The following is a 115,343-nucleotide window of genomic DNA, read 5'->3' as shown; positions in this document are numbered from 1 at the left end:
ATGGTCAAGCAGTGAATTTTGGAATCCTGAGACAGCTGCGGCACATTTGTTTGTCCAAGCTGCTGAATTTTTTCCATAAGGGCAGAAGGTTTATCCTCTTTCGGCTGTTCTTGCCCTTCTCCGCCATCATTGCGGGTATTTTTCAAATCGTTTTCCATCCTTATTTCTCCCTTCAAGCAATATATTGTTAGTATGAACGCGTGATCATTTTTCATGCGCATTATTGCCTGAGGGGCAAGAGCAAAAAAACAGCCCGGCAATCGATGCGGGCTGTGTTCTGACTGTTATCCCTCCATAAGAATCGGAAGGATCATTGGTCTGCGTTTTGTTTTTTCATAAAGATACTGATTCAGGCTGTCACGCATATCCTGCTTAATTCCTGACCAGTCAAATGCTTCTCTGGCAAGGTTCTGTTCTACCGTTTCTCTTACTATTTTTACAGCTTCCTCAAGAAGCTTTTCTGATTCCCTGACATACACAAATCCTCTTGTAATGATTTCAGGGCCAGCTGAGATTTTCTTTTCTTTTTTATTAAGAGTAACTACTACCAGTAAAACACCATCCTGAGAAAGCAGCTTCCGGTCTCTTAAGACAATATTCCCGACATCGCCGACACCAATTCCGTCAATCAGCACATTACCAGATGGGATTTTTCCTCCGGGAACGATTGCGCCATCTTTGATTTCTGCTACATCGCCTTTATCCGGGATAAAAATTTGACCGCTTGATAATCCGCACTCCAAAGCAACTTTTGCATGGGCTTTCAGCATTCGGTACTCCCCATGAACCGGGATGAAGAATTTGGGACTCATCAGATTAATCATAAATTTAAGTTCTTCCTGGCTGCCATGGCTCGAGGTATTAAAGGTTCCCTTTCCTGGGATAACCTCAGCACCAGCCCTAAACAGCATATCAATCGTTTTGAAGATAAATACCTCAGTGCCTCTTAGGGGTGATGCAGCAAGTAAAACGGTATCTCCGTGTTTTATATTGACCTGTCTGTGGGACTGCTTCGCCATTTTTTGGAGGGCTTCGATCGGCTCTCCCTGTGTACCCGTGGTAAGAACCACGATTTGGTCATCACTGTATTTGCCGATCTCAGCAACAGGAATAATTACATCTTCTCCTACTTGCAAATATCCGAGCTGCAGAGCAATGTCATAGATTCTCTGCAGACTTTTGCCGACCACTGCCACTTTCCTGCCCGTTTCGTTCGCTGCATCAAAAATATGCTGTATTCGAATTAAGTCAGATGCAAAGGAAGCCGCAATGACTCTCCCCTTAGCAGCGATGAATGCAGCTGTCATCTCTCTGGCCACTTTCGATTCTGAGCTTGTGTAGCCTGGCTTTTCTGCTTCGGTACTGTCAGATAGAAGGCAAAGAACTCCTTCTTCCCCTAAGCGCGCCATTTTGCCGATTTCAGGTTTGTATAAGTCAGTCGCTGCCTGATCGAATTTAAAGTCGCCGGTATACACAATTGCACCCTCTGATGTATGTATGGCAACTCCGACACTATCCGGTATGCTATGGCTCGTTCTAAAAAAAGTTACATTTGCCGAATCAAATTCAACCCTGGTATCTGAATTGATTTCAATAAACTGTGCTTTGCCTTTGTATTCCTGTTCCTTCATTTTGGCTTTAGCCAGCGCCAGAGTCAGCTTTGTTCCATAAACAGGTACATTAACCTTTGCAAGCACATAAGACAGGCCTCCAATATGATCCTCGTGTCCATGTGTCAGAAAAATTCCTTTTACTCTTTCCTTGTTTTGAACTAGATATGTAACATCCGGTATCACGATATCAATTCCGAGCATTTCATTTTCAGGGAACATTAATCCGGCATCGATGACATATATATCCTCGTCCACCTCTGCCAAATACATATTTTTCCCAAGTTCTCCGACTCCTCCGAGTGCTGCCAGCTTGATGCTTTCATTCTGTCTCTTTTTCAATGTATTATCCTCCCATGCATGTTCAGCCGATCAAGATCAGTTATCCATATTATACTTGAAGTCATAAAACCATGACAACCAAATTTATACATGGGCTTATTTGAGAGTTCCTGAGGCTTATTATAATAATAGTCTCTATGTTTTGGGCGTTATAAGTCCGTCATATAATAAAATAAAACCAACCAGCAAAGCACTGGTTGGCAAGCAAAGAATTATTTAAATAGGGCAGCAACTGCACTGCGTTCCTGTTCTGTTAATGGGACCATTGGAAGACGGACGGATCCGACATCCAGCCCTTTAAGCTGCAGCGCTGTTTTTACAGGCACTGGGCTTGGGGCAGCAAAAAGCCCTTCCATGATCGGAAGAATTTTTTGATGGATTTTTGCAGCTTTTTCATTTTCACCATTAAGGTAAGCTGTGATCATTTCCTGCATTTCATTCCCTATTACATGCGAAGCAACAGAAACAATTCCAGTCCCGCCTATTGCCATACATGGAAGAGTAAGTCCGTCATCACCGCTGTATAGCATGAAGTCATCATCCGTATTAGCAATAATTTTGGCCATTGCATTCAAATCTCCGCTTGCTTCTTTCACTGCCGCGATGTTAGAGATTTCCGAAAGTCGGATAATCGTTTCAGGCAGAATATTCACGGAAGAGCGTCCCGGAATATTATAAACCATTACCGGGAGGCTCGTGCTTTCCGCAATAGCCTTGAAATGACGGTAAAGCCCTTCCTGATTTGGCTTATTGTAATATGGTGCTACGATCATGATAGCATCAACACCAATTTGCTCTGCTTTTTTCGTTAATTCAATGGATTCATACGTATTATTGCTTCCGGTGCCGGCAATGACAGGCACCCGTTTGTCAGCTGCTTTCACTGCATGTTTGAATAATGCCAGCTTTTCCTCTTTAGTTAGTGTTGGCGACTCCCCTGTTGTCCCGGCAACGACTAAAGAATCTGTACCGTTTTCAATAAGATGATTGATTAGCTGTGTCGTCTTAGAGAAATCAATATGTCCCTTATTATCGAATGGTGTTACCATAGCTGTTGATACTCGGCCAAATAGAACCATGTTTACACTCCTTGCAGATGTTTAAAGATCAGGAAGAAACGGGCGGATCTGCCGCATAGGATACAAATCCGTCGTTAACCGCTGAATGGCTTTCTTCCCCTTTTTAAACATGTTATTTTCAAAATTTTTAAATGTCTGTTCTCTCATATTCCGCTAAATCTTCTTCCAGGCGGAAAGCATCGTGCAATGCATTAACAGACTTTATCAAATCTGCCTGCTTTACCAGGACCCAGATTGTTGTATGGCTGTCTGCTGACTGCAGAATACGGATTCCCTGCTCGGACAATGCCGTAACGATCCGCGAGGCTACTCCGGGTACACCCTGCATTCCAGCTCCGACAACCGAAACCTTTGCACACTCTCTTTCAACCAGCGGATCATGACCAAGGCCCTTTAAAATACTAATCGCTTTATCAGTCATTTCCTCCGTTACGGTGTAGTTGACGCCATTAGGATATATATTGATAAAGTCAACACTGATTGCCTGGTTAGCCATGGCTTTAAAGACCTCAGACTGTAGATCGTATTGGTCTTTCTTCGCAAGGACCTTTATTTGTGTCACATTGGAAACATGGGCTATTCCAGTTACCGAACGCTCTTTAATATCCGTTCCGCGTCTGTTCTTATTCAAGGTTGTGACAAGTGTTCCGAGACTGTCGGAGTATGTTGAACGGATTCTAATCGGAATTTTTGCCTGCATGGCAATTTCGACTGCCCGGGGGTGAATGACCTTAGCACCCTGATACGCCATATTGCAGACCTCTGTGTAAGTGACCACTGATAACGGGCGCGCATTTTCAGCAATGCGCGGATCAGCGGTCATAATGCCTTCCACATCAGTAAAGATATCTATCCACTCCGCATTAAGGGCTGCTCCAAGAGCCGCTGCAGAGGTATCACTGCCGCCCCTGCCGATCGTTGTGACATCACCGGTTTTTGATGATCCCTGAAATCCTGCAACCACGATAACATCATGATTTTCAAGTTCTTTCAAAAGCCTTTCGCATTTCATATCGATAATTTTTGCGTTAGTATGATCATTATTCGTTCTAAATCCTGCCTGTGCCCCAGTCAGAGCTGCTGCTGTTATTCCATGTTCTTTTAGCATGTTTGAAAATACAACACTTGAGATGACTTCACCGCAGGATAAGAGCAGATCCGTTTCACGTTTGCTGATTTTGGTATTATTGCCTTCTACCAGCGAAAGCAGTGTGTCGGTTGCATATGGATCTCCTTTTCGGCCCATTGCCGAAACAACGACAACAACCTTGTATCCATCTGCCAGCGCTTTTTTGATATGCTTAGCTGCATGCTCGCGGCTACTCTCGTCGCGGACTGATGTGCCTCCATATTTTTGAACGATGATATTCATTAAAACACCTCTAACCTCTCAACATGAAGAGAATACGATAACTATTTCACTATTCCCAGATTAATTAAACTTTCGGCGATCTGCACGGAATTCCATGCCGCCCCTTTAAGAAGATTATCAGAAACTACCCACATATGAAAGCCTTTATCTTCATCCAGATCTTTACGGATACGGCCGACGAACACATCATTTTTACCGACACAATCAGCAGGCATAGGGTAAATTTGATTTTCCGGATCATCCTGCAGAACAACTCCAGGTGCATTTTCCAGAAGGCTCTTTACTTCATTTGCCGTAACGCTGTCTGATTCCACTTCGAAATAAAGGGACTCTGAGTGTCCGGTTGCCACTGGGAGACGCACGCATGTAGCAGCCACTTGCAGCTCTGGCATATGCATGATTTTCTTTGTTTCATTGATCATTTTCATTTCTTCAAACGTGTAGCCATTATCCTGAAATTTATCAATTTGCGGGATCGCATTGAATGCAATTTGATAATGTTTTTTATCGCTCTTTACAGGAAGAATTGACGGCTCATACTCTTCATTATTTAAAATGGCTTTTGTCTGCTCATTAAGCTCTTGAACTGCAGCTGCTCCAGAACCTGAAACAGCCTGGTAAGTAGAAACAATTACTTTTTTCAAGCCGAATTTCTCTTTTACCGGCTTTAGTGCAACAACCATTTGGATTGTTGAACAGTTTGGATTGGCGATAATGCCATTATGCTTATGAAGGTCATCTTCATTTACTTCAGGTACGACAAGAGGCACATTTGGATCCATACGGAAAGCACTTGTGTTGTCTACCACAATGGCACCATGTTCGACAGCATGCGGAGCCAGTTCCTGTGAAACGCTTCCTCCCGCGCTGAATAGTGCGATGTCCACGCCTTTAAAGCTCTCTGGCTTCGCTTCCTGAACTGTATACTCCTGGCCCTTGAATGCTACCTTTGATCCGGCAGAACGGGCAGATGATAAGAGGGTTAATTGAGAGATCGGAAAATCTCTATTTTCAAGTGTTTGAATCATTTGCTGGCCAACTGCACCAGTTGCTCCAACTACCGCGACATGAAATCCTTTTTTCTGTTCCAAATTTCTTTTCCCCTTCCAATACCATTATATTTTTCTAGCAAAGTTAGTTTTTAGTGAAAAACAATAGCCCAAAATTCAATAGAACGGCAGCCAAAGTCAATTGGCAGCCGTTTTCCTGCCTGATTATAAAGATGGCAGGCTTCCATTTATATTATCAGCATATTGTCTATACTCCAAGAGGTTAATATTATTTTAAACAGACCTTGGAGGTTGGTTATCTTAATAATCTTTATTCTAACATATTCGTTCACTAAAGGACTAAAATTTTTGCTAGAAAAAATAGGGGGCTAATTGTCGTCTTTGTATCTTTCCACTAAAACCGGCTGAAGCTGTTTACCTTCCATGGCATGAAGCACTGTATCAGATAATGCTGTCATTCTTGCCACCATTGAGTTCGGTTTCTTCACAGGATCATCCTGGCCATATGGAATAAAATAAATATTCTTCGTTGCCATTAGTCTCATTAAGTTTACTCCATTTAAACCCAATGCATCATTTGTAGATATTCCCAGCACGACTGGTTTACCGTTTCTTAAAGTTGCCTTTGCTGCCATCAGGACAGGCGAGTCGGTCATCGCATTGGCGAATTTGCTCATCGTATTTCCGGTAAGCGGCGCAATCACCATGCAATCAAGGGGGATTTTAGGTCCCAGCGGTTCCGCTTTCACAATTGAATCAATCACTTTATGTCCAGTCAGATCTTCAATTCTTTGAACCCAGTCTTCTCCTTTTCCAAATCTGGTCTCAGTGCTCTTTACCGTAAAGGTGACGACCGGAAGCACTTCAGCCCCTGCGAGAACAAGTCTTTCTATTTCAGGGAACACTGCATCATATGTGCAATGCGATCCTGTTAATCCGAAACCGATTCTTTTCCCTTTCAAACTCATATTGTATTCCCCTTTCTCTTTTGCAAATCTTCCTTAATCAATTGAGAAAGAACATTCGCCAGAATTTGTCCGGCTGTTTTCGGAGCAACGATTCCAGGCAGGCCAGGGGCGAGCAGTGCTTTTACTCCCCGTTTTTCTGCGTAGCGGAAATCGGTACCTCCGGGCTTGGAAGCCAGGTCAATGATGAGCGTATGTGTCGGCATCTTCGATATAACGGACGCTGTTACAACTAAATGGGGAGCTGTGTTTATGCAAATATCAACATCTTTTACCGCATCCTCAATTTCCTTCAGGTTAAATGGGGTTAAGCCCATTTCCGTTATCCTGGCGATGTGCTCACTTTTTCTCGCCCCCACCTTTACTTTTGCACCCAGTGCATGAAAGGTTCTTGCTACACTCATTCCAACTCTGCCAAGGCCTATTACAGCTATATTCGAACCATGTATGGTGAAATCTGTATGCTGGATTGCCATCATAATGGTTCCTTCAACTGTTGGGATGGAATTATAAATAGCTACATCATCCCGTTCAAATAATTGAACAAGACGGCGGTCCGCCGATTTGGTTACTCCGGTTAAATATGAATTGGTTATGCCGGAATAAACTGTACAGTGCGCTGGAGTCTGGGCGAGGATTTCCTCTTCAAAAATCACTTTTTCATTAGAGAAAATCGTTTCAATCTGACCCTCCAGGCCCGTTCCGGGCACAGGCAGGATAATTGCGTCTATATTGGTAAAGTCCACTTCATCTATTTTTTCTTTTACCGCACCTGAGAACGCATGATCAAGCTGCTCAAAACCAATTAATGCGAGCTTTGCATCAAGCTCGGTCAGTTTACGGATGATTTCGAGCTGCCTTGCATCACCGCCGATGACTGCAATTTGGGTTCCTGTCAGCATGCAACACTCACCTTCTTTTTTCTTTCTTTTTAAGAAAGCATTTATTTTTGAAGCCAACAACTTCATGACTCCTGGTAAAAAGTATCCTCGCACCGGCAACGCCGCTTTACTAAGCAGTTGCACAAGACAGCAATTGCAAGCAGTTTTATCTTTAAACGAAATGGCGTTAAAATTGGGCCGGCAAATCAATTAATAATCATAAGGGAATTGTTGTAATGAACTACTTCAACATCTTATGTATGAACGGGGCAATAGGTGAGTTTTCCACTTAAAAGAAAATGGGTCAAAGTGGGAAGGGATTTATAAAGGGATTGAGGAGATTAGCTTCCCGGTAAAAACAAAAAGGACCTAACCGGCCCTTCCTTCAAAACTATTCCTGCTGATCTTCAGATTCCGGGATATCAATAATGATCATGTCATTTCCTATCTTCCTGATATGCTGCCATGAAACCCGGATTTCATCTCCCTGTCGCATGAAGCCGAACCACTTTAATGAAGGGATGAGCAATGCCTGAATCTGTCCACTTTTCTCATTTATTTCAAGGTCTGTCTGCCCAAGTACTCCCAGCCTTTCTGCACGCTTCACATCCACAATTTCCTTTCCGCTCAGCTCACTTAATCTCATCTTCTGCCCTCCTTTTCTCTTCTCTATATTCTTATCGTTCAGCCTGGAGTTTTAGAAGTCCAGGCCAAAAAGAAAACAGCCTGCATGATACAGGCTGTTTCACCAATTTTGCAATTGGAATAAATATTAAAGATTTTTCGGAAGTTCTCCATCCGGACTTATTAATGCTACTGAATAGTGATCTGTGAAAATGGCATTCGCCATATTATTCACGCCCTGCATGGAAACTGCATCGATTTCATCCACGATTTCATCCATAGACCGATGGCGGCCCAGAAGCAGTTCATTTTTGCCATTGCGGCTCATCCTGCTGTTTGTGCTTTCAAGGCTTAGCATTAAGCTTCCTTTGAGCTGTTCTTTACTGTTATTCAGCTCTTTATCTGTGATGCCTTCTTTTTTAAGTGTGGCAAGGGTTTCCTGAATCGTATCAAAAAGAACATCCAGCTGTTTAGCTCCCGTACCACCGTAAAGCGTCACAATACCGCTGTCCTGGAAGGCAGAATGATAAGAGAAAACAGAATAAGCCAATCCTTTTTGTTCCCTGACATCCTGGAATAAGCGGCTGCTCATGCTTCCACCCAAAATATTATTTAAAACAATCAGATTGTATATTTCCTCATGCCCTACCTGCAGACCTTCGAACCCTAAGCAAAGATGAGCCTGCTCGGTATCCTTTTTACGGGCAAGATGGTTCGAATGAAACTCAGGCTTCTGCTCTGTGCGTTCTCTCTTACCGCCTTCGTAGGATCCAAAGTATTTTTCAACTTCTTTGATGAAAGATTCCTCAATATTTCCGGCAATCGAGATCACAACATTTTCAGGCGTGTATGTTTCATGCATATACTGTTTTAATGTTTCGCCATTAAACGTAGCCAGCGTTCCTTCAGTACCAAGAATCGGATAACCAAGTGAGTGATTCTCATAGATTGCTTTGCTCAAAAGATCATGAACGATATCATCAGGCGTGTCTTCATACATTTTGATTTCTTCGTAAACAACATTCTTTTCTTTGTTCAGTTCCTCATCCACAAACGTGGAGTTAAAAAACATATCAGAAAGCACTTCAAGAGCAAAATCAGAATGGGTATCTAATACTTTTGCATAGTAGCATGTATATTCTTTTGAAGTGAAGGCGTTCACCTGCCCGCCAATGCTATCAAAGCTCTCAGCAATTTCACGGGCTGATCTCGTTTTCGTTCCTTTGAAGAACATATGCTCAAGAAAATGAGAAATTCCATTATTCTCTGGAACTTCATTTCTTGAACCTGTTCCGATCCATACCCCTATCGCTACAGAACGGACGGTTGGAATATTTTCTAGTACGACTCTTACTCCGTTTTGGCATGTATATTTCTTAATCAAATAAATTCCTCCTGTTCTGAACCCCAAAGACATATGCTTACATTAGTTTATATTATTATTGTTATTTTTTCCAAAATCCTGATTTTTATTTTCTCTATACTGGATTCTCTTCTCGCTTAACAGCTCGGATACTGTTCCAATCTCCAGGTTCTTCTGCTTAAGCCCTGTTATAAGTCTATCAAGTGACTTTTCGGTGGATTCCGTAGGATGCATCAGAATAAGTGCTCCATTATGGACCTTTGATAACACTCTGTTTATCAGCACATCCGGGGAGGGTTTTCTCCAATCCACTGTATCAACAGTCCACATGACGGTGCCAAGGTTTTTCTCGGCAGCAATCTTCACTGTTTCATCTCTATAGCTGCCGCTTGGAGGAGCGAACCATGTAATAGGCTTACTCAGCTTTTCATCCATTGTGGCTTCAATCACATCATTTGTCTTTTGGATTTCTTCCCTTGTCCTTGCAGAAGAGATCACTTTCATGTCAGGATGGGTGTACGAATGGTTGCCTACTTCATGGCCTGCATCCATAATCATTCTGGCGAGTTCCGGATTATTCTTTACCCATCTTCCTTCAAGAAAAAAACTTGCTGACACATTATGTTCCTTTAAAGTGGCCAGCATACCGGATAAATATTCATTCCCCCACGCCACATTAATGATGAAGCTGACCATTGGTTTATCGGGATGGCCTTTATAGATAGGTGACGGCGGCAGGTCCTTTAACTTCACCTTCGGTTCAATTTGTTTAAATACAAGTTTATCTTCATTGAACTTTTTGCCTGACTTCATCTTTCTATACGATGCCTCAACATCTACTTCAATTCCGTTAAGACCAGGAATGGCTTTCCATACAGGGTCTATTTTTGCATCCTGTGGAGGAATGCTGAATTCTTCTTTTTTTGCTGTAATTTCTTCATATAGTGAATCCTTTTGCTTGGAAACAGTTATGATATCTGTTTCTTGTTTCAGGCCTGATACATACTGATCAGTTAAAGGATTATTGATAAAAACAAGTGCCAGCACAAACATGATCGTAATATGGATAAACTTTCTCATTCTTCATGCCTCCTTCAATTCATAGTATGATTTGAAGGGACAAGGTAGAACGGAACCGAGTAACAAAGGTATGCAGTATAGGGCAAAAGCCCATGAAAATTCGTATATGTAAAAAGCCAGGGTTTCCCCTGGCTTTTAGGAAAATTCGCAACGCAAAATGCTTCTCTTTTAAATAGAGGTTAGTATTATTGCTGTGCTTTTTCCTTTTGCTCACGCTGTTCACGCAATACGGCTTTGCGGGAAAGATTTACGCGGCCTTGTTTATCGATTTCAGTAACTTTTACCAGAAGTTCGTCCCCAATGGATAGCACATCTTCCACTTTCCCTACACGCTCTTCAGCAAGTTCTGAAATGTGAACTAATCCATCTTTACCAGAGAAGATTTCAACAAATGCACCAAATTTTTCAATCCGTTTTACCTTGCCCAGATACATTTGTCCAACTTCCACTTCACGTACGATATCTTCAATGATTTTCTTCGCTTTTTGATTCATTTCTTCATTTACAGATGAGATGAATACTGTTCCATCTTGTTCAATATCGATCTTAACGCCTGTTTCTTCGATAATCTTATTGATCTGCTTTCCGCTCGGCCCAATAACATCACGGATTTTGTCAGGGTTGATTGACATCATCAGAATCTTAGGAGCATATTCAGACAGCTCTTTTCTTGGCTGCTCAATAGTGCTCAGCATGGAATCAAGAATTTGCATGCGGCCTTTCTTCGCCTGCTGCAGTGCTTCTTCCAGAATCTCACGGGACAGACCTTCAATTTTAATATCCATTTGAAGAGCAGTAACTCCCTTAGAGGTACCCGCCACTTTAAAGTCCATATCGCCAAGGTGATCTTCCATACCCTGAATGTCTGTCAGGATTGAATAATGCTCGCCTGATTTAATTAGGCCCATTGCTATACCGGCAACCGGCGCTTTAATAGGCACACCTGCATCCATCATAGCCAAAGTACTTGCACAAATACTTGCCTGTGATGTTGAACCATTTGATTCCAGCACCTCAGATACAAGACGAATCGTATAAGGGAAATCCTTTTCAGAAGGAATAATCGGCTCAAGAGCACGTTCTCCAAGAGCACCATGCCCGATTTCACGGCGGCCCGGCCCTCTGATTGGCCCAGTTTCACCTACACTGAAATTAGGGAAGTTGTAATGGTGCATGAATCTTTTTTCTTCTTCAATTCCCAGCCCGTCCAGAATCTGTACATCGCCAAGAGCTCCTAATGTACAAATGCTCAATGCCTGAGTTTGTCCGCGTGTAAACAAACCTGAACCATGTGTGCGCGGCAGAAGGTCTACTTCCGAGGACAGCGGGCGGATGACATCCAATCCGCGTCCATCCGGACGAACTTTATCTTCCGTAATTAAACGGCGAACTTCTGCTTTAACAATTTTATCAAGGATCTGCTTAATTTGCTTAAGCTTGTCGTCGTCTGCTTCTTCACCTTCATATTTAGCTGTGATTTCTTCTTTAACTGCTTTTATGGCAGCTTCACGTGCATGTTTCTCCTGCACCTGGATAGCTTGAATCATATCCTTCTCACAGATGCCGCGAACTTCTGCTTCTAAGTTCTGGTCAACCTGGTATAAAACAATTTCCATTTTTTCTTTCCCGATTTCAGATGCAATTTCTTCCTGGAAAGCAATAAGGCGTTTAATTTCCTCATGACCAAACATAATTGCTTCCAGCATAGTTTCCTCGGGCACTTCCTCTGCACCTGCTTCAACCATGTTAATCGCATCTTTTGTACCCGCTACAACAAGGCTGATATCGCTTTTTTCAGCCTGGTCTACAGATGGATTTATGATGAATTCTCCATCGATGCGGCCTACGCTGACTCCAGCAATCGGTCCGCCAAATGGAATATCCGACACAGAAAGAGCTAATGATGAACCAAACATTGCAGCCATTTCTGATGAGCAGTTTTGATCCACACTCATCACCATGCTTACAACCTGTACATCATTTCTGAAACCATCAGCGAATAATGGACGAATTGGCCTGTCAATTAAACGGCTTGCCAAAATCGCTTTTTCACTTGGACGGCCCTCTCTCTTAATAAAACCGCCCGGAATCTTACCAACAGCATACAAACGTTCTTCATAGTTAACTGTCAGAGGAAAGAAATCCAGATTTTTCGGTTCTTTTGATGCTGTAGCTGTACTTAAAACTACAGTATCACCATAGCGCACTAAAACTGCACCGTTAGCCTGTTTAGCCAGCTGGCCAATCTCTACGGTCAATTTGCGCCCAGCCCAATCAAGGCTGTAGACATGTTTATCTTGTCCCATAATTGTACCCCTCTCTGCATTCACTTAAGGACAGGCGTCAATGCCTGGTCCGTTTAATTGGTTAATTTCCTGCTTTATTCAGCAGGCGTTCCTGCGAAGACAGCAGAAGCTCATAAGCTTTGCATTGCCAGCAGTCCAGTTTTATATAAAAGCATGAAATGCTCGTTAATCATAATAAAATTAGGCATCTTATAGTATGCACAATTTTCCCGTTTGCTAAAATAGGATAAGTTATGTATGTACATGATCAGGAACAAAATTCAAGTTTTTAAAGCTAATAAAAAAGCGGGAAAAAATCCCGCTTCTGTTGATTATCGACGTAAGCCAAGCTTATTGATTAACTCACGGTAGCGTGCAACGTCTTTGTTGCGAAGGTAAGTTAATAGGTTACGGCGCTTACCAACCATTTTCAAAAGACCGCGACGTGAATGGTGGTCTTTCTTGTGAGTACGTAAATGGTCGTTCAAATTGTTGATTTCTTCAGTAAGGACAGCGATTTGAACTTCTGGAGATCCAGTGTCGCTCTCATGAGTTTTGAACTCATTGATTAGCTCATTTTTACGTTCTTTAGTGATTGCCATCCGGTTCACCTCCTAAATTTTCAATCCCCTGTTACTGAGCAAGCGTCGGTGACTCGACTTGCCAAGCAAAGGTTCATTTGGTACGTTAATTAGAATACAACTTTTTATGACAAAAAGCAAGGCTAAACCCTGTTTTTCTCAAAATATTGCTCAGTCTGCTGTTTATCCTTTTCAATTTGCGCAATTAACTCCTGAACGCCGGCAAATCTCTTCTCGCTTCTAAGATGTTTATGCCATTCAACGGTAACCTTCCTGCCATAAATATCTGAAGAGAAATCAAAAATATGGACTTCAACTGATGGCCTGTCCCCTTTTTCCTGATTAAAAGTAGGTTTGTATCCGACATTACAGACACCTTCATACCAGCTGCCATCTACTGAGAATCTTACAGCATATACACCGGGAGGGGGAATGATGCAGTCATCAGAAACGTCTACATTCGCTGTAGGAAAGCCGATTGTCCGGCCTCTCTTGTCACCATGGATAACGATTCCGGATGTTTTATAATATCTTCCTAAAAGGCCGGGAAGCTCAGCCGTTTTCCCTTCACGAATATATTTCCTTATTAGCGTAGAGCTGATTTTTTCGTCTTCTTTTGCCAGCTTTGCAACGACCGAGTAATCAAATTGATCCCTCGAATGGAACAGCAATGTTTCCATTGTGCCGCGTCCCATTCGTCCATAGGAATAATCAAAGCCTGCCACGACATGTTTTGCATTAAGACCAATCAGGTATTGGTCAACAAACTCCTGTGGCAGCAGATTAGCAAATTCCCTTGTGAAATTGATAACAAACAAATAATCTATACCTAGATCAGATATGATACCAATTTTATCCTCAAGAGGTGTAATATACTCCACATGCTGAACGCTTTTCCCCAAAACAACCGAGGGATGCGGATCAAATGTCATGACTGCACTTTTTAATCCTTTTTGTTCAGCTATTGATTTTGCTTCACGGATGACTTTCTGGTGACCCAGATGAACACCATCAAAATAGCCAAGTGCTATTGCCAATTCAGGCATTTCGTTTCTATCCATTCGATGGGGATGATGTATATGAATAACTTCCATAGTAATAATTCACCTTTTCTCTACAGAGCCTGGACCTATATAAATGCACAGCTTTTTAACGAGTGCTTATTGATCATTCCTTAACACCTTTACTGGCTTCATTAACCCTGGTTTGCGGGGGTGATGCTCATAAATCGCCAGAACAAGACCTTCCTCCCCCTCTATAGCGATTGGGCCTTTAGTGTCATACAAATGATCAGGGATGGTTAATACAGCCCCATTTTTTACTTTCTCTGCTACTTTATCATTTATATGAAATTTCGGCAAATGAGAAAGCGCGGCTTCCATAGGCCGAAGAACCTCATCCATTGTCCCCTTCTCGGCCCTGTCTTCTATTTCTTCAAAAGTCAGGCAATCATCAAGTGTCAGTGAGGCCGACTGGATTCTAACCAGTTCAGACATATGGGCAGGATATCCCAGTTCACTCCCAATCATGACCGCAAGCGTACGGATGTATGTACCTTTGCTGCAGGCTACACGGAAACGGAAAGTAATATTCTCACCCTCAAACATCTCTCTCTCATCGAGAAGTTCGATTGAGTAGATAGTAACTTTCCTGGACGGCCGTTCCACTTCTATTCCCTGTCTTGCATATTCATAAAGGCGCTTGCCATTTACCTTTACTGCTGAATACATTGGAGGAGTCTGTGTAATTTCCCCTGTCAGGCTTTGAAGCACTTTCATCACTTGATTTCTGGAAATAGGTGATGAAACTTCTTTCCTTTCTGCGACTTCACCAGATGCATCTTCCGTTGTTGTAGAAAAGCCTATTGTGACTTCTCCCTCATAAGATTTCCCTGCGTCTGTTATGTATTCAGCCACCTTCGTTGCCCTCCCAAGGCAGATGGGAAGTACTCCTGTCACGTCAGGGTCCAGTGTTCCGGTGTGGCCGATTCTTTTCATTCGCAAAATCTTCCGCAGCCTGAACACACAATCATGGGAAGTCATTCCCTTAGGTTTAAAAAGCGGCAAAATTCCTTCCATATTATGTACCACCTTGTCTGTTTGTATTTAGAAAAAAATGGATAGACAAAGTGTCTATCCATTTCATTATTCTTCTTCTTTGGAACGACCTTCGTCCTGGATTTGATGAAGCAACGATTCGATGCGGTTGCCGTAGTCGATTGATTCATCAAATTCGAAAAGGATTTCCGGTGTTTTCCGCAGCCGGATTCGCTGGCCGATTTCAGATCGGATAAAGCCTTTTGCTTTAGCCAGCCCGCGAAGCGTATTCTCCCTTTGTTCCTCATCACCCAGAACTGAGATAAACACGGTTGCCTGCTGGAGATCCCCGGTTACTTGAACATCAGTGACTGTTACAAAACCAACCCGCGGGTCCTTGATTTTTCGGCTGATGATTTCACCAAGTTCTTTTTTCATTTGTTCCCCAACCCGATTTGCTCTAAGGCTCATTCTATATCACCTCTTCTTAAAGCCACTCTAAATCTGTAATTGTCCGTTCAATTTCCGGGAACGAATCAATCATTTTCAGCGCATTTTGCAGCTCGTGCTCAGTTGAAACCTGAGTGGACGAAACGGCCACAATGGCAATTTTTGTCCTCTGCCATAGGTCCTGATAGTCCACCTCAGATACGGAAACATTATATCTTTGTTTCAGCCGGGTTAGAATACGCTGCAAAACTGCCCGTTTTTCTTTCAAAGAATGTGTGTCATAAATGATACATTCACAGGCAGCAAGCCCAATTATCATTAACGTTCCACTTCTTCCATAATATATGCTTCGATTACGTCGCCTTCTTTGACATCGTTGAAGTTTTTGATGGTAATACCGCACTCATAGCCTTGTGCTACTTCTTTAGCGTCATCTTTGAATCGCTTAAGAGCGTCAACTTCACCTTCAAAAATTACAACTCCATCGCGGATTAAACGAACGCCGCTGTCACGGGTTATTTTTCCATCCGTAACATAAGAACCTGCAATTGTACCGATTTTGGAAACTTTGAATGTCTGGCGTACTTCAGCCTGGCCGATAATTTTTTCCTGGAACTCAGGATCAAGCATACCCTGCATCGCCAATTCGATTTCCTCAATTACTTTGTAAATGATGCGGTGCAGGCGGATGTCAACATTTTCTGCATCTGCTGCACGTTTCGCGTTATTGTCAGGACGTACATTGAATCCGATCACAATAGCGTTGAAAGCAGCAGCTAAAGTGATGTCAGACTCGTTAATGGCACCTACACCTGTATGAAGGATACGCACATTAACACCTTCTACATCAATTTTATGAAGAGCAGCAGTCAATGCTTCCGCAGAACCTTGAACGTCCGCTTTCACAACGATGTTTAAGTCTTTCATTTCCCCTTGTTTCATATGTTCAAACAAGTTATCCAGACTTACGCGTGTTTTTTCATTTCTTTGCGCCTGCAATGCCTGTTGGGCACGGGCTTCTCCAACCTGGCGGGCAGTCTTTTCATCATCAAGAACAGCGAAGCGGTCACCGGCTTGAGGAACATCGTTAAGACCTGTAATCTCAACTGGAGTTGAAGGTCCGGCAGTTTTCACACGGCGGCCAAGGTCATTAACCATTGCACGGACACGTCCAAATGAGTTACCGACAACGATAGGGTCTCCTACCTTTAATGTACCGTTTTGTACAAGCAGAGTCGCGACTGAACCGCGTCCTTTGTCAAGCTGTGCTTCGATAACAGTACCAACGGCATTGCGATCAGGATTTGCTTTATATTCTTCAACTTCACCTACAAGAAGAATCATTTCAAGCAGTTCATCAATTCCCTCGCCTTTAATAGCTGAGATCGGAACAAAGATCGTGTCTCCGCCCCAAGCTTCTGGAACCAGGCCATGTTCAGTCAATTCCTGCATAACACGGTCAGGATTTGCTGCTTCCTTATCCATTTTGTTAACAGCCACAATGATTGGCACTTCTGCTGCTTTCGCATGGTTAATTGCTTCAACTGTTTGCGGCATAACACCGTCATCAGCTGCTACAACGAGAATTGTTATATCGGTAATTTTCGCACCGCGGGCACGCATAGTTGTGAACGCAGCGTGTCCAGGAGTATCAAGGAAAGTAATCTTTTTGCCGTTTTCTTCAACTTGATAAGCTCCGATATGCTGAGTGATTCCGCCTGCTTCTCCCGCAGTTACTTTCGTGTTGCGGATGGAGTCAAGCAATGTTGTTTTACCATGGTCAACGTGTCCCATGATTGTTACAACAGATGGACGTTCCACCAGTTGGGCATTTTCATCTTCAGTGAAGTATACTTCAAGATCGGTTGTATCAACCAGTATCTCTTCTTCTACTTCAACACCGTATTCACCTGCAATCAGCTCAATCGCATCTTTATCAAGTTCCTGGTTAATGGTTGCCATAACACCAAGCATAAATAGCTTTTTAATGATTTCAGAAGGCTCGCGGTGAAGCTTCTTTCCCAGTTCCGCTACTGTCAGTGATTCGCTGAAAGTAATTTTTGAAGGAAGCTCCTTCACTTTTTTAGGAGCTGGGGCCACATGCGTCTGCTGCTGTTTGCCTTTGTTGTTTTTATTCTTATTGTTGTTTCGGTTATTGTTATTGTTTCTATTGTTATTATTGTTTCTGTTGTTGTTATTGCCTCTGTTATTGCCGGAGAAGTTTTTGCCGGACTGGCTGCCCTGTCCCTGGCTTCTGTTTTCACCGGATTTATTCTGAGGCTTGCTTTTAGCAGCTGTGGAATTGCCGGCACTATTATTTGAAGCCGGTTTTTGATTTCCCTGCGGCTTCTGCTGATTTTGAGGTTTACTCTGCTTTTGAGCCTGGCTGTCATTCTTGATAAAAATACCGTCAAGCTTCTGGACTGCCGCCGGCTCAATCGTAGTCATATGATTGGAAACCTCAATATTCATGTCTTTTAATTTTGTAATAACATCCTTGCTTGAAATGTTATGTTTTTTCGCATATTCATAAACGCGCATTTTACTCATACTTTCACCCCCGCTAGTATTAATCGAGCAACGTTAACAGCTTTTTTGCAAATCCGGCATCTAACACTGCCACCACAACGCGGGCTTCCTTCCCTATAGCCTTGCCGAGCATTTCCCGGTTTTGAATCAGCTTATATGGAACCCCAAATGATTTACATTTATCTGTAACTTTTTTTGCCGTATTTGCGGATGCATCTGCAGACAGCAAAACAAGCTTTGCTTTGCCGTTTCTGATCTCTTTAACAGCAAGCTCTTCTCCCGAAGTAATTTTCCGTGCCCGATTGGCTAAGCCAAGCAATGACATCCATTGATTTGAGTTCATTTGGATTGCCGTTTCTCCTTCTCTATTAACTCCAAGAGTTCTTCATAGATAACATCATCTATGGAAACTTCTAAATGATTGGCTAAGATATTCTTCTTCTTTGCTAACAAAATTGCTTCCTTTTCTTTGGAAAGATAAGCCCCGCGACCTGATTTTTTTCCGGTCGGGTCAACAGAGACTTCCCCTTCTTTGGAGCGAACGATGCGAACGAGTTCTTTTTTCGGCCTCATTTCACCGGTAGCGACACATTTTCGCAAAGGAACTTTTTTACGATTGTTCACGATCATTCACCTCTTCCCTATTCTTTTTCCTCTAAAAGTTCATCCTGAAAATCGAAGTCTGCATCATTTTCATAGTCTTCGTTTTCATAATCATCATTATCAAAGTTCAACAGTTTTTCATCCCTCGGATAAATTCCGGCTTCACGGGCATCTGTTTCTGATTTGATGTCTATTTTCCAGCCTGTAAGCTTTGCTGCAAGTCTGGCATTCTGTCCGCGCTTTCCAATTGCCAGTGAAAGCTGATAATCAGGAACTACAACAGTTGTTGCTTTGTCATCTTCATTTACGATTACGTCAAGCACCTTTGAAGGACTTAGTGCATTTGCGACGAATACTACAGGATCTGAGGACCATTTTACGATATCAATTTTCTCACCCTTGAGCTCATTGACTATCGCCTGTACACGTGTGCCCTTAGGACCTACACATGAACCTACAGGATCAACTTCTTCATTGTCAGAATGAACCGAGATCTTGGAACGGTCCCCTGCTTCACGCGCAACGGATTTGATTTCTACAGTTCCATCATAGATTTCAGGAACTTCGATCTCAAATAATCTCTTCAGCAGGCCAGGATGGGTCCTGCTTACGAAGATCTGTGGACCTTTTGTTGTCTTTTCTACCTTTGTAATAAAGACTTTAATGCGGTCATGGGGCTGATAACGCTCATTTGGCATTTGTTCGTTCGCCGGAAGGATCGCTTCAATCTTTCCAAGGCTCACATAGATGAACTTAGGATCTGTACGCTGAACAATCCCCGTCATAATATCTTCTTCACGGTCGATAAATTCAGAATAAATGATGCCTCTCTCCGCTTCACGGACACGCTGTGTAACTACCTGTTTTGCCGTCTGGGCAGCGATGCGCCCAAAGTCCTTAGGTGTTACTTCCATTTCAACGACATCTTCCACCTGGTAGTTCGGATTGATTTTTTGAGCATCCTCAGCAGAGATCTCAAGACGCGGATCAAATACTTCATCCACTACCTCTTTGCGGGCAAAGACTCTCATCGTTCCGTTCCCTAGGTTTAAATCAATGCGCACATTCTGTGCCTGGTTAAAGTTTCTGCGGTAGGCTGACACCAATGCAGCTTCAATGGCTTCGATAATCACATCGCGAGAAATGCCTTTTTCTTTCTCAAGCAATGTCAGAGCATCCAAAAGTTCACTGCTCATGAGATTTATATCCCCCTTTATTTCTCTTATAAAAAATGATCAACGCTAAAGCAGCAATTCCGCTTTCTTATTAAGACAAGCAGTGAATTTTGTATTTCAATAGCGCAAGGCGCTTCAGCTTTTCTTAATAAGCAAGCCCGCAATCAGCCGTTATTAAAATACAACGGCTAAACGGGCATTTGCTACCTTCTCATAAGGAATTTCAATATTTTTCTTCCTTGTTTTGATTTTGACTTCTACCGTAACGGTCTCACCGTCAAATTGGGTTAACACACCTTCGAACGTCTTTTCACCATCAATTGGCTCATATGTTTTAATGTAAACATTCTTGCCGACTGCTTTAATAAAATCACTGTCTTTCTTAAGAGGGCGTTCAGCTCCCGGCGATGAAACTTCCAAGAAATAGTTGTATGGAATCGGATCTTCAGCATCAAGCTTTTCGCTTAGCCTTTCACTGACCATTCCGCATTCCTCGATATCAACACCAGTTTCTTTATCAATAAATACGCGAAGGAACCAGTCTTTCCCTTCTTTTACATATTCAATGTCGACTAATTCTAAATTAAGTTCATCCACAATAGGGGTGACCAGTTGTTCCACCGTTTCAGTCACTTTGCTCATTCATATCCCTCCTTTTTCCTGGAATCTAAAGCGCTGTTTTTCAATCAATAAATCAGAAATTGGCTCTGCTAAACTTAATTAACATATAGTTTTAACATAGATCCGATATTAAGAAAAAACCGTACACAACACGAAAGAGTGGGTTGCCCCACTCTTCCTTTTGCGAGAGTTATTCTTAGTATTTCCAATAAAACTATACCATAACCAATTTTTTTATGCAAATGGAATAGCTGTCAGCAGAAGGGTTTGGACCATTCGCTGGCCTTATTTTTAGAATAGAGAAAGCTGGTTTTGTTCCGGAAGGGATTCCAGGCAGCCGTGGTTATCGAGATACTCGATAATCGTCTTCGACACTTTTCCGCGCTGCTGCAGGTCTTCCTTCGAGAGGAATTCCCCTTCTCCCCTTGCTTTTACTATATTAAATGCTGCATTTGTACCCAAGCCCGGAATGGAATTAAACGGCGGTATCAAAGAATCTCCATCAATGATAAACTCACTTGCGCTTGAGCGGTATAAGTCCACCTTTTGGAAATTAAAGCCCCTTTCATTCATTTCCAGAGCCAGTTCCATTACAGTTAGCAGGTTCTTTTCTTTTGTTGAAGCATCAAGTCCCTTTGCATTGATTTCTTCAATGCGTGCACGGATCGCCTGGGATCCTTTTACCATTGCATCCACATCAAAGTCCTCTGCACGGACAGTAAAATATGCTGCATAGTAAAGAAGCGGATGGTGCACTTTAAAGTACGCAATCCGGACAGCCATTAATACGTAAGCAGCTGCATGGGCTTTTGGGAACATGTATTTAATCTTTTTACAGGAATCAATATACCATTCAGGCACTTCATTCTTTCTCATTTCCTCTTCCATCTCATCGCTCAGGCCTTTACCCTTACGGACCGATTCCATGATTTTGAAAGCAAAAGCAGGCTCCAGGCCCTGATAGATTAAATAAACCATTATATCATCACGGCAGCCGATAACTTCACTTAGGTTACAAATATTATTATGGATTAATTCCTGGGCATTTCCGAGCCAAACATCAGTACCATGAGAAAGACCTGAAATCTGCACAAGCTCTGAAAAAGTGGTCGGCTTCGTATCTTCGAGCATCTGGCGGACAAAGCGCGTACCAAATTCGGGTATGCCGAGTGTTCCGGTTTTACACATGATTTGCTCTTCAGTCACACCAAGTGATTCCGGCCCGCTGAAAATCTTCATTACTTCAGGGTCATCTGTGGGAATGGTTTTTGGATCAATTCCGCTCAGGTCCTGAAGCATCCTAATAACAGTCGGATCATCATGACCCAGTATATCAAGTTTTAATAGATTATCATGAATGGAATGGAAGTCGAAATGGGTTGTTTTCCATTCAGATGTCCGGTCGTCTGCAGGGAACTGAATTGGCGAAAAGTCGTAAATATCCATGTAATCCGGCACAACAATGATACCGCCCGGATGCTGTCCGGTTGTCCGCTTCACCCCTGTACAGCCGGAAGCGAGCCTGTCAATTTCCGCACCCCTTATTTGCAGATTATTATCGTTCTGGTATGCTTTGACGTAACCATAAGCTGTCTTATCGGCAACAGTACCGATTGTTCCCGCACGATATACATAATCCTCGCCGAATAGCACCTTTGTATAGTTATGGGCTCTTGGCTGGTATTCCCCAGAGAAGTTCAAGTCAATGTCGGGAACCTTATCTCCCTTGAAACCAAGGAACGTTTCAAACGGAATATCATGTCCATCCTTTTTATATTTAGCTCCACAGCTCGGGCAATCTTTATCAGGCAGGTCGAAGCCGGAGCCCACTGACCCGTCATTGAAAAACTCGGATGTTTTGCATTCCGGGCAAACGTAATGAGGCGGCAGCGGATTTACCTCCGTTATTTCGGTCATAGTCGCAACAAAGGAGGATCCCACAGATCCACGGGAACCAACCAGATAGCCATCATCCAGTGATTTTTTTACAAGTTTATGAGAGATCAGATAGATAACCGCGAAACCATGTCCGATAATACTCTTAAGTTCTTTTTCAAGGCGCGCCTCAACAATCTCAGGAAGCGGATCACCATAGATTCTTCTTGCCATTCCGTAACTCATGCTGCGCATCTCTTCATCTGCGCCTTCAATTTTTGGAGTATACAAATCATCTTTAATCGGCTTTATTTCTTCAATCATATCTGCTATTTTGTTCGTATTCTCTACCACAATTTCCTTCGCTTTGTCTTTGCCGAGAAATGAAAAAGCGTCAAGCATTTCATTGGTAGTCCTGAAATGAACATCCGGTAGCTGATGGCGATTCAGCGGATTCGCTCCTCCCTGTGAATTAACAAGGATTTTCCGGTAGATTTTATCATTTGGATTCAGGTAATGAACATTTCCTGTTGCAACTACCGGCAGACCAAGCTTGTCTCCCAGTTTTACAATATTACTGATGATTTCTTCCAGCGCTTTTTCATCTCTTACAAGTTCAAGCTCTAAAAGGTGTGCATAAACGGCCTTTGGATGCACTTCAAGATAATCATAGAATTGTGCTGTATCTTCGACTTCATCAGGGGATTTCTGCATCATGCCTTCAAAAACTTCCCCTTTATCGCATCCGGAACCAACCAGTATTCCCTCACGATGCTTTTGAAGGACTGACCTGGGAATGCGAGGCACTCTGTAAAAGTATTCCATATGCGAGATCGATACGAGTTTAAAGATGTTCTTCAGACCTGTTTCTGTTTGTGCAAGCAGGGTGCAATGGGCCGGCCTTGCACGCTGATAAGCATTTCCCTGCCCCATATTATCATTGAATTGATCATGATATTCGATTCCTTTTTCTTCTGCACCCTTTAACATCTTAAGTAGCAGATAGCCTGTTGCCTCCGCATCATAGATAGCACGGTGATGCTGGGTGAGTTCAACATCGAATTTTTTGGCAAGGGTATTCAGTCGATGATTTTTCATGTCGGGATATAAAAAGCGTGCAAGTTCAAGAGTATCTATTACAGGATTTGGCGCCTTGCCAATACCGATTTTTTTATAGCCGACATTCAGGAACCCCATGTCGAATGAAGCATTATGTGCTACTAAAACAGCATCTCCTGTCCATTCATGGAACTTCTTCAGGACTTCTTCCACTTCCGGTGCATTCTCCACAAGATCATCTGTTATTCCAGTCAAATTAATGGTTGTTGCGGATAAAGGGTGATGAGGGTTTGCAAAGGATTCAAACCGATCAATGATTTCACCATCATGAATCTTAACTGCAGCAAGTTCAATAATCGTATCATAAACAGCTGATAGACCTGTTGTCTCAACATCAAATACAACATACGTATCTTCAGTAAGCTTGCGATGAGCATCGTTATAAGCAATCGGCACACCATCATCCACAAGATTTGCTTCAATTCCATACAGGATCTTAATATCATTCTTTTTCCCGGCACCATAGGCTTCAGGGAATGACTGAGCAACAGCATGGTCTGTAATGGCTACTGCTTTATGGCCCCATTTCTTCGCCTGGGAAACCAGTGCACTGACAGATGAAACAGCATCCATTTGGCTCATCGGTGTATGAAGATGAAGTTCAACCCTTTTTTCTTCAGCAGGCGATGTATCCTGCCTTTGAATAGGTTTAATCTCATTGATATCGTTCCCGATCATTACCAGATCACGGACAAATGTATCATTTTGAATGCTTCCGCGGACCTTTAGCCACATCCCTTTTTGAATATGCTGGTATAAAGCGGCATCCTCTTTATCCCGGGAAAACATTTTTACTAGAATGGAACTGGTATAATCCGTAATTTTAAAAGTTAAGAGTGTCCGGCCGCTGCGGAGCTCTCTTGTCTCAGCAGCAAACACGTAGCCTTCAATGGCTACCCGGCGTTCTTCATCTACTATATCAATCAATTTGCGGTAATCTGCATCATCTTTAATGGTAAGACCAATCGTAAGAGGCCCCTTGGGTGCTGTGTGATCTGCAGATTCAGCTTCCGCTTCTTTCTTCTGCATCTCGATTGCTGCCTGGATACCACGCTCCTGGTCTTCTTTGCGTTTGGCTTCCATGAATTTTTCATATTCTTCATTGGAACCATCTGCAGAAATCTCTGTATCAACTGTTAAGGCCGGAAAGCCAAAAACTTGAAACACATCTGAAATAGTGCCGGCATACTTTTTCTTGATAGACAATCCTTCCAATTCATTACGGACTTTAATGATAAGTTTGTTGCCCTGTACAGAAGGAACCTGCTCATTCAGAAGCTTTAATAGCGGCGGCGCCATGCCATCCATTTCTTTAATGCAGTTATGCCAGTATTCAAGTACAAGCTGTTCAGTAAAATCCTGATTTCTGACGGAGATGCTATATGAAATTTCTGCGATATGGGAAAATGTTTTTTCCAGCTGATCTGTAAAACGGCTGTATACACTGCAAGGCAATATCTTTGGAAAGGCAAAATAAAAATGCCATTTCCGTGACTGTCTTTCGACTATGACCCTTTCGATTTGGGCATCATGAAAGTGCTGCACAAAGGCATCTTCAGTTAGCTGCATCTGCTGGAGCAAGAGCTGAAATCTAGAAGGTTCGCTCATCTTTCTCTCTCCCATCCAATAATCTTGGTTTCTATTTTAAGTTGAATTTTTTTTAAGTAATTATAAAAGGCTTTTTCCGTATAAATTGTTGTTTTTCTCTTTCAATGTTGTCCGTTGATTTCCGCTCCAGGCTGCTCGCTTTCCGCGGGGCGGGCGGTGAGCCTCCTCGACGCTCCGCGCCTGCGGGGTCTCACCTGTCCCGCTACTCCCGCAGGACGTTGAATAACCTTCCCCGAAAAAACACCGCACGAAGAAAATGCGATAGCATTTTAGAGGATCTCGCACCTTCCGCTCCAATTAACTCAGAAAAATAATATAAAAAAAGCAGCATCTGCGCAAACAGCCTTTTAAAAAAACAGACGGACTTAATTATAACATATCGTATCAGATAGTGATTGAAAAAAACGGATTCCATTTTGGAACCCGTTTTTTCGTCTAATTAAAGGATATTGCACATATTTTTTATGCAGGAATGTTGCGTTGCACTAGCTTTTTACAGGAAAAATCTCTGAATATCGTTCCAAGTAACCACCAGCATTAATAGCATTAAAAGGGCAAATCCTATAAAATGGACCATTCCCTCTTTGTGGCGGTCAATCGGCTTCCCTCGTACAGCCTCAACTGCAAAAAACATTAATCTGCCGCCATCAAGAGCAGGTATTGGAAGCAAGTTCATAATTCCCAGATTTATGCTTAGAATTCCTGCCCATTTCATCAGGTAGTAGATGCCGGATTTGGCTACAGTATCTGTCGAAACATAAATGCCTACCGGGCCTGATAATGCATCAATTGAAAACTGACCAGTGACAAGCTTGCCCAGCATAACAAAAATTTCTTTTGTCCAGAAATAAGTTTCCTTGGCTCCGTAGGTAATAGCCTTTAATGGAGATTTTTCCATCGGGCTATAAACACCAATAATTCCAATTTTTTCGCCTTCTACATTCTGAACCTTTGGTGTAACCAATATAGTATGTTCCTGGCCGTTTCTTTCCACTAAAAATTCAAGTTCTTCACTTGGGTTCTTTCTAATGATTTCCACTACATCTGACCAGCTTGAAATTTCGGCTCCATCCACACTTTGAACCATATCGCCTTCCTTTAGCCCAGCTTCATAAGCTGCACCATCAGGAGTCAGCTTGCCAAGGGCAGGTTCATTTGTTGGAATGCCCTGCAATAAGGCTATTAGAACAAAAACGATAAAAGCCAGAACAAAATTCATCATTGGGCCCGCGAAAATCGCCATTGTTCTCTGACCCAAGGTCTTTGATGCAAATTGACGATCATACGGAGCAATGAGCGTTTCGGTCCCATCCTCAACCAGTACGGCTGAACGGCTGACTTTGAAAATTTGGATGGACTCATCCTCTTCTCCCTCAACATATCCTTTTATTACAAGGGTATGCTCAATATCAGCATCTTCAACTTCAACGATTCTTGCATCAGGATACTTATCTTTGTTGTTCAATATAATTTTGCTTACTTCCTCGTTTTTATCAAGGATCAAGCCAATGCGGTAGCCTGGTTTGATTTCCACCATTTCAGGATCTTCACCGGCCATGCGGACAAACCCGCCAATGGGCAGAAGACGAATCGTATATACTGTTTCATCTTTTTTAAAGGAAAATACCTTGGGCCCGAATCCAATGGCAAATTCCCGGCAGAGTATTCCTGCTCTTTTTGCGAATATTAAATGTCCGAGTTCATGAAAAAATACCAATGCCCCGAAAATAACAATAAAGGCTATTACTGTACTCAAGTTTTAACCACCTTTTTTTAGAGGTTGTTCAACTGCTGCTGGTAAGTGCATTAATTTATCAACTGTTACGCACTTTTAGCACTTGAACACAAGCTTATAGAAGCGAGCTTACAAATCTCCTCGTTTCCAAATCGGTTTCCTGAATTTCAGTCAGATTTGGATTTGAGATGATGTCATGGCTGCCCAGTGCTCTTTCGATGAAATCTTCTATTTGCAGGAAGGTAATCTTTCCATCCAGGAATGCAGCAACAGCAGCTTCATTCGCAGCATTCAATACGGCTGGCATTGATCCGCCAGCTTTTCCGGCTTCATAGGCAAATTTCAGACAGCGAAAACGATTAAAGTCCATTTCTGCAAAATGGAGCTTGCCGATTTCAGCAAGATTCAGCCGTTTTGCTGTTTGCAGCGGGAGCCTGTCAGGATATGTTAAAGCATACTGTATAGGTACTCTCATATCCGGTGTGCCAAGCTGTGCGATTACACTGCTGTCATGATATTCCACCATAGAATGGATAATGCTTTCTTTATGAAGAAGAACATCTATTTTATTGTAGTCCATGGAGAAAAGCCAATGTGCTTCAATAACTTCAAGTCCCTTATTCATCATAGTGGCAGAATCAATAGTTATTTTTGCTCCCATTGACCAATTTGGATGATTAAGCGCTTCTTGGACAGTCACATTTTCCAGTTCCTTGCGGGAGCGGTCCCTGAAGCTGCCTCCAGAAGCTGTTAAAATAAGCCTTTCAATATTTTTTTCTTTTTCCCCCTGCAGAGATTGAAAAATAGCAGAGTGTTCACTGTCTACAGGAAGGAGGGGTACACCATTCCGCTTTGCTGCTTCCATGACCAGATGGCCGGCAGTTACAAGGGTTTCCTTATTCGCGATGGCGATTGTCTTCTTTTCCTCAATCGCCTGCAGGGTAGGATTAAGGCCTACACTGCCTAATACTGCATTAACCAGTATTTCTGATTTTTTGTAAACGGCAACTTCTATCAAACCTTCATGTCCATATGTAAATGTTATGCCGGGAAACTCCGATTTAAGAATATCTGCGGAACTTTTTTCTGATAGTGAGACAAGTTCTGGCTGAAAGTCAGATATAATCTTCCTGGCAAGATCTATATTCCTGCCGGCAGACATGGCTGCCAGCTTAAAATCCTCGGGGTGCTCCTTAATAATGTCGAGGGTCTGTATTCCAATAGACCCTGTTGCCCCCATCAAACTGATATATTTCATAGTCTCCTCCTTATAAGAAAAGCGGAAGCGTCTTGCCCACCCCGACAATGACCTCGAGGGGGTTGGCGCTGGAGCTAGACAGTTATTTAACTTAAGAATCACTAAATTCTGATCTATAAGAAAAGCGGAAGCGCCTCGCTCACCCCCGACAAGCATAAGATGAGCCTCACCCACTTAAATGCGTTCTTTTGCATTTATGCAGGAACGGCTTATGATCTCGAGGTGGCTGGCGCTGGCGCTGAACAATTATCTAGTATCCAAATGTATACTGGTCTTTAGCCAATATGTTTACAGCAGGTGAAAAAAGTGGAGCAATGGCAGGACGAATAATAAACTGTCAAAACGGTCCAGGATTCCGCCATGACCAGGCAAAATATTTCCTGAGTCTTTTACATTATAATGACGTTTTAATGCTGATTCTACTAAATCCCCTATTTGCCCAAACACTGACAGGATTGCTGTAATTACTAATAACCCGAACAGGGATTCATCAATATCTGTAAAGATAATAAATAACACCGCAACTGCAAGAGCACAGGCTACACCGCCAAGCGAGCCTTCAACGGTCTTATTTGGACTGATTTCAGGCCAAAGCTTCTTCTTTCCCATTGCTTTTCCTATAAAGTAGGCACCTGAATCTGTTGCCCAAATAAGGAAAAGTGCAAAAAAGAGATAGGTCAGGCCTTGGTCGGCGAAGCGGGTTTCCATAAAATAATAAAACCCAATGCCAACATATAATGTGGACATAATGGAAAAAGCCACATCATCAAAAGTAAATTTGTTTTTTGTCGCAACTGTATACGTTAAGAAAAGAAGCACCCCAAAAAGAGCTACCTCAATTTTTGTATAATTCATATCATCCAGGATTGACTGAAATTCTCTAGGCAAAAGGAAAATCCACAATAATAATAAAGAAATAATGCCTGGAATCGAGAATAAACTTAAATTTCTCATTTTCAATAATTCAAATAGGGCAATGGATGCCAGCAAATATGCCAGGATGATGATTGGCATGCCTCCAATGATAATGATCGGCAGGAGGATTGCCCCAAATATAATGGCTGTGATAATACGCTGTTTCATTCAATTTTCAACACCTTTATTGTACTCCTCCAAAACGCCTCTGGCGGCTTTGGAATACTTCAATGGCTTCAAGCATTTGCTCTTCATTGAAATCCGGCCATAAGACATCCGTAAACCAGAATTCCGTGTATGCAAGCTGCCAGAGCATAAAATTGCTTAATCTGATTTCACCGCTTGTACGTATCAGCAGATCAGGATCCTTCAGCCCGCCTGTCATGAGGTAGGATGAGAATTTTTCTTCATTCAATTCATTTTCATTCATTATACCACTTTTGCAATCATTTAAGACATGCCTGACGGCTTCGAGTATTTCTGCTCTGCTCCCATAATTTAATGCAAAGTTCAGCACCAGTCCTGTGTTGTTTTTTGTCTCTTCCATCGCTTTGGAAACTGCATTACGCGTATGAGCAGGCAGGTGGTCAAAATAGCCGATCATTCTTACCTGCACATTCTCTTCTATCAGTTCCGGAAGGAAAGTTCCCAGAAACTCCTCTGGCAGCTTCATAAGAAAGTCCACTTCCATTTTAGGACGTTTCCAATTCTCAGTTGAGAATGCATATAAGGTTAGAGTCTTCACTCCAATATCGCTTGCAAATCTGGTGATTTTTCGGACGACCTTCATTCCCTCATGATGGCCGGCAACTCTTGGGAGCGCCCGTTTTTTTGCCCACCTGCCATTCCCATCCATAATGATGGCAACATGCTCAGGTATTTGTAATTCTTTTATTTTTTCAACTCTCTCTCGGAGATTGGAAGAACTGTTTTGGGACTTCCATAACTTCATTTTATCAAACATAAGTCTGCTCCTTTAAAATAGGTTAATCCTCCGATAAAAGACAAAGTGTGAAACTTCAATCAGCAGGAGCTTTTTCCCGCTTATTGATAGTTGAAATTCAGTCATAGTATCTTTTAGAGATTATTCTAATGGTAAAATAATGATATTGCCTCTTTCCGCATGATAATATCATACCAAAAATAATTAAATATATCTCTATAAAAGAGTATGTTACCAGAAAGTTAATTCAGGATAGGAATCTGCCTTCTTCGTATATTACAGCAGAGTCGGCGCCTTAGCGCCAAATCAGATTATGTATGGCCCTAAAGAGTAAAAGAACCCCCTATTGATAGAGGGTTCTAACTATAGAATAAATTAGACTGCAAGGATTTCTTTTTCTTTTTCTTTTGTTAATTCGTCAATCTTACTGATATGGTCATCAGTAAGTTTTTGAATATCATCAGAAAAACCGCGGAGATCATCTTCAGTGATCTCTCCATTTTTCTCAAGCTTTTTCAGGTCATCATTGGCATCGCGGCGAACATTGCGGATGGCAACTTTTGCTTCTTCTGATTCTTTTTTAACAACCTTAACAAGCTCTTTACGGCGTTCTTCTGTTAGCTGCGGAATAGCCAGTCTAATTACACTGCCGTCATTTGAGGGATTTAAGCCGATATCAGATTTAAGGATGGCTTTTTCAATTTCTCCCAGAATGGTTTTGTCATAAGGCGTTATGACTAAAAGGCGCGCTTCAGGAGCAGACACCCCGGCAAGCTGGTTAACAGGAGTCGGCGCACCGTAGTAATCAACAGTGATGCGATCAAGCAAAGAAGCGTTGGCTTTACCTGCACGGATGCTCGCAAGCTCCCTTGTATAAGCTGAAATTGCTTTAGTCATTCTTTCTTTTGCATCTGAAATAACTTGTTTTGGCATTATTTTTTCCCCCTAACGATAGTTCCGATTGTTTCACCCATTACGGCGCGGTTAATATTGCCTTTTTCCATGATTGAAAATACAATTAACGGAATGTTGTTATCCATGCATAAAGATGATGCTGTAGAATCCATTACTGCCAATCCTTCTTTTAATACATCAAGATAGGAAAGTTCATCGTATTTCTTTGCGTTTTTATCAACACGCGGATCAGCTGAATAGACGCCATCCACATTGTTTTTCGCCATAAGAATTACTTCTGCTTCAATTTCTGCAGCTCGCAATGCTGCTGTAGTATCAGTAGAGAAGTAAGGATTTCCGGTTCCCGCAGCAAAGATTACAACCCGCTTTTTCTCGAGATGGCGGATGGCTCTTCTGCGGATGTACGGTTCAGCAACCTGTCTCATCTCGATTGAGGTTTGAACTCTCGTCTCCACTCCAAGATTCTCGAGGCTATCCTGTAATGCCAATGAGTTCATAACAGTTGCAAGCATACCCATATAGTCTGCATTTGCTCTGTCCATACCCATTTCTTCTCCGATCTTTCCTCGCCAAATGTTTCCGCCGCCAACTACAACAGCAACCTCGACACCTAGCTCAGCCAGATCCTTCACCTGTGCAGCAATTGATTTAATCACTGAAGGATTAATTCCGAAACCTTGCTCTCCTGCTAAAGCTTCTCCACTTAATTTCAAGACCACGCGTTTGAATTTTGGGCTGCTCATAAGAACCTCCATATGTAGTATAAAAAGCTCAAGCGCTTAAAGACGCTATTGCTGCATTTACAATCTATCCTATTCTTGAAAAACAGGGAACACAAAGTGTTCCCTGAATCATAGCTGATTTATTACTATAAAATATTACTTCTTAACCTGGTTCATTACTTCTTCAGCGAAGTTGTCTTCACGCTTTTCGATGCCTTCTCCAACTTCATAGCGAACGAACTCACGGATTTTTCCGCCTTTAGAATCAACGAATTTGCCAACTTTTTGATCAGGGTTTTTAACAAAAGCCTGGTCGTTTACGCAAACATCTTCGAAATACTTGCCAAGACGGCCTTCAACCATCTTTGCAACGATGTTTTCCGGCTTGCCTTCGTTAAGAGCCTGCTGAGTCAATACTTGACGCTCGCGCTCTACTTCGTCCTGTGAAACTTCATCACGGGATACATACTTAGGGTTTAGGGCTGCAATATGCATTGCAACATCTTTCGCTGCATCTTCGTCAGTTGTTCCTTCAAGAACTGTTAGCACACCAATGCGTCCTCCCATGTGAAGGTACGCACCAAATGCGTCGCTGTCAGTTTTTGTTTTGATTTCGAAGCGGCGAAGAGAAAGCTTTTCTCCGATTTTAGCAATCGCACTATTGATGTGAGATTCTAAATTAGCACCGTTAGCCATAGTTTGTCCAGCTGCTTCTTCTACTGAAGCCGGCTTTGCAGAAAGTAAGTGTTCTGCGATTTCTTTAACAAGTGTTTGGAATCCTTCGTTTTTAGCAACGAAATCTGTTTCAGAGTTTACTTCAAGGATAACGGCTTCGTTTCCGTCAACCTTTACAGAAGTAAGACCTTCTGCAGCGATACGGTCACCTTTTTTAGCAGCCTTAGCAATTCCTTTTTCACGAAGGAAGTCGATTGCTTTTTCCATATCACCTTCAGTTTCCTGAAGAGCTTTTTTGCAGTCCATCATGCCTGCGCCTGTTTTTTCACGAAGTTCTTTAACCATTTGAGCAGTAATTGCCATTATGAGATCCTCCTTAATGAGTTATGTAATAATATCTTTACCATTTATTACTGTATAGAAAACTAAACTTTGCCTTTTCTTTAAAAAAAGGTGATAAAGGGTGCTCCCTCTTATCACCTTCTTTAAAATCAAGAAAAAAGCACCTTAGAGCTGTACAGCTCCAGCGCACCAGGGCGCGTCCGCTTTTCTATTAAGCAGTTGTAACTTCTTCACCTTGTTTAGCTTCAAGGATAGCATCTGCCATCTTGCCTGTTAATAATTTAACAGCACGGATAGCATCATCGTTTGCAGGGATTACAACATCAATTTCATCCGGATCACAGTTAGTATCAACGATACCAACGATAGGGATGTTTAATTTATGTGCTTCTGCAACAGCAATGCGCTCTTTGCGAGGGTCAATGATGAATAGAGCATCTGGAAGGCTCTTCATGTCTTTGATTCCGCCCAAGAACTTCTCTAAGCGCTCTTGCTCTTTCTTCAATTGAACAACTTCTTTTTTAGGAAGAACTTCGAAAGTTCCATCTTCGGACATTCTTTCGATATCCTTTAAACGCGAAATACGCTTTTGGATTGTTTCAAAGTTTGTTAAAGTTCCGCCTAACCAGCGCTGGTTAACATAGAACATACCAGAACGGATAGCTTCTTCTTTAACGGAATCTTGAGCTTGTTTCTTAGTTCCTACGAAAAGGATAGTACCGCCGTTTCCAGCAAGCTCCTTAACGAAGTTGTAAGCTTCTTCTACCTTCTTAACAGTCTTTTGAAGGTCGATGATGTAGATGCCGTTACGCTCAGTGAAGATATATTTCTTCATCTTAGGGTTCCAGCGGCGTGTTTGGTGTCCGAAGTGCACACCAGCTTCAAGCAATTGCTTCATTGAAATTACTGACATTTGTGTTTCCTCCTAATGGTTTTTATTTCCTCCGCCTATATCATTTTCAGCCGGCAACTGCATGTGAACAGCACCATCCGGCTAAATCCATAAGCGTGTGTATTAACACCATTTGTTAATATAGCATAAGTGTTTTTCACAATCAAGCTATTCTTGCTGATTTTGACGAAATTTAAGCATTAACTCGACTTCTGTCTTCCCTTTGCCTAATTTTTTGGCAATATCCCCCGCACTCATTCCCTGTTTTTTCAGAATAAATACTTGATCATATATTGATGAAGGATTTTCTTCCTTAATTGACTGACTGCTATCTGACTGTGTGACAGATTCATTTTCCTTTAAGGATGGTAAGCGTTCTTTTTCACTCAATTTATCCTCTGCTGCCCTCAAATTTTGTTTGTAGGCTTTAGATGCCTGGTAAATGGATGCTCTGGCTAATGGCATTGATTTCTCATCTGCTTTAGCTATATCTAGTTCATTTTTTCTGTCCAAATTTACCGGGATGCTTTTCTCTTTTATAGAAGTATCGTTTTTCGCATTGGCCTTCGAAAGTTTGCTAATAAAATCATCGTTTTCTTCTTTCATTTGAACAAGGTACGCTGATATAACCTCTTCCATTTCAATAAGCACTTTTTCCTGTCTTTTCTCTGTATCCATTAGTTTATTCTGACGCAAATAAAGCAGGATAATGGCTAATAAGGCTACAATATTTAATAACAGGCTTAGAGCTAATAGAAAAGCTGTCATGATATCCCTCTATCCGCTGTAGTCAATAACCTTCCCTTTGTAAGGATGGTTCTGTCTGTCATTGCTGTCTTTTTTTTGATCTTCTTTCCTATCATGTTCCCCGGCCTCTTTTTGTCTTTGACTGTCATCATTGCCAAGATTGACATTTTGTTTATGCTCCTGTTTTACCACAGTTTTCCGCTGCTTTTCAGCATTTTCCCGGGTACTGTCGGCAGCAAACCCGCTAATGGTCTGTCCCCTCTGCTGAAGCTGATCCTGAATTTTACCTGCTTCGAACGTTCTAGGCAGTGCTATCTGAAGTTCTATTGATTTCAAAGTCATCCCAGATCACACCCCTGATAACTGCTCACTTCTTATTTCTCCTTTTAGGAAATGAAACTTTAAAGATTTGACAGTTTGCCGGATCACTTTTGAATACTTTCCAAAGTGAATTACAGTGTTAGGATAGATCTGCCCGTAAATAAGAATTGAAGCATTCATTTTTTCTTCTTTTTCTCTTTCCAATTCAGCCAGATCTTCATTTATTTTGCTCAATTTATTCTGCAAATGAGCTTTTGTAGCCCGTTGCTTGAGAATAATTATTCTCTGTTCCTCTGTCAGGTTTCCTGTCAGCTTTGCCATTTCTATCAGTCTGCCTTCGATACTATCAAGCTTTTTGATGGATTCGTGAAGTTTGGCTGATTCATTTAATAGATCTTCTTCAGCGTTATCCACATTGGAGTCGTTTCCGGCAAGAAGCTCTGTCTTAGTATATAAGTGATTGCCCAGTTCTTTGATTTCAATGTCGGACCCGGACTGAAGTTTTCCTCCAATAACCAATGCTTCTCTGCACCTGATGGCTCCTACAGCTTGAACATAGCTGTGCAGGATTGACTTTTGTATAATAACGTCCTGTTCTGCCTTCACATTTGCCTGATTCAGGTATGCTGCCTGAACAGAACCTCCTGATATAACTGAACCTTTATGACTGCCTGAAATTCCGCCAGTAACAAGCACGTTATTATCCGCCTGCAGGAAAGAACCTTCAACAAGACCAGCAACAATGATGTCACCTCCGGCTATAATCTCATAACCGGCAGGAACATTTCCGCGAATCACAACATACCCGACAAAATTAATATTCCCGGTCTTCAAGTCAAGGTCTCCTTTAACCTCAAACACCGGATTCACAGAAATGCTGTTCTGAGTGAAACTAACCTGTCCATCTAATAGCGAATAATATTTGCCGCCATTTACGAAAACACTTTTTCCTGCCTTGACTCTTAAAGGCTTTCCATCCTTTGCCGGTATCCGCTTGCCAAAAATATTCTTCCCGGAAGCACCGGGGGCAGCAGGAATAACAGATGCCAGGAGCTGTCCCTGTGTAACAGATGGGATATGGAGTACATCTCTGAAATTAAATCCCTTTCTGCCCGTTTTCCAGTCAAAAGAGGCTTCATTTAATAGATATGCATCACTGCCGTTTTCTGCAGGAACTCCTTTTGCTATTGGTATGGGATATTCCACTGAGAACGGATCTTTGCAGATTCTCTGAATTACTTCTTTGCTCACACCAAAAATGACCTTTTCATCAGCAAGCAGTTTATGAATCATTTCAGGCTGGACAGTTCCATCCAGTTCATCAATATCTATCGGCTGTATCCATGCAGATAAACCGTGAGCATCAACTAAAAGTTGAAATAGATTTTCCATGCTGATTCCTTCCTTTGCAGAAAGAAATGGCATAAGACTATATGACTTTTTCCAGCAGCTGTCTCAGCTTAAAAATTGACTTTGAATGGATTTGGGATATGCGGGATGTTGATAGGCCCATTACTTCGCCAATTTCTGTAAGTGTTAACTCCTCTTTGTAAAATAAACTTAGCACAAGCTGCTCTTTTTCATTCAATTGTAAGATTTTTTCAGCCATTTCTTCCAAGATTTCATTTTTCAATACCTTTTCTTCTGGAATGATTGCTTTTTCATCCTTTATTGAATAACTGGCATCTTTTTCTTCTGAATCAGGCTGCTCATCAATTGAGAGGATGTTTGCGTAAAAATGTTCGTTCATAACAGAATACACTTCTTCTTCCTGCATATCTGTTTCTTCAGCAATTTCATAAACTGTTGCATTACGCATCAGCCGCTGCTCCAGCTTCTCAGTAGCAGCTTCAATTTTTTTCGCCTTATCCCTCGTACTTCTGGGAAGCCAATCTTCTTTTCTTAATCCATCTAGAATGGCACCGCGAATTCGAAAGGAAGCATATGTATCAAATTTCAAATCTCTTGCAGGCTCAAACTTTTCCAGCGCATCATACAAACCCATTAGTCCAAGGCTTCGTATATCATCTCTTGAAACATTCTTCGGCAGGGCAGCGGATATTCGCTGAACATGATAGCTTACAAGAGGCAAATATTTTTTCACAAGAAAATTCCCCGCTTGAGCATCACGAGAGTCGACCCATTTAGCCCAGTATGTGCTTTCTTCGGTTATCATGTCTGCCATGGCCATCCTCCTCAAACGTTTCCATTTCTATTAATTATTGTTAGTATATCAAAACTTTTCTATTAAAATATTGCCTTTCATCCTAAACTGCTCAGTTCTTTTCCAAAATAAGGGGGTCTTTCGAAGAAATAATTGGAGAGAGCAATAATTAAGCCGGAGAGAAAATCAGCTTGTATGGCTGGCAGAAATCATCCGGCAGCATTTAAGACTTTTATGACGATTTATATAAGGCTTGAATTTCCTCAACCTGGAACGAGAATTTAAATAACAACTTGCCCTTTATTAACAGTCCGCACCATCAGGTCGCCTGATTGAGGATTGAATTCAATTGTTCTGCCGCTATGTCCGCCAACATCTTCACCTAAAATAGCAATCTTTAAGGAATTTAGTTCCTTTTTTACTGCTTCCACATTCCTTGGGCCAATCCTCATTAAATCACTTCCGGAGGAGTATTTGAACATTTGGGCTCCGCCGGCAATTTTGGCATTTAAATGTGAAGCTTTTGCACCTTTTTTCTCCATCAGGCTCACCAAATCCCTGATTGCAGTATTAGCATATTTAGCTGAATTAAAGCTTGTGTTTTTTGCAAGAGATGAATCAGGCAGCATAATATGTGCCAGCCCGGCAATTTCTGCACTAAGATCATAAAGAACCACACCTACACAGGAACCAAGTCCTGATGTCCTGATTAAACCCGGAGTTTTAACAATATTCATATCTGCTATACCGACTTTTACAATTTCTTGAATACTATTCATAATCCGGAACTCCCAATGCCTTAAAGATTATTTGAAATGATTGAGGATCAGGCAGCAGAAAGAAATGGCCATTAACAGCATCCGTATTTTGAAGCTCATCATTTAAAGCTGTATCAATTACGATGGCATAATCGCTCACCTGTGAAATCTCCAGGAGACCTGTTCCGATAATTGCCCCCACCATATCAATGCTTAGCATCGGCACTGAAGGGAAAAGTGACAGCTTAGTAAAATCCGATAACGAAGATAAATATGATCCTGATAAAATGTTGCCAAGCTCCTGAAGAGCGGATAGAGCAAGTTCATCATATGGCAGCTCATCTGCACAAAAAGGAATGTTTCCAGGCAGTTCCCGAATAAAGTTTTCAGCCTGTGTAAGAGGCAGGACAAAAAACATGCTGCCAGGGGCGTCTCCTTCTATCCTTAGAAACACCCCTGCCACAACATTTTCCGGGCCTCCTGCCATATCGATCATTTCATCAAAAGAAACAATTTTCACATCCGGAACAGACATATCAATTTTTTTATTAAGCAGCGTTGATAATGCAGTAGCCGCATGACCCGCACCAATATTCCCGATTTCTTTAAGAATATCCAATTGCATGCTGCTGATATTTTTTTCTAAAAAATTCATCCCGCTAATCCTTTTTCATCCTGAGCTGCCAATTCTTCAGGATTCAGAACTTTTTTCAAATCTATCAGGATAAATAACCGTTTTTCGATCTTTGTAACACCCTTGATAAAATCGGCATCTTCTGAACCTATTACCTCCGGAGGGGGTTCAATTGATTCAGGCGCCACATCAATCACATCATTTGCAGAATCTACAATCAAACCGACTTCCATATCGTTCAATACTGCGATGATGACTCGTGAATGCTCATTATATTCAGCCTCTTCAAGATTAAATCTGCTTCTCAGACTAATAATAGGTGTCACAACACCCCTTAAATTGATTACTCCTTTAACAAAACCAACTGTTCGAGGAACCCGGGTAATGTGCTCAACCTTCTCTATGGAACGCACCTGATTAACTGGAATTGCATATTCTTTGTCTTTCAGCTGAAATACAATCAATTTTAAATCCGCTGCTGCCGCCTCACTCAACATGTTCACTCCTCGTCAAAATGTATTATTTTATCAATGCATTGCAGTCCACTATCAGGGCAACCTGTCCATCTCCTAATATAGTTGCTCCGGAAATGGCAAACACGCTTGTTAAGTAGTTTCCTAGTGATTTTAAAACGACTTCCTGCTGCCCGATAAAGGAATCCACCACAAGCCCAGCCATCTTTTCCCCTTTTCTGACGATGACAATGGAAATGAATTCATCTTCATGAGTGTCAGATGGCACCTCAAAGATTTCCTTCAATGAAAGAAGCGGAACAACCTTGCCTCTGAAATCTATCACCTTCTGATTATGTGCACTTAAGACGTCTTCTTTTCTGATAATAGCTGTTTCAATAATAGAAGATAGAGGGATTGCATATTTTTCCTTTTCAATCTCAACGAGCATGACAGAAATAATGGATAAAGTTAATGGCAGCTGTATGGAGAATATGGACCCCTGTCCAACTTTTGAATCAATGGATACTGATCCTCCCAATGACTCAATTGTATTCTTGACAACATCCAGACCTACACCTCGTCCGGAAACATCCGAGATTTTATCCGCAGTTGAGAATCCTGAGGCAAAGATAAGTTCATATGCCTGTTTGTCAGTTAGTCCTGAAGCCGTTTGCTCTGTAATGATGCCATTTTTTAATGCTTTCTCTATAACCTTATCCTTGTTTATGCCTGCGCCATCATCCTCTATTTCAATGAAAACATGATTGCCGCTGTGATAAGCCTTTAGAATGACATTTCCTTCTTCACCTTTACCATTTGCTTTACGTACTTCCGGTGTTTCAACACCATGGTCTAATGCATTTCGGATTAAGTGAACAAGCGGATCGCCAATTTCATCGATAACCGTTCGGTCCAGTTCGGTATCTGCACCGACAATTTCGAGATTGATCTTTTTGTTTAAATCTCTTGCTAATTGTCTGACCATTCTCGGGAAACGATTGAATACTGTTTCTATTGGGACCATGCGCATATTCAGAATAATATTCTGCAGGTCTCCGGAGATCCTTGACATATGCTCAACCGTTTCGTGGAGTTCCTGATTGTTTAATTCCTTGGATATCTGTTCAAGTCTGCCTCTGTCAATCACCAATTCTTCAAACAGGTTCATAAGGATATCCAGTCTCTCGATATTCACCCTAATGGTTTTGTTGCTGACTTGCTTTGCTGCAGGCGCCTTCTTTTCCTTTTTTGGCATATCTGAAGCACGATCTGTCTTCTCCTCCACTTCAGGCTGCAGAGTACTTTCCTCCTTCACAGCTTCCCGGGAGATGTAATTCCCCATAGAAACCTCCAGGACATCTATGCTGTCCACTTCTGAGACCTTCAAAAGTTTCTGTCGGATAACTTCGGGTGTTTCTTGGGTCACAATTGTTACAGAGAATTCCTGATCAAATTGCTCTTCTTCAAGCTGCTCAACAGAAGGAGTGGCTTTTATCACTTCCCCGCTCTTCTCGAGGACCTCAAAAACCATAAAGACTCTGGCTGCTTTCAGCAGACAATCAGCCCGCAAGGCTATGGATATTTCATAGGTCTCAAAGCCCTGCTCCTTCGATTGCTGAATCACGGTCCACTCGAAATCATCATATGTACTCTTGGCCAGTCCTTGCGGTTCAGCAATAGCAGCTGCCGTTTCGGCTCTTGCTTTTGATAATGCCGGGCTTTCCCCTTTTTCTATGAGCATCAGCTTTTCAACAGCTATGGAAACATCCCTTTTGCCGTCTCCGCCTTCTGAAATTGATTGGACCATTGCTTCAAGATCATCAACAGCCAGAAAAACGACATCGAGAATTTCAGCATTTACCTTAATCTTCTGATTTCTGATTGCATCAAGAACATTTTCCATCTGATGAGTTAGATTTGCGAGATCTTCATAACCCATGGTGGCTGACATGCCTTTCAGCGTATGAGCTGATCTGAAAATCTCATTAACTATTTTTATATCATCAGGATTTTTCTCTAATTCAAGAAGCTGTTCATTGCACGACTGCAAATGCTCCTTGCTTTCTTCGATAAACACCTCTAAATATTGGTTCATCTCCATGTGCCTGCCCCCTCGGGTTTAAACAAATTTCAATATGGATTCTGCTATACGTTCAATATGCTGCACATCATCTGCCAGGCCTGACTCAATCACTGCTCTTGGCATTCCAAATACAATGGATGATTCTTCTGATTCAGCGATGGCTTTTACTTCACCGCTTTTCTTCAGTCCCATCAGGCCATTTTTGCCATCTGATCCCATTCCAGTCATTATGACAGCAATCTTCCTGATCCCGTCAACTTCACCCACAGACTCAAACATCACATCAACTGAAGGTCTGTGTCCGTTCCTTGGAGGTGATTTATCCAGATGTATAACAAGATCCCTGCCTAACCTTGAAGCTGTCAAATGAAAGCCGCCAGGAGCAATATAGGCTGTCCCGTTTTTAAGAATATCTCCTTCTTCGGCTTCCTTAACCGATAACGCCGATAATCCGTTTAGTCTGCTTGCCAGTGACTTCGTAAATCCGGCAGGCATATGCTGAACAATTAGAATCGGTGCGTTAAGATCTCCCGGTAGATCCTTCAGCACTTTTTGAAGTGCCCGTGGTCCGCCAGTGGAAGTTCCCATACAGATAAGCTGTTTGACATTAAGGCTTGATTTATCAGCAGAACGATTAAGATAAATAGATTGACCTGGTTCTATTTTACTATAATTTCGCTGAAGTCCGGCAGATTTTTTTCCAATACCTGAAAAATTAACCAGCCCTTTCATATTCGCGTTACTGGCCTGCACTACTTTATCTGTTAATTCAGTTTTAATTTTATGCAGATCCAGGGAAATTGGCCCAGATGGCTTTGCTATAAAATCTACTGCCCCATATTCCATGGCAGTAAAGGTATTATCAGTGCCTTCCTTCGTTGTGCTTGAAAGCATAACTACAGGAACAGGCATATTTTTCATAATTATTTTGAGAGCTTCCAGGCCGTTTAGAACCGGCATTTCAACATCCATTGTTACCACATCAGGAGTTAATTCTTTAATTCTCCTTAAGCCTTCTTCTCCGTTTCTGGCTGTCCCAACAACTTGAATTCTCTCATCTTCAGAGAGGAGATCCGCAATCAGTTTCCTCATAAAGGCTGAATCATCCACTACAAGCACTTTTATAGTCTTCATGCTGATTCACCCCCTATTAAAAAGAAATTTTTTGAGCTTTGAAATAAATTGGGAAGTATGATACTCACCAGCAGGCCCTCCAGGCCTGCCGCCAACTTTCTCAGTCATACTCCGAATTGCTTTTGAAGCAGCTGAATTTTCATGATAAATAATGAAAGGAATCTGCCGTTTAACAGCCTGCTGTATGGTGCGATCATCCGGAATAATTCCCAGGAGGTCAGCATCCCTCCCTAAAAACCTTGAAGCGACAGCAGAAATCCTTTTATATGTTTCCTGCCCTTCCCGTTCTCCTTCAGACCTGTTAATGACCAATTGAAATGGAATCTTATCATCCAAAAGATGTATATTCTTCATTACTGAGTATGCATCTGTGATAGACGTTGGTTCAGGTGTAGTAATGACCGCTATTTCCTGAACAGAGAGTATGAACTTCGCCGATTCTTCTGTAATGCCTGCACCCATATCAAAAATGATATAATCATAGTTTTGAATGAGCTGGGCAAGTTCTCCGGTAAATCTGGAAATTTGCTCATCATCGAGTTTCACAATATGCGAAAGGCCCGTCCCGCCGCCAATATAATTCAGTCCATATGGCCCCTCTGAAATAATATTATTTAAAGGTATATCCATTTCTAAAAAATCAGCAATTGAATACTCAGCTGATCTTCCCATGAGAATCTCAACATTCCCCATGCCGATATCCAAATCGAATAACAATACTCTGTAGCCCGTTTTGGATAGGGAAATAGAGAAATTCAATGAAAAATTTGTTTTCCCTACTCCCCCTTTTCCGCTTACCACTGCAATTGTTTTAAATTGATGACTTCGGCCGTCTTCTTCTTTCAATCTTGCTCTTAGCCTTTCTGCCTGATCGTTCATTTCTTATTCCCCATTAGTTGTTTTACAATAGCTTCCGGCCCTGCCATCAGGATATCATCAGGAACATCCTGGCCATTTGTAATATAAGCTGCACCTTTTTTGTATTTATGAATGATGTTGTACATGGCACCGTAAGTTGACGTTTCATCTGCCTTTGTAAAGATAAGTTTATCAATGTCTATAATTGAAAACTGATTATATATATCTTCCATATCCTTTTGTTTCGCGGTAAGCGAGAGCACTAAAAAGGTTTCCATATCCTTCTCAAAGTCAATCACATTCTTTAAATCTTCCACATACTGTCTGTTCCTGAAATTCCGTCCGGCTGTATCTATTAGTACAAGGTCGTAATCTTTCAGCTTCTCTGCTGCCTGTCTGAAGTCATCTATTGTATAGCAAACTTCTAAAGGTATATCCAGGATGCCTGCATATGTTTTTAATTGATCGATCGCCGCGATCCTGTAGGTGTCGGCTGTGATAAATGCAGCCTTTTTTTTATGTTTAATTACACACTCTGCTGCCATCTTCGCCAAGGTAGTTGTTTTCCCTACGCCAGTTGGACCTGCTACATTAATATATTTTTTGGTGAATGAAATCCCGCTGAATGGAATATTCTCAATTTGCTTTATCAGTTCTTCATGCAGCCAAGCTTCTACTTCAGTAACTTTAGCTTTGGCACCGCCCAGGTACCATTTTTCCAGCAATACTTGAAGCACTTGGTCCTGAATGGAATTGTCAATTTCCTGTTCTTTGAGAACATGCATGACTTTTCTTATCGGTTCAGGGTAAACCATACTTATCTGCTGTCCACCGGCCAATGAGGACATCATTTGTTTTAAGCTGCTAATCTCTCTAATCAGCTCATTTGAAGTTTTCGATCCTGTAAATAGGGACTCTTCAGTGTTTTCCTTGAAATGATTTGCAGCAGCAGGGATTACTGCAGGCTTAACAGCGGGTTTTTGCTCTATTTCCTGATTTGGATCTGCTGCTGCCATCACTTCTATACTTCTCTTCTTAAAAAAGCCTAAAAACCCTCCTATATATACTACTCGTGAATTTAAAATTACGGCATCTTTACCCAGTTCCGCGCGTATTTGTTTCATCGCATCAGGCATGGACGCTGCCATGAACTTTTTTACCTTCAATCTATATTCACCACCCCGACACTTTGAACTTCCGCATTTGCTTCCAGCTCGTTATAGGAAAGGATAGGTATTTGCGGGAAATACCTTTCTGTTAATTGTCTGACATACATTCTGACTGCTGGAGAACAAAGGACAATTGGCGTCTGCTCCATCAATGAAAGCTGTTCAACCTGGGACGCTATCGATTCAAGAATATTCTGCGATACCGCAGGATCCATAGATAAATAATTGCCATGTTCTGTCTGCTGAACACCTTCTGCAACCATTTTCTCAACTCTCCCTGAAAGGGTAACGACTTTTATAGAGTCACCCTGCTGTGAAAACTGGTTCGTGATTTGTCTGGCCAAAGACTGACGGGCATATTCTGTAAGTAAATCTGTATCACTTGTAGATTTGGCAAAATCGGCAAGCGTTTCAAAAATAACCGGCAAATTCCGGATCGAGATGTTTTCCTTCAATAATTTTGCAAGCACCTTTTGAACTTCACCGACAGACAACGGATTTGGTGTAACTTCTTCAACAAGGATCGGATAGCTTTCCTTAACATGATCAATCAGCTGTTTTGTTTCCTGGCGTCCTAATAACTCATGTGCATTGCTTTTTATAACCTCTGTTATATGAGTAGATACAACAGATGGAGGGTCAACGACTGTATAGCCGAAAATTTCTGCCTGCTCTTTCATTTCTTCTGTTATCCATTTTGCCGGCAGGCCGAAGGAAGGCTCAATCGTATCAATACCTTCGATGCTATCATCATCAATACCGGGACTCATTGCCAAGTAATGATCAAGCAGAAGCTCTCCGCGGGCCATTTCATTTCCTTTTATCTTCAATCTGTATTCATTCGGCTGCAGCTGAATATTATCACGTATTCTAACTACCGGAATGACTAGACCCAATTCAATCGCCAGCTGTCTTCTGATCATGACAATCCTGTCCAGAAGGTCCCCGCCCTGATTCGTATCAGCAAGAGGTATTAACCCATAGCCAAACTCGAATTCTATCGGATCTACATTTAATAGGTTAACCACGCTTTCAGGACTTTTCATTTCATCGGTCTCGATTTCTGCTTCCATCTCCAGCAATTGTTCCTTATCCGGCTGTGGAGTCTTGGCAATCGTATATCCGCCAAAAATCATCAAGCCGCCAATCGGCAGTGTTAAAACGAGCCCTATTGGTGTCAATAACCCTAGCAGAATGATAGTTCCGCCAGTAACATATAACATTTTCGGATAAGCAAATAGCTGGGAAGTAATATCTTTACCAATATTTCCATCTGACGCCGCTCTTGTTACGACAATACCCGTCGCCGTAGAGATTAACAGTGCCGGAATCTGACTGACAATTCCGTCTCCGACGGTCAGTGTAGAATATTTCATCGCAGCCTCTCCAAACGGCAGCCCCAGCTGCATCATCCCAATGACTACTCCGAACAGAAGATTTATTAGAGTTATAATGATTCCTGCAATGGCGTCACCTTTTACAAATTTACTGGCTCCATCCATTGAACCGTAAAAATCAGATTCACGGCTGATTTTTTCACGTCGCTCGCGAGCTTCATGCTCAGAGATCATCCCTGCATTTAAGTCTGCATCGATACTCATCTGTTTACCCGGCATGGCGTCAAGTGTAAAACGCGCCGCAACTTCAGAAACCCTCTCAGAACCTTTGGTAATGACAATAAATTGAATAATAATGAGGATTAAGAATACAACGAGTCCGACTATGACATTACCTCCGGTTACAAATGAACCAAATGTTTCAACGACCTTTCCTGCTTCCCCTTCCGATAAAATGGATCTGGTTGTTGACACATTCAATCCCAGCCTGAATAAAGTCATTAACAATATTAGGGAAGGAAAAATAGAAAACTCGAGCGCTTCCTTCATATTCATGGCCGTCAGCAAAACCATAAGTGCAAGGGCAATATTAATGATTATCAGTACACTTAAAAGCCAAGGCGGGAAAGGAATAATAAGCATGGCTACTATTAGAATTACACTCATCAATACTGATAAGTCTCTTACTTGCATTGAAACTCTCTCCTTACAAGAAAAGCGCAGGCGCTGGAGCTGGTCAGTTATCGCTGTTTAAATAACAATACTTTTTTATCTTACAAAAAGCGGAACCGCCAGCTATTTCATATTTCTTTAGTTAAATTTTGTTTTTAGTTCTGTACACATAAGCTAAAATCTCTGCAACAGCTTTGAAAAACTCTTCAGGGATAGCCTGGCCAATTTCTGCCTGACTATAAAGAGCCCTGGCAAGCGGCCTGTTTTCAACAGCGATCACATCATGCTCCTTTGCGATTAATTTAATCTTTTGGGCAACAAAGTCTACACCTTTCGCCACTACAATAGGAGCATCACTTTTTGTTTCATCATAGCTCAAGGCTATGGCAAAATGTGTCGGGTTGGTAATAACCACATCCGCTTTAGGGACTTCCTGCATCATCCTTCTCATTGCCATTTCCCTCTGCCTTTGCTTAATCTTGGATTTAATTAACGGATCCCCTTCAATATTTTTGTGTTCATCCTTAATGTCCTGTTTTGACATGCGAATGTTCTTTTCAAAATCGTATTTTTGATACAGATAGTCCAGGACGGATAAAAATAGCAGTGCCGCTGAAGCGATTAAACCCATTTGAACGGTCAGGCTGGCAATTGTGGCCATCGCCGTTCCTGCTGATTTTTGAGAAAGAATTAATATTTCATCTATCCTTAACCATAAAACGGTAAACGCAGCGACACCGACAAAAGCAATCTTAAGCATTGACTTTAGCAGCTCCACGATCGCCCTCATGGAAAAAATGCGCTTAAAGCCTTTTATTGGATCCAGTTTCTCCAATTTAGGCTGTATGGCTTCTGTTGAAAAAAGAGTACCTACCTGCATGAAATTTGCAGCTATACCCGCAAGCATAGCAATCAGCATGATAGGACCTAAAAAAAGCACCAGTTCCTTTAGTACATCAAGAAAAATCACCTGAACATTCGCCTCTGTCAGCGGCATCATCATATAATCATTAAATGAATGCGTAAATATATAAAGGATGATATTCTTCAAATACGATCCGGCAAACAGCAAAAACAGAAACACAGCTAAAAGGACGATGGCTGTATTAACATCCTGGCTTTTGGCTACTTGTCCTTTTTTTCTGGAATCCTGCCTTTTTTTCGGAGTGGCTTTTTCTGTTTTTTCTCCGGAAAACAGCTGAAGATCTAAAGAAAGCAGTAACCTCATTCTATGAACCTCCCATAAGCTCCATAAGCCCTCTCATTGTCTGCAGCATCGTTTCAATCGCAAGGGAAAAAGCATATATTAATACACTCATAACAACGATCAGGACAATAAAACTGACGCCTATTTTCAAAGGAAGTCCTACGACGAAAACATTTAGCTGCGGAACTGTCCTGGCGACAATCCCTAACGCAACATCTACAAGAAACAGACTGCCGACAACAGGGATGGACATCTGAAAGGCAATAACGAACATCGTATTCATGGCTTTAATGACATATTCAGCCATATTTTCATCCCCGAAAGAAATCCATGCCTGATCCAGCGGGATAAAATTATAGCTGTAAAACACTCCATCAAGCATGAGATGGTGGCCATTAACGGTTAATAAAAAAAAGAGAGCGATCGTATACAAATACTGTCCCATTAAAGGGCTCTGCGCTCCTGTCTGCGGATCAATCACATTCGCAATGGCAAAACCCATCTGGAAATCAATAAATCCTCCGGCAATTTGAATGGCTGAAAGGATTAAATAGGCAATAAATCCAACCATCAGCCCAACCAATGCTTCTTTTATGATTAAAAGAAAAAATGTGCCGTCAATTTCAAGAGCAGGGACATCCATGCCCAGGAACATAATCCAGGCCAAAAAGAAGCCAAGGCCAATTTTGTGTGATGCCGGGATGGATCTGTAAGAAAAAAGGGGCATCATTAAAAAGAAAGATGTCACCCTTACAAAAATAAGTAAAAAGGCAGGAAAAGAAGGCAGAAAATCTAACATGTCATCAGCCTACAAACCTGGTCAAATTAGAGAAAATCTCATTTGCATACGAGAGCATGTGGCTAAGCATCCAAGGACCAAAGAATACAACACCTACAAGGACCGCTACAATTTTAGGAATAAAAGCCAGCGTCTGTTCCTGAATTTGAGTTGTAGCCTGAAAAATGCTGACAACTAAGCCGACTACTAGTGCCAAAATTAGCAAGGGACCACAAATCATCAATACAGTGATGATCCCTCTTTCTGCAATGGATATAACTGTTTCTGGAGTCATTCTGAATGTTCACCTGCTTAAAAGCTTTGTAAAAGGGATTTAACTACTAAGTACCATCCGTCCACAAGTACAAATAATAATATTTTGAACGGAAGCGAAATCATAACCGGAGGAAGCATCATCATCCCCATGGACATCAACACACTTGCAACAACCATGTCGATAACCAGAAAAGGAATAAAAATCATAAAGCCAATTTGAAAAGCTGTCTTAACTTCACTTATGGCAAATGCCGGAACAAGACTCGTAAGCGGAATATCTTCAATGGAAGCCGGCGCTTCAGCCCCGGAGTATTCAAGAAATAGAGCCAAGTCCTTCTGCCTTGTATGGGCACTCATAAATTCCTTGAAGGGTATTGATGCTTTTTCATACGCTTGTTCCAGATTTATTTCTTCATTGAATAAAGGAGTTAAAGCCTGTTTGTTCACTTCCTGCATGGTTGGAGCCATAATAAAGAATGTCAGGAATAAGGATAGGCCGATTATAACCTGGTTCGGCGGCATTTGCTGAGTAGCAAGCGCCGTTCTGACAAAGGAAAGAACGATGACAATCCTTGTAAAGCATGTCATTAATATTAGAATACTCGGTGCGAGAGAAAGTACCGTCAGCAATAAAAAAAGCTTCACAGATGCAGATACATTTTCAGGAGAGCTGCTATTAAAAAACTCCATGAATTCATTCATCTTTCTTCTGGCCCTTTCTTTCTAACTCATCAAACAGTTTTTTTCTGCCCTTTTTCATTTCATCCAGCTGAATCCCGAGCAGTGCACTGAAGTTTTGGCTGCCTTGCTTGTTTTCCTCTGTTTGCTGTGTTCTTTTCATCACCTTTGTCACAATGTCGCTTGGACGGATAAGCTGTTCCAGTTTGTCATTATGTTCTTTGATGATCTGGCTGTACTCTTCTGAGTTGTCTATTTCTTTTAACAGCTGAATATTTTCCCCTACCCCTACTACCAAAATGCGTTTTCCAACCTTAATCAGCTGAATTGACCTGTTTGCACCTAAAGCTGTCCCTCCAAGATTTTCAACCAATTGCGACCTGTTATACACCTTACTTTTTTTATTGATGAACTTTAGAAGACCATACAGTAATCCAATCGTGAAGCCTGTTGCTAAAATCATCTTTATAAAATCCCAAAAAGTAAGGCCAATTTCTCCGCTTTCATCCTGTTGTTTCTGTCCTTCTGCTGTCTTTGAATCCTTTGATTCTTTTAACTCCTGTTTTCCGCATTCCTCAGGATTTTTCATACATTCTTTAACACTATTATTCAATTGCTCTGCCTGGGCCTGCGGCTGCACGCCCAGCAGAACAATTGAAAACAATAGCAGCAAAGAAATCACTTTCTTTACATTACACACTATTTTGCACCCTCTAAAAAGAATAATGACTATCCCAAAGTTTTGCCGATTGCTTCCAGTACTCTATCAGCCTGGAACGGTTTTACAATAAAATCCTTTGCTCCAGCCTGAATGGCATCAATAACCATCGCCTGCTGGCCCATTGCAGAACACATAATGACTTTTGCAGCTGGATTTAATTTTTTAATTTCTTTCAGAGCTGTAATTCCATCCATTTCCGGCATGGTTATATCCATTGTGACAAGGTCAGGCTGTGTTTCCTTATATTTTTCAACAGCCTGTGCACCGTCAGCAGCTTCGCCTACTACGTCATACCCATTCTTGGATAAAATATCTTTGATCATCATTCGCATAAAAGCTGCATCGTCAACTATTAAAATTTTATGTGCCATTCAAATAACCCCCGCTTTTTATCTTAATTTTTTTATACGGTCACTCTGGCTGATAATATCTGTAACTCTCACACCAAAGTTTTCGTCAATGACAACCACTTCACCCTGTGCAATTAAACGGTTATTCACCAGAATATCAACAGGTTCACCTGCCAGTTTATCCAGTTCGATAATTGAACCGGAAGACAATTCAAGAATCTCCTTTACGGAACGTTTGGTCCTTCCCAGCTCGACCGTTACCTGAAGCGGTATATCCAAAAGCATATCTAAATTTTTTGTTTCAGTCTCCTGCATATGGTATGGTTCAAAACTCGAAAAGGCTGCCGGCTGTACATTCGGCTGCACTCCATTTGCATAAGTGCCTCCGAAATGCTGCGGTTCGGAATGCTGAGCCTGGTTTTGAGCAGGCGGATAGCTTTGAGGGTTTGTTGCCTGACTCATTACCGGCTGCGAATATGCCGGCTGCTCTCCGGAATAACTCGTTTGAGTATAAGCCTGAGCTAGTCCGCCTGTGTGTGCTTCAGGTTTATGATCATAAGAAACCTGGCTTTCTTTATAATCGTGCTGTGTTTGCGCCGCTGGCTTCTCTTCAGAGAAAGTGCTATTTTCTGAAAGATCCTGACCCGGATTTAATAATTCATTTACAAGGCTTTTGCCAAATTCCAAAGGAAGCAGCTGCATTATATTCGAGTCAATCAGACTGCCAATTTTCAAACGGAAAGAAATTCTTACAAGCATGTCATCAGCCGGGACTCGATCGGCACCTTCTCCCTGAGGCAAATCAAGAATATCGATTGCCGGCGGTGAAATATCTACCTTTTTACCAAAGATGGTTGACATAGAAGTGGCTGCAGAACCCATCATCTGGTTCATTGCCTCCTGAACGGCGCTTAACTGAATCTCCCCCATTAGGTCAGCCGGGCTGGTACCATCGCCCCCAAGCATTAAGTCAGCAATGATGGCTGCATCTGATTGCTGTATTACAAGCAGGTTGCTTCCAAAGAAGCCTTCCGTATAATTCACCTGAATTGCTACATAAGGATGCGGGAATTCATCAGCTAATTTTTTGCGCAAAACAACTGATACAGCAGGTGTAGTGATATCAACTTTTTGATTTAACAAAGTAGACAAAGCTGTTGCAGAGCTTCCAAATGAGATATTGCCGATTTCACCCAGAGCATCCTGCTCCATATGGGACAAATAATCCTCAGTTTGAAAAAATGCCTCATTATAACTGTCTGTTTCGTCACTGTCGTCTGCTGCTCCCCTTAATAGAGCATCAATTTCATCTTGCGAAAGCATATCATCACTCATCATCCTCATCTCCCCCTTTCACAGTGTCTAAAATTTGCACTGCCATTTTTTTATTCATTTTTCCGGGCTGTCCGATGAATTTTGGGATATTGCCGACTTTTATTGTAAGAGCCTGGTCAATCCCCTGGTTTAACTCAATAACATCTCCAATATCGAGTGTTAAGAAATCCTGTATGGCTATGTCAGAACCGCCGAGTTCACATATGACCGGAACTTCGGCTTTCTGAATGTTTCGTTCTAGCCTTGCAATGACCTCCGGCTCCCTTTCCTTTTTGTCCGTCTGCATCCAATAATGTACAGACAGCTTAGGAATAATGGGCTCAAGAACAACGTGAGGAATACAGATATTAATCATTCCGCTTGTTTCCCCAATGATCGTATTTAGTGAGATTACGACAACTGTTTCATTTGGAGAGACCATTTGCAGAAATTGCGGATTTACCTCAAAATCAGATAATATCGGATCAATGTCAGCGATTGTACTCCAGGCTTCCCTTAAGTTTTCAAAGGCCCTTTCAAATGTAGCTGACATGATTTTTGTTTCAATTTCTGTTAAATTATCAATTTTATTGATGCTTGTTCCTCTGCCGCCCATCAGCCTGTCCATCATGGCATATGCGACGTTTGGGTTCACTTCCATGAGAATTCTTCCATCCAGAGGGGGCACTTCAATTACATTCAATATGGTCATTTTCGGTATGGACCGGATAAATTCTTCATATGGTATCTGGTCTGCAGAAGCAACCGAAATCTGCACATAGGTCCTCAGCTGCGCAGAAAAAAAGGTAGTTAGAAGCCGGGCAAAATTCTCATGAATTCTCGTTAAACTTCGTATTTGATCTTTAGAAAATCTTAATGCTCTTTTAAAATCATAAACTTTTACTTTTTTCTCAGTTTGTTCCTTTTTCAGCTCATCTGCATCCATTTCTCCGGTAGAGAGAGCCGAAAGCAGGGCATCAATCTCGCTCTGCGATAAGACCTCACCTGACATGAATCCTCACCTCCATTTATTGCTGTTAATTATTTGGTTTTCACTGGAGGAGAGATTCAGTTATGTACACCTGAACGATCTTTCCTTCTTGCATTAAACCGTTTATCTTAGTTTTCAAATCTTCCTGCAGCTTGATTTGGCCTTCTTTCCCCTGTATATCCTCTGCTTTCATTTCGGACAATTCCTGAATGATGAGGTTTTTAACCTGAAAATCTCTTTTTTGCAATTCCTCTTTTGCTTTTTTGTTTTCAGTCTGGATTTTAAAAGAAATCCTGATATAATCATCACTCGCTAAATTAGCTGTAACTTGCGGAATATCCACAGAGGACTCCAGCACTTCATCAATGGTCGGCTCTTTTGTTTCATTATCACCCGAAAACTTCATTACAAGCACCAGGGCAATAGCTCCTATAAGCGTGATTGCTACAAGCATCATTAACATTATCATTAACAGCTTATTGTTCTTCATTTTCATTTCCCTCCGCCAGCTGCTGCCCCAGTAGATTAACAGATTGATAGAATTCTAAAATCGATTGCATGACTCGATCTTCAGATTCCTTTACAACATACTTCTTCCCATTCGTGAGCGTAATTGTCGTATCTGGAAAAGACTCTACTGTTTCTATGTACAAAGCATTCAATACAAAAGTTTTGCCGTTCAGGCGAGATACTTTAATCAATGTTTATTTCAGGGCTAAAGATCCTGTACCTTCAGCCCTGACCCTCCTTTAGATTAACGTTTTAAATTAACAAGCTCCTGCAGGATTTCATCTGATGTTGTAATGATTCGTGTGTTTGCCTGGAAACCGCGCTGTGCTGTGATCATTTCAGTGAATTCTTCTGACAGGTCTACGTTGGACATTTCCAGTGTACCGGAAACGAGTACTCCTGCACCGTCTTCTCCCGGGGTTAATGGGACTGCATCACCTGAGTTTACAGTGTCCTTATAGAGATTATCTCCAATTTTTTCAAGACCGCCATTATTATTAAAGCGTGCTATTCCAATTGGTCCGGCAGTCTGCAGTGTATCGTTCCCGTCTATTAAGAAGTTTATAGTTCCATCATTTGATATACTCAAACTCTTAATTACGGTAGCATCCCCTCCATTTAATCGGATAGCTGTCCCATCAGCTCCTTTTACTTTATCTCCTGATGCTGTAACCAGGTTTGCATCATCATCCAGATACAAATTTCCAGCGCGGGTGTAATAGGTGTTATTCCCTCGCTGAACCATTAAATAGCCATCACCTTGAATCCCTATATCCAATACACGGCCAGTAGTTTGTAAACTCCCCTGTGTATCAATTGTATCAATTGAGGATAATTGAGAACCAAGGCCAACCTGCTTAGGATTAATACCGCCTGAATTGTCTCCACTGCCTGTTGCACCTGAAATAGTCTGACTCACCATATCTTTAAAGTTAACCCGACCCTTTTTATATCCAAAAGTATTAACATTCGCAATATTATTCCCAATAACATCCAGCTTTGTCTGAAAGTTTTTCATTCCGCTTATTCCTGAATACATTGAACGTAACATAAGTTAGTTGCTCCTCTCTTTATGCTGCTTCTGTCAGTCCGCAGCTTAGGCTTCCTTATACGGTCCAGCCTAGTTATTATCCAGTATTATGGTTCCATTAATATTTGTGAATATTTGGGTTTTAGCTTCTTTGCGATCCATCGCAGTAATCACTGTATTATTCTTTGCACTTACAATAAGTGCTGCATCTTCAAGCAATACCAGTGATTCTTTAACACCCATCTGCTTAGCTTCCTGTACTTTCTCTTCAATTTGCCCCCATCGCTCTGCACTAATATCTATACCTCTCTGTTGGAGTCTCTGTTTTGCATGCTTACTGACGATTAATTGGGACTCGGTCCGCAAGGCTGTCTGGAGGTGGGCAGAGAATGTATTTTTTGATGGCTTTGAAGTTTGAACGGCATTCCCTTTTGGTGTAATTACCGGCTGGGTGTGGATCGGACGAAAAATTAGTTTATCCACCCACTCACTTCCTTTTATTCATTTAGTTGAGAAATATTTGCTGGTTCTAGCTCTGTTCCATCATCCAAAATAAATATTGCAGAATTATTCTTATACTGGATAGAGACTACTCTTCCAGTTCCTTCTTCTATACTTGGATCCTGGTTTGGTTCACTTGATTCGGTCAATTTATGCCAGGTTACATTTTTCCCCAGAAAGTTATTGTATGTCATCAGCTGGTTCTGCTCTTGAAAAGCCAATAACTTCTCCATCGTCTTATTCATATTGGTCATCTGCTCCAGAGACGAGAAGGTTGCCATTTGCGCAATGAAGTCCTTGTCCTGCATCGGATTCATAGGATCCTGGTTTTGCAGCTGTGTCATTAGAATCTTCAGGAAATCATCTTTGCCTAATATATCTGAGCCGGTTTTTCGGGTTTGGCTTTGGTAGTTTGATAGCATTAGGGAAGAATCTATTGTATTTGCCAATTACTATCACTCCTATGCTTCTGTATTAAGAAGTGCTTCTTCAAAAGAGCTGTTAAATTCTCTTTCAGGCTGCGGATTTTGATCATCCTTGTTCTGCTGCCTCTGTTCCTGCTGCTGGGGATCTTTGTTAAAAGACCGATCCTGCTGCGTCATTTGCTGAAAGATTTCTATTCTCTCAATCTGGATATTTTGTGAACTGAAGGCCTGCTTCAATCCGTTAATATGTGAATCCAGAATTTCTTTTGCTGCTCCGGAGGAAGTAAGTATCCTCGCAATCATCGCCGAGTCCTTTTGAATAAGTTCTATTCGCAGCGCTCCTAGATGGTCAGGGTTCAGCTTAATAAATAACTTTTGTGTCCCTCCCGTTTTGAGGAAGCTGCTCCTTGATAATATGTTTTCAAATTGCTGCATAAGCTGTTCTGCACTTACTGTCTTTCCCTGAGGATTCAGGAGAGCCATCTGTTCAGGTTTTGAAAAGGATGGAACCTGAATAAATCCCTGTAAACCAGTTTCTGCTCTGTGTACGATTTTAGCAGCAGTCTGACCCGCGGGTTCATTAACAGCATTATTTTGTTGTTTTATAGAGTTTAATTCGCGTGCGAGCGGGGTAAAAATCTTCTGTAAAATACCCTCTCTATTGTTTATCAGACTCTCAATTCTCACTTGAACATCTTTCAGGAAATCTTTCAGGTTTAGTTTACTAGTGTGAAAGTCTTGTTTCGCAGAAAGCAATTCATACAATTTCAGAACTTTCAATGCCCCGCTAAGATCTTTCCCCTGCAAGTTGATGCCTTCTTTTTGTTCAAAATTGGAGATTGCGGATATTAAAAAACGGATTTTATTTTCTGCATCTATATCATGTTCGGGATATACATCCTTAAGCTTTACTTCCGGCAGAACCTGTTCAATAAAACCTTCAAGCATCTGCACCAATTCTTCCTGTGAAAGATCCAGCTGCTCTGAAATGATATCAATAATGTCAGTTTCATTTTGAAAGGAAATCTTATCTAGCAGCTCGCTTCCGTTTTCTGCTTCCGTGATCTCACTTACTTTTAGAAATTCAATAATTTCTTTTAACTGTCCGATCTCATTTTCATCTGCTGGAGAAGTTAAGCTTTCTCCTTGCGGTTTGGCGGTTCCGGTTAAAGCGAAGAAAAGACTTCCAAAACCACTGCCCGGTGCATCATGCAGAGATAATTTATCTTCGGATGAATATTGTGACTGAATGAATCCTAATCCTCCGATTTGCACCTATTTCACCTCCTTTCAAGATTTCTGTTAATTATTTGATCCGCCTGCTTTTTTAGCAGCTGACAGGAGTGCTGTATAACGTGCGGCATCTTCGGGATTCATCTTTTCCATAATGTCAGCCAGCGTATCAGAATTAACATTTGCAAGGATTTTTACTGCTTCTTCATCCTTCATCTCACTTAAAATGGGTGCTGCTTTTTTAGCAGAAATGTTTTCATAAGTCTTTACGATATCTTTAAAGGCCCGCTTGTTCTCTTCCTTTATAGCCGTAAGCTCGCTGATTTCTTCCTCCAGCCTCTGCTTTTCGAGCCCTGCCCTTTCTATTTCCAGCTCTTTGCTGTCAAGCTGGCTTTCCAGCTGAGATATTCTTGCTTCCCGATCTTTAACTTCTGCCTGCATTCCGATGAGCTGCTCTTCCATAACTTCCTGTGAACGGGAGTTCTTATCATTAAAAACTGAAGCTAGAAATGGCACTTCCTGGCTATATTTTTTGGCTGTTTCAAAAATATTGTTTCCTGATAGCGTGAAAACCAGCAGGGCTACGGTTATTCCGAACAGAATCGGAATTAAGAAAGCAAATATAAACCATTGAAACCGGCTAGTTTTCCGTGTCTCTTGTTCTTCTGGTATTTTTTCCATTTAACCACCTAATTTCCCCGATTCATATACAGCTGAATCGAGATATCATCCATTTGCCTTCCTTCTGCTTGCTTCATGCTTTCCAAAAAGCCTGCTAAATCTCTTTCCTGCATTTTTTCAAACTTCTTTACTTCAATATTTTTTTCCATTAGTTTTTCCTGCTGAAAATTCATTTGGCTTCTTGCATTTGCCACCATCTTTTGATAATGGTCAATAGTTTTCTCAAGGCTGCTCACAAAATGCTGGTGATGCCTGATTTCCTGAACCGGAAGTCCTTCAGCCAGTCTTGATTGCTGATATTCTTCCAGATCTTCTTTCTTTTTCAGCAGATCGTACAGTTTCTTTGCAGTTTCTTCAAATCGTTTTACAGCCTGATTATATACATCAAATGCCTGATCTTTTTCTCTTTCTTTAATCGTCAGGATTTTATTGAATTTAAATTGGTACTGCATTTTTCATTCCCCTTTTCCAGCTAATCCCTTTAATTGGCCAATGCTTTCCAAGATAGAAATTTTTTCGTTCGTTTCTTGTTTCAAAAAAGAGATGATCGAAGGATATAATCTTATGGCTTCATCTATTTCCATCGATGAGCCGCGTTTGTAGGCTCCAATATTAATTAAATCCTCTGCATTGATATATGTGCTCAGCATTTCTCTTACCTTTTCAGCTGATTTAACATGAGATGCATCTGCTATATGATTCATTACACGGCTTACACTTTTCAAGACATTAATAGCTGGATACTGCCCCTTGTTCGCTAATGACCGGTCAAGAACAAAGTGTCCATCCAATATTCCCCTGACAGTATCTGCGATTGGTTCATTCATATCGTCGCCGTCCACCAGTACGGTATAAAATGCCGTTATAGAGCCGTATTCGTTTGTACCTGTTCTTTCAAGCAGCTTAGGTAGTACAGCAAAAACAGATGGCGTATAGCCTTTAGTTGTTGGCGGTTCTCCGACTGCAAGGCCGACTTCCCGCTGAGCCATTGCCACCCTGGTTACTGAATCCATCATTAACATGACATTTAAGCCTTTGTCCCTGAAATATTCAGCAATTGCTGTGGCTGTGTATGCCCCTTTAATTCTCATGAGTGCCGGCTGATCAGACGTAGCTACAACCACTATGGATCTTCTCAGCCCTTCCGGCCCCAGGTCTCTCTCAATAAACTCCCTTACTTCTCTGCCCCTCTCGCCAATAAGGGCAATCACATTTAGATCTGCATTAGTATTGCGGGCTATCATTCCAAGAAGAGTGCTCTTTCCAACTCCGCTTCCTGCAAATATCCCGACCCGCTGTCCGTTTCCCACAGTCAGCAGACTGTCGATCATTCTTACACCTACTTCAATAGGTTCAGAGATCGGCGGTCTTTTCAGAGGATTAGGAGGAGTTTGTTCCGTTAGGACTGGCGTCAGCCCTTTTGGGAGCATGGACCCATCTAGAGGCTTTCCGAGTGAGTCTATTGCCTGTCCAATTAGAGCCGGGCCTATCTTCACCTCAAGAGGTCTCGAGGTTGTCTCGACAAGAGAGCCTGGTGAAATATCCTGTACATCTGTATAAGGCATAAGTATCACATTCTCATTCTTAAATCCGACTACTTCCGCCTGGATCTTTCTTGTGCGTCCTTTGCCGATATGAATGATGCATACATCCCCAATAGAACTTTCCGGGCCTTGGGACTCAATCATCAGACCCACTACTCTTTTTACTCTGCCAAAACGCTTAAAGCTATCAATTTTTTCTATCTCGCTGATCAGCTGTTCAAGATTCAATTTGGTTCACTCTCCAGCATCTCAAAGAGTTTTCTTTTTATTTCTTCAAGCTGGCTGTCAACACTGGCTTCAATTCGTCCGTTGGCTGATTCAATTATGCAGCTTGTATTACTTAGTTCCTCATCCGGATAAATATATAAATCTGTCTCTTTAGGAAATACCCGGATTAGTTCTTCCTTATGGGATAGAAGCAAATCATAGTGCATTGGGTGTACATGGAGCTGAATCTCAGTATATTCTCTCGCTTCTTTTAAAGCCCTTTTTACTATAGAAAGGAATTGGTCACTATTCTGTTCAAGAGCTTCGCTGAGTATTTTCCCTGCAACCTTTAATCCGATGTTCAGAATGGTCCGTTCAGATGATTCGATGTGCTGCTGATAATCATGTTTGGCAGTGTTTACAACTTCTCTTGCCATATGAATCAGTTCACTGTATTCCCTGTGACCGCTTTGTCTGCCTTCATCAGCTCCAGCAGCAAACCCTTTTATTCTGGCATCTTCAAATATTTTTTGTTTTTCCTGTTCAAGCGCCATGCGCTGTTCGTCCATTTGCCGGGCCACATTTTCAGAATCTATTCTTGCAGCGTTTACAATCCTCTCAGCTTCTTCACGGGCGCTGTTCAGCATGGCTTGAAGCTCTTCATGGGGGCTAGCCGCACTCCGCTCCACTGCCTCTTCAATAGGGTTTGAATTGCTTTGCATCAGTCTGATCGAAATGACTTTCTTTTCTTCTTTCGGCACTGCGGGAGAGTATGATTTTATTAGCCTAGACAATAATGTCATCTCCTCCGCCGCGAGCGACGATGATCTCCCCTGATTCTTCCAATCTGCGGATAATGCCAACTATTCTTGATTGGGCTTCTTCAACATCTCTTAATCTCACAGGACCCATATATTCCATTTCATCTTTGAAGGTTTCAACCATTCTTGAAGACATATTTTTAAAGACGATTTCTTTGACTTCATCACTCGACACTTTCAATGAAAGCATGAGGTCCTCACTTTCACAATCACGGATAACGCGCTGTATAGCGCGGCTGTCCAGGGTAACGATATCTTCAAACACAAACATTCTCTTCTTAATTTCCTCAGCAAGCTCTGGATCCTGAATCTCCAGTGCATCCAGAATAGTCCTTTCTGTTGCACGGTCAACTCCATTTAGAACATCGACCACCGATTCAATGCCGCCGGTCTGAGTATAATCCTGAGTTACAGTAGAAGACAGCTTTCTTTCAAGAATCTGTTCAACTTCATTAATAATTTCAGGAGATGTACTATCCATAACAGCGATCCTTCTTGCAATATCCGCCTGCATTTCCTGCGGCAGCTCTGACAGAATTTGCCCGGCCTGCGCTGGATCAAGATATGACAATATCAAGGAGATTGTCTGCGGATGTTCATTTTGAATAAAATTAAGAATTTGTGCCGGATCAGCCTTTCTCGCAAAATCGAAAGGTCTTACCTGAAGAGAAGAAGTCAGCCTGTTAATAATGACTGAAGCCTGCTCTGTACCGAGTGCTTTCTCGAGAACTGTTTTTGCGTAACCGATTCCTCCCTGTGTAATATAATCCTGCGCCAGGGCAATTTGATGGAATTCTTCAAGGATTTCTTCTTTTGCAAACGAATCAACTTTTCGGACCCCTGAGATTTCCAGGGTCAATTTTTCAATTTCTTCCTCGCTTAAGTGTTTATAAACAGAGGATGCAACATCAGGACCAAGTGAAATAAGAAGAATAGCCGCTTTTTGCTTACCTGTGAGTTCTCTTTGTTCTTTTTTTGGCATTTTTCACCCTCCTTAATCTTCTTCGATCCATGTGCGAAGAAGCTTCGCAAAGTCTTCAGGCTTTTCCTTTGCCATTTTCTCCAGCTGTTTGCGCCTCATTGTACTCTCTGTTTCATGCTCATCATTAACATCCGGAAGGCTGAATGTCTCTTGTGCTTCTAATTCCATCTCCTCTTCTTGTTTCTGCTTCTTTCTCGCTTTTGCAAAAAGGAAGATTAATAAAGCGATAATTAACAGCAGTATTCCCCCGATTGCATAAATCCACCAGGGAATGCTGGTGCTTGTCTCATCAGGAAATTCAACTTTTCCGTTGAAAGGCTGTACTGAGACGACAATCTTATCCTGAATTGCCTCATCAGTTAATTCATCAGCTGCTGCATCTTTATTAATAGTCGTACGAACTACAGTCCCGAGGATTTGTGTAATATCATTTATTCTTTCCTGCGGAAGTGATGCAGGATCATCCGCTGCCGGTGGTTCCACCATTACCTGGATTCCTAAATCCCGGACTTTATATGGGCTTTCAACGATCTCTTTGCGGATTTTATTAACTTCATTATTAATAGTCTCTTCTATTCGTTCATAATCCCCGTTGGAATTTCCGTTTTCCTGATAAGTAGCAGCATCAGTGCCGGCAGGTTCATCGCTGCCGCCAGCAGGAGTAAATCCGCCTGCAGGATCACCGTTTCCAGTAAACGTTTCCGTAATCTTTTGAGCACTGATAGCAATACCTTCCATATTTTCTTCATCAACAGGTGTAACCAGGTTTTCTTCCCTGTTTTCCTGGGTAAAGTCAATATCGGCGGTTACAGATACAACCACCTTATCCTGTCCCATTAAAGTGCCCAGCATATTCTGCACCTGGCGCTGTACATCACGCTCGATTTCTTTTTTAATTTCATGCTGTGCCGCAAAAGTACTTTCAGGTGAATTTTGTTCATTTTTTAAATCAAAATACTCAAAGAACTGGTTGGTAATGACGATATTATCAGTGGGAAGATTTGGTATGCTTTTCGCAGCCAGGTGATAAAGCGCCTGAATTTGCGATTCTTCAAATTGATGACCTGGTTTTGTGTTAAGGACAATAGAAGCAGAGGCTTCCTCTAAAGGATCATTTACAAAAATGCCTTTCGCCGGAAGGTTAATCATTACCTTGGCATCGTTGACTCCATCGATCCCTTTCATCAAATTCGCAAGCTCCGTCTGCATTGCTTCCAGCTTCAGAACATTGAACTCGTTTTCAGTCATGCCAATTCCGGCATTCTGGCTGAAAAATGAATAATCAATGCTTCCTGATTTAGGAATTCCTTCTGCTGCCAGTTCTACTTTCAGGGTATCTACTGACTCTTCAGGTACTTTAATGGTTGTTCCGCCATCTGCTATTTCAGATACAATGCCTCTGGTATCGAGACTTTCTTTTATCGTTCCAGTTTCAGAAGGTGTCAGGTTGCTGTATAGGGGAACGAGATTGGTCCTGGTACTAAAGAGAGCTGCAGCTGCAATCAGCAATAAACATAATACAGCGGCACTAATCATAGTTGTCTTTTGTTTTTTAGACCTGCTTCCCCAGTATTCTTTCAAGTTGCCTATATATCTCTGTAGCGTTTCTTTCATCACAATCCTCCGGTTATTCTGTCTAAGCTAATAACCGCCATGACTAGTTTTTAGCTTTAATCATTTTCCTTCATTAAAAAATTGAAAAAACCCCACCAATCAGCGGATTCTTTCAATTTTCTAAGTTTTTCAATGGAACAGCTGTAATATTAAACCTGCATTCTCATAGCTTCCTGATAAGCTTCAATTACTTTATTTCTGATTTCTAGTCCAGCCTGCATTGTAATGCTCGCTTTCTGTGAAGTAATCATCACCTGGTGAAGATCAATATTTTCTCCCCTGGCAAGTTTTTCAGTCATAGCATCTGACTGAATCTGTGCATCATTTATTTTTTCAATTGATTGCTTCAAGACCGACGAAAAACTTTGCTGACCATCGAATGATGTATATGTATGAGTCTTTTGATTTTCAGCAGGCTTTAAAGCATTCACTGGCATAAAAGTTACATTATTCATTTAAGGTTCTCCTTATTTGCCGATTTCCAAAGCTTTCATCATCATCCCTTTAGAAGCATTAAAAACCGTTACGTTCGCTTCATATGACCTGGTGGCGCTAATAAGATCTGTCATCTCTCGTAAAGGGTCGACATTGGGCATTTCAACATATCCGTCTTCATTCGCATCGACATGGGAAGGATCATAAACCATTTTAGTTGGGGTCACTCGATCTTCTACAATTCTTGACACCTTTACCCCATTACCTGCTGAAACTCCTCCTTTTCGGCTTATGGCCATATTTAAAAAGGATGAGAACTGCCCTTCTTTCGGTTCCAGTACTACTGATTTCCTTCTGTAGGGTCCATCTCCATTTATACTTCTTGCAGAATCCGCATTAGCCATATTTGAAGAAATCACATCCATGCGGAGCCTTTGGGCAGTTAGTGCCGATGCTGTGTTGTTCATACTATGAAACATAGACATTACTACTTGCCTCCCCGCAATACATTCTGCAGACTGGAAAACTTGCCGCTTACCCGTTCAATAACTGCATTATAGTAAATCTGATTAGTAGCCAGATCCGCCATTTCCTTATCTAAATCCACACTATTGCCATTATGATTGTAAGAAGTATCAGGTCTGGTCACTATCCCTTGCCCTGAGGATGAACCATTTTTAAAATCGTAATGTCTATAATCACTTTTGTTTGCATCCATTGAGTCATTTAAAGCGCTCTTGAAAGCAGCTTTAAAGCTAGCATCTTTTGCTTTATAGTTTGGAGTATCAGCATTTGCAATATTTTGTGAAATTACTTTTTGTTTAAGAGAAGAATAATTCAATGCTTGTTCTAATGTTGATATAGTGCCGGAAAACAGCTTCAATCATAACACCTCGAATAAAAACAAAATTTTTACATGGTAATTATTGTAGAAATTTGGTGATAATGGACAAAATATGTCATCATAAACATTATTGTAATGAATATGAAATAATATGTCTATGTACATAAGGTTAATTTTAATGATTCTTTTGACCTATTTTCGACAAATCTTTTAAATATGCTGAAAGTTACACAAGTTAAATTGTAATAATTACCAGAATCAACTTATTCTTTATTCCTTCTGAATTTTTCTCGCTTTTTCTTTTCTGGTTCTTATGGACTATAATTTTGAATGTCTTAATTAAAAATTATGTAATCTATGACTAATGAACTTATAAATTTTGTTTAAAATACATAAATTTACCAATTTTAATCGTAATAATTTTGTAACAAAAAAACCCGCCACTAAGGGACGGGTTTTCAGATTTTATTAATTGGATTTTAGCTTCTCCAATTCAACCAGGAACTTGTCATTTAGGACTTTGATATAAGTACCCTTCATTCCTAAAGAACGGGACTCAATAACTCCTGCACTTTCCAGTTTTCTTAGGGCATTTACGATTACAGAGCGGGTAATTCCTACACGATCAGCAATTTTTGACGCAACAAGAAGTCCTTCGTTGCCGTTAAGCTCTTCAAAAATATGCTCGATCGCTTCAAGCTCGCTGTAAGAAAGAGAACTGATTGCCATTTGTACAACAGCTTTGCTGCGAGCTTCTTCTTCAATTTCTTCCGCTTTTTCACGCAGAATTTCCATGCCAACTACAGTAGCGCCATATTCAGCAAGAATTAAATCATCATCATGGAACTGTTCCTGTAATCTCGCAAGAATAAGTGTGCCGAGACGCTCACCGCCGCCGATGATTGGAACAATTGTAGTCAATCCACTAGCAAAAAGGTCCTTGTTTTCAACTGGGAATGCAGTATATTCGCTTTCCATATCAAGGTTTGATGAAGTTTCCTGGATGTTAAATAAGTTTTTCGTATATTCTTCAGGAAACTGACGATCTTCAAGCATTTGCTTCATGCGCTCATTTTCGATTTGCTGGTTTACTGCAAATCCAAGCAGTTTGCCTCTGCGGCTTACTACGAAGATATTTGCTTCGATTACATCACTAAGTGTTTCTGACATTTCTTTGAAGTTAACCGGCTTTCCGGCTGCTCTTTGAAGCATTGCATTAATCTTTCTTGTTTTTGTTAATAAATCCATTGTATTTCCTCCTATTTGCTGCAACCCATAAACATATATTTTGTTAAAATTTAATATCTTATTGCTTCTGTTTGAATCAAACGTCATTTTGACTTTTTTCAGGATTCACTTTCCGTTACCCTTTGACCTTAGATTTTAAACTATGAGGTCATAGTATAAACTGGCTTAAATCCTTATTGCGGGAAATGGCTCCGAGCTTTTCCTCAACATACTGAGGGGTAATCGTGATTTTTTCCATGGTGATGTCCGGTGCTTCAAATGATAAATCTTCGAGCAGCTTTTCCATGATTGTATGAAGACGCCTTGCACCGATATTATCTGTATTTTGATTAACTTCGAAAGCAAATTGAGCAATCCTACGAATAGCATCGTCAGAAAATTCAATTTGTATACCTTCAGTTACCAATAATGCTTCATATTGTTTAATTAAGGCATTGTCGGGTTCCACAAGTATTTTGTAGAAATCTTCAACAGTTAGCTTTGTAAGCTCCACACGGATCGGAAAACGCCCCTGCAATTCAGGAATAAGGTCAGAAGGCTTTGCCATATGGAAAGCTCCTGCAGCAATAAACAATACATGGTCCGTTTTAACAGAACCGTATTTGGTTACTACTGTTGAACCTTCCACCACCGGCAAAATATCTCTTTGAACCCCTTCCCTTGAGACATCTGCTGATGAACCGCCGCTGTTTTTGCTGGCAATTTTATCGATCTCATCAATGAATATTATTCCTGACTGTTCAGCACGGAATACAGCCTCCTGACTGACTTCATCCATATCAATCAGCTTTTGGGCTTCTTCATTTGTCAGGATCTTTCTGGCTTCTCTTACAGTCAGTTTTCTTTTTTTCCTTTTCTTTGGCATAAGGCTGCTGAGGGCATCCTGCATATTCATGCCCATTTGCTCCATCCCGGAGCCCTGCAGCATGTCAAACATGGAAGGCTGCTGCTCTTCCACCTCAACTGTAATCACTTCATTTTCCAATTCGCCAAGTGCAAGCTTTTCTTTTACAATCTTGCGCTTTTCCTGGAGGTTTAAATCTTCTGTCTGATACGTATCCTGCTGCTGATCATTACCTCCGCCAAATAGCATTTCAAGTGGATTTTTATAATTAGCGGCCTTTTTGGCACCAGGTACAAGCAGTTCAAGTATGCGGCGGTTGGCACCTTCTTCTGCTCTTTCCTTTACACTGGCCATCTTCTCTTCTTTCACCAGACGGACGGATGTTTCCACAAGATCCCTGACCATAGATTCAACATCCCTGCCCACATATCCTACTTCAGTGAATTTGGTTGCCTCCACTTTAACAAATGGTGCGCCTACCAATTTAGCCATTCTGCGCGCAATTTCAGTTTTTCCAACACCAGTTGGGCCGATCATCAATATATTTTTAGGATTTACTTCTTCCCGCAATTTTTCTTCCAGCAAGCTTCGGCGATAACGATTTCGAAGAGCTACCGCAACTGCTTTTTTTGCATCCTTTTGACCGATGATATATTGATCCAAGCGCTCAACAATTTGGCGCGGAGTTAAGCTTGTTCCTTTACCCATTCAACAGCACTCCTTTATTAGAGTTCTTCCACAATGATATTGTGGTTTGTATATACACATATTTCGGCAGCCATTTCAAGTGAGGCCTTGGCAATTCCTCTTGCTGACAAGTGTTCGCCTGCGAATCTTTTTAAAGATCGTCCGGCTGCAAGAGCATAATTGCCTCCTGATCCAATAGCCAGAATTCCATCATCCGGCTCAATAACTTCACCTGTACCGGAGATTAGCAGCAGACTATCCTTGTTCATAACGATAAGCATTGCTTCAAGCTTGCGCAAAACCTTGTCGCTTCTCCATTCTTTTGCTAGCTCCACAGCTGCTCTCTCAAGGTTGCCATTATACTCTTCAAGCTTTCCTTCAAACATTTCGAATAACGTAAATGCATCGGCAACTGAGCCTGCAAATCCAGCAAGCACCTTCCCGTTAAAAAGCTTTCTGACTTTTCTTGCAGTGTGTTTCATTACAACTGCATTTCCAAAGGTAACCTGGCCGTCGCCAGACATTGCACATTCTCCATTATGATGCACAGCAAATATTGTTGTTGCATGAAATTCGGACATGAAAGACTCCTCCTTTGGAGCATATTGCCTTTGATTTTTTTCTGCAGACTATTCGTTAATGGCTGTTTTCCGCTATGCCCGCGGATGATGGGCCATATAAGTTTTTTTCAAGTATTCATTCGTTACATGTGTATATACCTGGGTCGAAGATAGAAATGCGTGTCCAAGCAATTCCTGGACTGTTCTCATATCAGCCCCATTAGCCATTAAATGCGTCGCAAATGTGTGGCGAAGCATGTGGGGGTGAATTTTGCCTGTTAAGGATGATTTCTCTATGATCCGGTCAAGAATAGTCCTGATTCCCCTTGCTGTAAGAGGACCGCCACGGGCGTTCAAAAACAAATTTTCCTGCATGTTCCCATTTGCAAGCAATTCTTTACGGCCATGGTTTATGTATGTGTCAATTGCGTCCTGGGCGAAGCTGCCGAAAGGAACATACCGTTCTTTGCTGCCCTTTCCCCGTACAAGAACAGTTGATAAATGCATATCCAGATCTTTTAAGCGGATTTGACTGCACTCACTTACACGGATGCCCGTTGCATATAATAATTCAAGAAGGGCTTTATTTCTTTGCCCAAGAGGAGTGCTGGATTCACAAGCATCAAAAAGCTGTTTCATTTCCTCTTCATAGAAAAATTCCGGCAGCTTTTTCTGTGCTTTCGGAATGGAAACAAGTGCGAAAGGATTCTCAGCGACTATCTCTTCTCTTAGCAAAAATTTAAAAAAACTCCTTAGGCTTGATATCTTTCTGGCAACAGACTTGCGTGACATCTTTCTTTCGAAAAGATTAGTAAGATATATCCTGACATCCTGATACTCGACTTTTGTTAAATCTGAAATGGCTTGTTCAGACATGAACATAAAGAAATCACTTATATCATGCTGGTAATGTTCAATAGTATATTGTGAATAATTTTTCTCGATTTGTAAATATTCAATAAACAAATTTAAAGAAACGTTCACATTTTCAGACATTAATTGTTCACCTCGGCATGGGCTACTAAATAGTATCACAACTCAGCAGCCCACGCAACATAATTTACAAATTTTTCACAAAGTTCTGAATTGTTCCCAATGCTCTTTCTGCATGTTTTTCATTTCTTTCTTTTTTTCCTCTAATTTTTTCAGGAAGATCTGGGAATAAACCAAAATTAGCATTCATAGGCTGGAAACTCTTCGGGTTTGCTGTAGTAATATATCGAGCCATACTTCCAATCGCCGTTTCATGAGGAAACTCTATTGGATCTTCTCCTGCAACAAGCCTTGCAGCATTGATGCCTGCCACAAGTCCGCTGGCTGCAGATTCCACATACCCTTCAACTCCGGTCATTTGTCCTGCAAAGAATAAATCATCCCTATTCTTGAACTGATATGTTGCACGAAGTACTTTTGGAGAATTGATGAATGTATTCCGGTGCATAACACCATATCTTACTATCTCAGCATTTTCAAGACCAGGAATCAATCGGATTACTTCTTTTTGAGGACCCCATTTCAGATGTGTCTGAAAACCTACTATATTGTAAAGAGTTCCTGCAGCATCATCCTGGCGAAGCTGGACAACTGCATATGGCCTTTTTCCTGTTTTAGGATCTTCTAAACCAACAGGTTTCATCGGGCCGAAAAGCATGGTTTTCTTCCCCCTGTTTGCCATCACTTCTATTGGCATACAGCCCTCGAAAAAGATTTCCTTTTCAAATTCCTTTAATGGAACTGTTTCCGCTGAGGTAAGAGCCTCATAAAAGCGGTCAAATTCTTCTTCTGTCATTGGACAATTCAGATATGCCGCTTCTCCCTTATCATAACGTGATTTCAAATAAACTTTATTCATATCGATTGAATCTTTTTCGAGAATTGGAGCAGCCGCATCATAAAAATATAAATAATCTTCCCCGGACAGCTCTTTTAATTTTGCGGATAAAGCTTCACTTGTGAGCGGTCCAGTGGCAATAACAGTTGGCCCTTCCGGAATATCTGTCACTTCTTCGTTTATTACTGTTACGTTCGGATGGTTTTTGACTTGTTCGGTTACACGGGCAGCAAAATCATGGCGGTCAACTGCCAATGCGCCTCCGGCAGGAACTGCACTGCTGTCAGCTGAATGGATAATGACAGAATTCAGCTTTCTCATTTCTTCTTTTAATACCCCGACTGCATTTGTTAAAGTATTTGCACGCAGGGAGTTGCTGCAGACAAGTTCTGCAAATTTATCAGTGTGATGAGCAGGAGTCTGCCTTACAGGCCTCATTTCATATAGATTTACCTTTATTCCCCTGCTGGCAAGCTGCCAAGCAGCCTCACTGCCTGCCAATCCTGCGCCAATTACATTCACTGCTGTATCTTTCATAAATTGAACCTCCATATATACTATGATGACGATATCATGAATAATTTATATTTATTAAAAACAGTCTCTCTTACTTTACCCTGTTCTTATTCATTTTGCCATTTTACAATACGATTTAAAAATAAAAAAGTTTCATGTACTAATTTCTTTGAAAATAGCCAGACTGGAAGTATTTTGGATGCTCATCCCTCAATAGAAAAGAGTGAGCATTTAAGCTCACCCTTAACTTTGCTTTTCTTCCTTATAGTCGCATTCAACACACTGAACCTGAACACCTTTTTTGAGTTTTTTCTCAACCAGCAGGTTATCACATTTCGGACAGCTTCTCGGCAGGGGCTTATCCCAAGAAATAAAGTCACATTCAGGGAACCTGTCACAGCCGTAGAAGATCCGGCGTTTTTTGCTTTTTCTTTCAATGATATTACCTTCTTCGCACTTTGGACATTTCACACCGATATCCTTGACAATCGGTTTAGTATTGCGGCAGTCAGGGAAATTGCTGCAGGCCATGAACTTTCCATAGCGTCCCATCTTGAACACCATAGGATTGCCGCATTGTTCGCAATCCTCACCGGCAGGTTCATCCTTAATTTCTACTTCCTGCATTTCCTTTTCCGCTATTTTAAGATTTTTTTCAAAATCTATATAGAAATCATTAATGATCTGTACCCAGTTGACTTTGCCTTCTTCAACATAGTCCAGATCTTTTTCCATTTTTGCGGTAAACTCGATATCAAGGATCTCAGGGAAGAATTCCATGATTAATTCTAGAACGATTTCACCCAGTTCGGTCGGAATAAAACGTTTATTATCCAGAGCAACATAGCCCCGTTTTTGGATTGTATCAAGTGTCGGTGCGAAGGTGGATGGCCGCCCAATGCCCTGTTCTTCAAGTGTTTTTACCAGCCTTGCCTCAGTATACCTTGGAGGTGGCTGTGTAAAGTGCTGTTTAGGTTCGATGTCTTTTTTAAGGACTTCATCCCCTTCCTTCAGATCAGGGAGCATATTATCTTTTTCCTCCGACTGGTCATCAGTGCCTTCAACATATACTTTCATGAATCCTGGGAATTTCACTTTTGAGCCTGTCGCCCGGAAGATCACTTCACCATTTTTCAGATCGACACTCATGGTGTCCATAACCGCTGGTGCCATTTGGCTTGCAATAAAGCGTTCCCAGATAAGCCTGTATAATCGCAGCTGATCACGCGACAAGTATTCTTTTAAACTTGCAGGCGACTTTAATGTGCTTGTCGGGCGGATGGCCTCATGGGCATCCTGGGCATTGCTGTTTTTCTTTTCTTTTTTCTTTTCACTCTGCAGGAACTCTTTCCCGTAAGAGCTTTGAATATAGTCTGCAGCTTCACTTTGTGCAATTTCGGATATGCGTGTTGAGTCGGTTCTCATATAAGTGATTAAACCGACAGTTCCTTCCTTGCCGAGTTCAATTCCTTCATATAGCTGCTGTGCAAGCATCATCGTTTTCTTGGCACGGAAATTTAATTTTCTTGCAGCTTCCTGCTGAAGTGATGACGTAGTAAAAGGGGCTGCAGGATTCCGCTTTCTTTCCTTCTTGGTGACCGATTCCACCTTGAATTTATTGCCCTTCATTTTACTTAAAATATTTTGAACTTCGCTTTCCGACTTCAATTCCACTTTTTCATTCTTAAATCCGTAAAATGATGCATCAAAGGCTGTTTTTCCTTTAAGGAACTCTCCATCAATGGACCAGTACTCTTCTGGTATAAAGTCCTTAATTTCCTTTTCACGGTCGATGATCAATCGGACTGCAACAGACTGGACTCTCCCCGCACTTAATCCTTTTTTCACTTTCTTCCATAGTAAGGGGCTGATATTATAGCCGACCAGTCTGTCCAGCATCCTTCTTGCCTGCTGCGCATCAACAAGATCCATGTTGATTGGCCTTGGATGCTTAAAGGATTCTTTAATGGCATCTTTAGTGATTTCATTAAAAACAACACGGCAATCCGACTTAATATCCATATCCAGGCTATGTGCCAAATGCCAGGCAATAGCTTCTCCTTCTCTGTCGGGGTCAGCCGCGAGATAAATTTTTTTAGCTTTTTTGGCCGCTGTCTTAAGCTCCTTTAAAACAGGGCCCTTTCCGCGAATTGTTATGTATTTGGGTTCAAAGTTATTTTCCACATCAATGCCCATTTGGCTTTTGGGAAGATCCCTGACATGTCCCATGGAAGCTTTTACTTTATATTTTTTTCCTAAATAACGCTCAATCGTTTTTGCCTTTGCAGGTGACTCAACGATAACAAGAAACTCTGACATCAATAGTCCTCCTTGAGAGGGAATTTTAAAACATCCAGGCAAAATCTTTTTGAAACACGGTATTTTTCACCTGCTAAAATTGCCTGTCTTCTTTATCTATATCAATAGAACAGCCTCATAATTGCATGTGTATTGAAATATTCATTATTATTCTACATTCTATTCAAGTTTGTCAAACTTAATCGGATTATTTCCGCAACCGTTTCCAAGAAAAGATCCTAAATTAACTAACTAAGCATTCTCTTACTTTCGTTCATACCTGTTGCAAAATGTATAACAGTTTTAATAGAATTTCAACCTTTTTGTAAAAAATCCTTTAAATAAACAAATTTATTATGACTGATGAAAGATTAGGAGCCTTTAATTTATATCAAGGCTCCTTTTTTATTTGACCTGATCAGTAAGGGAACTCCTCTAAGATTTCTTCAGCTGATTTAACCAGTTTGGCGCCTTGCTGAATTAACTCATTGGTTCCACATGAGAATGGGCTGAAAATATTCCCTGGTACTGCAAACACTTCCCGGCCTTCTTGCACAGCATAGTTAGCTGTAATAAGAGAGCCGCTTTTGCTTTTCGCCTGAATAATCAGTGTCCCTCTGCTAATACCGCTTATGATTCGGTTTCTCATTGGAAACTGCCATCTTGAGGGCCTTGTGTCTGGCGGATATTCAGATATAACCAGATGGTTTTTCATCATTTCATAAGCAAGCTTCTGATTTGCCTGTGGATAAATATGAAACAGGCCCCCGGCTATGACACCGATTGTTTTTCCTTTATTTTTTATTGCTTCCTTATGCGCAATGGCATCGATGCCGGCCGCCAGCCCGCTTACAATAATAACCCCACGGTCAATAAGCTTGGGGAAAATGGACTGAATGGCTTTTTCGCCATACTCTGTTGCCTGTCTGGACCCAACAACGGCCAGATGAACTCCGCTATTCAAAAGACGGGTATCGCCTCGGGCATATAAAACCCAAGGCGGCTGGTATGTTTCTTTTAGCAGAACTGGATATTCCTCGTCAAAAATTGTAATGGCTTTAATGCCATTTGGTGAGTATTGGCGAATTTGTTCCTCGATTCGATCAGAATGGAGATCCTGGAGTGCATTGGAAAGTGCTTCCTGAGTGGTGATTACCTGGGGCATAATTCGGCGGGGTGCATCATTATACAGAAATTTCAATTCGGGATCTGTTTTCAGAATGTAATAAATCATCTTCCAGCTCATTCCTCTGCAGTGGTGGAGATGGGTGAGCCTCATATTAAATTCATTCATGGGAGCCTCCTGAAATGTTATTAAAGTAGACGGGGGTATGTGGGGGATGACCGGATTTGACAATGCAGAAATAGTCCCTCATAAAGAGGGACTATTCTTAAGTTATTCGAAAAGATTAGTGTGTTTTACACTGGTCATAAAGGCCTTTTTCTTTTAGAACCTTAATCAGGGTTTCACCCATTACGGATGGAGTATCAGCTACCTGAATTCCGCATTCATTCATTACACGGATTTTTTCATCAGCTGTTCCTTTGCCTCCTGAAATAATTGCTCCGGCATGGCCCATACGCTTTCCTGGAGGTGCAGTGCGCCCTCCGATGAAGCCTACAACAGGCTTGGTCATGTTCTCTTTAACCCATTCTGCAGCTTCTTCTTCAGCAGTTCCGCCGATTTCACCAATCATGATGACAGCATAAGTTTCAGGATCTTCATTGAATGCTTTTAAAACATCAATGAAGTTTGTTCCGTTAACCGGATCTCCGCCGATTCCAACAGCAGTAGATTGGCCGATTCCTTCCTGTGTCAGCTGATGTACAGCTTCATAAGTCAATGTTCCGGAACGGGACACAACTCCAACATGGCCTTTAGTGTGGATGTAACCAGGCATAATGCCGATCTTACACTCTTCAGGAGTGATAACACCCGGGCAGTTAGGACCTACAAGGCGTGTCTTCTTGCCTTCCATATAACGCTTAACTTTAACCATATCCAACACAGGAATATGCTCAGTGATACAAATTGCAAGATCCAATTCTGCATCTACAGCCTCAAGAATAGCATCTGCAGCAAATGGAGCCGGAACATAGATTACGGAGGCATTTGCACCTGTTGCCTTAACCGCTTCCTCCACTGTATTGAAGACAGGAACACCCTCTACTTCAGTACCGCCTTTACCCGGAGTTACACCGCCGACAATTTGCGTTCCGTATTCAAGCATTTGCTTTGTATGGAAGAGGGCTGTTGAGCCGGTAATCCCTTGAACTATAACTTTAGTATCTTTATTAATAAATACGCTCACATTAATTCTCCTTCCTGGTCTAAAGAGTGCCGTCATATGCTCATAGGCTTTAATCAAAAACTGAAGATCGGTTTCCGCTATATGCCTTTAATGCTGAACGGCCGCTCATTTTTAATTCTTAGCCTACTAAAGAAACGATTTTTTGTGCGCCGTCAGCCATGGATTCAGCTGCGATAATATCGATATCGGCTTCAGCAAGAATTTTCTTGCCCATTTCAACATTCGTGCCTTCCAGACGTACAACTAATGGCACATTCAAGCCTACTTGCTTCGCTGCTTCCACTACACCAGTGGCGATGATGTCGCACTTCATGATTCCGCCGAAGATATTTACAAAAATACCTTTTACGTTTTTATCAGAAAGGATGATTTTGAAGGCTTCTGTTACTTTCTCAGCTGTAGCTCCGCCCCCAACATCAAGGAAATTGGCCGGGTCTCCGCCATAATGCTTAACGATATCCATAGTAGCCATCGCTAAACCTGCACCGTTAACCATGCAGCCGATGTTTCCATCAAGGGAAATATAGCTTAGGTCATATTTTGATGCTTCGATTTCCTTCGCATCCTCTTCTTCAAGGTCACGTAGATCCATGATATCTTTTTGACGGTAAAGGGCATTCCCATCAAAGTTCAGCTTAGCATCCAGAGCCATAACCTTGCCGTCGCCAGTTACAACTAATGGATTGATTTCAGCAATAGAGCAATCCTTTTCAATATAAGCTCTGTATAAGCCCATCATGAATTTAACAGCTTGTCCGACAAGCTTTGATGGAATATTGATATTAAAAGCGATTCTGCGGGCCTGGAATGCTGTTAAACCAAGAACAGGATCGATTTCTTCCTTGAAGATTTTTTCTGGCGTTTTTTCAGCCACTTCTTCGATTTCTGTACCGCCCTCTTCTGAAGCCATTAATACTACGCGAGATGTAGCTCGGTCCAGTACAAGGCCCACATAATATTCCTTCTTAATGTCACAGCCCTCTTCAATAAGTAAACGCTTTACTTCCTTGCCTTCCGGGCCTGTTTGATGTGTAACAAGTGTTTTTCCTAAGATTTCACCTGCATATGTACGAACTTCGTCAAGATTTTTGGCAACTTTTACACCGCCAGCTTTACCGCGTCCTCCGGCATGGATTTGCGCTTTAACCACACACACCTCAGTGCCAAGTTCTTTCGCAGCTTCAACAGCTTCTTCAACTGTAAATGCAACTTTTCCGTTCGGAACGGCTACCCCGTATTGTCTGAGGACTTCTTTACCTTGATACTCATGTATATTCATTTCCCATCCTCCTATCTAACTCTTCAAAAAAATAGACTGCGCTTTCATTTTATTAAATGACACAACCCTTGTCTACCATTTACTCTAAAATATTATATTTCTTTAAAAATTATAAATATTGGGCAGTGCAAAAACCCTGTTATCATAGTGGATTTGAACCTGATCTCACAGGAAAATATTTTATTAAAATAAAGAAAAAACTGCCCTTCGACAGCTTTCGATTCTAGTTGATTTAAGTATTATCCCGTTTTTTTCTACTCGCAAAGATTACTTTAAGAGAAACATATTGGTTTACCAGAATAGATTATTTACTATTTTCCCTCTTTCCAGCCTCCTGATCAGCCCTGTAGATGAAAGCAAATACCTCTGCAACAGCCTGATAAAGCTCTTCCGGAATCCCTTCATTGATATTAAGCTTGCCAAGAAGCTCAACAAGGGCAGGGTCCTCCTGAACCGGAATACCATGTTCCTTAGCCTTTTCAAGGATATTTTCAGCTGTCAGGCCCTTCCCCTTTGCAGATACCCTGGGGGCCCCATGACTCTCAGAATCATATGTTAATGCTACCGCTTCTTTCCTTTGTGCAACACGCTCTTTTTTCATATTTTAATATCTACTCCGCTGAATTGATTCGCCTGTACAATTGATGTCATTGTTTCTCTTGCTAAAAGTGAATCACCTGCAGGCTCCGGCTCCCGGAAGGAAACCGAGGACAGCTTATAATTTAATTTTAATAAATTTGCTTTTAATACAGCTGCAAATGGAGCTGTTAAATCCTTTATTCCGCTATGCCCATTAATAACTGAAATATTGATGATTCTGTTTTGGACCTGAAGGTCGATAATCGTTTCATTCAGGTGCTCCAAATCTAAATAAAAGATAACACGGCAATGGTTTGGATCAATATTTCCGCCTTCTGTTCTCCTTCCGCTCCACTGCATAGTCATATCAGAAATCTTTCCCCATAGAGAAACCGGCAGCTGAAAGATAAAGTGCTGCAATGGCCCTGATTCCTGTGAGAGAGCCTGAAAGCCGGTTATTTTATGCAGCAGCCGTTCCGCTGCATCTTTAGCTGCATGTGCAGGTTCTTCGGTTAAGAAGCCCATCAGAAGCGGTTTGAGAGCATCCAGATTTTTGACGGCTCCATCATCATTCTGTTTTAATAACTTTAGGACGTCATGTTCATGAGAAAACCCTAATGCTGTGATTATTCTCTTTAACTCACTATGTATATTACGCTGATCATATGGGAAATGAGATTCGGGACGCAGGCTATTTCTCATCTCTTCCAGCATTGTGATTTCCTGAGGGCCGAGTGCAGCTGCAGCGAAGGGTTTTTCACCGCCCAATAATTTCCCCGCCTGAACAGCAGCCAGCCTGAACTTGTCTCCATCTACTAAATGTTCTATATCATCATTAATTGTAAGAGATAGGGCCGATTTAAAAACGGTGTGAAGTATATTTTTTTCTGCAGGAAAAGATATACTTCCATTTCGAAAATCATTGAGTAAGTTTTGTAGAGCTTGAGCTTGTCCTCTGTTTTTCGAACTTTCTGCGATAACTCCATTGAGTTTGGCCAAATTCAATATAAATTGCTGCCTGTTCCCTGATTCGCTTGTTTTCAGAAGTTCACTCAGCGTTTGAATAATCGGTTTATTTTGCACGCCGTCCTCAATAAGCTGTTTTATGACAGCACCCTCGTCAGCTTCACCCGGAAACATCCCCGCTGCTTTCAGGAGCTGGAAAGCTGAGAGGGACCCTGCCTGATCTTTTGCATTCAGCCACTCTGAAAACAGTCCGACTACTGCCTGCTGGCCAAGTTTGTCCCTAGAAGTCTTTGTCATAACCCCCAGCAGGGAGTATATTTGCTGCCCTTTGGATGATAAATCGGCTCTCTTTAACTCATCCTGTAATTCTCCCATAATCGAAGAAAGAGAGTCACCGTTTAAGACTGAGGATAGAGCTGAATAAACATCCTTCGAAAAGGGAAGCTGCCTTAATATCATCTCTTTTACCGTCCTCAGGCCTTCTGCTGCAGATTTGCTTTCATAGATGATCCATTCCGATGCCATTCTTAAAGTTTCACCTGTAATCGGCAGCTGCTCCTTAAGAAAATATTGAATCAGCATTTGATTTTCCCGGGACAACTTCATTCCCAGCTGACTTAAAAGGCTTTCAGCAGGAGTTCCTTTACTTTGGATGTTTACAGATTCCATAACTCTTAAGCGCAGCAGTCCATCACCAGGTTCTACTCTGAACCAATATCTATTGTCCGCTGACAAAGGGGTTTCAAGCTGCGCAATCACTTTATGTGTCCCGATCTGCACCTCTGCCGTCTGATTAGGAAATAGCTTTGCTACTTTTCCGCTGACAATTTGCCCTGGCCTGAGCGCAGCCGTCTTTCCTGCATTGCTCTGGTCATGCCTTATGATTTTTTGAATTATTTCAGACGGCTTCATATCTTCACCTTCTATTCTATTTCAATAAGAATCTTTTATTGGCGCAAAGCTTTTCCGGTGATAAGGCGTAATTCCATGAAGTGTTATCGCTTCAAGATGCTCCTTAGTCCCATACCCCATATTTTTCCCGAATCCATACTGTGGAAACTCTTTGCCTATTTCAGCCATCATTCTGTCTCTTGTAACCTTGGCTATGATCGAGGCTGCAGCAATCGTTACGCTTTTGCCATCTCCCTTAATGATTGCTTCCATTGGATAAGGTGTTAAAAGTTTTACGGCATCTACAAGCAGGAAGTCCGGTTTTGGATTCAGGCCTTCAATCGCTGACAGCATTGCCTTTTTTGTCGCTTCAAAAATATTGATGCGGTCGATTTCATCTGATTCGATGATCCCAACGCTGACCGCCTCGGCCTCAGCGTTAATGATTTCATAATATTCTGCTCTTTTTTGTTCAGGCACTTTTTTTGAATCATCTAATCCCGGCAGATAAAAGTTTTCAGGCAAAATAACTGCTGCAGCTACCACCGGCCCCGCAAGCGGCCCTCTGCCGACTTCATCTATTCCGGCAATTAATTGAAAACCCTGGCTTCTGTACTGACATTCATACCTGGTCATTTCTTTATGCTTCTCATATATTTTCTTTTGTAGCAGCTGACGTGAATGCCATTTTGCCAAAAGCTGCTGCACGCCTTTTCTGTCATCCTGTTTGATTGATTGAAGGAACGGATCATCCTCTAACTCAATTGTTTTCATCTTTTCTTCTATTTGGCGAATGGTTAACTTTTCCATATTTTTCACCTTCTCATTCTAATCTATGTATCGGCATTTCTGCCAAAAAATAAAGGCCTTCTGCGAACAGAAGGTCTTCATTAAAATTATTCAGCTTCATTCCGCACTGCCATTTCCTCCGGCAGCTCCAATGTAACTGGTCCCATTTTTTCAGAACGGAATTCCCTGATTACCAGCTCTGTTACTTTATCATAATCAATTTCGCCGCCGCCCATCAGGCAGCCGCGCAGCCTGCCGATTTTATCAAAGACTTCAACGATATCTTCCGGGATTTCTTCGATATGGTAGCGGTCATTCAAACGATCCGGATATCTGTCGCCGAGAAAGCGCAGGGCATATATTGCAACATCCTGGAGATTTAAGATAGTATCCTTGATCGCTCCTGTCAGAGCAAGCTTAAGTCCCACTTCCTGATCTTCGAATTTTGGCCATAAAATTCCCGGGGTATCGAGCAGCTCCAGCTCTTTCCCTACCTTTATCCACTGCTGGGCTTTTGTAACGCCGGGAGTATTTCCTGTCTTTGCAATATTCTTTTTGGCAAGGCGATTGATAAGTGTGGATTTTCCGGCGTTCGGAATACCAACAATCATTGCCCGAATTGCCCTTGGCTTGACACCTTTCGCTCTCATTCGATCGAATTTCTCCTGAAGGATTTCCTGAGATGCGGAGACGATTTCTTTCATGCCTTGTCCGGCTTGTGAGTTTATCGCAAGCGCTCTTATGCCCTTATTTTCAAAATGCCTGATCCACTTCTTCGTCGCTTCTTTATCAGCCATGTCAGCTTTATTCAACAAAACAAGCCGGGGTTTGTGCTGAATGATTTCATCGATCATCGGATTTCGTGATGAATAAGGAATCCTTGCATCAACGAGCTCAAAGATGATATCAACCAGTTTTAATTTTTCTGTAACCTGCCTTCTGGCCTTCGCCATATGGCCGGGAAACCACTGGATTGTCACACCCGGCACCTCCATCCAATATGTATTTATATAACAAACAATCGTCAATCAACGATGCGAATATCCTCTATTGGCCAGTATATTACTCCTGCATCGCCGAGTACTTCTTCCATTGCAACAGGGCCAATATGTCGGCTGTCCTTGCTGAAGCGTCGGTTGTCGCCCATTACAAACAAATGCCCTTCAGGAACTGTTTCCTGTCCGATCTTTTCCTTTAAAGTAAATGGCTCTGTCAAAGGCCCATCGATTACCTGTTTCTTATATTCATCCAGATAAGGCTCCTCATAAGCTTTTCCGTTAACATAAAGAGTATCATCTTTATATTCAATCTTGTCTCCCGGAAGGCCAATTACTCGTTTGATGTAATCTTTGTTTTCAGGTGCATGGAACACAATAATGTCAAAGCGCTCCGGCTCACCAATTTTATAGCTGAATTTATTCACAATCATCCGGTCCTGGTCATGCAATGTTGGCATCATGGACAAGCCATCAACCACAATTGGAGCAAATAAGAAATATCTTATGACTGCCGCTAACAGAACTGCGATTACAAGAGCTTTTGTCCATTCCCACAATTCATTTTTCTTTTTTGCCATTAAATCCCCCACCATTCTTCTAACCCATAACAAATCTGCTATGGAAAGTGTTGTCTTACTTATTTTACAAAAATTCTTCTTAATAAACACGATGGGAATCTTATTTTTATATTATTTAACATTTATGTAATATTATTTGTACTTTACTATTTCATGAAAGAAAAAGGAGCTTGATTGAACAAGCTCCTTCTTTCTCTCATTTGTCCAGCTGCAGCGCTCAGCCCCTCGAGGTCATAAGCCAAATCACTCCAGAGGCTAACGCCTTCTGCGTAATTCGTCTTATGCTTGTTGGACCTGCACAGGATGTGCTGACGTCGACGTTCGCCACAGGACGTGGCGGTTGTTGTCGACGATCATTTGTGGCGCTTTCGCTTTTCATTTTATTATCGGATTTCTTTGATACGAGCTTTTTTACCGCGAAGGTTACGCAGGTAGTAAAGTTTCGCACGGCGGACTTTACCGCGGCGGATAACTTCAAGCTTCGCAATCTTAGGTGTGTGCACAGGGAATGTACGCTCAACGCCTACACCGTAAGAAATCTTACGAACTGTGAAAGTTTCGCTGATTCCACCACCACGACGCTTAATCACAACACCTTCGTATACCTGAACACGCTCACGAGTTCCCTCAACAATACTTACGTGTACACGTACAGTATCACCAGGACGGAAAGACGGAAGGTCAGTACGAAGTTGTTCTTTTGTGATTTCTTCAATTAACTTTTGCATCGTTTTCAACTCCTCTCAACAGACGCTCTTGCACAACTTATGTTTGCAGCGGAACATCTTTATCAGACGTAAACTGAACAAGTTCAGCCTAAGTCACAAAAAGTATCATATCATATTTGGACGGCAACTTCAATGTTATTTATCTTCTTTTTTTATTTCATTTAGCCATTTTTGCTGTTCAGTTGTTAATTCTGCATCTTCAAGAAGATCAGGCCGTCTTAAATACGTTCTTCTCAAGGATTCTTTGGCTCTCCATTCTTCGACAAGGCGGTGATTGCCTGACATGAGAACATCAGGCACCTTAATGCCTCTGAAGTCGGCAGGACGCGTGTAATGAGGGTGTTCAAGAAACCCTGTGCTAAAAGAATCTTTCATATGAGATTCCTGGTTGCCTAATACACCGGGCAGCAATCGGACGACACTGTCGATTACGACCATCGCTCCAAGCTCTCCGCCAGTCAGCACAAAATCACCAATTGAAATTTCATCTGTCACAACATGTTCACGTATTCTTTCATCATACCCCTCGTAATGGCCGCATACAAAAATCAGGTGATCTGCTTCTGCCAGTTCTTCGGCTTTTCTTTGCGTGTAGCGTTCCCCTTGGGGACACAGAAGAATCACCCTCGGAGACGCCCCGCTTTTACTGCGAAGATCCTCAACCGCATCAAATATCGGCTGCGGTTTTAAAACCATCCCCGCTCCTCCGCCATATGGGTAGTCATCAACGGTTTTGTGCTTATTGTCGGCATACTCCCTAAAGTTGACCACATTGTACGTTACCGCTTCATTTTCTGCGGCTTTTTTTAATATGGAATGCCCAAAGACCCCTTCAAACATTTCAGGAAACAGCGTGAGCACATCAATATTCATCATGAAAGCAATCCTTCAATCGCATTAATTTTCACAAGTTTATCTTTCACATTAACTTCTTTAACAACATCTTCAATATACGGGATTAGAATTTCCTTACCGCCTTTTGCTTTAATTACCCACACATCATTCGCTCCGGGAGATAGAATTTCTTTGATTTTGCCTACTTCTTCTCCATCAAGTGTTTCAACCGTACAGCCTATGATTTCATGGTAGTAAAATTCATCCTCTTCGAGATCGCCAAGCTGATCTTCTGAAATTTTCAGAATGCCGCCCTTCATTTTTTCAATCTGATTGATGTTCTCGTATCCTTCAAAGGTAAGAAGATCAAATGATTTATGAGTGCGGTGTGATTTCACTGTCAGCTCAATGGGATCACCTTTTGTGTCAGGCATGAACAAATAAAGTTTATTTCCCGGCTTATACCTGTCTTCAGCAAAGTCTGTTTTTGAAATGACTCTCGCTTCCCCTTTAATGCCATGGGTGTTCACAATTTTTCCAACGTTAAACCATTTCTGCATCCACTATCACCTCTAGCGTATTTCATCAACAATTCCATCTCTTATGATGATTGTTTTCCCTTTTTCTATGTCTTCCCAGGGGGTACCCTTTTGAACCTCGATAATCGCCTGGACTTCTTTTTCTTTTAATTCACTTCCTAATGGTAGCATATGTAATTGTTCTATTTGAAAATCCAGCAGCTGGACTTTTTCCTGCCTCAGTTGAATTTCCTTTTCAAAGTGCTGTTTCAGACTGGCCGGATGCAGCTTTTTGGTTTTTTCCTGCTTTTTCAGTTCAAACCTCAGCTGATCACTTTCTTTCTGCAGCTGCTTTTTTTTGGCCGCATAGCCTTCCAGCAGTTCCTGCTTGCTGTTCTCTGTCAGCACCTGCTTAACTGTAACCGTTTGGATAATGTTCATGTACAGCGCCTCCCAAATCATAATCCGAATGAATAAACGGCGTTACTGACACTGCTGTCATGTTCTTAGTTGGCGATGTTAATATTTTTACTCTTTACCTGAAACACTTTGTTATTTATATATTCTGCCCGTTGATTTCCGCTCCGGTCACTTGCTTTCCGCGGGGAGAGATGAGAGCCTCCTCGGCTTCGCCTGCGGGGTCTCTCACTTCCCTCACTTCCCGCAGGACATTGAATAAGCTTCCTCGAACTTACACCGCACGATGGAAATGCGCCAGCATTTTCGAGGATCAAGTGCCCTCCGCTCCAATCAACTCAGCGGATGAATATAGTTTAAATCAGAGGAGAATAAAGCCAAACAACAGGCTTTTTTAGATTGTAAAAAAAGGAGGGGAAACCCCTCCTTTTTTGGCTGCATCCTGCTCATGGCAGGATAATTATTCGATGATCTCTAAAAAGATCTTCTTTTGTTCTGATGAACCTGCTGCATAAACAACGGTCCGTATTGCTTTCGCAACGCGCCCTTGCTTCCCAATTACTTTCCCCATGTCATTCTTGTTGACAGAAAGCTGATAGGTTACGCGCTGATCCTCTTCTTGGACATTCACTAGAACATCTTCCGGAAAATCAACAAGGGGCTTAACAATCGTTTCGATAAGCTCTTTCATCTTATAATGAATTACTTACCGTTTTTAGCGTTATGGAATTTTTCCATAATGCCTTGCTTAGAGAAAAGGTTACGTACTGTATCAGATGGCTTAGCACCTGTCTGAAGCCATTTAAGAGCCAACTCTTCATTGATTTCAACGATCGCTGGTTGAGCAACCGGATTGTAAGTTCCTACTGTTTCAATGAAACGTCCGTCACGAGGAGAACGAGAATCAGCTACAACGATACGATAGAAAGGGTTTTTATGAGCACCCATACGCTTTAAACGAATTTTTACTGCCATTTTAAATAAGCACCTCCGAATAGTTTCACACAAGATAGTATAATATCAGATAGTTAATTAGTTTGTAAAGGTTTTTTTCTTTACATGTTATGAAAAGCTTAAATGACTAGAAAAGCGGAAGCGCCTTGCCCACCCCCGACAAGCACAAGACGAGCCTTCCGGAAAGGCGTTCTTTGCCTTTTTGGAAGGATTGGCTTGTGACCTCGAGGGGGTAGGCGCTGGAGCTGGACATTACTAAAAAGGGTTAAAAGGAAGCTTGAATCCGCCTTTTTTCTTGCCTTTTTGCTGCATGCCTGCCATTTGCTTCATCATCTTTTTCATGTCTTCAAATTGCTTCAGCAGACGGTTAACTTCAGGGACGGTTCTTCCGCTTCCCTTGGCAATCCGTTTGCGGCGGCTTGAATTGATGATTTCCGGATGAGTTTTCTCTTCCTTAGTCATCGACTTAATAATGGCTTCCACGTGAGTGATTTGCTTCTCATCGATTTGCATATTATTCAAGCCTTTGATTTTGTTGGCGCCAGGCATCATTTTCAGAAGCTCATCAAGTGGTCCCATTTGGCGTACCTGACCAAGCTGATCCAAAAAGTCATCAAATGTGAAAGAAGCAGTGCGCATCTTCTGCTCAAGCTCTTTTGCCTTTTCTTCATCCACATTGGCCTGTGCTTTTTCAATTAGGGATAAGACATCCCCCATACCTAAAATACGGGATGCCATCCGTTCTGGATGGAACGCTTCAAGGGCATCCAGCTTTTCACCCAGACCGACGAATTTAATCGGCGTGTTTGTTACGGATCTAATGGATAGAGCCGCACCGCCTCGGGTATCGCCATCCAGCTTTGTCAGGACTACTCCAGTAAGACCCAGCAGATCATTGAAGCTTTGTGCTACATTAACCGCATCTTGACCAGTCATGGCATCTACAACAAGGAAAATTTCATCTGGATTGGAAAGCTCTTTGATTTGCTTCAGCTCATCCATTAAAGCTTCATCCACATGCAGTCTTCCTGCAGTATCGATTAGAACATAATCATTATGATCCTCTTTTGCCTTTGCGATCGCCTGTTTTGCAATTTCAACAGGACTGACCTGATCGCCAAGGGAGAAGACAGGCATATTCAGCTGTTTGCCAAGCGTTTCGAGCTGTTTAATCGCCGCAGGGCGGTAAATGTCTGCAGCAACCAGCATCGGATTGCGGTTATACTTTTTGCGGAGCAGGTTCGCAAGCTTTCCGGTTGTAGTCGTTTTACCGGCACCCTGAAGACCGACCATCATAATGACTGTCGGCGGGCGATTGGAAACAGCAATTTTGCTTTGCTCTCCGCCCATCAGTTCCGTTAATTCTTCTTTAACAACCTTTATTACCTGCTGTCCCGGCGTCAGGCTCTTTAATACTTCCTGCCCGACAGCGCGTTCGCTGACTTTTTTGACGAACTCCTTGACAACTTTGAAGTTAACGTCCGCTTCCAAAAGGGCGAGACGGACTTCACGCATCATTTCTTTTACATCCGCTTCATTAATTTTGCCTTTTCCGCGGATCTTCTGAATTGTATTTTGCAGTCGGTCGGCCAATCCTTCAAATGCCATATATGCCGCCTCCTAATCTAATTTCTCAAGCTCTGCCACTGCTTCTTCCAATGCCTTCCGGGAAGGGGAGCCTTCCTGAAGCATCTCTTTTATTTCTGCAATCAGCTTGCTGCGCTCTTGAAATTTATGAAATAATAGTAGCTTTTCTTCATACTCTTCAAGCATTGCTTCTGTTCTCTTAATGTTGTCATAAACCGCTTGCCGGCTAACATCATATTCCTCGGCAATCTCTCCAAGCGAAAAATCATCCAGGTAGTAAAGGGACATATAGCTTCTCTGCTTAGGAGTTAACAACGATTGATAGAAATCATAAAGGTAGTTCATCCTCGTTGTCTTTTCGAGCATCCCTATTCCCCCTTGTTAAGTGAAAAGCCTTTACAAAGTAAAGTTTACATAGAATTTCATAACATGTCAAGAAAATATCTTTACAGTGTTAATTATTCATTTTATTTTAATTTATAATTTAGCCCGTTTATTTCCGCTGCGGGCACTTGCTTTCCGCGGGGAGGAACGGGAGCCTCCTCGGCTTCGCCTGCGGGGTCTCCCGCTCCCTCTCCTCCCGCAGGAGTCAAGTGCCCTCCGCTGCAATCTACTCAGCGATCTATAATACTTTTTTAATCCAGCTTTCTGTATTGAAAATCCCACTTACTTTTTCCTGTTTTTTGCATCCAGAAGCCTTTTCATGCGTTCTTCTCTTTCTTTCAGCGAGGGTTCGGCTGCAGGTTTTGGCCGGTTTGGTTTCTTCTTTTCTTTTGTTTTATCCGGTGTTTCTTTTACAGGATTTCCCCCTATATGTTTACCAGCCTTTTGCATGGAAGGAGAATGTTTTTCCCTGGAAGCTTTAAGGTTTTGAATTTTCATAGGAGCCTCTGTCGTTTCCTTCTTATTTCTGTTTTTCTTCAAAATTCCCGCTGCAAGACCCGTTAGACCAAAACGCCTTACTGCGATTTCTGAAAAAAAGAGCAGGAATGCAGCGAGAAGAAGCCATTCGCTGATTGGCTGTTTGGTGCTTGCCGGTTTTTTCAGCGGCCGGAATGCTTCTTCTCCGCTCGCGAGCTCCTTGCCTCCAGTCATTTTTGAGAGTGACTTCAAATGCTCTTTATTTGTTCCCTTTTGCAAATACTCCTCAGAGTAGGGAATAGTAAAACCGGTCTGATGAACCTGAACATTCCCATTATGATCTGTCTGTTTAATATTTAAAAAATACATTCCCGCACTTTCAGGCATCAGCGCCTCATACTTACCTGGCGCTATAAGCCTCATATTAGCTTCTATCTGTTCACCCGTTTCTGACACGATAGATGTCTCAATAGGCAAAGAAATACTTGCCGCAGACTCCAGGCTGAGCACTGTATTACCATCCTTGTTCTCAACATCAACTCTATATGGTTCACTTTCATACTTCGGCAGGGTTTTAGTAACAAGCTGATTAATAAAGGACGGCCACTTTTCCCAGCTTGCCCATTCTCCCGACCACTTGCCTGAGATGTCGGATGTAAATGCCGCTGTCCACCCCATTCCATATTGCCATTCAGCAAGTACCGGGTCTTTTTTTTCACTTAACAGCGGCACCTGTGCCCGCGGCTTAGCAGTGGAAGCTATATAGGCATTCATTTCCGGCACACCTTTTTCAAAAAGAGAGGACCAGTCAGGGTAGGGCTGGATACTTGGGTAAAAAGGTTTGTCCTCGATATAAGTTCGCGTAGCCATTACGGTTTCACGTGATAAAATGCTTGGTATAACGGAAGAGTCTGTAACATCGTAAAACCGCCCAGACCCCATTCCCGCAAGTTCTTCCAGCAGCCCTCTATCAGCATCCTGGCCAAGAGCAACAGTTGAGAGAGTGATATTCTTCTCTTTCCCGCTTTCAATTAAAAGCTCATAGTCTCCATTTGTGGCAGATTGGCCATCTGTCAGCAAAATGATATGCTTTCTCTGCAGCTGTAAATCTTCAAGCTCACTGTATGCCTGTTCCAGAGAGGTAAAGATTTCTGTCCCCCCGCCTGGTGTAATGGATTTGATTTTTTCAATTGCCTTTTGCTTATCCTTGAGAGGCTTGGTTTCAAGGATTTCCCATGGACGGTCATCAAATGCAATGAATCCTAGTGTATCTTCTTCACGCAGCAGTTCAACTGAACGGGCAGCCGCCTCTTTCGCCAATTCAATTTTATTTCCTGCCATGCTTCCAGAACGGTCCATAACTAACACAAGACCTAAGGAAGGCATTTCTTTCTTGCCTTTGATATCCATATCCACCGGCAGCAATTTCTCAATCGGAGTTTTAAAATAGCCCCCCAGCCCGAAGCTTTCTTCACCGCCAAACATAATAAAACCAGTGCCGAATTCTTTCACTGCCTTCTCCATCAGCATCATTTGCTGCTCTGAGATGACAGTTGCAGGGACATTATTAAAAATAATCGACTGATATTGCAAATAACCTGAGAGAACGGTCGGTAGCTTTTCTGGAATAACGATGTCAGTATCCAGGCCTGAACCTTTTAAAAGATTTGCAAGATCGCCAGCCTCCTCCCCTTGTACGATCAGGACCTTAGGGGTACCCTTCACATTCACAACTGAGTGAAGTGCATTGTTTTCAGAGTAGGCATCCCGGTCTGCAGCTATCTCTGCTTTATATACCGTTAATCCTGCGGTATCCGCTTTGTGGGTAAACGTATAAACATTTTTCCCTTCGTTCACTTGAACAGTTTCCTTTAATACTTCTTTATGATTTACCGATAGTCTGATATCAGCTTCTTTGGCAACGTTGCTGGTAACTTCTATTGTAATCGGAGCCTCTTCTCCTAAATATAGTGAAGGAGGAACGTTTAATTCTGAGATTGAGACATCGTCCCCTGCTGTTGTTTTTAATGGCACATGGTCAATCTCGATATTCCGATTTTTTAAAACTGCTGCAGCTTCCAGGCTTTCGCCTTCCGTTTCATTCCCGTCCGTCATCAGGACAATTCTGCCGGAAGACTCCCTCGGAATGAGTGAAGCGGCAAATTGCAGGCCTGCTTCGAGATTGGATTGGGAATCTTCTGCCACTCCGTTAAATTCGTTTATAGCTTCACGGTTTCTGCCCAGATTCTGTTCAAGTACTGCATTTTCCCCAAAAGCAGCCACTGCAAATTGATCGTCATTTTTCCTGTGGCTGGTGCTGTTTTCTATCCAGGCAAGTGCTTCCTCATTCGTGCCAATGCTTGCAGAACGGTCGGCCAGAAATACGACGGTCTGTCCCTTTACCGGAAGAACCACCTGAGGAACGGTCAGTGCAATAATTAATAAAGAGAAAATGATCAGCCTCAAACCGGCAATCCAAAACTTTTCATTTCCTTTTCCGCTGTGATTTCGAATAAATAAAAAAACGATTATGACAGCAGGAATCAGGAGGAGAAACAGGAAGGGATATTTAACCTCTATGCCCACGGCGATATACCTCCCATTCGATAACAATCAGGATTAAAGCGATGAACGCCAGCCAGAACCAGAGACTTTCATTAGGTCTTTGGGTCATGCTGCTTTTTTCAGATGATTTAGCATTCAGTGTAAAGGATTCTTCTATTCCGGCACTTTTCTCCCTTTCATCCAGAAGTACTGTAAAAAAATAAATTTGATTTCCTGATACAGCCTGGTAAGTTCCGGGGATTATAGGAGCTTTAAAGGTTTCCTTGTTTAGATCAAGAGAGTATAGATTTTCGTCTTTATTATTGAAAATTTCCCAGCTTCCAGTTCCATTGCCGATATTTATCCATCTTTCTTCTCCGGAGCTGAAATATCCGAGGAAATCTGATTGCTGAGATAGCCACTGGTAAGAGTTATACAGAAAGATTGGAAAACCTGGCTGAAGAGGCCAATCGGTGTCGGATAGATTAAAATTGACGATAATAATTGGCTGCCCATTATGCATTCCCCTTTGGACTAAAGGAATATCCCCGCTTTTCAGTACAGTCTCCCATTCTCCTTTCAGAACGGAGGATGCAGAACTGATATACACCTTCTCAAAGTTTGCATATTCAAAAAGAGGATCCTCATCCCCCGAGATTGCTTCTTCAAGTTTTGCTTTATCTTTGCTTGTATTAAAAAAGATTATCGGCAGCTCAGGGAGTCCCGATAAAGTGCTTCCTTCCGCCACAACGACACCTTTCATATCCAAACCTTTTAGAGCAGACGGATCTGTCTGCAGCAATTCGGCACCAATAGTTTGAAAGCCCTTCACCGCAAATGGATTTACATCTCCCAAAGTGTAAACCTTAGGTTTTGGGTCAGTGTAAATAGAGGCTGCATGATTATCTGCACTATAGCCATCGCTAATGGAAATAGCTGCCTCATAGTAAGGTTTTTCCGGCAGATTTTTTATTTGAATGGTTTTCTCCTCATTTGCTTTTAATGATAGATTCTGTTCAAACAGGACTTCTCCCTCAGATTTCACTGTAAAAGCTGTCTCTATATTTCCAGAAGACTGGTTTTCTATCACTGCAGCCGCTGAAATACCATCACCGGCGGCCGCTGTTCCAAACGACTGCAGCGACACATTCCCTGCATTCTCACCAATATTATGTACAACAGTATATAGACCGGCAAATTCCTTCATTAAATCTTTCTTTCCAGCTGAATCTGAAAAAATATGAAGAGCAGTGTCTTTTCCTGATGATAAGGAGCCTGCCAATAAGATGGCTTTTTCCATATTCTCATGTTCATAAGTAAGCTCCAGCCCTTCAATGGTTCTTCGAATAGCATTTAGATCATCTTCCCGGCTTAAGAGAATCTCATTTTTCTCACCTGCTTTAATTAAGCTTACCTGCTGGCCATTAAGCTTGCCTGCCAGATCAAGCATTTCCTCTTTCGCGATCTCAAAACGGCTTTTCCCTCCACTTTCAGCTGACATGGAAGCGGATGGATCAATGATGATGATTATGTGTTCTCCTTTTAAAGAATCTTCAAGCCAAAATGGACGCACAAGGGCTAGCATCAATAATAGAAGTGCCAATAATTGCAGCCAAAATAACAGATTCTGCTGAAGCTTTTTCAGCCAGGGGGAAGCCTGCCATTCATTCAGTACCTGCTCCCAGAGCAAATTGGATGAATTGGTCTTTTCCGCATACTGCTTCCGAAAGAAATAAAATAAGACAAACGCTCCGATAAAAATGGATAAAATAAAATAAGCAGGATTTAAAAATTGCATGTTGTTCTCACCTGACCAGCCCCTTCGCATACAGATCCCTGAAAAGAACAGTCTGAAGATCTCTTGTTTCAGGAGCAAAGATATATTGGCCGCCATATCGCTTGCATAAAATCTCAAGCTGTTCATTATGTTTTTTTAGGCGCTTTTCATATTCGGCCAATACGGCAGGACTCATGCTCACATTTACAGCGGTCCCTGTTTCACTATCAATTAACTTTACATCTCCAGAATATGAAGGTGTCATTTCTTCATCAGCCTGCACCTGAAATAGCCAGAACTCCTGTTTCAGCCCTCTTAGCTTCCTAAACAGGCTTTCCCATTCCTGAAGCGGTTCAAAACCATCCGCTATTATTACAGCAAGCTGCTGGTGCCTTGAAAGAGTGTCTTTTAAGCTGCCCAGAAAGTTATTGGACAGAGCTGAAGGTTCAATTTTCTGGATTTCCATGAATGTTCGCCTGCTGTAAACAGAGCCTTTTCTTTTGATAGGCTGTAAGCCAGCAGAAGAAACAGGTGAAAATAGGAGCCGGTCTTCACCAGAAAGAATCATAAAGCTCAAAGCCGCAGCCAGCGCTTTGGCATACTCCCATTTTGCTTCCAGTTTGGTCATTGATGAAGTGGCATCCAGATAAACAGCAATAGACAGTTCCTGCTCATCAAGGAAACGTTTAATATAATGTTTTTGTGTTCTGCCATAGACATTCCAATCTATTTGCCGGATATCGTCTCCGGGCTGATATGCTCTGAAGTCAGAAAATTCCATGGAAGATCCGAATTTATGGGATTGCCTTGAACCTGAATGAAACCCTCTTTTCCTGGTCTTTACCGCAACTTTACGCTTCTGCAGCTTTCCAAGAAGGATTTGATGGCTGTTCATCAGCTCTTAGCTCCCCGGGAATTTTCTTTTATTAGACCTTCAATAATCGAATCTGCCGTAATCCCCGCTGCTTCTCCTTCAAAGTTTAAAATGAGGCGGTGGCGCAGAACGGGATAGGCAACATTTTTAAGGTCACCTATTGAAACATGGAACCTTCCTGAGCACAATGCTCTTGCTCTTGCCATATTTATCAGACTCTGGAGTCCGCGGGGACCGCTGCCATATTGGACGTATTCTTTTACTGTTTCCGGTGCATCCTCTGAATCCGGGTGTGTGGCAGTGATCAGCCATACAGCATAATCGAGGATATCCTCTGATACGAGGATTTCTCTTGTGAGTTCCTGAAGAGCAACTACATCATTCAGCCCGGCCGCTTTATTTAAATGAGTATTTTGCACACCTGTAGTTCTCCGGGCAATTTCTTTTAATTCTTCCTGCGTCGGATAAGCTACGTTTACCTTACAGATAAACCGGTCGGTTTGCGCCTCCGGCAGAGGATATGTTCCTTCCATGTCAATCGGGTTTTGAGTTGCAAGAACAAAAAATGGCTTTTCCATTCTTTTGGTTTCACCCATAATGGTAACCGTTTTTTCTCCCATAGCCTCAAGCAGGGCACTTTGTGTCTTAGGTGTTGCCCTATTAATTTCATCTGCCAGGATGATGTTGGCGAATATGGGCCCTTTATGAAAACTGAACGTTTGCCTGCCTGCTTCATCAGGCTGAAGCAGCATCGTTCCGGTTATATCGGATGGCATAATATCAGGGGTAAATTGAATACGGGAAAATTTCAGGTCCAGCACTTCTGCAATAGTCTTAATCAGCATCGTTTTACCAAGCCCAGGCAAACCTTCAAGCAAAACATGGCCTCCTGAGAAAATGCTCCATAATACTTGTTCGACTACTTCCTCCTGGCCTACTATAAATGATTGAATTTCATCTCTCACTCTTGCAATAATATCTGCTGCTTTTGCGAATTGCTGTTCTTTTTCCTGTGTTACGGACATTGAAGTCACTCCTTGTCAGGATCTATACTTGTAAAATAATTTTTAACGATTTCCTCTAAATCAGCCGGCAGCTTATACCGGTCGGTGCTCTGCCTGTATGACGCCTCATAATTTCCAAATACCTCACTGTAAGGTCTGATCGTTCCCTTTAATACAGGACCTTCCCCGTCAAATTGCTGGCCTGGAGTCCCTTGACCAAGACTGCCATTGTCATTTTCAATATTCGTCTTCCCTTCCATGCCAGATGGAATGGTGAGCAGATCCCTGGATCCCTGTCCAAGTCCGGCACCTCCACCAAGACCGCTGCCCGAACCACTCCCTGCGCCTGAGCCTGAACCAGATCCTGAACCAGATCCTGAACCAGATCCTGAACCACTTCCGGAGCCGCTGCCATTTCCGTTGTTTGGGCTATTGCCAGGCTGATTTTGATTATTTTGCGAATTTGAATTATTCTGCTGCGCAGGCGGCGATGTATTAGGATTATTCGCCTCGCTCCCCTGCTTCCCGGGAGGCGCAAATGCAAGCTGCCCCGGCGGCATTCCATTCGCAGCCATTTGCTGCTGTAATGATAGCCCAGAACTCTGAAGAGCTTTTTGAGCTGCAGCCAGCTGTTTTAAGAGCTCTTCTGATTGCAATAGGTTCTCCATCTGTTCAATAAGTTTTGTCAGCTCCTCTTCAGATAGCTGCCCCTCACTGCCGGTAAGCTGTTTCAATGCATTGCTTTGTTCTTCATTAAGTTCTTTTTTCTGCTTCTCAAGTTTTGCTAATTCTTCCCGGAAAGAAGCCAGATCTTTCTCCTCCAGCATTCGGCTTAATTGCTTTAAACCGCTATTATCAAGGGTGTTTTTCATGTTTTCCAGGCTCAGAGATTTTTCTTTTTCTTTGATTGCCTTTAATTCCAGGCTTTTTGTTTGGTTCGCAAGCTCCTTCAAAGCTTCCTCAGCAGACTTTTTTTCTGCAATCTTCTCTTTCGCTTTCTCTAATGCTTTTTTTACTTCAGGATTCTTTTCTTTTTCAGCTTTTTTCTCAAGTTCCTCTTTTGCTTCTTCAACTAACTTGTTTTCCTTCTCCCATTTTTGAGCCAATTCCATTTTCTCTCCCGGAATCATGTATAAAAGTACTGCCAGGCCTAGAAAAGCCAAACACATTAAAACAGGTTTAGGGTGGATGAAAACCTTCTTCCTGCCTAAAACCTGATGGTGTACCTTTTTCATATGCTTTACTGCATCTGCAAGCTGCAATCTTGCCAGAACAGCATCATCCAAAAGGAAAGAATGGGCTGTAATAACCCTATCTTCCGCTACAAACCCGTTATATAATGAAGCCGCCTGGATTATGTCAGGCCGCTTCTTCCAAATCCGAATAGCAGCGCCAAAAGCTGAGAGTAAAATAATCAGCAGAAAATAGTTTTGCAAGTATGGGATAACGAAAATTCTTGCTAAAACCATAAGACAACAGGCCAAGACAGCGGCTGCTAAAAGGAACACCTGAAATTCCTTAATGGTCAGCTGAATGAGGAGCTGTCTTTTTACCGGTTTTAAGAGTTTAAGATATTGATTGCGGTCTTCCACCGTTATCATTCCCTTATTATAAATTTCGGGCAATCCCCTCTCCAGGGGATTTGCCCGAATAAAGTGAAACTTCAATCAGTGGGGGAGCTTTATCCCCCACTGATTGTTAGTTGAGGCCCACAGGACAAGGAAGGCTTTGTGAGCATGAGCATCGCACGACCAAATGCGACAGCTTTTGGGAGGACGTGGCGTTCTTAGTCTTTATCCTTCTTTCGGGCCTTTACATTATAAAGCGAGGCGACTTGCCTTGGGGTGACAAACATAAGACGAGCAGATGATGGGAAGTGCTTTTCTTCCCATCAGCTGATTGGCTTATGACCTCGAGCCCCTAAGAGCCGCAGCTAGATTGGGCAGTTTGACTCCCACTTATCCTCCTTTGATTCCTCTTAGTCATGAAGTGGGGTCTTACTGCCCGTTAGACTGCGATAAACTCTAGCCCTTTCTCATATTTGGACGGAGTTTTTTAATGCTAAGAAGGACAGCTCCAATGAAAATGAAAGTGTATGAAATTAAGTATGAAATCCACAAAGGAAATTCAATGCCTGTTGATCTTGTAATTTCATTGGTCATTTCCGGCTCAAAGGTACTCATCAGAATAATGACCGGGTTGAGCATAGCCGGGAAATATGCCAGCGGATTCGTCGGCTGAGTTCCAGTATATCCATATGCATTTGTTAATTGCATAAAAATTAAAGCAAGGAAAGCCGTTCCGCCTGCTAAGAATAAAGTAACCCCATAGGTGGTAACCATCGAGACAATGGTTTTTCTGATTAGCGTTGAAAATAAGACTCCAATGCTTCCGTAAACCAGGATTGTAAACAAATAAAATCCCATTGTCGTAAGCAGCTGGCCTGGAGAAATACCTCCAAATAAAAACACAAAGCTATAAAGAGGCAAACTTGCCGCAATCAGCAGAATTAAATATGAAATGGAAGAGATCAGCTTGCTTAATATAATGCTTGAGGAGCTTTGAGTCGTCGTGAGCATGATATTTAAGGTCTGCCTCTCTCTTTCACTGCTGATTACCCCTGCTGTTAATCCAGGGGTAATAAATAGAATCAAGCCAAGCTGCAATATAGATAAAACCATAAACATTGTCCGGCTCTGTTCCGGTTTAAAAAAGCCCTGCATGTTGTTTGACAGTGATTCAATAAAAATGAATCCAACAATGATAAGCCCTAAGGCCAAGAGGTAAAACAGGACCCCAAGGTAACTTTTAAAGCTTCGGAAGCGGAGCTTAAATTCTTTATTCAGTACAGGATTTACGACTAAATTCTTCATGTCAGCTCAACTCCCTTTGTAATTTCCATAAAGACATCTTCCAGGTCTGTTTCCGCTTCTGCAAAGCTGGTGATGGCCAGATTACTTAATATGGCTCTTTTAAGAAGTTCTGTTTGCTCTTCAGGCGTCCCTTTGTAAATAAACTGAAAAGATAACCCGTCCTCCAGCAAAGATAATTTAAAAATATTTGGATCATCTTCGAAAAAGGAGATGGCATTTTCAGCACTCCCATTAACTTTTACACGAATCAGCCTTTCTCCTCTAAGCTGCGACTGGATATCAGCCACAGACCCCTGAGCCACAAGTTTACCCTGATCAATAATGCCAATGGTATCGCACATTTCTGCAAGCTCAGGCAGAATATGTGAAGATATTAAAATCGTCTTGCCCATACTCTTCAATTCTTTTAATATTTCCCTCATTTCTACCCTTGCTCGCGGGTCAAGTCCTGATGCAGGTTCATCCAGAATCAGCACTTCTGGGTCATGAATCAGGCATCTTGCCAGGCATAGACGCTGTTTCATCCCTCTTGATAGAAGGTCCACATATGACTCTCTTTTATGTGACAAGTTGACAAGGTCGAGCAGCTGTGGAATCAGCTTCTCGCGTTCTGCGAATGGAATACCGTAACTTGCACCGTAAAAGTGAAGATACTCATCAGCCTTAAGCTGATCATAAACCCCGAAGAAGTCCGGCATATAGCCAATTTGCTTTCGTACGAGCTTTGGCTCCTTTTGCACATCATACCCGTTTACATAAGCCGATCCCGAAGTTGGGGCAAGCAGTGTTGCCAAAATGGAAAAGGTTGTGGATTTTCCTGCACCGTTCTGTCCGACAAAACCAAAAACACTGCCTTTTTCAATAGTAAGATTTAAGGAATCAAGCGCTGTGAATTTTCCATATCGTTTCGTTAAATCTATTATTTCGATCATTTCGCCACCTCCCCTTTTATTGTTACAGCCGGCAATGGAACAAATGGATCTCCCTGTGAAGATTTAATAAGCTTCACAATAAATCGGCCCTCTTTTGAAACATACTGAGACAAGTCATCTTTACTCGTCAGCTTTAAGCTCCTTTGATCCGGTTCAATCGGCAGCCATTCACCTGTTTTATGGTTTTTTAATGAATACTGTACATTTTGGCTATTAATCCTTACCGAAATTTCTTCCAGTTTATAGGTTTTCTCTTTAAGCTGCTTCGGAAGGCTTAAAGAATATTCATATTCACCGTCTTCAAGCATCATTTCACCATTCGTGCTGTCCATTCCTTTTTCATAAATCTGTCCCTTAATCACATTCCAATCAGCTGCCATCATGCCATCCTTCAATGTAAATTCGCCGGAAAACTCATTTTTGGCCTCAAATGGCTGAACAATCAGATTGGTGTTATTCTGTTTTGCTTTCTTCCCTTTCATGGTTACATCAATGACAGATTCTCTTGTAATTCCTGCAAGGACTGGCTGTGAAAGATCTCCCAGCAAAAATGTATTAGAAGCATATTGAAGCCTTTCTCTTCTTAATTTATTAATATCATTTTGGCTATTGGCAGGATTTCCTCCATTAAATGCTCCTCCGTACGGTCTGCTCAGAAGGGACTGTTTTGTGGCTTTATCTACTTTAATGGACTCACCTTTTTTAATTGAACCCAGTTTAATTGATTCGTTTCCTGACCAAATATATAATTCTTCAAAATCAAAGTCACTTTGGTTTTGAATTGTTCCTGTTAATCTTTTTTCTTTAAGGGTGACAACTGCTGTCAATTTCCCATTTATTTCTGTTTGAGCCTTTCCATAAATGGTTTTGGATGACCAATATTCTACCTCTGGGAAAATTATCTCATTGTTTTTTACTCTTTCAGCCATGATTCCGCCTCTAAGGGGGTCAGATGAAGTGGAATTATTTGAATAAACCACAGCATTATATTCACCTTTTGGCATTGAGAGGATGTATTCACCGCTTTTATTTGACAGCAGGGTTGAAGCCTGATAACCAGTAAGCAGATTGTTATTCACTTTATATATCCCCATCTGGTTCAGCTGCGGCTGAGAAATTCTGTCTTTTGCCCCCATTCCAAAGACAGCTGCACCCATTAAAATGGCTATAGAAGGTATGATCCACCAGGAATGCTCCCGTTTATCAAGCTTTCTTAACACAAAATAAAGCACAGGCACTATTAGAATAATATAACCGGCAAAAAGTCCAATAAGCTGTCCGACTGAAAAATTGGATGCAGGAAAGAATTCATTTATTTCTGCAAATTCCCAATAAAGCTGGTCGAGATAATCCTGTGAATAGGGGGTTGATCCAATGCCTGAACCTGATGCCTGTTTCATATAGTCTTCAAACCATGTGTCATATCCCTGCCATGAAGATAAAGGCTCATCTCCCAGTGAAAAAGCTGTCTGCAAAATTGTCCCGCTTCCATACTCCTTTTTCAATGCTGCAGGGAGATCGCCGCTTTTTGCAATAACTTCTGCACTCTTATCAACCGGACCAGTGAAGAAGTTGAGCTCATCAAATTTTGGCTCCTCTCCCTTTGCCGGCTGAAGGAATTTGACTGGAGCGGATGACTCATTTTCTGATTTCATCGGCAGCAGTGAATATAAATTTCCATAGGAGCCGCTGGCATCTGGTCCTCCTCCGGCAATCAATGTTCCACCACTGAATATCCAGTCCCTTATAGCTTTTTGCTGTTTTTCACTAAGCTGGGAAATCTTAAATTCATCAATAAGCAAGTAATCGAGTGTCTCCAGCCCTGTTGCATCATCCGGTAAATCTTCCCCTTTAAGTTCAAGCAACGATTTAGAAGGAAGTGTTCTAAGCTCTTTTACACGGTCATAGTTTTCACTTAGAACTCCAATTACTTCAGTAGCCATATCTACAAATTTAGGCTTTAGTGTATTTTCTCCTTTAAAACTAACTTTTTTTCCGTCTTCCCAATCTCCTTCATAAAGAGTCAGCAATGGAATATTCTGATACATGGAGGGGTGGTCCTCCGTCATTCCAGGTATGGAAACCAGATATTCCTTAGCTGTTCCGGCAGGCAGCTCTACTTTTACAGAAACCGCACCGCTGGTATTGTAAGATGGATGGTAACTTATCAGCAAATCTCCGCTAAATGCGTCACCTGAATTTTCCATCTTAATACGCAGAGGAAATCCCTTTCCTCTTTTTACTTTTCCGTCAAAGCCCTCATCGAGAGTAACTTTAATGCCTGTACCGGCAGCTTCTGCTGATTGGAATGGATGAAACATTAACACAAAGCAGAATAGCACCATAATGATTACTTTTAATTTACCGTGCAACCCAATCTCCCCTTTAAATATCGTAAGTATTAGCTTTTTATATTTATAGGCAGCTTCTATAACAATGATTATTGCCAGCCTGATAACTTCTTCGATTGTATAGACGCAGCTTAATGACAAAAAGTTCCTGAGGATATTAAAATAATTTGTTTTACAGGTTAATCTTAATGAAGAATACCATCATTATAGTGTAATTTTACACTATAAATTGCATTTTTCAAACTATTTTTTATTCTCATTCTATTATCTATAATATAAAAAACAGCCTGAGAACGGATTCTCAGGCTGTTTAATCAGTAATATTTTTATTCTTCCTCTTCTTCTGCTTCTTTTTCAACAATGTCTGCAAATAGTCCATAGACATATTGTTCTGCATTAAATTCCTGCAGGTCATCCATTTTTTCACCTAAACCTACGAATTTCACAGGTATTTCCAGCTCATTTCTGATTGCCAGAACGATGCCGCCTTTTGCAGTACCATCCAGCTTTGTAAGAACGATACCGGAAACATCTGTTGCTTCCTTGAAGGTCTTAGCCTGAATCATGGCATTTTGTCCGGTAGTAGCGTCAAGAACAAGCAATACTTCGTGCGGGGCACCAGGTACTTCTCTTTCAATTACGCGCTTTACCTTTTCCAATTCTTTCATCAAATTGACTTTATTTTGGAGACGTCCAGCTGTATCACAGATTAAAATATCGGCCTTGCGCGACTTTGCAGACTGAACAGCATCATACATGACAGCTGCAGGGTCAGAACCGGCTCCCTGCTTAATGACATCAACTCCGACACGTTCGCCCCACACCTCAAGCTGTTCAATCGCTCCTGCACGGAAAGTATCACCCGCTGCAAGAAGGACATTTTTCCCTTCACTTTTGAACTTATGAGCAAGTTTTCCGATTGTCGTTGTTTTTCCAACACCGTTAACACCAACAAACAGGATTACCGTAAGTCCATCGGTTTGTATATTTAGTTCTGTGGAGATTTCGCCTGCGCTGTCATAAATGTCTACAAGCTTCTCAGATATTACTGCCTGAACCTCGCGCGGATCCTGAATATTCTTGCGCTTTACTTCTCTTCTCAGCTCATCCACCAGTTCCATGACAGTGTCAAAACCGACATCCGCCCCAATTAAGATTTCTTCCAGTTCCTCGAAAAATTCCTCATCCACTTTCCGGTATCTTGAAACAAGGTCGTTAACCTTATTTGAAAAATTATCGCGCGTTTTGGTTAATCCGTCTTTAAACTTTTCAGTAACACTATCTGTCTGCTTTGTGATTTTTTCTTTAAGTTTTTTAAAGAAACTCATGTTTTCACTTCCTTTTAAAGCTTTTTATTGTATGTTCTTTGTTTGTTATACTTGTTTGAAAACATTGTCCGCTGATTTCCGCTGCAGGTACTCAGCAAACCCGCGGGGGCTGCCGGGAGCCTCCTCGACGCTCTGCGTCTGTGGGGTCTCCCTGGTACGCTACTCCCGCAGGAGTCTCGCACCTTCCGCTTCAATCAACTCAGTGGAATAACTTAATTCGGATAACAAAATTACCAAACATTCTTTATGTATATAGCGGAACAGTGTTACAGACTGTTCCGCATTGGAAACTTTATTGAGTAATTAATTCCCTGGTTTCTTCGAGACGAACAGATACTAGTTTGGAGACACCGGATTCCTGCATGGTTACACCGTAAAGAACATCCGCTTCTTCCATTGTTCCTTTTCTGTGGGTGATAACGATGAACTGGGTTTCTGCGCTGTATCTTTTTAAGTATTGGCTGAACCTTTGGACGTTTGCTTCATCCAAAGCAGCTTCCACTTCATCAAGAATACAGAATGGAACAGGCCGGACTTTTAAAATAGAAAACAGCAATGCAATGGCTGTGAGTGCACGTTCACCCCCAGATAATAATCCAAGGTTCTGCAATTTCTTGCCTGGCGGCTGTGCAACAATTTCCACACCTGTATTCAATAAATCTTCAGGTTGGGTCAATCGTAAATCCGCTCTGCCGCCGCCGAATAAAGATTGGAAAACCGACTCAAAATGAAGGCGGATCCCTTCAAAGGTTTCTTCAAATCTCCTTTTCATTTCAACATCCATTTCATCAATAACCTGGAATAATGTATCCTTTGCTTCCTGAAGGTCTGTTTTTTGCTCAAGCAGGAATTCATAGCGTTCCGATACTCTTTCATACTCCTCGATTGCTCCGAGATTAACTGCGCCAAGTTCCTCGATAGCCAGCTTTATGAGTTTTACTCTTTTTCGCGCTTCCTCAATTTCAATTTGCAGCGGATATTCTTCTTTAGCCGCTTCAAAAGACAGCAGGTATTCTTCCCTTAAATGATTCAGCCTATTCTCAAGCTCAACATCCAGCCGGTTCTGTTTAACTTCCTCATCTTTCAGAACTCCTATGAGGCCTTTATGCTGGCGTTTTAATTCTTTTACCTCAAGCTCAAGGTCCTCTAAAGATGCTTGGAGCTTTAATCGCTCATTCCTTCTTGAAGCAATCAGTTCAAGTGTTTCATTCTTTTCCTTCAGTTTTTGCTGTGCTGCTTCTTCCAGATGCTGTTCACCTGAAGAGCTATTTGTCATTTCGGATGAAAGCAATTCTAAATCTTCTTTTACGGTTTTAAGTTTCTCCTGTGTAACAGCAAGCTCAGAATTTATGGCGGCCAGCTTGTCCTCAGCATGGTTCAGCTGCTCACTTTTGGAAGCGAAGCTAATTTTCAGCTCATTAATTTCAGATACTACAGTTTCCTTTGAAGTCTGCTGGGTGTTTTTTCTTTCTGTTAATGCTTTTATCTCCTGATCAAGATTAGCGATTTGCTTTTGCTGCTGATCCAATACGACTGAAAGCTCGCTCTTTCTTGCCAGCAGTATCTCTATATCTTGCGAAAACTGTGCTTTGTCCATATCATAAAGGGATAGGCGCTCATTAATGCTTTTCTCTTCAAACTCTGCTTCTAAAAGTTCTCCTTTTACCTTCTGTTCCATCAAACGAAGCTCTTCGCCTGTTTTTCTAAGCTGCTCAATGTGTAAATCCTGTTTTTGAATTTCACTTTTTTGCAGTTTTACTTGCTTTTCGAGATTTGCTGTTTTGGATTCCATATCCGTAATTCTGGACTTCAGCTCTTCAAGTTCACCTTTACGTGAAAGAATTGAAGTACTTTTCTGTTTCACAGCTCCACCGGTCATGGAGCCGCCGGGATTAACCACATCTCCTTCAATTGTTACGAGCCTCACACGGTATTGAAGCAGCTTCGCAAGTTCATTGGCACCTTTAAGATCCCGGGCAATGACCACATTGCCAAGCAAGTTCTCGATAGCAGGCTGGTGTCTTTCTTCAAATTGTATCAGTGAAGCAGCTTCACCAATAAAGGCAGGGTGGCCTTGAACCGACTGCATTTGCGTGGTATTCAGCTTCTTCCCCTTAATTACACTTAAAGGCAGGAATGTGGCTCTGCCGTATGAATTCTTTTTCAGGAATTGAATGGCACTTCTTCCGTCCTGTTCATCTTGTACAATGATATGCTGCATGGCACCGCCGAGAGCTGTTTCAATCGCAGTTTCGTACTCTTTTGGCACCTGAATTAACTCAGCTATGGCTCCTTCAATTCCCTGCAGCTTGCTGCCTCTTGCTTTCAATACTTCTTTTACTCCTTGGAAAAAACCCGAAAAATCCTCTTGCATTTCTTCAAGCATTTCCTGACGGGATTTCGCCTGCTGCAAATATTGATAAGCCTGATACAAGGTTTTTTCCTGCTTTTGATAATTATTCTTTAATGATTCAAGCTTGCGGTCTTCATTTCGGAATAGATGAACTTGATTTTCTAATTCCTTTTGCAGGTTTTCAAGATTTGATTGTATCTTTTGTTTTTTCTCTTCATTTTTCTTGCGGTCAGCAATAAATTTTTCATTATCCATTTCAAGCCTTGAACTGCGCTGTCCCTGCTGACTCAGCTGCTGATCAATATTCAGCAATTCATTCCGTGAAGCTGCCTGGCGGTTCAGCACTTCAATATAATCACTTTTCAGAGATTCTATTTTTTCTTCTGTATTTTCACTGAATAGTTTTAGCTGCTCCTGCTTTTCCTTTAATGCTATTTGAAGCTTACCAGCTTCTGCCTTCACTTTTCCCCTGAGAGCCGAGTGCTTTTCTTTCTGCTCTTTTAACTCAGCAATCTTCATCGTAAGTTCTTTCATATTTCCATGGAGCTGGTCTTTATTCTGGCTGGCATTTTTCTTTCGCTCTTTGAGCACTTCTTTTCTGCCTTCCAGTTTTTCCAGCTCTTCACTGGCATGAAGGAGCACATCCTGCAGATCATTGACTGATTCATCAATTGCAGCTATATGATCCTTTAACTCTTCCACTTTCGCTTCTTTGCTTTGGATAACTGCCGAGAGCTTCATCTCATCTTCCGTATGCAGCTCGAGCTGACGTGAAAGCTGCTCCCATTTTGAATGCAGATCCTCGATCTCATAAACGGTAAGGGCTACCTCTATTTTCTCCAGCTCTTCTTTCTGCTGCAAATAATCTTTTGCGATTGAAGCCTGTATTTTCAAAGGCTCTACCTGGGTTTCCAGTTCATGAAGAATATCATTCACCCTGTTTAAGTTATCCTGGGTTTCTGAAAGCTTGCCTTCCGCCTTTTTCTTTCTTATCTTGTATTTAAGTACGCCAGCCGCTTCTTCAAATATAGTCCGGCGTTCTTCAGCTTTGCTGTTTAAAATTTCTTCAACTCTGCCCTGGCTTATGATTGAAAAAGCTTCCCTGCCAAGGCCTGAATCCATAAATAAATCTACAATATCTTTAAGTCTGCATGTTTGCTTATTGATCAGGTATTCACTGTCTCCGGACCGGTAGACCCTTCTTGTAACACTGACTTCGCTATACTCGATCGGCAGACCCTGATCGGCGTTATCAAGGGTCAGTGTCACCTCTGCAAAATTCTGTGCTCTCCGGGAATCACTGCCCGCAAAAATGACATCCTCCATTTTCGCACCGCGAAGGGACTTAGCTGATTGTTCACCCAATACCCAGCGGATGGCATCAGTAATATTGCTTTTCCCGCTTCCATTCGGACCGACAACTGCTGTGACGCCTGGAACAAAATCAACCGTTATCCGCTCAGCAAACGACTTAAATCCAATAACATCAAGCCTTTTTAAAAACAACCTTGGTCCCCCTCTGTCTCCTCATGTTTCTGCTCTTTGATGTCAGAGTTAGAAAATGTTTCACTTTATATGATTTTTTAATACTTCAAGAGCCATTTGGGCCGCATGTTGTTCGGCTTCTTTCTTTGACCGGCCAGTGCCTGTCCCAAGTTCCCTGCCATTTAGAGAAACAGTGGAAACAAATTCACGATTGTGGGCAGGCCCCTTTTCCTGAAGGATTTTATATTCAATTGCACCTGCTCCATCCCGCTGCACAAGCTCCTGCAGCTGGCTTTTAAAATCCATCACATGCGAAAAAGCACCTGAATCAATCTTTGGAAAAACAACTTTTTCCAAAAAACCGACAACTGTATCTAATCCTTTATCCAGGTACAATGCACCTATAAAGGCTTCAAAAACATCTGCAAGCAGGGCCGGACGGGTTCTTCCACCTGTCATTTCCTCCCCTTTACCAAGGAGCACCAGGCTGCCAAATGACAATTCGTGGGCAAATGAGACCAGGGATGGTTCGCAGACAACCGCAGCCCTCAGCTTTGTTAATTCACCCTCGCTCATCATCGGATATTTAAGGTAAAGGAATTTTGAAACAGTCAGTTCAAGGACGGCATCCCCCAGGAATTCCAGTCTTTCATTGTCTTCATAAGGCTTTCTCCGGTGCTCATTCACATAGGATGAATGGGTAAAAGCTTGTTTTAGTAATTTTTCATTTTCAAAGTGAATTCCGATTTCCGTCTGGAATTCTTTAAATTGTTTTTCGATTGCGCGAAATGATTTTCTTTCTTTATCTTTATTGCTGCGCATATTGCATCCACCTTGCTAAAAATTAATATTCTTCTTGAGTTAAACACACTTAATTGGTCTTCCCTAAGTTTACGTAATAAAGAGGAAAAACGCAAAAAACTTCGATATAAAGCAATTTTATGTTTCATATGGTTACGGCCATTTTCACAGAAGAAAGCCCCGTTATCAAACGGAGCTTTTGAGAATCGTATTTACTGTCCACAGTCACCTGCTGAAGGCTGAAAGCTTAATTCCAAGCTGCCCTTTCGATGCTGCAGGTAACACCGGACAGTAAACATCAGAAAAAATTGCTGCAGTGAGGGGGATTCCCTCACTGCAGAGCGGTTCTACTAACGATTATTGGCTAGCTTTTATGTAATTTACAGCGTCACCGACTGTTGCGATTTTCTCAGCGTCATCGTCAGAAATTTCCATGTCGAACTCATCTTCTAATTCCATTACTAATTCTACTACATCAAGGGAATCAGCACCTAGATCATCTTTGAAAGAAGCCTCCAATTTCACTTCAGACTCTTCAACGCCAAGACGGTCCACGATGATCTTTGTTACACGTTCTAATACTTCTGCCATGCTTGTTCACCTCCCCTCAAGTATTATAGATTATTTTTAGCCTTTATTGAAAGCTTTTATAAAAAATTTTGCATTACAAGCCTGTTACAAATTACATGACCATTCCGCCATCAACATGCAGGGTTTGCCCTGTCATATAACGGCTGTCCTCTGAAGCTAGAAACACTGCCACATTTGCAATATCTGCAGGATCGCCGAAGCGCGCCAATGGGATTTGTTTTAGCATCTGATCCCTTACATCCTCGTTCAGCTTATCCGTCATATCAGTTGTGATGAAGCCTGGTGCAATGGCATTGACTGTTATCCCTCTTGATGCAAGTTCCTTTGCTGAGGTTTTTGTCAGGCCGATAACCCCTGATTTGGCAGCGACATAGTTAGCCTGTCCAGGATTTCCGCTCACACCCACAATGGATGAAATATTGATAATGCGGCCGTTGCGCTGTTTCATCATTTGCCTTGTAACAGCTTTTGTACAAAGGAAAACACCTTTCAGGTTAATGTTAATAACATCATCCCATTCGTCTTCCTTCATTCTCATAAGCAGGTTGTCCTTCGTAATACCCGCATTATTAACCAGAATATCAAGCTTGCCAAACTTTTCTACTGTTTCTTTTACCATGCTTGTCACGGAATCACTATTTGACACATCGCATTGGATAGCAAAAGCATTTCTGCCTAAAGCCTTTATTTCATCAACGACTTCGTTCGCCCTTGCCTCACTTCCGGAGTAGTTAACCACAATATCTGCACCTTGCCTGGCAAGACCCAAAGCGATTTCTCTTCCGATTCCGCGGGAAGCTCCTGTTACTAAAGCGGCTTTTCCCTCTAGCTTCATCTCAATTCCTCCTTCAAGGATTCTGTAACTGCCTGGCATGATTCTGCATCTGAAACGGCATACGTCTTAAGGGAACGATCTACCTTTTTCACTAAGCCTGACAGTACTTTTCCTGGACCTATTTCTATAAATGTATCCACTCCAAGCTCTATCATCCTGCGGATTGAATCCTCCCATAGCACAGGAGAATACAGCTGTTCAATCAATCTGCCATTTATTTCTGAAGCAGATGTCATTTCAGAAGCTGTTACATTGGCAATGACAGGAACCTTTGCATCTTTAATCTCAATTTCATCAAGGATTCCCCTGAACTTCTCAGCAGCAGGCTTCATTAATTGGGAATGGAAAGGGCCGCTTACCTCCAGCGGAAGCACACGCTTGGCACCTTCTTCTTTAGCCTTTAGAGAAGCCAGTTCCACGCCTGCTTTTGAACCTGAAATGACAATTTGTCCAGGACAATTCAGGTTTGCAAGCTGCACCGGATTTCCTCCTGCAGTAACCTCTTCTGTAACTGCAGTGAGCTTGTCCCTGTCAAGGCCCAATACTGCAGCCATTGTTCCTTCGCCATTAGGAACGGCTTCTTCCATGAATTCGCCCCGCTTACGGACAGCATATACCCCATCCTCAAAGGATATAGCTTCCGCAGCGACCAGTGCAGTATACTCACCAAGGCTATGTCCCGCAACAAAATCAGGTGTTATACCAGATCTTTTAAAATAATCGAGAATGGCAATGCCAGTGGTCAATAGTGCAGGCTGTGCGTTTGTTGTTAACGTCAATTTGTCCTGAGGCCCTTCAAAAATAAGTTCCGATAATAAAAACCCAAGTTTTTGATCGGCTCTTTCAAAAAATCCTTTTACGTTTTCATCCTGTTCAGCTAAAACTTTTCCCATACCTGCAGCCTGGGACCCCTGCCCAGGGAATAAAAAAGCGATTTTACCCATCATGCTTTCCCCCCAAGTTAAAAATGTTTATTTAAGAGCTGTCTTTCCGGCTTCTTTTTCAACCGCTTCCTTTATCGTATCAGCAACATTGTTTTCGACCATGTTCCTGGCCTGCCTCACTGCACTGAATAAAGCTGTTGCATCTGAAGAGCCATGCGCCTTGATAACCGGCGCCTTTAATCCAAATAATCCGGCACCGCCGTATTCCGAATAATCCATTTTAGATTTCAGCTGGTATAGATCAGGCTTTAAGGCTGCTGCTGCCAATTTTGTTTTAAAGCTGCTGGTCAGAGCTGCTTTTAGCATTTTAAATACAGATAGAGCAGTACCTTCAATTGTCTTAAGCACCATATTGCCGGTAAAGCCATCTGTCACAACAACATCCGCAGCTCCCTCAAGCAAATCGCGCGCTTCCACATTGCCGATAAAATTGATATCCGCATTCTTCAGCAGATCAAATGTATTTTTTGCAAGCTCATTGCCTTTTTTCTCTTCCGTTCCGATATTTAGAAGGCCTACTCTGGGATTGGCAACACCCCGGACCTTTTCGGTATATATAGATCCCATAATCGCATATTGAAGAAGATGCTCAGGCTTCGCGTCCACATTCGCCCCTACATCAAGCAAAAGGAACCCTTCTCCCCCTATTGTTGGAAGCGTAGGTGATAATGCCGGACGTTCAATGCCCTCAATCCTTCCTACCACAAAAAGGCCTGCTGCCATAAGAGCACCCGTGTTTCCTGCGGAAATGCATGCATCCGCCTTACCATCTGTGACAAGCTGCGCTGCAAGCACCATGGATGCATTTTTCTTTCTGCGTACAGCTCTCACCGGCTCATCATCCGGCAAGATGACTTCATCTGTATGTAATATGTCAATTCGCTCATTTGAAGTAAGGTATTGGTTTATTTTTGACTCATCGCCTACAAGGGTAATATGTACATCCTTATATTCTGCGGCAGCTTTCATTGCCCCAAGGACAATTTCCTTCGGAGCATTGTCGCCTCCCATTGCGTCTATGGCAATTTTCATGGTGCTTCATCCTTTTAGTGATTATTTTTTTCTGAACATGTCAAATTCTCCCTTGAATACCTGTTCGTTATTCACAAAGCTATTGACTTCAACCAACGTCCTTCCGCTGTCAATGTCAATTGTAAGGACCTTTGCTTTTGCAATGATACGTTCATTTAATCTTACAGGCCTTGTAAATTGAATATTGGCTTTTGCCGTTAATGCCAGCTCATCATTTATGACGGCGACCGCCAGTGAGTTGGCCTGTGCAAACAGGTGGTGGCCCCGGGCAATTCCATTACGCTTGAAAACATGTTCACTTTTTACATCGAAAATGGATATCGCCGTTTTATCCAATTCTATATCTATTATTTCACCGATTATTTCTTCTATTGGTAAAGATCGCACTTCATCCTCAAAACTTTTCTCGGCAACATGCTTGATTCGCTCACGCAATTCCGGAATTGATAATTCCAGCCGATCGAGCCTGATTGTCTGGACGCTGACAGAGAACTTGTCCGCAAGTTCCTCGTCCGTGACAAAAGGATTTTCTTTTATGGTGTCCGTTAATAATGTTTGACGTTCTTTTTTGTTTCTTTTCATTAAAATCCCACCGTCCGAGATATTAAGACTAGGTACTAATAGTAGTATATAATCAAAAAAAGCAGATTGCAAGAAAGAACTTTTCCGCAATCCGCTCTGATTACCTTATTTCTAGTCCAGCTTTTCCCCTTCCAGCACTCCTGCTTCCTTTAAATAATGCCGCAAAGGCAGGTACTCATCCGAGTGCCAGAATTCATCGGATTCCACTAGAGTTGATGCATCGTTCCTGGCGGTTTCGAGCGCACGGTAATCATGGACCATATCAGCGACTTTAAATTCCGGAAGCCCGCTTTGTTTTCTTCCGAAAAAGTCTCCAGGACCTCTCAGCTCAAGGTCCTTTTCACTTAGAGCAAAACCATCATTGGTTTCTGTCATGATTTTCATGCGTTCTTTTCCAACTTCCGATTTCGGATCAGCCAGAAGCACACAATAAGATTGTTTATCTCCTCTTCCTACCCTGCCCCTCAGCTGATGCAGCTGTGCAAGTCCAAACCGCTCCGCATCATAGATCACCATCATCGTTGCATTTGGAACATTCACACCCACCTCAACTACCGTCGTCGAAACAAGAACCTGAGTTTCATTACGGCTGAAAGCTTTCATAACACTTTCCTTTTCATCCGGATGAAGCCTGCCATGCATGAGTCCGACATCATAACGGCCATGAAAATGATGCATCAGTGTCGCATGGACATCTATAGCGTTTTGAACATCCAATTTGTCTGATTCCTCAATAAGCGGGCAGATCACATAAACCTGCTGACCTGCTGAAAGCTCCTTTTCCATAAAACCTAGGACCCTGTCCAGCATTTCAGGTTTTGCCCAATAGGTTTCAATTGCTTTTCGTCCTGCCGGCATTTCATCTATGATGGATACATCCATTTCACCAAAAACGGTAATGGCCAATGTTCTTGGGATTGGCGTTGCAGTCATGAACAGAACATCAGGATTTTCACCTTTTTCCCTGAGTATCCGCCGCTGCCCTACCCCGAATCTATGCTGCTCATCAGTAATGACAAGTCCCAGTTTATTAAATTCCACTTCATCCTGGATAAGTGCATGTGTGCCAATGAGAACATCAATCACTCCATCCTTTAAAAGCTGGAGAATCTCTCTTCTTCGCTTTCCTTTAACAGAGCTTGTCAGAAGTTCACATCGCAGCCCAAACGGCTCGAGCATCGACTTTAAAGATTCCGCATGCTGCTCTGCCAGGATTTCGGTCGGGACCATTAATGCTCCCTGAAAGCCTGCTGTCCTGCTGGCGAATAGAGCAATCGACGCCACTGCCGTTTTGCCGGAACCAACATCCCCCTGTAATAGCCTGTTCATCCTGTATGGAGATTTCAAATCAGACATGATCTCATTAACTACTCTTTTTTGTGCTCCGGTTAAATCAAATGGCAGTGAGTCAATGAACTCCACTAGTCTTGAAAGATCATAAGCCTGTGCAACCCCTTTTGACTGCTCTCTTTCAATCTTTCTTAGTGCCTGCATTTTTAATTGAAAATAGAAAAACTCCTCGTAAACAAAACGCCGCCTTCCCTGCTTGAGTTCCTGTTCATTGGCGGGAAAATGAAGCGATCTCACAGCATCTCGCCTATTTAATAGTCTATATTGCAATAAATATTTTTCAGGTAAATCTTCTGATATGTCATTCCGATACTGTGTGAAAGCCAGTTTAATAAATCGCCTGATGCCTTTGACCGTGACATTTCCTTTTACAGCATAAACCGGCTCAAAATCCTTATTGCCAGAGGCATTTCCTATTTTAAGTTCACTGGCTGTAATCACCTGCCGATGCTGGTCCCATTTTCCAGTCACCGTAACCGTTTCGTTTAAAACAATTTTGTTCTTCAAATAAGGCTGATTGAACAGAATCACTTGGATGAGATACCGTCCTACAAGCACCCGAACAGTGAGCCTGGAGCGTTTCCTGCCGTAATAAGCAAGTGAAGGTTCACTGTGAACCTTTCCTTCAACCGTCACTCTTTCATCATGCTTCATTTCTGCCAGGTCCTTGAGCCTGTAATCTTCATATCTATATGGAAAATATTCAAGCAAGTCTTTTACAGTGTAAATATTCATTTCAGCCAGTAATTCAGCTGATTCCTCTCCGATGCCTTTAACAGCTGTAACAGACTGGATTAAATTTGGATTCACATTTATTGAACGGCTGCCAATTATATTTTCTTTCAGGCAGTCCGCCATCCCTCCCTGCTCCGTTACTTTTATATACAGGCTTATGAAACGCCTGCTTTATAACTAGCACATTGTAATTTAAAAATGCAAGAAAGTAACCTTAAAACAAAAAAACTCATGCTTAAAAGCATTTATAAAGGTCTAAAATGGACAAAAGCGAAGGCTGGGCCCTCGCTTTGTTTATTGTTTACTTGTTATTCAATTGCGAAAATGAAAGAGTATAGAGGCTGTTTTCCATCATGAAGCTCAACCTCAATATCTTCATATTTATCTTCAATATAGCTGATAAGTGAGTCTACTTCCTCATCTGCTGCATCTTCACCTTTTAAGACGGTAAGGATCTCAGAGTCTTCATCGATCATTCCTTCCAGAAGATCTTTGGCAGCCTGAACTCTATCCTTGTTTTTCACAACAATTTTGCCGTCAGCAATGCCCATGAAATCATCTTTTTCTATCTCAAGGCCATCGATGCTTGTATCACGGACAGCAAACGTGATTTGGCCTGTTTTCACATGCTGAAGAGCATCTGTCATGCCTTCTTCGTTTTCTGTAAGCTCAGCACTTGGATTAAAGGCAAGAAGTGCCGCCATTCCCTGAGGAACAGTTTTTGAAGGAACAACCACTGCTTCTTCTTCAGTCACTTCTGCAGCCTGCTGTGCAGCCATAATGATATTTTTATTGTTTGGCAAAATGATTACTTTTTTTGCATTTACTTCTTTGATGGCTTTTACAATATCTTCCGTGCTGGGATTCATTGTCTGTCCGCCTTCAATGACAGCATGTGCACCGATGCTTCGGAAAAGATCCGCGATGCCGCTGCCCATTGATACTGTCACAATCCCGTACTCCTGCTTTTCTTTTGGCTTAGCCTGGGCCGCCAAAGGTGTAGGAACGTCTTCGACTAAGTTGGTGTGCTGCTGGCGCATGTTTTCAATCTTCATATTGATTAAACTGCCATAGCGCTGTCCGTATGTCAGGCAATCTCCCGGCTGTTCAGAGTGGATATGTACTTTTACAAGCTGCTCATCCGCAATCACAAGAAGTGAGTCGCCATATTGGCTTAAGTCCTGGCGGAATCTGTCTTCTGAAAAAGGATTAGCAGAAATTTTTTCATCTTCGAATTTGACCATAAATTCAGTGCAATAACCGAACTCAATATCCTCAGTGTTCATAAAACTGTGAACATTTTTATGGTGTTCTGCGCTAACCAGGTCATCCATCTTAGGAAGGGCTGCCGGTGTATCAGGAAGTTTTTCGCCCTTTAGCTCGGCAAGGAATCCTTCATATACAAACACAAGGCCCTGTCCGCCGCTGTCTACAACTCCAACTTCTTTTAAGACTGGAAGAAGATCTGGAGTGCGGTTTAGGGAAGCCCTTGCTTCTTTCAAAACTTCCTCCATAATCACGATGATATCATCTTCATGATTAGCAGCCTGAACCGCTTTCTTAGCGGAATCTTTTGCAACAGTAAGGATCGTTCCTTCAACCGGCTTCATCACAGCTTTATATGCCGTCTCCACACCAGAATTCAGAGCATCAGCAAACTCTTTTCCATTGATAGAAGCTTTATGTTCAATCGCTTTTGAGAAGCCTCGGAACAGCTGGGAGAGAATTACTCCCGAGTTCCCTCGTGCTCCCATAAGCAAACCTTTAGAAAGAGCAGAGCCTACCTTTCCAATATGCTCCTGGATATTAGCTTTAACTTCCTTTGCTCCGGAAGTCATTGACAAATTCATGTTGGTTCCTGTGTCTCCATCAGGAACAGGGAAAACATTTAACGCATCCACTAATTTTGCATTAGCAGATAAATGGTTCGCTCCTTGTATGACCATTTCGGCAAAAAGCTTCCCATCTAAATCTCTTTTTGACACAAGTCTTTCCTCCTCACTACGGGTTCGTTACTCGAACTCCCTGAACGTAAATATTAACCGAGTCAGTGCTAAGCCCAACTGTTTTATCAAGGGTGTATTTCACTTTAGATTGCACATTGTGGGCAACCTCGGAAATTTTCGTTCCGTAACTTACAATAATATACATATCGATATGTACTTCATCTTCTTCCTGGCGAACAATTACACCACGGGTAAAATTCTCTTTACGCAGTATATCTGTAAGGCCATCCTTAATTTGATTTTTAGAGGCCATTCCTACAATGCCGTAGCAGTCAACTGCTGCTCCGCCTGCGATTGTTGCAATTACATCATTAGAGATATCAATTTGCCCGAAATTTGTTTTTAATTCGATGGACATGGTTCGTTCCCCCTTTGGAAATTGCTTTTCATAAAAGCTTCTTCAGGCACTTCCGCTTAACGATAGTGCTGGCTTTCCCCTGAATTGCACCCTGGAGGCTAAGCCTTCCGGCAAGAGACAATTCACCTTTTTAAGCTGGGCAGCGGTCTTTTTAACTTCAAAGCTTAAAGCATACCTTATAATATTTTACTATATGGGCTGTGATATTGAAAGTCATACTTCTCCATCTCTATTATAGCTCATGTTCCATCCCCCTATGTCAAGGAAATTTTCTTGAAAGCAAACTATTGCAATCAGAAGGGTTGTATGATAAATTATTAAAGTATCTTTTAATGTCGAAATCCGCACAGGGATTCCGCATTAATTCAGATGGATGAATCTGACTATTGCAGATGAAAGCATTGAAAAATAGTTTCAGCTTATGCTTTTAGTAAGGAGGGAAACATACATGCCACGCAAATGTGTAGTAACTGGTAAAAAAACAACTTCAGGTAACGCACGTTCTCACGCAATGAACGCTAACAAGCGCACTTGGGGTGCTAACCTTCAGAAGGTACGTATTCTTGTAGACGGTAAACCTAAACGTGTTTGGGTTTCTGCAAGAGCACTTAAATCAGGTAAAGTTGAGCGCGTTTAACATGCTCAGGGACATCCCTTTTGGATGTCCTTTTTATTTTCCTTTTTTGACCCACTATCATTCTCCCCCATTTAAGCAAAAAATAAAAGCACCCCAGGTGAGGTGCCAAGTTTTGATGCTATTTTCTTTTTAATTTATGGGTGTCTACCCCTTTTTGAAGGTCCCTAACATGGCACGCACAATGCCCCCTAAAAATTTAGGAAGTTTGATTGTATAAAATCTCATTACTCGTGTCCCTCCTCACGATCTTACGCATCCATTCTGTCCTTAAATCGTCTTTACCATCTTATTCAAATAATGAAAGATGAGTACTCATGATTACAAAAAATGATCAGAAAGCAATTCATGCTAAGACTCTTATCCAGCTTTCCCGCATCTTGCAGGGAAGCGGCCCGGCACTTAATCCTTGCTTCTTACAACCATTAATATGCCTTCAGTAAAAGAAAAAGTACCACAATCATCAATAAGTTCATTACTGATACAGAGAGTAGAACCGGCAGGAACGGTCCGATCTGTCAGCGGATACTTGAAATTTCTCAGGGTGAGGCCTTTAATTTCCATAGTGACCGGAACAAACGAAATGTATTTGAAATTTGAATTCTGCTTTATGCTGTATTTACCTGGAGTCTTAATATAAATCTTATTAGACTTGTCAATAATTTCGACAGGAACAAAGTCTTCCGCCAGTGCAGGCTTTATTAACAGCTGAATATTTGCGAATAAGTGGTCAAGCCTGCCGCCTGTGGCACCATACAAATGGACTTTTTCAGGTTTTTGGCCGAGTGCCCAATTCAGGGCAAGCTCCATGTCCGTTTCATCCTTCTCCGGCATGAACCTGTTCAGCTCTTTTACATTTTCTTCAATGAGCAAAAGCTCTTCATCCGACACCGAATCAAAATCACCAAATGCCATTTCCGGCTGAATGCCGCTTTGAATTAGAGTAAGCACCCCTCTGTCTACTCCGACCCAAATATCATCTGTATTACTGAACGAATGCAGATCAGGCAGCAAGTCATCCGGGCCTCCAGCTAAAATATTGATAATCATTATACATTGCTCCATTCATTTATGTATCTAATATGACAAAAAGCCAGCTGTATTCCAGCTGGCTTCTTTTTATCGCAGTCTAACGGGCAGTAAGACCCCCATTCAAGACTCAGAGGAATCAAATGAGGATAAGTGGGGATCAAACTGCCCGTAAAGGCCCGATTGGTTCAACTAACAATCAGTGGGGGATAAGGAAAATCCCCACTGATTGAAGTTTCACTTTATTGCGAACCCTTTAAAGCAGCAATCGCCGCTGCTCTGTCTTTCTGATTATAAATCGCCGACCCGGCAACCAGCACATTGGCTCCAGCTTCAATGCACAATTGCGCTGTTTCTTCATTTACTCCGCCGTCCACTTCAATTTCAATTTTCAGGCCTTTTGCGTCAGCCAATTTTTTTACGGCTGCAATCTTCGGAAGAACGGATGGGATGAATTTCTGCCCTCCAAATCCAGGATTAACAGACATAAGCAATACCATATCAATATCTTCAATAACATGCTCTATCATATTAACTGGTGTAGCTGGATTAAGAACCACTCCTGCCTTAACACCAAAGGATTTAATAAAATGAACCGTTCTGTGGAGATGCCTGCATGCTTCTGCATGAACAGTGATGTAATCGGCCCCCGCATTAGCAAATGCCTCAATGTAACTATCCGGATCTTCTATCATCAAATGAACGTCAAGGGGCAGCTTTGTTACAGGACGGATGGCATCCACAATTAATGGACCAATTGTAATATTCGGCACAAAATGGCCGTCCATTACATCAACGTGGATATAATCAGCGCCGCCGCGTTCAACATCTTTAATCTCTTCTCCCAATTTAGAAAAGTCTGCCGATAAAATAGAAGGTGCGATTTTTACCATGAATTAATACCTCGGCTTTCTATCTTTGATTTCCTGCAGAAAGGTTTTGTAGTGTTCATACCTGTAGGATGGAATTTCACCGTTTTCACAGGCGGCTTTTACAGCGCATTTAGGCTCAGCCATGTGCAGGCATCCTCTAAATTTGCAAAGTTCACTTTTCTCCTGAATTTCAGGGAAGCAATAATTGAGATCCTCCAATTCGATATCAGTGAATTCGAGGGAGCTGAATCCCGGGGTATCAGCAACAAGCCCTTTTCCAACCTCGATCAGCTCTACATGCCTGGTCGTATGCTTTCCCCTGCCCAAATGCGAAGAAATATCATTTGTTTTCAGCTCCAGGTCCGGTCTTAGAACGTTCAACAAAGAAGATTTCCCTACACCTGACTGTCCGGCAAAAACAGATATCTCACCTTCCAGATAGGGCATCAGATCTTTAACGCCTTCTTCTGTTTCAGAGGATGTCAGCAAAACATCATAGCCGGCTTTGCGGTAATCAGATGCATATTGCTGAATTTCCCTATACTCATTTTCATCTGCCAGGTCAATTTTAGTAATGCAGATGAGCGGCTTTATATGATTGAATTCAACCAGCACCAGGAAACGATCTAAAAGAGAGGTGCTAAAGCCCGGTTCAACAGCTGAAAATACAAGAATGGCCTGATCAACATTGGCAATCGG

Annotated in this window: 111 protein-coding genes (2 of these 111 running past the window's edge); 1 reads left to right on the top strand and 110 read right to left on the bottom strand. The window is 41.9% G+C overall.

Features of this window, described 5'->3' with window-relative positions; genetic code table 11:
- The 106 genes from NAF01_RS09500 to NAF01_RS08975 all read right to left on the bottom strand — a co-directional run.
- A protein-coding gene (locus tag NAF01_RS09500) for a ClpP family protease (RefSeq protein ID WP_197248078.1) crosses the window boundary here: on the bottom strand, positions 1–158 show its start. The gene continues 595 nt to the left of window position 1, outside the view; the window shows 158 of its 753 coding nt (coding positions 1–158); it begins with the start codon at positions 156–158; its stop codon lies beyond the left edge, outside the window.
- A gap of 126 nt (positions 159–284) precedes the next feature.
- A complete protein-coding gene (locus NAF01_RS09495; protein WP_197214888.1) occupies positions 285–1,952 on the bottom strand; it encodes a ribonuclease J in 1,668 nt (555 codons plus the stop codon).
- 212 nt (positions 1,953–2,164) lie between these two features.
- Complete coding sequence (dapA, locus tag NAF01_RS09490) at positions 2,165–3,031, bottom strand: 4-hydroxy-tetrahydrodipicolinate synthase (RefSeq protein WP_197248076.1); 867 nt, start codon at positions 3,029–3,031, stop codon at positions 2,165–2,167.
- Positions 3,032–3,158: 127 nt separating this feature from the next.
- Complete coding sequence (gene dapG / locus NAF01_RS09485) at positions 3,159–4,403, bottom strand: aspartate kinase (RefSeq protein WP_197248074.1); 1,245 nt, start codon at positions 4,401–4,403, stop codon at positions 3,159–3,161.
- 41 nt (positions 4,404–4,444) lie between these two features.
- Positions 4,445–5,494 (bottom strand): aspartate-semialdehyde dehydrogenase, encoded by a 1,050-nt coding sequence (gene asd / locus NAF01_RS09480; protein ID WP_163145113.1) that lies wholly within the window; start codon positions 5,492–5,494, stop codon positions 4,445–4,447.
- Between the two features lie 287 nt (positions 5,495–5,781).
- A complete protein-coding gene (dpaB, locus tag NAF01_RS09475) occupies positions 5,782–6,381 on the bottom strand; it encodes a dipicolinate synthase subunit B (RefSeq protein ID WP_048008979.1) in 600 nt (199 codons plus the stop codon).
- On the bottom strand, positions 6,378–7,280 hold the full coding sequence (gene dpaA, locus NAF01_RS09470; protein ID WP_076256224.1) for a dipicolinic acid synthetase subunit A: 903 nt from the start codon (positions 7,278–7,280) through the stop codon (positions 6,378–6,380). The genes dpaB and dpaA overlap by 4 nt, the downstream gene beginning before the upstream one ends.
- A 370-nt stretch (positions 7,281–7,650) precedes the next feature.
- Positions 7,651–7,905 carry a YlmC/YmxH family sporulation protein gene (locus tag NAF01_RS09465; protein ID WP_048008980.1) on the bottom strand — a complete coding sequence of 85 codons (255 nt, stop codon included), beginning with the start codon at positions 7,903–7,905 and terminating at the stop codon, positions 7,651–7,653.
- 126 nt (positions 7,906–8,031) lie between these two features.
- On the bottom strand, positions 8,032–9,267 hold the full coding sequence (locus tag NAF01_RS09460) for a M16 family metallopeptidase (protein ID WP_163145112.1): 1,236 nt from the start codon (positions 9,265–9,267) through the stop codon (positions 8,032–8,034).
- A 42-nt stretch (positions 9,268–9,309) separates the two neighbouring features.
- Positions 9,310–10,326, bottom strand: coding sequence for a polysaccharide deacetylase family protein (locus tag NAF01_RS09455; protein WP_197248072.1), 1,017 nt, complete (start codon positions 10,324–10,326; stop codon positions 9,310–9,312).
- A gap of 185 nt (positions 10,327–10,511) precedes the next feature.
- The gene (pnp, locus tag NAF01_RS09450) at positions 10,512–12,632 is read right to left on the bottom strand and encodes a polyribonucleotide nucleotidyltransferase (RefSeq protein ID WP_048008983.1); all 2,121 of its coding nucleotides are present in this window, start codon (positions 12,630–12,632) and stop codon (positions 10,512–10,514) included.
- A gap of 311 nt (positions 12,633–12,943) precedes the next feature.
- On the bottom strand, positions 12,944–13,213 hold the full coding sequence (rpsO, locus tag NAF01_RS09445) for a 30S ribosomal protein S15 (protein ID WP_009330698.1): 270 nt from the start codon (positions 13,211–13,213) through the stop codon (positions 12,944–12,946).
- A 122-nt stretch (positions 13,214–13,335) separates the two neighbouring features.
- On the bottom strand, positions 13,336–14,286 hold the full coding sequence (ribF, locus tag NAF01_RS09440; RefSeq protein ID WP_197248070.1) for a bifunctional riboflavin kinase/FAD synthetase: 951 nt from the start codon (positions 14,284–14,286) through the stop codon (positions 13,336–13,338).
- A 66-nt stretch (positions 14,287–14,352) separates the two neighbouring features.
- Positions 14,353–15,270: a tRNA pseudouridine(55) synthase TruB gene (gene truB / locus NAF01_RS09435; protein WP_197248068.1), complete on the bottom strand. Its 918-nt coding sequence runs from the start codon at positions 15,268–15,270 to the stop codon at positions 14,353–14,355.
- Positions 15,271–15,336: 66 nt separating this feature from the next.
- Positions 15,337–15,699 (bottom strand): 30S ribosome-binding factor RbfA, encoded by a 363-nt coding sequence (gene rbfA / locus NAF01_RS09430; protein ID WP_250802154.1) that lies wholly within the window; start codon positions 15,697–15,699, stop codon positions 15,337–15,339.
- A gap of 16 nt (positions 15,700–15,715) precedes the next feature.
- Positions 15,716–15,997: a DUF503 domain-containing protein gene (locus NAF01_RS09425; protein WP_009330702.1), complete on the bottom strand. Its 282-nt coding sequence runs from the start codon at positions 15,995–15,997 to the stop codon at positions 15,716–15,718.
- On the bottom strand, positions 15,997–18,228 hold the full coding sequence (gene infB, locus NAF01_RS09420) for a translation initiation factor IF-2 (RefSeq protein WP_048008986.1): 2,232 nt from the start codon (positions 18,226–18,228) through the stop codon (positions 15,997–15,999). Before infB ends, NAF01_RS09425 begins: the two co-directional genes overlap by 1 nt.
- Positions 18,229–18,247: 19 nt before the next feature.
- Entirely contained in the window at positions 18,248–18,550 is a 303-nt protein-coding gene (locus NAF01_RS09415) for a YlxQ family RNA-binding protein (protein WP_009330704.1), read from the bottom strand.
- Positions 18,547–18,831, bottom strand: a complete 285-nt coding sequence (rnpM, locus tag NAF01_RS09410; protein WP_048008987.1) for an RNase P modulator RnpM — start codon at positions 18,829–18,831, stop codon at positions 18,547–18,549. Before rnpM ends, NAF01_RS09415 begins: the two co-directional genes overlap by 4 nt.
- Positions 18,832–18,848: 17 nt before the next feature.
- A complete protein-coding gene (gene nusA / locus NAF01_RS09405; RefSeq protein ID WP_048008988.1) occupies positions 18,849–20,006 on the bottom strand; it encodes a transcription termination factor NusA in 1,158 nt (385 codons plus the stop codon).
- Positions 20,007–20,159: 153 nt separating this feature from the next.
- Positions 20,160–20,627: a ribosome maturation factor RimP gene (rimP, locus tag NAF01_RS09400; protein WP_048008989.1), complete on the bottom strand. Its 468-nt coding sequence runs from the start codon at positions 20,625–20,627 to the stop codon at positions 20,160–20,162.
- Between the two features lie 270 nt (positions 20,628–20,897).
- Complete coding sequence (locus tag NAF01_RS09395; RefSeq protein ID WP_197248066.1) at positions 20,898–25,208, bottom strand: PolC-type DNA polymerase III; 4,311 nt, start codon at positions 25,206–25,208, stop codon at positions 20,898–20,900.
- Positions 25,209–25,701: 493 nt separating this feature from the next.
- On the bottom strand, positions 25,702–26,964 hold the full coding sequence (rseP, locus tag NAF01_RS09390; protein WP_197248064.1) for an RIP metalloprotease RseP: 1,263 nt from the start codon (positions 26,962–26,964) through the stop codon (positions 25,702–25,704).
- Positions 26,965–27,058: 94 nt separating this feature from the next.
- A complete protein-coding gene (gene dxr / locus NAF01_RS09385; RefSeq protein ID WP_197248062.1) occupies positions 27,059–28,201 on the bottom strand; it encodes a 1-deoxy-D-xylulose-5-phosphate reductoisomerase in 1,143 nt (380 codons plus the stop codon).
- Between the two features lie 288 nt (positions 28,202–28,489).
- On the bottom strand, positions 28,490–29,284 hold the full coding sequence (locus NAF01_RS09380; protein WP_048008993.1) for a phosphatidate cytidylyltransferase: 795 nt from the start codon (positions 29,282–29,284) through the stop codon (positions 28,490–28,492).
- A gap of 16 nt (positions 29,285–29,300) precedes the next feature.
- Positions 29,301–30,080 (bottom strand): undecaprenyl pyrophosphate synthase, encoded by a 780-nt coding sequence (locus tag NAF01_RS09375; protein ID WP_076255831.1) that lies wholly within the window; start codon positions 30,078–30,080, stop codon positions 29,301–29,303.
- Positions 30,081–30,434: 354 nt separating this feature from the next.
- Complete coding sequence (gene frr, locus NAF01_RS09370; RefSeq protein WP_076255829.1) at positions 30,435–30,992, bottom strand: ribosome recycling factor; 558 nt, start codon at positions 30,990–30,992, stop codon at positions 30,435–30,437.
- Positions 30,992–31,717, bottom strand: coding sequence for a UMP kinase (gene pyrH / locus NAF01_RS09365; RefSeq protein ID WP_163145104.1), 726 nt, complete (start codon positions 31,715–31,717; stop codon positions 30,992–30,994). Before pyrH ends, frr begins: the two co-directional genes overlap by 1 nt.
- 135 nt (positions 31,718–31,852) lie before the next feature.
- Entirely contained in the window at positions 31,853–32,734 is an 882-nt protein-coding gene (tsf, locus tag NAF01_RS09360; RefSeq protein ID WP_197248060.1) for a translation elongation factor Ts, read from the bottom strand.
- Positions 32,735–32,924: 190 nt separating this feature from the next.
- Positions 32,925–33,626: a 30S ribosomal protein S2 gene (rpsB, locus tag NAF01_RS09355; protein WP_035329011.1), complete on the bottom strand. Its 702-nt coding sequence runs from the start codon at positions 33,624–33,626 to the stop codon at positions 32,925–32,927.
- Between the two features lie 147 nt (positions 33,627–33,773).
- Complete coding sequence (locus NAF01_RS09350; RefSeq protein ID WP_197248058.1) at positions 33,774–34,373, bottom strand: DUF6115 domain-containing protein; 600 nt, start codon at positions 34,371–34,373, stop codon at positions 33,774–33,776.
- 9 nt (positions 34,374–34,382) lie between these two features.
- A complete protein-coding gene (locus NAF01_RS09345; RefSeq protein ID WP_197248056.1) occupies positions 34,383–34,694 on the bottom strand; it encodes a hypothetical protein in 312 nt (103 codons plus the stop codon).
- 6 nt (positions 34,695–34,700) lie between these two features.
- Positions 34,701–36,065: a flagellar assembly protein A gene (locus tag NAF01_RS09340; RefSeq protein WP_197248054.1), complete on the bottom strand. Its 1,365-nt coding sequence runs from the start codon at positions 36,063–36,065 to the stop codon at positions 34,701–34,703.
- Positions 36,066–36,102: 37 nt separating this feature from the next.
- Positions 36,103–36,858 carry a FliA/WhiG family RNA polymerase sigma factor gene (locus NAF01_RS09335; protein WP_048009002.1) on the bottom strand — a complete coding sequence of 252 codons (756 nt, stop codon included), beginning with the start codon at positions 36,856–36,858 and terminating at the stop codon, positions 36,103–36,105.
- Between the two features lie 260 nt (positions 36,859–37,118).
- The gene (locus tag NAF01_RS09330) at positions 37,119–37,616 is read right to left on the bottom strand and encodes a chemotaxis protein CheD (RefSeq protein WP_197248052.1); all 498 of its coding nucleotides are present in this window, start codon (positions 37,614–37,616) and stop codon (positions 37,119–37,121) included.
- A complete protein-coding gene (locus NAF01_RS09325) occupies positions 37,609–38,250 on the bottom strand; it encodes a chemotaxis protein CheC (RefSeq protein ID WP_197248050.1) in 642 nt (213 codons plus the stop codon). The genes NAF01_RS09330 and NAF01_RS09325 overlap by 8 nt, the downstream gene beginning before the upstream one ends.
- Positions 38,247–38,726: a chemotaxis protein CheW gene (locus tag NAF01_RS09320; protein WP_197087616.1), complete on the bottom strand. Its 480-nt coding sequence runs from the start codon at positions 38,724–38,726 to the stop codon at positions 38,247–38,249. The genes NAF01_RS09325 and NAF01_RS09320 overlap by 4 nt, the downstream gene beginning before the upstream one ends.
- Before the next feature lie 22 nt (positions 38,727–38,748).
- Entirely contained in the window at positions 38,749–40,785 is a 2,037-nt protein-coding gene (locus tag NAF01_RS09315; protein WP_197248048.1) for a chemotaxis protein CheA, read from the bottom strand.
- Between the two features lie 18 nt (positions 40,786–40,803).
- Positions 40,804–41,901 carry a protein-glutamate methylesterase/protein-glutamine glutaminase gene (locus NAF01_RS09310; protein WP_197248047.1) on the bottom strand — a complete coding sequence of 366 codons (1,098 nt, stop codon included), beginning with the start codon at positions 41,899–41,901 and terminating at the stop codon, positions 40,804–40,806.
- A 6-nt stretch (positions 41,902–41,907) separates the two neighbouring features.
- Entirely contained in the window at positions 41,908–42,780 is an 873-nt protein-coding gene (locus NAF01_RS09305) for a MinD/ParA family protein (RefSeq protein ID WP_197248046.1), read from the bottom strand.
- Positions 42,777–43,925, bottom strand: coding sequence for a flagellar biosynthesis GTPase FlhF (gene flhF / locus NAF01_RS09300; RefSeq protein WP_197248045.1), 1,149 nt, complete (start codon positions 43,923–43,925; stop codon positions 42,777–42,779). The genes NAF01_RS09305 and flhF overlap by 4 nt, the downstream gene beginning before the upstream one ends.
- Positions 43,922–45,958, bottom strand: a complete 2,037-nt coding sequence (gene flhA / locus NAF01_RS09295; RefSeq protein WP_250802153.1) for a flagellar biosynthesis protein FlhA — start codon at positions 45,956–45,958, stop codon at positions 43,922–43,924. Before flhA ends, flhF begins: the two co-directional genes overlap by 4 nt.
- A gap of 121 nt (positions 45,959–46,079) precedes the next feature.
- Entirely contained in the window at positions 46,080–47,165 is a 1,086-nt protein-coding gene (gene flhB, locus NAF01_RS09290) for a flagellar biosynthesis protein FlhB (RefSeq protein WP_226618971.1), read from the bottom strand.
- A 1-nt stretch (position 47,166) separates the two neighbouring features.
- Complete coding sequence (gene fliR / locus NAF01_RS09285; protein WP_076255802.1) at positions 47,167–47,943, bottom strand: flagellar biosynthetic protein FliR; 777 nt, start codon at positions 47,941–47,943, stop codon at positions 47,167–47,169.
- 4 nt (positions 47,944–47,947) lie between these two features.
- Positions 47,948–48,217: a flagellar biosynthesis protein FliQ gene (fliQ, locus tag NAF01_RS09280; protein WP_009330744.1), complete on the bottom strand. Its 270-nt coding sequence runs from the start codon at positions 48,215–48,217 to the stop codon at positions 47,948–47,950.
- Between the two features lie 17 nt (positions 48,218–48,234).
- On the bottom strand, positions 48,235–48,900 hold the full coding sequence (fliP, locus tag NAF01_RS09275) for a flagellar type III secretion system pore protein FliP (protein ID WP_250802152.1): 666 nt from the start codon (positions 48,898–48,900) through the stop codon (positions 48,235–48,237).
- Positions 48,893–49,576 carry a flagellar biosynthetic protein FliO gene (locus NAF01_RS09270; RefSeq protein ID WP_226618970.1) on the bottom strand — a complete coding sequence of 228 codons (684 nt, stop codon included), beginning with the start codon at positions 49,574–49,576 and terminating at the stop codon, positions 48,893–48,895. Before NAF01_RS09270 ends, fliP begins: the two co-directional genes overlap by 8 nt.
- Before the next feature lie 29 nt (positions 49,577–49,605).
- Positions 49,606–49,968 carry a response regulator gene (locus NAF01_RS09265; protein ID WP_048009014.1) on the bottom strand — a complete coding sequence of 121 codons (363 nt, stop codon included), beginning with the start codon at positions 49,966–49,968 and terminating at the stop codon, positions 49,606–49,608.
- 18 nt (positions 49,969–49,986) lie between these two features.
- On the bottom strand, positions 49,987–51,285 hold the full coding sequence (fliY, locus tag NAF01_RS09260; protein ID WP_197248043.1) for a flagellar motor switch phosphatase FliY: 1,299 nt from the start codon (positions 51,283–51,285) through the stop codon (positions 49,987–49,989).
- Positions 51,275–52,273, bottom strand: a complete 999-nt coding sequence (gene fliM / locus NAF01_RS09255) for a flagellar motor switch protein FliM (RefSeq protein WP_197214864.1) — start codon at positions 52,271–52,273, stop codon at positions 51,275–51,277. The genes fliY and fliM overlap by 11 nt, the downstream gene beginning before the upstream one ends.
- A 40-nt stretch (positions 52,274–52,313) precedes the next feature.
- On the bottom strand, positions 52,314–52,742 hold the full coding sequence (gene fliL / locus NAF01_RS09250; protein ID WP_197248042.1) for a flagellar basal body-associated protein FliL: 429 nt from the start codon (positions 52,740–52,742) through the stop codon (positions 52,314–52,316).
- Positions 52,729–52,953: a flagellar FlbD family protein gene (locus NAF01_RS09245; RefSeq protein ID WP_197214863.1), complete on the bottom strand. Its 225-nt coding sequence runs from the start codon at positions 52,951–52,953 to the stop codon at positions 52,729–52,731. The genes fliL and NAF01_RS09245 overlap by 14 nt, the downstream gene beginning before the upstream one ends.
- A gap of 53 nt (positions 52,954–53,006) precedes the next feature.
- The gene (flgG, locus tag NAF01_RS09240) at positions 53,007–53,813 is read right to left on the bottom strand and encodes a flagellar basal body rod protein FlgG (RefSeq protein ID WP_197214862.1); all 807 of its coding nucleotides are present in this window, start codon (positions 53,811–53,813) and stop codon (positions 53,007–53,009) included.
- 69 nt (positions 53,814–53,882) lie between these two features.
- Positions 53,883–54,275 (bottom strand): TIGR02530 family flagellar biosynthesis protein, encoded by a 393-nt coding sequence (locus tag NAF01_RS09235; protein WP_197214861.1) that lies wholly within the window; start codon positions 54,273–54,275, stop codon positions 53,883–53,885.
- 14 nt (positions 54,276–54,289) lie between these two features.
- A complete protein-coding gene (flgD, locus tag NAF01_RS09230; RefSeq protein ID WP_095242357.1) occupies positions 54,290–54,742 on the bottom strand; it encodes a flagellar hook assembly protein FlgD in 453 nt (150 codons plus the stop codon).
- A gap of 12 nt (positions 54,743–54,754) precedes the next feature.
- Entirely contained in the window at positions 54,755–55,993 is a 1,239-nt protein-coding gene (locus NAF01_RS09225; RefSeq protein ID WP_250802151.1) for a flagellar hook-length control protein FliK, read from the bottom strand.
- 27 nt (positions 55,994–56,020) lie between these two features.
- Positions 56,021–56,632 (bottom strand): MotE family protein, encoded by a 612-nt coding sequence (locus NAF01_RS09220; protein WP_197248039.1) that lies wholly within the window; start codon positions 56,630–56,632, stop codon positions 56,021–56,023.
- 8 nt (positions 56,633–56,640) lie between these two features.
- Complete coding sequence (fliJ, locus tag NAF01_RS09215) at positions 56,641–57,084, bottom strand: flagellar export protein FliJ (RefSeq protein WP_048009024.1); 444 nt, start codon at positions 57,082–57,084, stop codon at positions 56,641–56,643.
- Between the two features lie 3 nt (positions 57,085–57,087).
- On the bottom strand, positions 57,088–58,404 hold the full coding sequence (fliI, locus tag NAF01_RS09210; RefSeq protein WP_048009025.1) for a flagellar protein export ATPase FliI: 1,317 nt from the start codon (positions 58,402–58,404) through the stop codon (positions 57,088–57,090).
- The gene (fliH, locus tag NAF01_RS09205) at positions 58,401–59,186 is read right to left on the bottom strand and encodes a flagellar assembly protein FliH (RefSeq protein ID WP_250802150.1); all 786 of its coding nucleotides are present in this window, start codon (positions 59,184–59,186) and stop codon (positions 58,401–58,403) included. The genes fliI and fliH overlap by 4 nt, the downstream gene beginning before the upstream one ends.
- Positions 59,170–60,186 carry a flagellar motor switch protein FliG gene (gene fliG, locus NAF01_RS09200; protein WP_048009027.1) on the bottom strand — a complete coding sequence of 339 codons (1,017 nt, stop codon included), beginning with the start codon at positions 60,184–60,186 and terminating at the stop codon, positions 59,170–59,172. The genes fliH and fliG overlap by 17 nt, the downstream gene beginning before the upstream one ends.
- 12 nt (positions 60,187–60,198) lie before the next feature.
- Positions 60,199–61,800 (bottom strand): flagellar basal-body MS-ring/collar protein FliF, encoded by a 1,602-nt coding sequence (gene fliF, locus NAF01_RS09195; RefSeq protein WP_197248033.1) that lies wholly within the window; start codon positions 61,798–61,800, stop codon positions 60,199–60,201.
- Positions 61,801–61,949: 149 nt separating this feature from the next.
- Positions 61,950–62,255, bottom strand: a complete 306-nt coding sequence (fliE, locus tag NAF01_RS09190; protein WP_048009029.1) for a flagellar hook-basal body complex protein FliE — start codon at positions 62,253–62,255, stop codon at positions 61,950–61,952.
- Positions 62,256–62,267: 12 nt separating this feature from the next.
- Complete coding sequence (gene flgC, locus NAF01_RS09185) at positions 62,268–62,720, bottom strand: flagellar basal body rod protein FlgC (RefSeq protein ID WP_197248031.1); 453 nt, start codon at positions 62,718–62,720, stop codon at positions 62,268–62,270.
- 2 nt (positions 62,721–62,722) lie between these two features.
- A complete protein-coding gene (gene flgB / locus NAF01_RS09180; protein WP_197248029.1) occupies positions 62,723–63,118 on the bottom strand; it encodes a flagellar basal body rod protein FlgB in 396 nt (131 codons plus the stop codon).
- A gap of 429 nt (positions 63,119–63,547) precedes the next feature.
- On the bottom strand, positions 63,548–64,327 hold the full coding sequence (gene codY, locus NAF01_RS09175) for a GTP-sensing pleiotropic transcriptional regulator CodY (protein WP_035328947.1): 780 nt from the start codon (positions 64,325–64,327) through the stop codon (positions 63,548–63,550).
- A 148-nt stretch (positions 64,328–64,475) separates the two neighbouring features.
- A complete protein-coding gene (gene hslU / locus NAF01_RS09170) occupies positions 64,476–65,879 on the bottom strand; it encodes an ATP-dependent protease ATPase subunit HslU (RefSeq protein ID WP_197248027.1) in 1,404 nt (467 codons plus the stop codon).
- 17 nt (positions 65,880–65,896) lie between these two features.
- Positions 65,897–66,439 (bottom strand): ATP-dependent protease subunit HslV, encoded by a 543-nt coding sequence (gene hslV, locus NAF01_RS09165; RefSeq protein WP_048009033.1) that lies wholly within the window; start codon positions 66,437–66,439, stop codon positions 65,897–65,899.
- A gap of 72 nt (positions 66,440–66,511) precedes the next feature.
- Positions 66,512–67,414, bottom strand: coding sequence for a tyrosine recombinase XerC (xerC, locus tag NAF01_RS09160; protein ID WP_197248025.1), 903 nt, complete (start codon positions 67,412–67,414; stop codon positions 66,512–66,514).
- 64 nt (positions 67,415–67,478) lie between these two features.
- On the bottom strand, positions 67,479–68,786 hold the full coding sequence (gene trmFO / locus NAF01_RS09155) for an FADH(2)-oxidizing methylenetetrahydrofolate--tRNA-(uracil(54)-C(5))-methyltransferase TrmFO (protein WP_048009035.1): 1,308 nt from the start codon (positions 68,784–68,786) through the stop codon (positions 67,479–67,481).
- Positions 68,787–69,008: 222 nt separating this feature from the next.
- Positions 69,009–71,084: a type I DNA topoisomerase gene (gene topA, locus NAF01_RS09150; RefSeq protein ID WP_250802149.1), complete on the bottom strand. Its 2,076-nt coding sequence runs from the start codon at positions 71,082–71,084 to the stop codon at positions 69,009–69,011.
- A 397-nt stretch (positions 71,085–71,481) separates the two neighbouring features.
- Positions 71,482–72,357 (bottom strand): DNA-processing protein DprA, encoded by an 876-nt coding sequence (dprA, locus tag NAF01_RS09145; RefSeq protein WP_197248021.1) that lies wholly within the window; start codon positions 72,355–72,357, stop codon positions 71,482–71,484.
- A gap of 115 nt (positions 72,358–72,472) precedes the next feature.
- The gene (gene sucD / locus NAF01_RS09140) at positions 72,473–73,375 is read right to left on the bottom strand and encodes a succinate--CoA ligase subunit alpha (RefSeq protein ID WP_035328940.1); all 903 of its coding nucleotides are present in this window, start codon (positions 73,373–73,375) and stop codon (positions 72,473–72,475) included.
- 118 nt (positions 73,376–73,493) lie between these two features.
- Positions 73,494–74,654 carry an ADP-forming succinate--CoA ligase subunit beta gene (sucC, locus tag NAF01_RS09135; protein WP_048009038.1) on the bottom strand — a complete coding sequence of 387 codons (1,161 nt, stop codon included), beginning with the start codon at positions 74,652–74,654 and terminating at the stop codon, positions 73,494–73,496.
- A 304-nt stretch (positions 74,655–74,958) separates the two neighbouring features.
- Complete coding sequence (locus tag NAF01_RS09130) at positions 74,959–75,255, bottom strand: EscU/YscU/HrcU family type III secretion system export apparatus switch protein (protein WP_048009039.1); 297 nt, start codon at positions 75,253–75,255, stop codon at positions 74,959–74,961.
- The gene (locus tag NAF01_RS09125; RefSeq protein ID WP_226618953.1) at positions 75,252–77,111 is read right to left on the bottom strand and encodes a hypothetical protein; all 1,860 of its coding nucleotides are present in this window, start codon (positions 77,109–77,111) and stop codon (positions 75,252–75,254) included. Before NAF01_RS09125 ends, NAF01_RS09130 begins: the two co-directional genes overlap by 4 nt.
- Before the next feature lie 21 nt (positions 77,112–77,132).
- Positions 77,133–77,900 (bottom strand): ribonuclease HII, encoded by a 768-nt coding sequence (locus tag NAF01_RS09120; protein WP_163145088.1) that lies wholly within the window; start codon positions 77,898–77,900, stop codon positions 77,133–77,135.
- 86 nt (positions 77,901–77,986) lie between these two features.
- The gene (ylqF, locus tag NAF01_RS09115) at positions 77,987–78,859 is read right to left on the bottom strand and encodes a ribosome biogenesis GTPase YlqF (RefSeq protein WP_163145087.1); all 873 of its coding nucleotides are present in this window, start codon (positions 78,857–78,859) and stop codon (positions 77,987–77,989) included.
- 44 nt (positions 78,860–78,903) lie between these two features.
- Positions 78,904–79,455 (bottom strand): signal peptidase I, encoded by a 552-nt coding sequence (gene lepB, locus NAF01_RS09110; RefSeq protein WP_035328928.1) that lies wholly within the window; start codon positions 79,453–79,455, stop codon positions 78,904–78,906.
- Between the two features lie 383 nt (positions 79,456–79,838).
- On the bottom strand, positions 79,839–80,183 hold the full coding sequence (gene rplS, locus NAF01_RS09105; protein WP_009330779.1) for a 50S ribosomal protein L19: 345 nt from the start codon (positions 80,181–80,183) through the stop codon (positions 79,839–79,841).
- 135 nt (positions 80,184–80,318) lie between these two features.
- A complete protein-coding gene (gene trmD / locus NAF01_RS09100) occupies positions 80,319–81,056 on the bottom strand; it encodes a tRNA (guanosine(37)-N1)-methyltransferase TrmD (protein ID WP_048009072.1) in 738 nt (245 codons plus the stop codon).
- The gene (rimM, locus tag NAF01_RS09095; protein WP_048009043.1) at positions 81,056–81,577 is read right to left on the bottom strand and encodes a ribosome maturation factor RimM; all 522 of its coding nucleotides are present in this window, start codon (positions 81,575–81,577) and stop codon (positions 81,056–81,058) included. The genes trmD and rimM overlap by 1 nt, the downstream gene beginning before the upstream one ends.
- A gap of 12 nt (positions 81,578–81,589) precedes the next feature.
- The gene (locus tag NAF01_RS09090; protein ID WP_048009044.1) at positions 81,590–81,976 is read right to left on the bottom strand and encodes a YlqD family protein; all 387 of its coding nucleotides are present in this window, start codon (positions 81,974–81,976) and stop codon (positions 81,590–81,592) included.
- 436 nt (positions 81,977–82,412) lie between these two features.
- Positions 82,413–82,643 carry a KH domain-containing protein gene (locus NAF01_RS09085; protein ID WP_048009045.1) on the bottom strand — a complete coding sequence of 77 codons (231 nt, stop codon included), beginning with the start codon at positions 82,641–82,643 and terminating at the stop codon, positions 82,413–82,415.
- A gap of 11 nt (positions 82,644–82,654) precedes the next feature.
- Positions 82,655–82,927, bottom strand: a complete 273-nt coding sequence (gene rpsP, locus NAF01_RS09080; RefSeq protein ID WP_009330784.1) for a 30S ribosomal protein S16 — start codon at positions 82,925–82,927, stop codon at positions 82,655–82,657.
- Positions 82,928–83,161: 234 nt separating this feature from the next.
- The gene (gene ffh, locus NAF01_RS09075; protein ID WP_035328920.1) at positions 83,162–84,514 is read right to left on the bottom strand and encodes a signal recognition particle protein; all 1,353 of its coding nucleotides are present in this window, start codon (positions 84,512–84,514) and stop codon (positions 83,162–83,164) included.
- A gap of 12 nt (positions 84,515–84,526) precedes the next feature.
- Positions 84,527–84,859 carry a putative DNA-binding protein gene (locus tag NAF01_RS09070; RefSeq protein ID WP_048009046.1) on the bottom strand — a complete coding sequence of 111 codons (333 nt, stop codon included), beginning with the start codon at positions 84,857–84,859 and terminating at the stop codon, positions 84,527–84,529.
- 300 nt (positions 84,860–85,159) lie between these two features.
- Positions 85,160–87,940 carry a VWA domain-containing protein gene (locus NAF01_RS09065; protein WP_250802148.1) on the bottom strand — a complete coding sequence of 927 codons (2,781 nt, stop codon included), beginning with the start codon at positions 87,938–87,940 and terminating at the stop codon, positions 85,160–85,162.
- Entirely contained in the window at positions 87,924–89,696 is a 1,773-nt protein-coding gene (locus tag NAF01_RS09060) for a vWA domain-containing protein (RefSeq protein ID WP_197248009.1), read from the bottom strand. Before NAF01_RS09060 ends, NAF01_RS09065 begins: the two co-directional genes overlap by 17 nt.
- Positions 89,697–89,703: 7 nt before the next feature.
- Positions 89,704–90,570: a DUF58 domain-containing protein gene (locus tag NAF01_RS09055; RefSeq protein WP_197248006.1), complete on the bottom strand. Its 867-nt coding sequence runs from the start codon at positions 90,568–90,570 to the stop codon at positions 89,704–89,706.
- Positions 90,570–91,574: an AAA family ATPase gene (locus tag NAF01_RS09050; protein ID WP_250802147.1), complete on the bottom strand. Its 1,005-nt coding sequence runs from the start codon at positions 91,572–91,574 to the stop codon at positions 90,570–90,572. The genes NAF01_RS09055 and NAF01_RS09050 overlap by 1 nt, the downstream gene beginning before the upstream one ends.
- Positions 91,575–91,579: 5 nt before the next feature.
- Entirely contained in the window at positions 91,580–93,178 is a 1,599-nt protein-coding gene (locus NAF01_RS09045) for a hypothetical protein (RefSeq protein ID WP_250802146.1), read from the bottom strand.
- A 399-nt stretch (positions 93,179–93,577) separates the two neighbouring features.
- Entirely contained in the window at positions 93,578–94,426 is an 849-nt protein-coding gene (locus tag NAF01_RS09040; RefSeq protein WP_250802145.1) for an ABC transporter permease, read from the bottom strand.
- On the bottom strand, positions 94,423–95,358 hold the full coding sequence (locus NAF01_RS09035; RefSeq protein WP_048009053.1) for an ABC transporter ATP-binding protein: 936 nt from the start codon (positions 95,356–95,358) through the stop codon (positions 94,423–94,425). The genes NAF01_RS09040 and NAF01_RS09035 overlap by 4 nt, the downstream gene beginning before the upstream one ends.
- The gene (locus NAF01_RS09030; RefSeq protein WP_250802144.1) at positions 95,355–97,730 is read right to left on the bottom strand and encodes a hypothetical protein; all 2,376 of its coding nucleotides are present in this window, start codon (positions 97,728–97,730) and stop codon (positions 95,355–95,357) included. Before NAF01_RS09030 ends, NAF01_RS09035 begins: the two co-directional genes overlap by 4 nt.
- 305 nt (positions 97,731–98,035) lie before the next feature.
- The gene (ftsY, locus tag NAF01_RS09025) at positions 98,036–99,037 is read right to left on the bottom strand and encodes a signal recognition particle-docking protein FtsY (RefSeq protein WP_048009054.1); all 1,002 of its coding nucleotides are present in this window, start codon (positions 99,035–99,037) and stop codon (positions 98,036–98,038) included.
- A gap of 292 nt (positions 99,038–99,329) precedes the next feature.
- Positions 99,330–102,896: a chromosome segregation protein SMC gene (gene smc / locus NAF01_RS09020; RefSeq protein WP_250802143.1), complete on the bottom strand. Its 3,567-nt coding sequence runs from the start codon at positions 102,894–102,896 to the stop codon at positions 99,330–99,332.
- Positions 102,897–102,956: 60 nt separating this feature from the next.
- On the bottom strand, positions 102,957–103,697 hold the full coding sequence (rnc, locus tag NAF01_RS09015) for a ribonuclease III (protein WP_048009056.1): 741 nt from the start codon (positions 103,695–103,697) through the stop codon (positions 102,957–102,959).
- Between the two features lie 336 nt (positions 103,698–104,033).
- A complete protein-coding gene (locus NAF01_RS09010; RefSeq protein WP_009330799.1) occupies positions 104,034–104,267 on the bottom strand; it encodes an acyl carrier protein in 234 nt (77 codons plus the stop codon).
- A 91-nt stretch (positions 104,268–104,358) separates the two neighbouring features.
- Complete coding sequence (gene fabG, locus NAF01_RS09005) at positions 104,359–105,102, bottom strand: 3-oxoacyl-[acyl-carrier-protein] reductase (RefSeq protein ID WP_250802142.1); 744 nt, start codon at positions 105,100–105,102, stop codon at positions 104,359–104,361.
- Positions 105,099–106,046: an ACP S-malonyltransferase gene (fabD, locus tag NAF01_RS09000; RefSeq protein WP_250802441.1), complete on the bottom strand. Its 948-nt coding sequence runs from the start codon at positions 106,044–106,046 to the stop codon at positions 105,099–105,101. The genes fabG and fabD overlap by 4 nt, the downstream gene beginning before the upstream one ends.
- Positions 106,047–106,073: 27 nt before the next feature.
- On the bottom strand, positions 106,074–107,078 hold the full coding sequence (plsX, locus tag NAF01_RS08995; protein ID WP_048009059.1) for a phosphate acyltransferase PlsX: 1,005 nt from the start codon (positions 107,076–107,078) through the stop codon (positions 106,074–106,076).
- Between the two features lie 21 nt (positions 107,079–107,099).
- Positions 107,100–107,660: a transcription factor FapR gene (gene fapR, locus NAF01_RS08990; RefSeq protein ID WP_250802141.1), complete on the bottom strand. Its 561-nt coding sequence runs from the start codon at positions 107,658–107,660 to the stop codon at positions 107,100–107,102.
- Between the two features lie 111 nt (positions 107,661–107,771).
- Complete coding sequence (recG, locus tag NAF01_RS08985) at positions 107,772–109,820, bottom strand: ATP-dependent DNA helicase RecG (RefSeq protein WP_250802440.1); 2,049 nt, start codon at positions 109,818–109,820, stop codon at positions 107,772–107,774.
- A 233-nt stretch (positions 109,821–110,053) separates the two neighbouring features.
- Positions 110,054–111,730 carry a DAK2 domain-containing protein gene (locus tag NAF01_RS08980; protein ID WP_048009061.1) on the bottom strand — a complete coding sequence of 559 codons (1,677 nt, stop codon included), beginning with the start codon at positions 111,728–111,730 and terminating at the stop codon, positions 110,054–110,056.
- Positions 111,731–111,746: 16 nt separating this feature from the next.
- Complete coding sequence (locus NAF01_RS08975) at positions 111,747–112,109, bottom strand: Asp23/Gls24 family envelope stress response protein (protein WP_009330806.1); 363 nt, start codon at positions 112,107–112,109, stop codon at positions 111,747–111,749.
- Positions 112,110–112,557: 448 nt separating this feature from the next.
- Here NAF01_RS08975 and rpmB point away from each other — a divergent pair, with 448 nt between their 5' ends.
- Positions 112,558–112,746, top strand: a complete 189-nt coding sequence (rpmB, locus tag NAF01_RS08970; RefSeq protein ID WP_019381740.1) for a 50S ribosomal protein L28 — start codon at positions 112,558–112,560, stop codon at positions 112,744–112,746.
- Positions 112,747–112,890: 144 nt separating this feature from the next.
- Here the strand turns inward: rpmB and spoVM are convergent, their stop codons facing one another.
- The 4 genes from spoVM to rsgA form a co-directional block, all read right to left on the bottom strand.
- Complete coding sequence (spoVM, locus tag NAF01_RS08965) at positions 112,891–112,971, bottom strand: stage V sporulation protein SpoVM (RefSeq protein WP_019381739.1); 81 nt, start codon at positions 112,969–112,971, stop codon at positions 112,891–112,893.
- Positions 112,972–113,145: 174 nt separating this feature from the next.
- Positions 113,146–113,793 (bottom strand): thiamine diphosphokinase, encoded by a 648-nt coding sequence (locus NAF01_RS08960; protein ID WP_226618949.1) that lies wholly within the window; start codon positions 113,791–113,793, stop codon positions 113,146–113,148.
- Positions 113,794–114,014: 221 nt separating this feature from the next.
- Positions 114,015–114,665, bottom strand: a complete 651-nt coding sequence (gene rpe, locus NAF01_RS08955) for a ribulose-phosphate 3-epimerase (RefSeq protein WP_197214832.1) — start codon at positions 114,663–114,665, stop codon at positions 114,015–114,017.
- A 3-nt stretch (positions 114,666–114,668) separates the two neighbouring features.
- Positions 114,669–115,343, bottom strand: partial view of a ribosome small subunit-dependent GTPase A gene (gene rsgA, locus NAF01_RS08950; protein ID WP_048007932.1) — the 3' portion only. Its footprint extends 207 nt past the window's final position; 675 of the gene's 882 nt are visible here — the last part of the coding sequence; its start codon lies beyond the right edge, outside the window; its stop codon occupies positions 114,669–114,671.

The sequence above is a fragment of the Cytobacillus firmus genome (genome assembly GCF_023657595.1).
In the GTDB taxonomy this organism is placed as follows: Bacteria; Bacillota; Bacilli; order Bacillales; family Cytobacillaceae; genus Cytobacillus; species Cytobacillus firmus_B.
This window is presented reverse-complemented; position numbering and strand designations above follow the sequence as displayed.

What these genes read in the sequence shown, in the direction of transcription:
- NAF01_RS09130 (WP_048009039.1), bottom strand. Translation starts at nt 75,255, where the DNA reads ATGAAAAAAGAGCGTGTTGCACAAAGGAAAGAAGCGGTAGCATTAACA.
- fliE (WP_048009029.1), bottom strand. Translation starts at nt 62,255, where the DNA reads ATGAATAATGTAACTTTTATGCCAGTGAATGCTTTAAAGCCTGCTGAA.
- truB (WP_197248068.1), bottom strand. Translation starts at nt 15,270, where the DNA reads ATGGAAGGAATTTTGCCGCTTTTTAAACCTAAGGGAATGACTTCCCAT.
- NAF01_RS09125 (WP_226618953.1), bottom strand. Translation starts at nt 77,111, where the DNA reads ATGAAGCCGTCTGAAATAATTCAAAAAATCATAAGGCATGACCAGAGC.
- NAF01_RS09055 (WP_197248006.1), bottom strand. Translation starts at nt 90,570, where the DNA reads ATGAACAGCCATCAAATCCTTCTTGGAAAGCTGCAGAAGCGTAAAGTT.
- NAF01_RS08960 (WP_226618949.1), bottom strand. Translation starts at nt 113,793, where the DNA reads ATGATTATCAATATTTTAGCTGGAGGCCCGGATGACTTGCTGCCTGAT.
- dpaA (WP_076256224.1), bottom strand. Translation starts at nt 7,280, where the DNA reads ATGCTGACAGGAACCCAAATTGCAGTCATCGGCGGTGATGCAAGGCAG.
- fliP (WP_250802152.1), bottom strand. Translation starts at nt 48,900, where the DNA reads ATGAATGAATTCATGGAGTTTTTTAATAGCAGCTCTCCTGAAAATGTA.
- rimM (WP_048009043.1), bottom strand. Translation starts at nt 81,577, where the DNA reads ATGCAGAAATGGTTTAACGTTGGAAAAATTGTGAACACCCATGGCATT.
- NAF01_RS08975 (WP_009330806.1), bottom strand. Translation starts at nt 112,109, where the DNA reads ATGTCCATCGAATTAAAAACAAATTTCGGGCAAATTGATATCTCTAAT.
- codY (WP_035328947.1), bottom strand. Translation starts at nt 64,327, where the DNA reads ATGGATTTATTAACAAAAACAAGAAAGATTAATGCAATGCTTCAAAGA.
- hslV (WP_048009033.1), bottom strand. Translation starts at nt 66,439, where the DNA reads ATGTCCGAATTTCATGCAACAACAATATTTGCTGTGCATCATAATGGA.
- NAF01_RS09340 (WP_197248054.1), bottom strand. Translation starts at nt 36,065, where the DNA reads ATGGAAAATCTATTTCAACTTTTAGTTGATGCTCACGGTTTATCTGCA.
- fliY (WP_197248043.1), bottom strand. Translation starts at nt 51,285, where the DNA reads ATGATGAGTGATGATATGCTTTCGCAAGATGAAATTGATGCTCTATTA.
- fliH (WP_250802150.1), bottom strand. Translation starts at nt 59,186, where the DNA reads ATGACATTATTGTCTAGGCTAATAAAATCATACTCTCCCGCAGTGCCG.
- dapA (WP_197248076.1), bottom strand. Translation starts at nt 3,031, where the DNA reads ATGGTTCTATTTGGCCGAGTATCAACAGCTATGGTAACACCATTCGAT.
- fliQ (WP_009330744.1), bottom strand. Translation starts at nt 48,217, where the DNA reads ATGACTCCAGAAACAGTTATATCCATTGCAGAAAGAGGGATCATCACT.
- rpsP (WP_009330784.1), bottom strand. Translation starts at nt 82,927, where the DNA reads ATGGCAGTAAAAATTCGTTTAAAGCGTATGGGTGCTCATAAAAACCCT.
- fliR (WP_076255802.1), bottom strand. Translation starts at nt 47,943, where the DNA reads ATGTTAGATTTTCTGCCTTCTTTTCCTGCCTTTTTACTTATTTTTGTA.
- ftsY (WP_048009054.1), bottom strand. Translation starts at nt 99,037, where the DNA reads ATGAGTTTCTTTAAAAAACTTAAAGAAAAAATCACAAAGCAGACAGAT.
- NAF01_RS09060 (WP_197248009.1), bottom strand. Translation starts at nt 89,696, where the DNA reads ATGCAATTTTTAAATCCTGCTTATTTTATTTTATCCATTTTTATCGGA.
- rpsB (WP_035329011.1), bottom strand. Translation starts at nt 33,626, where the DNA reads ATGTCAGTAATTTCAATGAAGCAATTGCTTGAAGCTGGTGTGCACTTC.
- rnc (WP_048009056.1), bottom strand. Translation starts at nt 103,697, where the DNA reads ATGCGCAGCAATAAAGATAAAGAAAGAAAATCATTTCGCGCAATCGAA.
- lepB (WP_035328928.1), bottom strand. Translation starts at nt 79,455, where the DNA reads ATGGCAAAAAAGAAAAATGAATTGTGGGAATGGACAAAAGCTCTTGTA.
- NAF01_RS09220 (WP_197248039.1), bottom strand. Translation starts at nt 56,632, where the DNA reads ATGGAAAAAATACCAGAAGAACAAGAGACACGGAAAACTAGCCGGTTT.
- dxr (WP_197248062.1), bottom strand. Translation starts at nt 28,201, where the DNA reads ATGAAATATATCAGTTTGATGGGGGCAACAGGGTCTATTGGAATACAG.
- NAF01_RS09350 (WP_197248058.1), bottom strand. Translation starts at nt 34,373, where the DNA reads ATGACAGCTTTTCTATTAGCTCTAAGCCTGTTATTAAATATTGTAGCC.
- flgC (WP_197248031.1), bottom strand. Translation starts at nt 62,720, where the DNA reads ATGTCTATGTTTCATAGTATGAACAACACAGCATCGGCACTAACTGCC.
- NAF01_RS09035 (WP_048009053.1), bottom strand. Translation starts at nt 95,358, where the DNA reads ATGATCGAAATAATAGATTTAACGAAACGATATGGAAAATTCACAGCG.
- NAF01_RS09305 (WP_197248046.1), bottom strand. Translation starts at nt 42,780, where the DNA reads ATGAACGATCAGGCAGAAAGGCTAAGAGCAAGATTGAAAGAAGAAGAC.
- fabD (WP_250802441.1), bottom strand. Translation starts at nt 106,046, where the DNA reads ATGGGTAAAATCGCTTTTTTATTCCCTGGGCAGGGGTCCCAGGCTGCA.
- NAF01_RS09315 (WP_197248048.1), bottom strand. Translation starts at nt 40,785, where the DNA reads ATGGAGATGAACCAATATTTAGAGGTGTTTATCGAAGAAAGCAAGGAG.
- trmFO (WP_048009035.1), bottom strand. Translation starts at nt 68,786, where the DNA reads ATGAAAGATACAGCAGTGAATGTAATTGGCGCAGGATTGGCAGGCAGT.
- ribF (WP_197248070.1), bottom strand. Translation starts at nt 14,286, where the DNA reads ATGGAAGTTATTCATATACATCATCCCCATCGAATGGATAGAAACGAA.
- pyrH (WP_163145104.1), bottom strand. Translation starts at nt 31,717, where the DNA reads ATGAGCAGCCCAAAATTCAAACGCGTGGTCTTGAAATTAAGTGGAGAA.
- fliJ (WP_048009024.1), bottom strand. Translation starts at nt 57,084, where the DNA reads ATGCAGTACCAATTTAAATTCAATAAAATCCTGACGATTAAAGAAAGA.
- spoVM (WP_019381739.1), bottom strand. Translation starts at nt 112,971, where the DNA reads ATGAGATTTTATACAATCAAACTTCCTAAATTTTTAGGGGGCATTGTG.
- NAF01_RS09070 (WP_048009046.1), bottom strand. Translation starts at nt 84,859, where the DNA reads ATGCTCGAAAAGACAACGAGGATGAACTACCTTTATGATTTCTATCAA.
- NAF01_RS09345 (WP_197248056.1), bottom strand. Translation starts at nt 34,694, where the DNA reads ATGACTTTGAAATCAATAGAACTTCAGATAGCACTGCCTAGAACGTTC.
- NAF01_RS09085 (WP_048009045.1), bottom strand. Translation starts at nt 82,643, where the DNA reads ATGAAAGAGCTTATCGAAACGATTGTTAAGCCCCTTGTTGATTTTCCG.
- NAF01_RS09335 (WP_048009002.1), bottom strand. Translation starts at nt 36,858, where the DNA reads ATGGCAGACATGATAACCGAAGAAAGCACATACTGGGCTAAATGGGTC.
- trmD (WP_048009072.1), bottom strand. Translation starts at nt 81,056, where the DNA reads ATGAATATTGATGTGCTCACGCTGTTTCCTGAAATGTTTGAAGGGGTC.
- NAF01_RS09010 (WP_009330799.1), bottom strand. Translation starts at nt 104,267, where the DNA reads ATGGCAGAAGTATTAGAACGTGTAACAAAGATCATCGTGGACCGTCTT.
- rpmB (WP_019381740.1), top strand. Translation starts at nt 112,558, where the DNA reads ATGCCACGCAAATGTGTAGTAACTGGTAAAAAAACAACTTCAGGTAAC.
- rbfA (WP_250802154.1), bottom strand. Translation starts at nt 15,699, where the DNA reads ATGAGCCTTAGAGCAAATCGGGTTGGGGAACAAATGAAAAAAGAACTT.
- NAF01_RS09040 (WP_250802145.1), bottom strand. Translation starts at nt 94,426, where the DNA reads ATGAAGAATTTAGTCGTAAATCCTGTACTGAATAAAGAATTTAAGCTC.
- fapR (WP_250802141.1), bottom strand. Translation starts at nt 107,660, where the DNA reads ATGAAAAGAAACAAAAAAGAACGTCAAACATTATTAACGGACACCATA.
- NAF01_RS09375 (WP_076255831.1), bottom strand. Translation starts at nt 30,080, where the DNA reads ATGTTTGATAAAATGAAGTTATGGAAGTCCCAAAACAGTTCTTCCAAT.
- NAF01_RS09310 (WP_197248047.1), bottom strand. Translation starts at nt 41,901, where the DNA reads ATGAAGACTATAAAAGTGCTTGTAGTGGATGATTCAGCCTTTATGAGG.
- NAF01_RS09325 (WP_197248050.1), bottom strand. Translation starts at nt 38,250, where the DNA reads ATGAATTTTTTAGAAAAAAATATCAGCAGCATGCAATTGGATATTCTT.
- fliM (WP_197214864.1), bottom strand. Translation starts at nt 52,273, where the DNA reads ATGTCAGGTGAGGTCTTATCGCAGAGCGAGATTGATGCCCTGCTTTCG.
- flhB (WP_226618971.1), bottom strand. Translation starts at nt 47,165, where the DNA reads ATGAGGTTACTGCTTTCTTTAGATCTTCAGCTGTTTTCCGGAGAAAAA.
- fliF (WP_197248033.1), bottom strand. Translation starts at nt 61,800, where the DNA reads ATGAAAGAAACGCTACAGAGATATATAGGCAACTTGAAAGAATACTGG.
- NAF01_RS09120 (WP_163145088.1), bottom strand. Translation starts at nt 77,900, where the DNA reads ATGGAAAAGTTAACCATTCGCCAAATAGAAGAAAAGATGAAAACAATT.
- rpe (WP_197214832.1), bottom strand. Translation starts at nt 114,665, where the DNA reads ATGGTAAAAATCGCACCTTCTATTTTATCGGCAGACTTTTCTAAATTG.
- NAF01_RS09330 (WP_197248052.1), bottom strand. Translation starts at nt 37,616, where the DNA reads ATGAATAGTATTCAAGAAATTGTAAAAGTCGGTATAGCAGATATGAAT.
- NAF01_RS09380 (WP_048008993.1), bottom strand. Translation starts at nt 29,284, where the DNA reads ATGAAACAGCGTATTATCACAGCCATTATATTTGGGGCAATCCTCCTG.
- rimP (WP_048008989.1), bottom strand. Translation starts at nt 20,627, where the DNA reads ATGAGCAAAGTGACTGAAACGGTGGAACAACTGGTCACCCCTATTGTG.
- NAF01_RS09265 (WP_048009014.1), bottom strand. Translation starts at nt 49,968, where the DNA reads ATGGCACATAAAATTTTAATAGTTGACGATGCAGCTTTTATGCGAATG.
- NAF01_RS09455 (WP_197248072.1), bottom strand. Translation starts at nt 10,326, where the DNA reads ATGAGAAAGTTTATCCATATTACGATCATGTTTGTGCTGGCACTTGTT.
- fliL (WP_197248042.1), bottom strand. Translation starts at nt 52,742, where the DNA reads ATGAAGAACAATAAGCTGTTAATGATAATGTTAATGATGCTTGTAGCA.
- dprA (WP_197248021.1), bottom strand. Translation starts at nt 72,357, where the DNA reads ATGAATGAATTTAATATGAGGCTCACCCATCTCCACCACTGCAGAGGA.
- tsf (WP_197248060.1), bottom strand. Translation starts at nt 32,734, where the DNA reads ATGGCAATTACTGCTCAAATGGTTAAAGAACTTCGTGAAAAAACAGGC.
- ffh (WP_035328920.1), bottom strand. Translation starts at nt 84,514, where the DNA reads ATGGCATTTGAAGGATTGGCCGACCGACTGCAAAATACAATTCAGAAG.
- NAF01_RS09465 (WP_048008980.1), bottom strand. Translation starts at nt 7,905, where the DNA reads ATGAGATTAAGTGAGCTGAGCGGAAAGGAAATTGTGGATGTGAAGCGT.
- NAF01_RS09320 (WP_197087616.1), bottom strand. Translation starts at nt 38,726, where the DNA reads ATGTTGAGTGAGGCGGCAGCAGCGGATTTAAAATTGATTGTATTTCAG.
- dapG (WP_197248074.1), bottom strand. Translation starts at nt 4,403, where the DNA reads ATGAATATCATCGTTCAAAAATATGGAGGCACATCAGTCCGCGACGAG.
- NAF01_RS09090 (WP_048009044.1), bottom strand. Translation starts at nt 81,976, where the DNA reads ATGAACATTATCCAAACGGTTACAGTTAAGCAGGTGCTGACAGAGAAC.
- NAF01_RS09395 (WP_197248066.1), bottom strand. Translation starts at nt 25,208, where the DNA reads ATGAGCGAACCTTCTAGATTTCAGCTCTTGCTCCAGCAGATGCAGCTA.
- plsX (WP_048009059.1), bottom strand. Translation starts at nt 107,078, where the DNA reads ATGAAAATTGCCATAGACGCAATGGGAGGCGACAATGCTCCGAAGGAA.
- fliG (WP_048009027.1), bottom strand. Translation starts at nt 60,186, where the DNA reads ATGCCAAAAAAAGAACAAAGAGAACTCACAGGTAAGCAAAAAGCGGCT.
- flhA (WP_250802153.1), bottom strand. Translation starts at nt 45,958, where the DNA reads ATGCAAGTAAGAGACTTATCAGTATTGATGAGTGTAATTCTAATAGTA.
- topA (WP_250802149.1), bottom strand. Translation starts at nt 71,084, where the DNA reads ATGTCAGAGTTTCTTGTTATCGTTGAGTCACCTGCAAAGGCAAAAACG.
- sucC (WP_048009038.1), bottom strand. Translation starts at nt 74,654, where the DNA reads ATGAATATACATGAGTATCAAGGTAAAGAAGTCCTCAGACAATACGGG.
- rplS (WP_009330779.1), bottom strand. Translation starts at nt 80,183, where the DNA reads ATGCAAAAGTTAATTGAAGAAATCACAAAAGAACAACTTCGTACTGAC.
- NAF01_RS09050 (WP_250802147.1), bottom strand. Translation starts at nt 91,574, where the DNA reads ATGTCCGTAACACAGGAAAAAGAACAGCAATTCGCAAAAGCAGCAGAT.
- NAF01_RS09425 (WP_009330702.1), bottom strand. Translation starts at nt 15,997, where the DNA reads ATGATAATTGGGCTTGCTGCCTGTGAATGTATCATTTATGACACACAT.
- hslU (WP_197248027.1), bottom strand. Translation starts at nt 65,879, where the DNA reads ATGGGTAAAGGAACAAGCTTAACTCCGCGCCAAATTGTTGAGCGCTTG.
- frr (WP_076255829.1), bottom strand. Translation starts at nt 30,992, where the DNA reads ATGCCAAAACAAGTTATTTCAGATGCAAAAGAAAGAATGACTAAAGCA.
- fabG (WP_250802142.1), bottom strand. Translation starts at nt 105,102, where the DNA reads ATGAAGCTAGAGGGAAAAGCCGCTTTAGTAACAGGAGCTTCCCGCGGA.
- pnp (WP_048008983.1), bottom strand. Translation starts at nt 12,632, where the DNA reads ATGGGACAAGATAAACATGTCTACAGCCTTGATTGGGCTGGGCGCAAA.
- nusA (WP_048008988.1), bottom strand. Translation starts at nt 20,006, where the DNA reads ATGAGCAGTGAACTTTTGGATGCTCTGACATTGCTTGAGAAAGAAAAA.
- xerC (WP_197248025.1), bottom strand. Translation starts at nt 67,414, where the DNA reads ATGTCTGAAAATGTGAACGTTTCTTTAAATTTGTTTATTGAATATTTA.
- dpaB (WP_048008979.1), bottom strand. Translation starts at nt 6,381, where the DNA reads ATGAGTTTGAAAGGGAAAAGAATCGGTTTCGGATTAACAGGATCGCAT.
- infB (WP_048008986.1), bottom strand. Translation starts at nt 18,228, where the DNA reads ATGAGTAAAATGCGCGTTTATGAATATGCGAAAAAACATAACATTTCA.
- rpsO (WP_009330698.1), bottom strand. Translation starts at nt 13,213, where the DNA reads ATGGCAATCACTAAAGAACGTAAAAATGAGCTAATCAATGAGTTCAAA.
- NAF01_RS09415 (WP_009330704.1), bottom strand. Translation starts at nt 18,550, where the DNA reads ATGAACTCAAATCAATGGATGTCATTGCTTGGCTTAGCCAATCGGGCA.
- flgG (WP_197214862.1), bottom strand. Translation starts at nt 53,813, where the DNA reads ATGTTACGTTCAATGTATTCAGGAATAAGCGGAATGAAAAACTTTCAG.